Here is an 82856-nt window from a genome sequence, read left to right as displayed (position 1 = left end):
TCCGAGGCCGGGGATGTCAACATATCTGGCGTTGACTTTTGGCACGCTGTTGAGTTCTCAAGGAACGGACGCTTCCTTCGAGCCGCCTTCCAGCGGGCCCTCCGGGCGCTTCGTTCTTTCGTGTTTCCAGCTTATCAGATGTTTTCCGCTCCGTTTTCCGGAGTTTCATTCATCCGATTTCCCGAACTGGTCCGGGGCCACTTTTCGCGACGCCCTCCACATTAGCGCATTCCGAGTGTCACTCGAAATTCATGCTTGGAGCGTGGTGCGCTGAGTGGGGTGGCCGCTTCAGCGACTCGTTCAACACTAGGCCACCTGGAGGACATCGTCAAACCTCAAGGGGCGGGATCCGGCTGGATCCCGCCCCTCAGGGTCGAAGCCGCAGGTCAGCGGCATCGTGTTCCGGCCATCGCGGCCGGTTCGATCACTTGCTCAGCTCGGCTGCGGCCAGGTTGCGCTTGCCCCGGCGCAGGACCAGCCAGCGACCGTGCAGCAGGTCGGCCTCGGCCGGCACCGCCTCCTCGTCCGTCACCTTGACGTTGTTGAGGTAGGCACCGCCCTCCTTGATCGTCCGGCGGGCGGCCGAACGGCTCGGGGAGAGGCCGACGGCGACCAGCAGGTCCACGATCGGCTGGAGCTCGGTGACCGCGGCCTTCGGGACCTCGGCGAGCGCGGCGGCCAGGGTGGGGGCCTCCAGGTCGGCGAGGTCGCCCTGGCCGAACAGCGCCTTGGAGGCGGCGACCGCGCGCTCGTACTGGTCGGCGCCGTGCACCAGGGTGGTCAGCTCCTCGGCGAGGGCGCGCTGAGCGAGGCGGGCGGCCGGGCGCTCGGTGGTCTCGCGCTCCAGTTCCTCGATCTCCTCCTTCGAGCGGAAGCTGAAGATCCGCAGGAAGTTGGGGACGTCCCGGTCGTCCGCGTTCAGCCAGAACTGGTAGAAGGCGTACGGGGTGGTCAGCTCGGGGTCGAGCCAGACCGTGCCGGACTCCGTCTTGCCGAACTTGGTGCCGTCGGCCTTGACGATCAGCGGCGTGGCCAGCGCGTGCACCGACTTGCCGTCGGCCTTGCGGATGAGGTCCGTGCCGGCGGTGAGGTTGCCCCACTGGTCGCTGCCGCCGGTCTGCAGGGTGCAGCCGTAGCGGCGGTTCAGCTCCAGGTAGTCCATGCCCTGGAGGATCTGGTAGCTGAACTCCGTGTAGCTGATGCCCGCGTCGGAGTTGAGCCGTCGGGCGACGGCCTCCTTGGCGATCATGTTGTTGACCCGGAAGTACTTGCCCACGTCACGCAGCAGGCTGATCGCGGACATCCCGGAGGTCCAGTCCAGGTTGTTGACCATGCGCGCCGCGTACGGGCCCTCGAAGTCCAGGAACCGGGAGATCTGCCCGCGCAGGCGCTCCACCCAGCCGGCCACCGTCTCGGGGTCGTTGAGCACCCGCTCGGCGGTGGGCTTCGGGTCGCCGATCAGACCGGTGGCACCGCCGACCAGGCCGAGCGGGAGGTTCCCCGCCTGCTGGATGCGGCGCATGGTGAGGATCTGGACCAGGTTGCCGAGGTGCAGGCTCGGGGCCGTCGGGTCGAAGCCGCAATAGAACGTGACCGGGCCGTCCGCGAACGCCTTGCGCAGTGCGTCCTCGTCGGTGGAAAGGGCGATCAGGCCACGCCACCGCAGCTCGTCGACGATGTCCGTCACGGTCACGATTCTCCTTCGGTCGGGCGTCCCGTCCGGTGCGGGCCCGGTTCGATCGGGTCCCGGTGCAGGACGACTCCAGCGCTGTAGAGCCTACGCGGTCGCCGCCGGCGAGTTTTCGCCGCACTGGCGCGGCCGCGCCGCGAAGGCCCGGTTCCGACGTGGTCATGCCCCTCCGTGACACCGGAAATTCCGTTGTTCGACGGCGGGGAGCCCCTTCACAGTGGTCCCACCGCCGCGCGGCGGCAGTGACGTGGGTGAGGACGGTCGTGCCGCCGTGGCACGCCCGCGGAAGGGTGGCCGAGGTGCGCAGCACGCTGGTTCTGAACGCAAGCTACGAGCCGCTGACGACGGTGTCGCTCCAGCGCGCCGTGGTCCTGGTGCTCCAGGACAAGGCCGTGGTCGAGCAGGCGCACCCACTGCGCACCATGCGCGGGACCGGGGTGACGGTACCGGTGCCGCGGGTGATCAGACTCCAGCGGTACGTCCGGGTGCCGTTCCGACAACAGGCTCCGTGGTCCCGCCGCGGGGTTCTGGTCCGCGACCAGCACCTGTGTGCCTACTGCGGGCGGCGGGCCACCACGGTGGACCACCTGCAGCCGAGGTCGCGCGGTGGCGGGGACACCTGGCTGAACACGGTGGCCGCCTGCGCGGAGGACAACCAGTTCAAGGCCGACCGGACGCCGGAGCAGGCGGGGATGAGGCTGCTCCGCAAACCGTTCGTCCCGACGCCGCAGGCGACGCTGATGATGGCGCTGGGGCTGCGCGGCTCGGACGTCCGGGAGCTGGCCGACTGGCTGCCGGCCCAGGCCGTCGCCGCGCCCGCGCCGTCCGCCGCCTGAGCGGGCGCGCGGGCCGAGTGGCCCGAGGCGGACCACGAACTGGGGGGAAACAAGGGGGAAAGCCGGGCCGGGGACCGACGGGGGAGGTCGGTTCCCGGCCCGGCGCGCGCTCATTCCTTGGCCCGGAAGCCCGTCGCGGTACCGAAGTTGGTCGAGTGCTCGGGGACGGCGACGATCCGGCCGCCGCCGATCAGGACGCGCCCGGAGACCAGCAGCGAGCCGGTGCCGGACGGGAAGTCGCCGCCGACCGTCTCGTGTCCGCCGTCCAGGGAGAAGCGGCTGAGGTGCGCCGGTTGCTCCCTGCGTTCGTCGACGGCGAGCACCAGCGCTCCGCCGTCCACCCCGACGGCCCGGGCGGCGCCCTTCTCCCGGGCGGGGGTCCGCCAGCGCTGCTTGCCGGTGTCCAGGTCGTGGCCGACCACCGCGACCGGCCCGCCGGCGCCGTTCGCCGAGGCGGCGGTGGTGACCGTGGTGACCATCGTGCGGTCGTGGAAGAAGACGCCGGGGGTGGCCGAGAACGTGCCGTGGGCGACGTCGAGCCGGCCGTCGGCGTCGGCGACCGGGATCTCGGCGGTGGGGTCGCCGGCCGGGCCCCAGGCGAACACCCGGTCGTCCTCGGGCTTCTCGCCGGTGGTGAGGACGACGGGCGGCTCGGCGGAGAGCACGGTCGCCGTCTTCGGCCGGTTGTTCAGGCCGCGCCACCAGGAGACCTTGCCGTCGGCGGTGTTCAGCGCGACGGCCTGGTCGATGGGGGTGGAGTCGGCGCAGCTGCTGGCGACCAGGACGGTCCCGCCGGAGACGCCGCCGGAGAGGGTGCAGAACTTCCCCTGCCCGGTGTACTGCCAGACGTCCGCGCCGTCGGCGGACTGCCAGGCGACGGCGTGGCTGTCGCCGACCGCGATCACCTTGTCGTCGGTGACGCCGACGCGCGCGCCGTAGGGGCCCTTGGTATCGGTGAGCGGCTTGGTCCAGGCCGCCCGGCCGTCCTTGGTGTCGACGGCGGTGACCAGGGCGCACGGGCTCTTCGGGTCGGCCTGCGGCCGGAACAGCACGGCTCCCAGACCGGCCCGGTTGACGGTCGGCGACAGCCCGCACGGGACGGCGCCGGCGGCGGGCGGCTCCACCGCCCAGACCGGTCGGCCGTCCGTCAGGCCGTAGGCGCGCACGCCGGTGGCGTCGGCGCGCACCACCGCGCCGTCGAGCAGCCAGCTGCCGACGAGGGTGTCGTCGCCGCCGGGCCCGCCGGCGTCGGCCCGGGCGGCCCAGGTCCGGCTGTGGGCGGAGGTGAAGCCGGGCTCGCCGGAACCGTCGGCGGAGGCGCTGCCGCCGCCTTCGGCGCTCACCATCAGGCCGGCCGCGACCAGGACGCCGAGCGCGGCCACCCCGGCGCCGGTGCGCACCAGCAGGGCGCGCCGGCCGGGGGCGGCGGACTCGGCGGGGCCGGGTCGTACGCCACGGCGGGCGCGCCGGGAGGACGCCGGGGCGGCGGTGGGCGCGGGTTCCGCGGCCGCCTCCACGTCCGCGGCGGGCGAGGGCTCGGGCTCGGGCGCCGGCTGGATGTAGCCGTCGGCGGTGTACTCGGCACCGGCGGGCACGTACAGTTCCTCCCCCGCCGGCTGCTGCGGCACGACGACGTAGGGCGCGTACTGCTGCTGAGGGTGCTGGGACTGCCCGTCGTGGGGGTGCGCGTCCGGGACGTAGGCGTCGGGCTGCTGCTGCCCCTGGCCGTAGGGGTGGTACGGGTCGTACGGGAGGTACGGCGCCTCCGGTCCCTGGGGGTCCGCCTGCTGGTGGCCCGCCTGCTGGGGGTACCACGGCTGCGGGTGGCCGTCGCCGAGGGGGTCCTGCGCCATCCGTTCCGTCCCTCCCGACCGCCTGCGCTGCGGCAGCCAGCATCTCACGGCCCCGGCGCGGCCCGGAGGGAACGGTTCCGGCTCTGTCAGGTGTGCCCTATCGGGCGGACTCGGCGGCCAGGGCGTCGTCGATCCGGGCGGCGAGGTCGAGGTCGAGGGCGGTGAGGCCGCCGGCGCTGTGGGTGGAGAGGACGAAGCGCAGGGTGCGCCAGCGGATGTCCACGTCGGGGTGGTGGTCCATCGCCTCGGCGGTGCCGGCGACGGAAACGACGACCCGGATCCCGGCGGGGAAGTCCGGGGCGTCGGCGGTCCGGACGATGGTGTCGCCCTCGCGCCTCCAGTGCGGCAGGGCGGCCAGCCCGGCGGTGATCTCGTCCTCGGTCAGCCGTTCGCGGCTCATCGGTCCACTCCTGTCGCCGGTCGCTGTCAGTTCGTTCGGGACGTGCCCGCACAGGACGATATAGAGGCCGGGCCGTCGGGCGTCGGCGACACCTCGAAGCGCGGCCTCAGTCGGTGAGCAGCTTGACGACGGCGGCCAGGCCGACGACCACGATGACCGCGCGCAGCGCCTGCGGCGGCAGCCGGCGGCCGACCCTGGCGCCGACCAGTCCGCCGACCAGCGAGCCGACCGCGATGAGGCCGGCGGCGGCCCAGTTCACCGTCGAGGTGAAGAGGAAGAACAGCGCCGCGACGCCGTTGACGATCATCGCGAGAGCGTTCTTCACGCCGTTGATGCGCTGGAGGTCCTCCTGGAGCAGCATGCCCATCAGGGCCAGCAGCAGCACGCCCTGGGCGGCGCCGAAGTAGCCGCCGTAGACGCCGGTGAGGAAGATCCCGATGAGCAGCGGCACCCCGCCGTGCGGGTCGCCGTCGGGGCGGCGGCGGGCGGCGACGGCCCGGGCGACCCGGGGTTGCAGCACCACCAGGACGAGGGCGAGCAGGATCAGCACCGGGACGATCGCGTCGAAGGCGGCGCTGGGCAGTTCGATCAGCAGGTAGGCGCCGAGCACGCCGCCGAGCAGCGAGGCGGTGCCGAAGCGGGCGAGCCGGGCGCCCTGGCCTTCCAGCTCGCGGCGGTAGCCGATCACGCCGCTGAGCGAGCCGGGCACCAGGCCGAAGGAGTTGGAGACGTTGGCGGTGACCGGGGGAAGGCCGACGGCGAGCAGCACCGGGAAGGTGATGAGTGTGCCGGAGCCGACGATCACATTGATCATTCCGGCGCCGACGCCTGCCGCCAGGACGGCGATCGCCTCCCAGAGCGTCATGAGCCACCTCCCGTGGGGTCCTGTCGCGGTGATCATGCCGGACGGACCGGTGGGGGTTCCAGAGGCACCCGCGATTCGGGACGTACGACACACGGCCGCGGGCCCGTCGCGCCCGAGGGCCCGCCCCCGTGCGGAACGGGGACGGGCCCGAGGACGTCCGGGACCTACCGGCCGGTCACTGGGGGTCGTTCTTGCGGTACTCGCGGAGCGGGTCGATCCGGGGCCGCGCGGAACCCTTGGTGTCGGTGTCCAGCGGGCGCGGGCCGGCGGCCGGGTCGATCGGGACCTGGGTGGCGGCCGGCGGCGCGGCCGGGGCGGCGCCGTGGGCGGCCGGCGCGCTGCCGTTGGCACCGCCGCCGTTGCCGGTCAGGCCGGTGAAGGCGCCGCCGAGGCCCTTGAGCGCGTCGCCGACCTCGCTGGGGATGATCCAGAGCTTGTTGGCGTCGCCCTTGGCCAGCTCGGGCAGGGTCTGGAGGTACTGGTAGGCGAGCAGCTTCTGGTCGGCGTCGCCCTCGTGGATCGCCTCGAAGACGGTCCGGATGGCGGCGGCCTCACCGTCGGCGCGCAGCACCGCGGCCTGGGCCTCACCCTCGGCCTTGAGGACCTCGGCCTGCTTCTCGCCCTCGGCGCGCAGGATCTGCGACTGCCGGTTGCCCTCGGCGGTGAGGATCGCGGCGCGCTTGTCCCGCTCGGCGCGCATCTGCTTCTCCATCGAGTCCTGGATGGAGGTCGGCGGCTCGATGGCCTTCAGCTCGACGCGGTTGACCCGGATGCCCCACTTGCCGGTGGCCTCGTCGAGCACCCCGCGCAGACCGGCGTTGATGACCTCGCGCGAGGTCAGGGTGGATTCGAGGTCCATCGAGCCGATGATGTTGCGCAGCGTGGTGACGGTGAGCTGCTCGATCGCCTGGATGTAGCTGGCGACCTCGTAGGTGGCGGCCCGGGCGTCGGTGACCTGGTAGTAGATCACCGTGTCGATGTTGACGACCAGGTTGTCCTGGGTGATCACCGGCTGCGGCGGGAACGGCACGACCTGCTCGCGCAGGTCGATCCGGTTGCGGACGCGGTCGATGAACGGGACGACGATGTTCAGGCCTGCGTTGAGCGTCCGGGTGTAGCGGCCGAAGCGCTCCACGATCGCGGCGCTGGCCTGCGGGATGACCTGAATCGTCTTGATCAGCGCGATGAAGGCCACCACGACCAGGACGACCAGGACGATAAGGACGGGTTCCACGGACTCTCCCCTAGACGACCAGGGCGGTCGCGCCCTGGATTTCGACGACGTCGACCTGCTCCCCCGGCTGGTAGACCTGCTCGGGGTGGAGCGCTCGGGCCGACCAGATCTCGCCGTTGAGCTTGATCCGGCCGCCCTCCGCGTCGACCCTTTCCGCGACGACCGCGGTGGCGCCCTTGAGCGCCTCGATGCCCATCTTGATCTGCGGGCCCTTCCGCAGTGCCCGGTAGGCGACGGGACGGACGACGACCAGTTGCGCGACCGAGGCCGCGACGAAGGTCAGGACCTGCCAGACCGGGTCGGCGCCCAAGCCCGCGACGCCGGCCGCGACGAGCGCGCCGATCGCGAACATGGCGAGTTCCGGCATCGCGGTGATCACCAACGGTATACCGAGGCCGACGGCGACCAGAAGCCACCAGATCCAGCTGTCCACGTGTCCATCCTAGGGAGGGAAGGGCCTTCGAGGCGGTCAGTTCCCGCAGGTGGAGGGGCGGAAACCGGTCGCGCGTGCGACCGGTTCCGGTTCGACCGAGTTCGACGGGGGTCCGGTGGACCCGGCGGAGCCCCCCGGGGTCCGCGCGGAGAGCCTGTACGGAGCCCGTACCGGACCCGTGCGCGGAGCCCGTGCGGAGTCGGCGCGGAGCCGATCCGGTGTCAGCCGAGCGGCAGGCCCTGGGCGGACCAGCGGTCGCCGTGGCGCTCCAGGGTCAGCGGCAGGCCGAAGCACCTGGAGAGGTTGCGTGCCGTCAGCTCGGTGTCGATCGGGCCGGCGGCGAGCACCTTGCCCTGGCGGATCATCAGGACGTGGGTGAAGCCGGGGGCGATCTCCTCGACGTGGTGGGTGACCATCGCCATGGCCGGCGCGAACTCGTCCTGGGCCAGGGCGCCGAGGCGGCGGACGAGGTCCTCGCGGCCGCCGAGGTCGAGGCCGGCGGCGGGCTCGTCGAGCAGCAGCAGCTCGGGGTCGGTCATCAGGGCGCGGGCGATCAGGGTGCGCTTGCGCTCGCCCTCGGAGAGGGTGCCGAAGCGGCGGTCGGTCAGGCTCGCCATGCCGAGGCGGTCGAGCAGGGCGAGCGCGCGGGACTCGTCGGACTGCTCGTAGGTCTCCTGCCAGGTGACGGTCATGCCGTACGCGGCGGTCAGCACCGTCTGCAGCACGGTCTGCTCGGCCGGCAGCTTGTCGAACATCGCGGCGCCGGCCAGGCCGATCCGCGAGCGCAGCTCGAAGACGTCCACCTCGCCGAGCTTCTCGCCGAGGACGGTGACCTTGCCGGCGGTCGGGAAGAGGTACGAGGAGGCGATCTGCAGCAGGGTGGTCTTGCCGGCGCCGTTCGGGCCGAGGATGACCCAGCGCTCGCCCTCGGAGATGGACCACGAGACCTGGTCGACCAGCGCGCGCCCCTCCCGGACCACGGAAACGTCCACCAGCTCCAGCACGTCGCTCATGCCTACGCCTTCCCCAAAAACAGATATCTCGGCCGTCGGTGCGGGCGGGCAGCCTACCCCTGGTGGCCGGTGGCACGGAGTGGGTGCGCCGCACACGCATGGGCAAACCTACGCCACGCGGATGGCCGCCGATTCCGTAGGCTGGCCGGATGCTCGTCTCTCCTGCCGACAATCCGTACGAAGAGCCCCGTTCGGGGCGGCTGGCCGCCTGGGGCAACGCCCTGCTGGCCGGTCTGGTGCCGCCCGACAACGCCGCCGCGGCCGTTCTGGGGGCCGACGAGGGCCACCGGGTGGCCGGTCTGCCCGGGGACGGGCCGGACGAGCGGCACGGGCTCACCTGGGCGCTGGGACGACTGCGGGTGCTGGGCGTGCAGGGCCTGCGGCTGGCGCTGCCGTCGGCCGGGCACCCGCTGGGTCTGACCGGGCCGGCGCCGTTCAACGAGCGGGCGATGGCGGCCGGCGAGGCGGTGCTGGCGGTCGGGGCGCCGCTGGGGCTGGTCCCCGAGATCGAGGTGTTCGGCCCGGCCGGGGACCGGTCGGCGACCGTGCTGTGGCACTGCTCCGAGGTGAACGACGCGCCGCCGGCGGACGTGCCGTCGCTGCACGAGGCCGAGTTCGAGCTCGCGGACGGGCTGCGCCGGGCGACCCTGCTGCTGACCCAGCTGGACGTCGCCGGGGCCGGGCCCGAGGCGCTGCGGGCGCTGGAGGCCTTTCGGCGGCGCGGCCACGACGAGCTGCTCGCGCCGGGGTACCCGCCGCGGGCGGTGCGGGTGCTGGAGTCGGCGCGCCAGGTGGCGGCGCTGCTGTCGATCGCCTCGGGCAGCCACGGCGCGGCGGTGAGCGCCTCGGAGATCGCGGCCCGGCAGGCGGTGCTGGCGCCGCTGTGGCGCACGGCCCGCCGGGCCCAGGTGGCGGCGTACAACGCGCTGGTGGACGAGGAGCGGGCCTAGCTAGCGGGTCTCGCCGTGGCGGACGGCCCAGAGGGCGGCCTGGGTGCGGTCGGCGAGGTCCAGCTTCATGAGGATGTTGGAGACGTGCGTCTTCACCGTCTTCTCGGACAGGTGGAGGCTGCGGGCGATCTCCCGGTTGGAGCGGCCGTCGGAGATGTGGCCGAGCACCTCGCGCTCGCGCTCGGTGAGGGTGCCGCCGCGGCCCTGCGGGGGGCGCGGGCCGTCGTCGGCGAGCAGCGCCTCGGCGAGTTCCGGCTGGAGCAGCACGTGGCCGGCGTGGACCGAGCGGATAGCGCCGGCCAGGGCCTCCGGATCGACGTCCTTGTAGACGTACCCGGCGGCGCCGGCCCGCAGGGCGGGGACCATGGTGCGGTGCTCGGTGAAGCTGGTGACGATCAGGATCCGGGCCCGGCTGCCCTCCTCCTTGAGCGTGCGCAGCGCCTCGATGCCGTCGACGCCGGGCATCTTGAGGTCCATCAGCACGACGTCGGGGTCCAGGGCGCGGGCCCGGTCGACGCCCTCGGCGCCGTCGGCGGCCTCGCCGACCACCTCGATGTCGTCCTGCACCTCCAGGAAGGTGCGCAGGCCGCGGCGGACCACCTGGTGGTCGTCGACCAGCAGGACGCGGATCGCGGGCACGGTGTCAGGCACCGGGGACCTCCATCTCGACGACCGTGCCCTTTCCGGGGGCGGAGTCCAGGGTGAGCCGGCCGCCGACCGCGGCGGCGCGGTCGCGCATCGAGGCCAGGCCGAGGTGGCGGCCGGCCCGGCGGACCGAGTCGGGGTCGAAGCCCCGGCCGTTGTCGCTGATCCGCAGCACGGCGCCGCGGGCGGGCGTGCCGGCCAGGGTGACGGTGACCCGGCGGGCCCCGGAGTGGCGCAGCGCGTTGTGCAGGGCCTCCTGGGCGACCCGCAGCAGGGCGCCCTCCTGGGCCTGCGGCAGGGCGCGGACCCGGTCCGCGGCGAAGGCGATGTCGGCGGCGTGGGCGCGGTCCAGGACCTGCACCTGGGAGGCCAGGGTGGCGCTGAGGCCGTCCTCCTCCAGGGCGGCGGGGCGCAGCTCGACGACCACGGCGCGCAGTTCGTCGGCGGCCTCGGCGGCGAGCCGGGCGACCTCGGCGAGTTCCTCGCGGGCGCGGGCCGGGTCGCGGTCGACGAGCTTGGCGGCGGCCTTGGCGGTGAGGCGCAGCGAGAAGAGCTTCTGCGCGACGGCGTCGTGCAGGTCGTGGGCGATCCGGGCGCGCTCGCCGGCCAGGGTGAGTTCGCGGCTGCGCTCGTAGAGGCTGGCGTTGGAGAGCGCGAGCGCCGCGTGGGCGGCGAGTATCCGCAGGAGTTCCTCGTCGTGGTCGGTGAAGCCGCCGCCGCTCTGCTTGTTGGCGAGGTAGATCACGCCGAGGACGCCGGGCTCGTCCTCGGCGTGGTCGGGGTCGAGGATCGGCATGCCGAGGAAGGCGCCGAGTTCGGGGTGGGCGTCCGGCCAGCCGCCGAAGGCGGGGGCGCTGCGGACGTCGTCGAGCCGGACGGCGCCGGTCTCGTGGAACATCGCGGCGAGCACGCCGTGCTGGCGGGGCAGCGGGCCGATGGCCTTCCACTGCTCGTCGGTGACGCCGTCGACGACGAACTGGGCGAAGCCGCCGTGGTCGTCGGGGACGCCGAGGGCGGCGTACTCGGCGCCGAGCAGGCGGCGGGCGGAGGCGGTGATCCGGCGCAGGACCTCGCGGACCTCCAGGTGGCGGCTCATCGCGAGCAGGGCCTGGCTGACGGCCTCGATGCCGGCGAGGCAGGGTTCGCAGGCGGGCAGGGTGCCGTCGGGCGGCGGGCCGACCGGGATCCGGTCGGTGGGCAGCGGTCCGGCGTGCCGGTGGTCGCGTGGCACGGTGGGCATGACGCCAACCTACCGCCGGGTGCGGGGCCCGCGCGTCCGTCCCGGGGCCGGGCCGGGCCCGGGTCTGCGGACCTAGGCCCCGCAGGGCGCAGGATGGCCCCGGGAACGCCGCGGGGGCGGCCCTCCCCCGGTGGGGCGGGCCGCCCCCGCGGGCGGTCGGCAGGCGGTCGGCGGGCGGTCAGCCCTTCTGCATGACCTCGGGCTCGTGACGGCGCTGCAGGCGGGTCACGACGATGCCGATGACGACCGACATCAGGATCAGGATCCCGGCGTCGAACCAGAACTGCCCGGCGTTGTGGCCCCAGATCGCGTCGTACTCGGGGTTCTGGAAGTCCTTGTTCCAGGGGCCGAGCAGATGCGAGAGGTCCAGCGTGGTGGCGACCATGCCGGTGCCCCAGCGGGCCGGCATCAGCCAGGCGAACTGCTCCAGGCCGGGCTTGGAGAAGACCTGGAAGAGACAGCCGGTGAAGACGACCTGGATGATCGCGAACATGACCAGCAGCGGCATGGTCTTCTCGGCGGTCTTCACCAGCGCGGAGATCGCCAGGCCGAACATCATCGAGGCGAAGCTGAGCAGGATCAGGCCGAGGCTCATCTCCAGGATCGGCAGGTTCTTGACCACCAGGCCCTCGGAGGGCAGCTTGCGCGGCAGGAAGCCGACGGCGGAGATGATCGCGCCCTGGATCACGCTGAAGAAGCCCAGCACGATGATCTTGGACATCATGTACGCCGAGCGGGAGAGCCCGGTGGCCCGTTCCCGTTCGTAGATCGCCCGTTCCTTGATCAGCTCGCGGACCGAGTTGGCCGCCCCGGAGAAGCAGGCGCCGATCGCCAGGATCAGCATGATCGTCGCGGCGCCGCTGTTCAGGCCGAGCTGCGTCTTGGGGTTGCGGGCCAGGCCGGGCTCGTTGGGGATCAGCACGCTGACGGCGCCGAGCACCGCCGGCAGCAGGATCGACAGCGCCAGGAAGCCGCGGTCGGAGGCGAGCACCGAGACGTAGCGGCGGATCAGCGTCCACAGCTGCGAGCCCCAGCTCTGCGGCTTCGGCGGGCGGACGGCCTCCTGCACGATCTGCGCGGACTGCACCGGCTGCGCGGCGCCGGATTCGACGTCGGCCGAGTACTGCTGGTGGTGCACCGAGCCCCGGTAGCGGCCGGCCCAGTCGTGGTCCGGGTAGTTCTCGAAGGCCTGGAAGACATCGGCCCAGGTCTCGTACCCGAAGAAGTGCAGGGCCTCGTCCGGCGGGCCGAAGTACGCCACCGAGCCGCCCGGTGCCATCACCAGCAGCCGGTCGCACAGCGCGAGTTCGGCCACCGAGTGGGTGACGACCAGGATGGTGCGGCCGTCGTCGGCGAGGCCGCGCAGCATCTGCATGACCTCGCGGTCCATGCCCGGGTCGAGGCCCGAGGTGGGCTCGTCCAGGAAGATCAGCGAGGGCTTGGTGAGCAGTTCCAGGGCGACCGAGACGCGCTTCTGCTGGCCGCCGGAGAGCGCGGTGATCCGGTTGTCGGCGCGCTTGTCCAGGCGCAGCTCGTAGAGCACCTCGTCGATCCGGGCCTCGCGCTCGCGCGGCTCGGTGTCGCCGGGGAAGCGCAGGCGGGCCGCGTACTTGAGGCCGGTGCGGACGGTCAGTTCCTTGTGCAGGATCTCCGACTGCGGCACCAGGCCGATCCGCGAGCGCAGCTCGGCGAACTGCTTGTAGAGGTTGCGGCCGTCGTAGAGGACGTCGCCGCGGTCGGCCGGGCGGTAGCCGGTGAGGGCGCGCAGCAGGGTCGACTTGCCGGAGCCGGACGGGCCGATGACCGCGACCAGGGACTTCTCCGGGACGCCGAAGCTGACGTCGTTGAGCAGGATCTTCTTGGCGCCCTTGTGCTCGACCTCGACGGTCAGGTGGCGGGCGGAGAAGGAGACCGCGCCGGTGTCGACGAACTCCTGCAGCTGGTCGCCGACCAGCACGAAGCTGGAGTGACCGACGGTCAGCCGGTCCTGCGCGTCGATGAGCTGACGCTCGACGCGCTGGCCGTTGAGGAAGATGCCGTTGTGGCTGCCGAGGTCGACGATCTCGTAGCGGCCGTCCGGCAGCTGGCGCAGCTCGGCGTGGTGGCGGGAGACCTGGAGGTCGGAGACGACGATGTCGTTGTCGAGCGCGCGGCCGATCCGGATGGTCTTCATGCCGGCGGTCAGGTTGCGGATGACCGTCGGCTGCGGGCCGCCGTCGTGGACGGCGGGCGACGGCTGCGGGAAGCCCTGCTGCTGCGGGACCGGTTGCTGCTGGCCCTGCTGCTGCGGGAACGGCTGCTGCTGGCCCTGCTGCTGCGGGAACGGCTGCTGCTGGCCGTGCTGGACGGGCGGCTGCGCGTACGGCTGCGCCTGCTGCGGGTAGGGCTGCACGGGCTGCTGCGCCGGCGGGGCCTGCCACTGCTGCTGCGGCGCGGCGGCGTGCGGCTGCGGGGCGGGGCTGCGGCTGGTGGTCGCCTCGTGCCAGGCCTGGGCCTGGGCGGCGGGCTGGGCAGCCGGCGCGGAGAAGGCGAGCCGGGGGCCGTTCTCGGCGTTGCCGAGGTTGACCACGGCGCCCGGGAACAGCTGCGCCTGCAGGGTGCGGGCGCCGCCGGTGTAGGTGCCGTTGGTGCTCCCGTGGTCGTCCAGCTGCCAACCCGCCCCGTTGAACGAGATGGTGGCGTGCTGCCAGGAGACCCGCGCGTCGTCGAACTGGAAGTCCGACTGCGGATTGCGACCGATGGTGTAGGACCGCCCGGGTTCCAGGACCCGCTGCTGTCCGTTGATCTCGATGACGAGTTGCGGCACTGCTCGTCTGCCCCGCTCTCTCGGTTCCCCCGATGGTGCGCCCCGGTCAGGTGGGGGCGAAAATGATCGTGAATCTGACGGGGGAATCATTCCAGCCCGCCGGGCACGGGTGATAGCCGCCCCCGCGGACTGTGACCAGGCGGCAACGATTCGCGGACCACCGGCGGACCACCCTCCGGCGGCCGGCTCCGCCGCCGGTCCGCGGGCCCCTCCCCGGGCGCCTCCTCCGGCCCCTCCGCGGGCCGGTCCGCGGGCGGGTCCGCAGGCCCGTCCACGACCCGGACGGGTGCCGTCGCCGCGGCGGGCTGCGGGTAGCGTGGGAGGCACCATGAACGCATCGCCCTTGGCCGCCGAGCCGCTCCCCGCACCGCAGCCCCGGACCGAGGACGGGCGCACCCTGCTCGTCAAGGTGTTCGGCAAGGACCGCCCCGGGATCACCACCGGGCTCTTCGCCACCCTGGCCGGGTACGGCGTCGAGGTCATCGACATCGAGCAGGTGGTGACCCGTGGCCGGATAACGCTGTGCGCCCTGGTCACCGCCCCCGCCGCGGCCGGCGCCGAGGGCGGGCTGCGGGCCCTGGTGCACCGCTGGGCCGAGGACCAGAGGCTCCAGGCCGAGATCATCTCCGGCATCGGCGACAACCGGCCGCGCCGGGAGGGCCGCTCGCACGTCACCGTCCTCGGCCACCCGCTCACCGCCTCCGCCGTCGCCGCGCTCACCTCCCGGATCACCGAGGGCGGCGGCAACATCGACCGCGTCTTCCGGCTCGCCAAGTACCCGGTGACCGCCGTCGAGCTGGCCGTCTCGGGCGTGGCCACCGACCGGCTGCGGGCCGAGCTGGCGCAGGAGGCGGCCACCCAGCGGGTGGACGTCGCGGTGGTGGCGGCCGGGCTGGAGCGGCGGGCCAAGCGGCTGGTGGTCATGGACGTCGACTCGACGCTGATCCAGGACGAGGTGATCGAGCTGTTCGCCGCCCACGCGGGCTGCGAGGCGGAGGTCGCCGAGGTGACGGCGGCGGCGATGCGCGGCGAGCTGGACTTCGCCGAGTCGCTGCACGCCCGGGTGGCGCTGCTGGCCGGGCTGGACGCCGCGGTGACCGAGAAGGTGCGCGCGGAGGTGCGGTTCACCCCGGGCGCGCGCACCCTGATCCGCACGCTGCAGCGGCTGGGCTTCCAGGTGGCGGTGGTGTCCGGCGGGTTCACGCAGGTCACCGACCACCTGGTGGAGCAGCTGGGGCTGGACTTCGCGGCGGCGAACACCCTGGAGGTGGTGGACGGGAAGTTCACCGGCCGGGTGGTCGGCGAGATCGTCGACCGGGCGGGCAAGGCGCGCTGGCTGGCCCGGTTCGCCGAGCAGGCCAAGGTGCCGCTGGAGCAGACGGTGGCGATCGGCGACGGCGCCAACGACCTGGACATGCTGAACGCGGCCGGGCTGGGCGTGGCGTTCAACGCGAAGCCGGTGGTGCGGCAGGCGGCGGACACCGCGGTGAACGTGCCCTTCCTGGACACCGTGCTCTACCTGCTCGGGATCACCCGCGAGGAGGTCGAGGCGGCCGACGTGCTGGACGATCCGGCCGAGGACGGCGCCGCGGCGACCGTCTGACGGGGCCCTGCGTGGCGGACGCCGAGGGGCGCGCGGACACCTGGTCCGCGCGCCCCTCGGCGTTCCGCGGGCGCTAGGGCGTGTCTGACAATTCGCGTCGGATCAGCGGGCGGCGTCAGGGTGCGTGCATCGCAAGGCGGAGGAGGGAGTCCATGCGGAGCATCGGCGACCGACGACAACGCGGCGAGGTGCGTGCCCTGACGCCGCCCGCCCGGCGGGAATTGTCAGACACGCGCTAGTCCTGCGGCGTGAAGTACGAGACCAGCGCGGCGACGCCCGGCTCGACGTCCTTCCAGGAGCCGGAGAAGCTGAGCACCGCGATGGCGGCGGTCGGGAAGCCGCCGAGCCGCAGCCGCTCCAGCGCGTCCCGGTCGCCCTCGTCGCCGGCCAGCACCTGGGTCAGGCCGAGCACCCCCGGGTTGTGGCCGACCAGCACCAGGTCGGCGTGGTCGTCCGGGGTCTCCTGGAGGACGGCGATGATCTCCCCCGGGGTCGCCTCGTAGACCCGGTTCTCGTACACCGTGCGGCGCGAGCGCTTCGGCAGCTCGTGCGCGGCGAGCTTCCAGGTCTCCCGGGTGCGCAGGGCGTCGGAGCAGAGCACGTAGTCGGGGTTGATCCCGGAGTCGGCGAGCCAGCGTCCGGCCTCCGGGGCCTGGTGGCGGCCCCGGTCGGCCAGCGGCCGCTCGTGGTCGTCGACGCCGTTCGGCCAGTCGGCCTTGGCATGGCGGAGAACGATGATCCTGCGGGGCGTGTCGGCGCTCATACCCAGCAAGCTTGGCAGAAAAGCCGGCCGGGAGCGCGATGCTGCCCGATGCCGCCACCGGACGGGGCGGGCGGTGCCATCATGCGGGGTTCACCCGGAGGTCGTCGTCCGGCCGACCCGGGTTTCCGGTCGGCCGGGATCACGGCCGGTCCGGGTTCCGCTCAGCCCAGGTTCTGGGCGACGGTCGCGACGATGATCAGCAGCACGACGATGCCGCCGATGATCGCGGCGATCTGGCCGAGCTTCTTGTGGCCGTCGGTGGGGTTCGGTTCGAGAACGGGCATGCCCGGATTCTCCCATCCCGGACACGCCCGTCCACCACCGACCCCGCCGCGCCGGGCCGGGCCCGTCAGGCCGCGGCCGCGACCTGGGCCGGGACCGCCTCGTCCTCGATGTGCCGGGCCCGGGCCGCCCGCAGGCCGAACAGCATCTGGGGCACCAGCAGCACCGCCAGGAAGCCGAGCGGCAGGTACCACTCGCCGGTCGCCTGGTAGAGCCGGCCGATCAGGATCGGACCGGGGATCGAGATCAGGTAGCCGACGCCCTGGGCGAAGGCGGACAGCTGGGCCACGCCGCCGGCCGACCGGGCGCGCAGGCCGATCAGGGTCAGCACCAGCGGGAAGGCGCAGTTGGACAGGCCCACCAGGACCGCCCACAGCCACGGCGCGGCGGCGGGGGCGAACGCCAGGCCCAGGTAGCCGGCGATGCCGAAGGCCGCCAGCACCACCACGAACAGCCGCTGGTCACCGCGGCGGGCGGCCAGGTTGGGCAGCACGAAGGAGACCGGCACGCCGATCACCATGGTCAGCGCCAGCAGCACGCCGGAGGTGCCCTCAGAGATGCCGGAGTCCTGGAAGATCTTCGGCAGCCAGCCCATCACCACGTAGGCGCCGGTCGCCTGGCAGCCGAAGAAGCAGGCCAGCGCCCAGGCGGTGCGGCTGCGGGTGATCGGCAGCTTCGTCCCGGCGCCCCGGCCGTCCGACGGCCCGCCGCCCTGCTTGCGGCGGGTGAGCAGCACCGGGACCCAGAGCAGCAGGGCGAGGGCGCCGAGCGCGGCCCACACCCCGAGGCCGACCCGCCAGTCGCCGCCGAGCGCGCTGGTCAGCGGGACGGCGACGGCCGCGGCCAGCGCGGTGCCGCCGGACAGCGCCATCGAGTACAGGCCGATCATCGGCCCGACCTTGTCCGGGAAGTACCGCTTGATCACCACCGGGAGCAGCACGTTGGCGACCGCGACTCCGGCCAGCGCGAGCGCGGTCAGCAGCAGGAAGACGGCGGTGTTGCCGGCGAAGGAGCGGGCCAGCACGCCGGCGGTGATCGCGCCCATGCCCGCGGTGACCACGGCGACCGGGCCGAGCCGGCGGGCCAGGCCGGGCGCGGCGAAGCCGAACAGGGCGAAGCAGAGCGAGGGGACGGCGGTGAGCAGGCCGGCCACCGTCGGGCTCATCCCGAGGTCGGTGCGGACCTGGTCGAGCATCGGCCCGAGGCTGGTGACCACGGGGCGGAGGTTGAACGCGGCGGCGGCGATCGCGAGGGCGAAGAGCCAGCCGACGGAGCTGCGGCCGGTCGGGGCGGGCCGCTCGGTCTGCGGCCGGCCACCGGCGCGGGGGGAGGCGGTGGCGGGGTCTGCGGTGTCTGCTGCGGACGACATGCGAGTCATCATAGAATGATGGGATGAATTAGTGCATCCGTGAATTGGCATGATGGCCCGACCCATCCGACCCAAGGAGTCCTTGTGGCGCTGTCCTCGCCGAGGCGCACCCCGCTGTCCGACCAGGTGATCTCCCAGCTGCGTGCCCAGATCACCTCCGGCGAGTGGCCGGTCGGCTCGCGCATCCCGACCGAGGCCGCCCTCGTCGAACAGCTCGGTGTGGCGAGGAACACGGTCCGCGAGGCCGTCCGCGCGCTCGCCCACAACGGGCTGCTGGACATCCGCCAGGGCTCCGGCACCTACGTCCTGGCCACCAGCGAGCTCGCCGGCGTGATGCACCGCCGCTTCGCCGACGCCGAACGCGCCCAGGTCGCCGAGCTGCGGGCCACCCTGGAGACCTCCGCCGCCGGCCTCGCCGCCACCCGCCGCACCGAGCGCGACCTCGTGCTCATCGACGCCGCGCTCGCCCGCCGCGAGGACGCCTGGCGCGCGGGCGACGCCGAGGACTTCGTCCAGGCCGATGCCGCCTTCCACCAGGCCGTCGTCTCCGCCGCCCACAACGACGTGCTCGCCGCCCTCTACGCGGACCTCGGCGAGGTCACCCGGGCCCATCTGCGCCACGACGTCGGACCCGAACTCATCGCCGAGCGCTACCTCGGCCACGACAAGATCGTCGACGCCATCCGCGCCCGCGACGCCCAGCGCGCCTCGCACGAGGCCGGCCGCGCCATCGGCCGCTGCAACGACCCCGAGGCCTGACCCCGCCCGCCCCCGGGGGGACGGCCTCACGCCTTGCCGGAGGCCCGATTTGGCGTGCTAACGTCCCGTGAAAATTCGCGGACGGCCGTACTCCGGTCGGGTGTGCACACAACGGGGAGAACTGATGGCGGATCCGGACCTGAAACTGGGCCAGGGACCGGGCGGGGGGCCGACCAAGGTGTCGACGCCGGCCCTCGACAAGGCGGCCACCGCGCTGGACGGCATCGCCAACGACAGCACCGCGGCCGGCAAGGGGGCCGACGAGTCGACCGAGGCGGCGGCCGGGAAGCTGAGCGGCTGGGACACCGCGGCGGCGCTGCGCGGCGCGGTCAAGGAGTGGCACGAGCAGGTGTCGCAGCTCAACGGCCGGCTCAACCAGGAGGCCGGGATGATGCGCCAGACCCACACCAACTACCTGAACGTCGAGCAGGGCATCGCCACGTCGTTCACCGGGAAGGCGTGACCCGATGAGCCTGCTCGGTTACGAGGACGTCATGAAGGCCGACCCGTCCGCGATGGCCAAGGCCGCCGCCGACTGGACCGAGATGGCCGGGAAGTACCTGCAGATCCAGCACCGGCTGGAGACCGAGGTGCTCTCGGTCACCGGCAACCAGGGCCTGTGGATGGGCTCCACCGCGTTCGCCGCCAACATGCACGTGAGCGCGACCCGCCAGCAGAGCATCGACGCGCAGACCGAGGCCAAAGCCGTCGCCTCGATCATCACCGACGCCAAGAACGACTTCGAGGCGGCGCAGAAGAAGCTGAAGCAGGCCGTCGCCGGCGCCCAGGCCGACGGCATGAAGGTGACCGGCACCGGCGCCGTGATGTTCGACGTCGGCGCGCTCGACCCGGCCACCAAGCAGGAGTACCGCCACGACCGGGACTACCAGCAGGAGCGCAGCGAGGCCGCCGGGAAGTGGGCGCAGCAGATCAAGATCGCCCTGGAGGAGGCGACCGCCGCCGACCAGCGGGCCGCCCTCCAGCTGCGCCGCGCCGCCAAGGTCGGCGACCCGACCAACCAGTTCAACGGCCAGGCCGCCGGCGGCGGCGACGAGGCGGACGGCAAGCGGGCCGCCGAGCTCGCCGCCCGGATCAAGGACGGCAAGACCCTCACCCCGGAGGAGCTCGCCGAGCTCAACAACCTGATGAAGGCCAACTCCGGCAGCCCGGTCTACGGCCAGACCCTGCTCAACGCGCTCGGCCCGGAGGGCACCCTGCTGCTCGCCGACGAGCTGGAGCTGCGGCTCAACGACCGGGACGGCAAGAACAAGGGCGAGTACGGCGAGCTGCAGACCAACCTCGCCAACACCATCGCCGGCGCCACCCGGGACAGCAACAGCAAGTTCTACCAGGACTTCCGCAAGGGCCTGCAGGAAGCCGGCGTCAAGAACATCAACGAGCGCCACTTCGGCGGCGGCGCCGAGCCGATCTACGGCTACCAGACGCTGGCCACGCTGCTCCAGCACGGCAACGCCGGGTACGGCAAGGAGTTCCTGAACGACCTCGGCACCGACATCCTGAGCGCCGAGCGCGGCGACAAGAACCGCTGGGGCATGCACCAGTTCAACGGCCCGCGCCCGGACCTGGTGTACGACCCCGTGGACGGCGTGCTCAAGCTGATGGGCCAGAACCCGGACGCCGCCACGATGTTCCTGGACCCCAAGTCGCCCGGCGCCGACGACCGCCTCAAGTACCTGCTGCGCGACCGCAAGTGGCCCACCACGTTCACCAACACCCTGTACGGCCCGCCGATCCAGGACAAGGCCACCCACCAGGAGGGCCTGGCCGCCGCCCTGGAGGCCGCCGCCACCGGCGACGTCCCTGGCGAGGGCACCCACAAGGGAGGCCCGCACACCCCTGCCCAGGCCCGCGTCATGGAGGGCGTGATCTCGGCCCTGGACGGGGACGGCAAGGGCAGCGAGATCCACGACGATCTGAAGATGCCGCTCGCCAACGCCCTGTCGGACTACGTCGACGACACCCACAAGATCCTCAGCGACCACGTCAGCAGCGGCGGCGGCGGGGTCAAGGAGGTGAACGGCGAGGGCCACATCGACGGCGGCGCCGACAGCCTGGTCCGCGTCCTGCGCGGCGTCTCGGACGAGCCCGAGGCCTACGCGCTGCTCTACAGCGCCGAGCGGGCCAAGGCCGCCGAGGTCATCGGCGGCCTGCCGGCCGACCCGCGCGCGGACCGCGACGCGGTCGACGTCCCGGCCCAGCGCGTCGGCACCGCGCTCGGCGCCTACGACGCCATCCGCTCGGACGTCATCCTGGACAACAAGGACGACCGGATGGAGTGGGCCGACAAGACCAGCTCGTTCGCCTCCTCGATGAACGGCACCGTGACCGGGTTCATCCCGGAGGTCGGCGACATCGCGGGCACGCTCGTCGACATGGGCATCGAGAAGTGGGCGGACGACGTCAAGAAGGACGCCCAGGACGCCGGCAACAAGGCGTCCTCCGACCACCACTTCGCGGCCCTGAACCAGAGCAAGGAGATGTCCCTCGGCTGGGGCCGCGCCAACGGCTACACCACGGACGCCCGGGCCGACCTCGTCTACTCCAACATCGAGAACGGCCACACCAACGGGCACGCCAACGCGATGAGCGCGCTCGGACGGAACGGTCAGCAGTGAGGCTCTCCCGACGCACCTGGGCGGTCCTCGCCGGCGTGCTCGTCCTCGCCCTCGGCGCGGGCGGCTTCGCCGCGTGGCGGTACACCGGCCTGTTCCTCCCGGACCGGCTCTGCGACGGCGCCGTCGCGACCGGGGACGTCCGGGCGGTGCTGGGCGGCGGCCGGCTGGAGGTCGTCCGCAGCGAGCGGTCGAAGGACCGTGAGCGGCCGGAGGGCAGCTGCGTGATCGAGGCCCGCGACGGCGCCGACCTCACCCTGCGCACCCACGGCGTCAAGGTCGCCGACCGGCGCAGCCAGGTCGATCCGGGGATGTCGCAGCCGGACCGGGGCCCGATCGGCGCCTTCGCCAACGACACCGGCTGGCTGGTGCTGCCGGCGGGCTGCCGCAAGCCCGCCGACGGTGCGTCGGAGGACTTCCCCGACCGGGACGCCGACGTCCTCAGCGCGGACGTGCGCCACCGCGGCGAGGGCGGGGTCCGCCGGCAGGACGACCCGGCCCGGGAGACCCCGGACCAGCCGACCCGGGAGGCCCTCGCCCGGCTCGCCGGCGACTTCGGCTCGGCGGTCGCCGGCTCCTCCGGCTGCGGCGCCGCCGACGCGCCGGACATGCACCTCACCGCCGCCGGCCCGGCCGCCGTGCCCGCCGCCGACGGGCGGCTCTGCGGCCTGCCGGGCGTCGGGACCGGGAAGGACCTGCCGGAGCCGGCCCAGCGGGTCAGCGACCCGGCGGCGCCGCTGCAGTCCTGCTGGGTCTACAGCGGGACCATGGCGGAGCCGGCGATCCGCTTCACCGCCACCGCCGACACCCGCTACCCGGCCTTCGCCGCCGGGCGCAAGGAGCTGACGGCGCCGCTGCCGGCCGGCTGGCGGGGCACCGGCTCGTACAGCGCCGTCCACGCGCCGTGCGGCGAGGACGATCTGTTCCTCCAGCTGTCCGGGCGCGGCGACCTCGTTGACCCCGTGGACCCCGCCGGTTACGGCACGCCGCTGTTCACCTCTTGGGCGAACGCGGTGGCGGGGCAGCGCGGCTGCGAGCCGATCGCCCCGAAGTGACCCGGCACCGGAACGCCGCTGCCCGGCACCGCTCCTCGTCGGGAGGGGTGCCGGGCAGCGGCGTGTGCGAGGGGCGTCAGGCGCCGATGGCGTGCAGGCCGCCGTCGACGTGGACGATCTCGCCGGTGGTCTTCGGGAACCAGTCCGACAGCAGGGCGACGACGCCGCGGCCGGCCGGCTCCGGGTCGCTCAGGTCCCACTTCAGCGGGGAGCGGGTGTCCCAGGTGGCGGCCAGGTCGGGGAAGCCCGGGATGGACTTGGCGGCCATCGAGGCCAGCGGGCCGGCCGAGACCAGGTTGCAGCGGATGTCCCGCTCGCCCAGGTAGCGGGCCAGGTAGCGGTTGGTCGACTCCAGGGCGGCCTTCGCCGGGCCCATCCAGTCGTACTGCGGCCAGGCGTACTGCGCGTCGAAGGTGAGGCCGACGACCGCGCCGCCGTCCTGCATCAGCGGCAGCAGCGCCATGGTCAGCGACTTCAGCGAGAACGCCGAGACGTGCACGGCGGTGGCCACGGACTCCCACGGCGTGTTCAGGAAGTTGCCGCCCAGGGCGTCCTGCGGGGCGAAGCCGATCGAGTGGACGATGCCGTCCAGGCTCGGCAGGTGCTCGCGCACCTGGTCGGCGATGCCGGCCAGCTGCTCCTCGCTGGAGACGTCCAGCTCCAGGACCTTGACCGGGTTCGGCAGCTTCTTGGCGATGCGCTCGGTCAGGCTCGGCCGCGGGAAGGCGGTCAGGATGACCTCGGCGCCCTGCTCCTGGGCCAGCTTGGCGGTGTGGAAGGCGATGGAGGACTCCATCAGCACACCGGTGATCAGGATGCGCTTGCCCTCGAGGATTCCGCTCATGTCAGTGACCCATGCCCAATCCGCCGTCGACGGGAATGACGGCTCCGGTGATGTACGCGGCCTCGTCCGAACCGAGGAACCGCACGGTGGAAGCGACCTCGGCGGGCGCCGCGTAACGGCCCAGCGGCACGTCGGCGACGATCTCCGCGCGGCGCTCGTCGCTGAGCACCGCGGTCATGTCGGTGTCCACGAAGCCGGGAGCGACCACGTTGACGGTGATGTTGCGCGGGCCCAGCTCGCGGGCCAGCGAACGGGCGAAGCCGACCAGGCCGGCCTTGGACGCGGCGTAGTTGGACTGGCCCGGGGAGCCGGAGAGGCCGACGACCGAGGAGATCAGCACGATCCTGCCCTTACGGGCACGCATCATCAGCTTGGACGCGCGCTTCACGACCCGGAAGGTGCCCGTGAGGTTGGTGTCCAGGACGGAGGTGAAGGCCTCCTCCGACATCCGCAGCAGCAGGGTGTCGTTGGTGATCCCGGCGTTGGCGACCAGCACCTCGACGGCGCCGTGCGCGGCCTCGACCTCGGTCAGGGCCGCGTCCACCTGGGCGCTGTCGGTGATGTCGCAGCGCACCGCGAGCACGTCGAACTTGGCCAGCTGCTCGGGGACCTCACCCGACCGGCTGGTGATGGCGACCTTGTCGCCCGCCTCGGCGAAGGCCTGGGCGATCGCGAGGCCGATGCCCCGGTTGCCTCCGGTGACGAGAACCGAGCGGCTCAACGATCCACCTCTCTCCCTTGTGTGCGCACGCCGTGATGCCCGCGCACCACTTCGTGATGTCCACGTACATCGCAACGAGTACGCAGTGTGACGCTATCGGTCGGCCCGGCGCGGCGGCGAATCGGTCTCCGACAGCGCCGCAGCGACGGAACTGTCAGTACCCGACAATTCACGTCCAACCGGTTTTCACGCGATTCGCCCACCGGTCCGCACCGGATTGTCGTGTCCACTGAGCGGCCCGTCCGGGAACCCCGCGACGGTGCACGCCCGTTGTGCCCCCTGGTGCGGCACGACGCCGGGGCCGCCGCACCGGGGCCGACGGCGGCCCGCAGCCGGACAGCCGGCCCCGGTGACGAGCGGAGGCGGAACGCGGAATGAGCGAGGCACGGGTCGGGACCACCCACCGACGCGGACGACTGGCGGCCCTGGCCGCGCTGGCGGTCGGCGCCGGAGCGGTCGCCTGGGCGCTGCGCGACCTCCCGGCGGCATTCGGCCGCCGGCCGGACGGCGAGCGGGAGGAGCGGCTGCGCAACTCCCCGCAGTACCGCGACGGCGTCTTCCACAACGCGCCCTCCGAGCTGGCCCGGACGGCCGCGGCGTCCGGCATCGACCCGGAGACGGTGCGCCGGGTGCTGTTCCAGCGCGCCGGCCGCACCCCGAACGGCGCGGTGCCCGTCGTCCGCCCGGCCGACGCCGCCGGTGCGGCCGCCGAGGGCGTGGCGGTCACCTGGTACGGGCACGCCTCCGCGCTGGTCGAGATCGAGGGCTCCCGGGTGCTGCTCGACCCGATCTGGAGCGAGCGCTGCTCCCCCGCCGCGCAGGTCGGCCCGCGCCGGCTGCACCCGGTGCCGGTGGAACTGGAGGAGCTGCCGCAGGTCGACGCGGTGCTCATCTCGCACGACCACTACGACCACCTGGACATGGCGACGGTCCGGCGGCTGGTGCGCAGTCAGTCCGCGCCGTTCGCGGTGCCGCTCGGCATCGGCGCCCACCTGCGCCGCTGGGGCGTGCCCGAGCACCGGATCATCGAGCTGGACTGGGACGAGACCTGCACCCTCGGCGACCTGGCGCTCACCCTGACCGCCGCCCACCACTTCTCCGGCCGCGGCCTGACCCGCAACACCACCCTGTGGGGGTCCTGGGTCGTCGCCGGGCCGAGCCGCAAGGTCTACTACACCGGCGACTCCGGCTACTTCGAGGGCTACGCGCGGATCGGCGCCGAGCACGGCCCGTTCGACGCCGCGCTGGTCCAGGTCGGCGCCTACGACCCGGCCTGGGCGGACATCCACATGACGCCCGAGGACGCCGTCCGCGCCCACCGCGAGCTCAACGCCGAGCTGCTGCTCCCGGTGCACTGGTGCACCTTCAACCTGGGCCTGCACCCGTGGGCCGAGCCCGTCGAGCGGCTGCTGGTGGCGGCCAAGGAGCACGGCGTGCGGCTGGCCGTCCCGCGCCCCGGCGAGCGGGTCGACGTCGACAACCCGCCGGAGCTGGAGGGCTGGTGGGAGGGCATCGGGTAGCCGGCCGGCCGCCGCACCGGAAATACGCTGGCCGAAAGCCCCTTTGCGGGAAATGATGCGGTTCGGGCGCCCCTGTCGGTACCGGGGCGCCGCACCGCCGTCCGCCCGACCAGGGAGCCCGATTGCCTCCGCTGCCCCCGACCGCCACGCCCCCGTCCCACGGCGGCGTCCCGCGCGCCGTCGACCCGCTGTTCCTCGGCTACCCGCTGACCGCCCTCGCCGACGCCGCCCTCGCCCGGGCCCGTGAACTCGGCGCCGGGCACGCGGACTTCCGTCTGGAGCGGGTCCGCAGCGCCTCCTGGCGGCTGCGCGACGCCCGCCCGGCCGGCACCTCCGACAGCGTCCAGCTCGGCTTCGCCGTGCGGGTGCTGCTCGACGGCGCCTGGGGCTTCGCCGCCGGGGTCGACCTCACCCCGGACGCGGCGGCCCGGGTGGCCGAGCAGGCCGTCGCGGTGGCCCGGCTGTCCGGCGGGATCAGCCGGGCGGCGGGCTCGGCGGAGCGCGTCGAGCTGGCCGACGAGCCGGTGCACCGGGACGTCACCTGGGTCTCCGCGTACGAGGTGAACCCCTTCGAGGTGCCGGACGCCGAGAAGACCGCGCTGCTCTCCGAGTGGAGCGCCCGGCTGCTGGCCGCCGAGGGCGTCTCGCACGTCTCGGCGACCCTGCTGACCGTCCAGGAGAACAAGTTCTACGCGGACACCGCCGGCACCGTCACCACCCAGCAGCGGATCCGGCTGCACCCGGTGCTGGAGGCCAGCTCGGTGGACGGGCGGACCGGCGCGTTCGACTCGATGCGCACCCTGGCCCCGCCGGCCGGGCGCGGCTGGGAATATCTGACGGGGGCGCGGGGGTCGTCCCCCGATGGACAGAGCCTGACCGGCACCGGCTGGGACTGGGACGCCGAGCTCGCCGCGCTGCCCGTCCACCTGGCCGAGAAGATGAAGGCGCCGAGCGTCCGGCCGGGCCGCTACGACCTGGTGATCGACCCGTCCAACCTCTGGCTGACCATCCACGAGTCGATCGGCCACGCCACCGAACTGGACCGCGCCCTCGGCTACGAGGCCGCCTACGCGGGCACCTCCTTCGCCACCTTCGACCGGCTCGGCTCGCTGAAGTACGGCTCCGAGCTGATGCACGTCACCGGCGACCGCACCGCCGAGCACGGCCTGTCCACCGTCGGCTACGACGACGAGGGAGTGGCCGCGCAGTCCTGGGACCTCGTCAAGGACGGCGTCCTGGTCGGCTACCAGCTCGACCGCGCGATGGCCGGGCTCAAGGGCTTCGGGCGCTCCAACGGCTGCGCCTTCGCCGACTCCCCCGCGCACGTCCCGGTGCAGCGGATGGCCAACGTCTCGCTCCAGCCGGTCGCCGGCGGCCCGTCCACCGAGGGCCTGTTCGCGGGCGTCGAGAACGGCCTCTACATCGTCGGCGACCGTTCGTGGTCGATCGACATGCAGAGGTACAACTTCCAGTTCACCGGGCAGCGGGCCTACGCCATCAAGAACGGCGAACTCGCCGGCCAGGTGAAGGACTTCGCCTACCAGGCCACCACCACCGACTTCTGGGGCTCGATGGCGGCCGTCGGCGGCCCGCAGACCTATGTGCTCGGCGGGGCCTTCAACTGCGGCAAGGCGCAGCCCGGCCAGGTCGCCGCCGTCAGCCACGGCTGCCCCTCGGCGCTCTTCCGCAACGTCAACGTGCTCAACACCCAGCAGGAGGCGGGTCACTGATGACCGCGACGACGCAGCCCCACGAACTCGTCGAGCTGGCGCTCGGCCTCTCCCGCGCCGACGGCTGCGTGGTGATCGCCGATGAGGAGTCGAGCGCCAACCTGCGCTGGGCCGGCAACGCGCTCACCACCAACGGCGTCACCCGGGGCCGGCGGCTGACCGTGATCGCCACGGTGGCCGGCGCCGAGGGCACCGCCTCCGGCGTGGTCTCCCGCGAGGCCGTCGAACCCCAGGAGGTGGCCGAGCTGGTCCGGGCCGCCGAGGAGGCCGCCCGCGCGGCCGGCCCGGCCGAGGACGCGCAGCCGCTGGTCACCGTCGCCGAGCAGCCGAACTCGCCGCACTTCACCGAGCCGCCCGGGGAGACCTCGATCGAGGTGTTCGCGGAGTTCGGACCGGCCCTCGGCCGGGCCTTCGCCCGCGCCGCCGAGCAGGGCGAGCTGCTGTACGGCTTCGCCCGGCACGAGCTGGTCACCAGCTACCTGGGCAGCTCCACCGGCCTGCGGCTGCGCCACGACCAGCCGACCGGCACGGTCGAGCTGAACGCCAAGACCGCCGACCTGTCCGGCTCGGCCTGGACCGGCGCCGCCACCCGGGACTTCTCGGACGTGGACGTCACCGCCCTGCACGCCGAGGCGACCCGGCGGCTCGGCTGGGGCGAGCGCCGGATCGACCTGCCGGCCGGCCGCTACGAGACCCTGCTGCCGCCGTCCGCCGTCGCCGACCTCATGGTGTACCTGACCTGGTCGGCCGGCGGGCGGGACGCCTTCGAGGGCCGCACCGTCTTCTCCCGGCCCGGTGGGGGCACCCGGATCGGCGACAAGCTGGCCGGGCTGCCGCTGACGCTGCGCTCCGACCCGCACGAGCCGGGCCTGGAGTCCGCGCCGTTCGCGCTGGTGCACGCCAGCGAGGACGAGTCCTCGGTGTTCGACAACGGCCTGCCGCTGACCGCGACCGACTGGATCCGCGACGGCGAGCTGACCGCCCTGGTCAGCAGCCGCCACGCGGCGGCGCTGGGCGGGCTGCCGGTGCGCCCGGCGATCGACAACCTCGTCCTGGAGACGGCCGACCAGGAGGCCGCGCCGACCCTGGAGGAGATGATCGCGCGCACCGAGCGCGGGCTGCTGCTCACCTGCCTCTGGTACATCCGCGAGGTGGACCCGGCGACCCTGCTGCTGACCGGTCTCACCCGGGACGGCGTCTACCTGGTGGAGAACGGCGAGGTGGTCGGCGCGGTCAACAACTTCCGCTTCAACGAGTCGCCGGTGGACCTGCTCGGCCGGATCACCGAGGTCGGCCGCACGGAGCGCTGCCTGCCGCGCGAGTGGAGCGACTGGTTCACCCGGACGGCGATGCCGCCGGTGCGGGTGCCGGGGTTCAACATGAGTTCGGTCAGCCAGGCCTCGTAGGGCCCGGCCTGGAGGAGGATCGAGAGGCGTGGACGAGAAGCGCACGGTCAGGACCAGCAAGATGCTGTCGCGCATCCTGCGGCACGACCCCGGCCGGGTCGGGGTCACCCTGGACCCGGCCGGCTGGGTCCGGGTGGACGTGCTGCTCGGCGCGCTGGCGGCCCGGGGTACCCGGCTGACCAGGGCCGAGCTGGACCACGTGGTGGCGACCAACAACAAGCGCCGCTTCGCCTACTCGCCGGACGGCCTCTCGATCCGCGCCAGCCAGGGGCACACGGTGGCGGTCGACCTCGGTCTGGCCGCCACCGAGCCCCCGCCGGTGCTGTTCCACGGCACCGCGACCCGGAGCCTGGCGGCGATCCTCCGGGAAGGCCTGCGCCCGATGGCCCGGCAGGACGTCCACCTGTCGGCGGACGTCGAGACCGCCACCCGGGTCGGCGCCCGGCACGGCCGGCCGGTGGTGCTCCTGGTCGACGCGGCCGCGATGGCCGAGGCGGGACACGAGTTCCGGGTGAGCGCCAACGGGGTCTGGCTGACGGACGCGGTGCCTCCGCAGTACCTCGCCCAGGGCCGATAGGCGTACGCACGCGGCCCCGGTCTCGTCGTCGCCCCGCTCCCGGCGTACCGTGAGGAGGCCGCGCGACGAGGCGCGCGGGTGCGCGGACGAAGGCGGTTTGGGACATGGGCAAGAGCCCCGACGGCGGGCAGGTCTACCGGATCACGGGAGCCCGCAGCAGCCTCAGCGAGGACGTCCGCGGCCGCCAGCGCCGCTACGTGGCCTCGATGCTGCTGCGGACCGTGTGCGTGCTGCTCGCGGTGGTGCTGTGGGACGTCCAGCGGTGGCTGGCGTTCGTGGCGCTGGCGGGCGGAGTGCTGCTGCCGTACTTCGCGGTGCTGCTCGCCAACGCGGGCCGGGAGAAGGCGCCGGGCCTGCCGTCCACCTTCGACGTGCCGGCGACCACCCCGCTGATGCTGGGCCCCGGCGGCAGTGGGCCTCAGGGGGCGGATGTGACGCAGGGTGCTGATGGGGCCGGACGTGTGCCCACCGATTCTTCACAGGGCCGGAACTGAGCGTCCGTTTTGAGCTATTTTCCACCGATTGCCCAGGCGGAAAGCTCAAAAGAAGCTCAGATTAATCATGCAAGACCTCCCCATACCCACCCCGCCCCGTGACATACTGCGTACGCGCTCCGCATCCCCCGTCGGAGCGACGGACCGACGCCGGGCGGCTCCCCCCGTGGCTGCCCGGCGTCGCCATGTGCGCATGCCGGGGTGCGTGACAGACTGGCGGTGACGACCACCCCGCCGACCGCCCGAGGACGACCGCCGATGCTGCTCCCCGACGCCCCCCAGCCGCAGACCCCGATCTGCTCCGCGAAGGGCTGCCGCGCGGACGCCGTCTGGGAGTTGGTCTGGAACAACCCCAAGCTGCACACCCCGGACCGCCGCAAGACCTGGCTGGCCTGCGAGGAGCACCGCGAGCACCTCTCGCAGTTCCTCGGGGTGCGCGGCTTCCTCAAGGAGGTCCTGCCGTTCACCGGTCAGGGCGACGGGACCCCCGGGGCCTGAGCCCCGGCCGACCCCGGCCCGCGCCCCCGGACCGCGCCTCGGCCGGCCTCAGCCGCCGATGGCCGACATCGGACGCACCGGCTGGTGGAAGTCCGGCTGGTCGATGCCGGCGCCGGCCTTCTTGCCCCACATCGCCGCACGCCACAGCGCGGCCAGCTCGGCGTCGTCCGCGCCGGAGCGCAGGGCGGTGCGCAGATCGGTCTCACCGGTGGCGAAGAGGCAGTTGCGGACCTGACCGTCGGCGGTGAGCCGGGTGCGGTCGCAGGCGCGGCAGAACGGGCGGGTCACCGAGGCGATCACACCGACCCGGCCGGGGCCGCCGTCCACCACCCAGCGCTCGGCGGGCGCCGCACCGCGACGGCCCGAGGGCTCGGGGGTGAGGGTGAAGCGGGCGGACAGCCGCTCCAGGATCTCCTCGGCAGTGATCATCGCGGAGCGGTCCCAGCCGTGCTGGGCGTCCAGCGGCATCTGCTCGATGAACCGCAGCTCGTAGCCGCGCTCCAGGCACCAGGCGAGCAGGTCCGGCGCCTCGTGCTCGTTGACGCCGCGCATCAGCACCGCGTTGAGCTTCACCGGGACGAGCCCGGCGGCCTCGGCGGCGGCCAGGCCGGCCAGCACGTCGTGGTGGCGGCGGCGCCGGGTGAGGGTCTGGAAGGTGGACCCGTCGAGGGTGTCCAGCGAGACGTTGACCCGGTCCAGGCCGGCCGAGCGCAGCGCCACCGCGGTGCGGGCGAGGCCGATGCCGTTGGTGGTGAGCGACAGCTCGGGGCGCGGGTCGAGGGCCGCGCAGGCCTCGACGATGCCGACCAGCCCGGGGCGCAGCAGCGGCTCCCCGCCGGTGAAGCGGACCTCCTGGACGCCGAGGTCGCGCACGGCGAGGGTCACCAGCCGGACGATCTCCTCGTCGGTGAGCAGCTCGGGCTTGGCCAGCCACTGCAGGCCCTCCTCGGGCATGCAGTAGGTGCAGCGCAGGTTGCACCGGTCGGTGAGGGAGACCCGCAGGTCGACGGCGCGGCGGCCGAAGGTGTCGAGCAGCACGGCGGTCCCTTCCCGAGTGAGGTGCCGCCAGGGCGGCCGGCCCGGCCTCCGTCACGGCGGGGCCGGGCCAGCTTAGTCACCGCCCGTCCGTCAGTGGGCGCCCAACCCGGTGAGCGAGCGCACCTCGAGTTCAGCGTACTTCGCCGGGTCGGCCCCGCGGCGGGAGAGCACGGTGCCGATCCAGCCGGCCAGGAAGCCGGCCGGGATGGAGACCAGTCCGGGGTTCTCCAGCGGGAACCAGTGGAAGTCGGAGTGCGGGAAGAGCGAGTTCTTCGCGCCCGAGACCACCGGGGAGAAGACCACCAGCACCACCGCGGTGACCAGGCCGGTGTAGACCGAGCTGACCGCGCCGGCGGTGTTGAAGCGCTTCCAGAACAGCGAGTACAGCAGGGTGGGCAGGTTCGCCGAGGCGGCCACCGCGAAGGCCAGGGCGACCAGGGCGGCGGTGTTGAGCTTGTCGGCGAACAGGCTGAGCACGATCGCCACCGCGCCGATCCCGGCGGCCGCCCACTTGGCGACCCGCACCTCCTCGCGCTCGGAGACCTTGCCGCGCCGGAAGACGTTGACGTAGAGGTCGTGGGCGAAGGAGGCCGAGGAGGCGAGGGTCAGTCCGGCGACGACGGCGAGGATGGTGGCGAAGGCGACCGCGGAGATCACCGCGAGCAGCACCGCCCCGCCGGTGGTGCCCGCGCCGCCGCCGAGCTGTTCGGCGAGCTGCGGGGCGGCGGTGTTGCCGGCCGCGTTGGCGGCCTTGATCGCCTTGGGGCCGACCAGCGCGGCGGCGCCGAAGCCGAGCGCGAGGGTCATCAGGTAGAAGCCGCCGATGATGCCGATCGCCCAGAGCACCGACTTCCGGGCGGCCTTGGCGGTGGGCACGGTGTAGAAGCGGACCAGGATGTGCGGCAGGCCCGCGGTGCCGAGCACCAGGGCCAGGCCGAGGCTGAGGAAGTCGAGCTTGCTGGTGCCGGTGGCGCCGTACTTCAGCCCCGGTTCGAGGAAGGCGTCGGCCTTGCCGCTGGCGTCGGCGGCGGCGCCGAGCAGGGCGGAGAGGTTGAAGTGGTACTTGGCCAGCACCAGGACGGTCATCAGCGCGGTGCCGGCGATCAGCAGCACCGCCTTGACGATCTGCACCCAGGTGGTGCCCTTCATGCCGCCCATGGCGACGTAGAGGACCATCAGCGCGCCGACCGCGACGATCGTCCAGCGCTTGGCGCCGTCGCCGCTGACCCCGAGGAGCAGGGCGACCAGGCTGCCGGCGCCGACCATCTGGGCGAGCAGGTAGAAGATCGACACCACGATGGTGGAGATGCCGGCGGCGGTGCGCACCGGGCGCTGGCGCATCCGGAACGCCAGCACGTCGGCCATGGTGTAGCGGCCGGAGTTGCGCAGCGGCTCGGCGACCAGCAGCAGTGCGACCAGCCAGGCGACCAGGAAGCCGATGGAGTAGAGGAAGCCGTCGTAGCCGAACAGCGCGATGGCGCCGGCGATGCCGAGGAAGGAGGCGGCGGACATGTAGTCGCCGGAGATGGCGAGGCCGTTCTGGAAGCCGGAGAAGGCCCGGCCGCCGGCGTAGAAGTCGGCGGCGTCCTTGGTCTGCCGGCCGGCCCAGACGGTGATGCCGAGGGTGGTGAGCACGAAGATCCCGAACAGGGTCATCGTGAGGCCGCGGTGGTCGGTGGCGGAGCTGGCGAGCAGGTTCATTCGGCGGCCTCCCGGGGCGCGTGGACGACCGCACCGCGCGCCTCGCGGATCGCGGCCGCGCCGGGGTCGATCCTCCGGTCGGCGTAGCGCGCGTACCAGGCGGCGATGGCGAAGGTCGTGGCGAACTGCATCAGCCCGAGCACCAGGGCGACGTTGACGTGCCCGACGACCTTGGTGCCCATCAGGGCGGGGGCGTAGCCGGAGAGCAGCACGTAGAGCAGGTACCAGAGCACGAAACCGATGGTGACCGGGAACGCGAAGTTCCGGAACGAGCGCCGGAGGGTTCGGAACTCCGCGCTCTCCTCGATGAGTTGGGTTTCGCTGGGGATGGTGTCGATCGGCGGCGATTCCACTCTGACTCCTCACTCCTTCGGCGTAGTGGTCGCATCAGTGGAAACGATCGAACGTGAGCGAAGTCACAGGTCCGATGCGCGCCGCGCAATGCTAGGAGGACGGGGCGTCACCCGGAAGGGTTTGACAGTGTTCAGCCATTCGTTCGCTCTTTCGCAGCAGCCGATTGACCGAAAACCACCCGTCCGGGGTGCATCCGGGACATACCGAAGGGGTGGCCCCGGTCAACCGGAGCCACCCCTGGCGGTGCGTCAACAGCGGTGCGTCAGAAAGCCACCCGCACCTTCAGCGCCGATCGGTCGTCCATCGCCCGGTAGCCGTCCGGGACGCCGTCGAGGTCCACCGTCCGGTCGAAGACCAGGCCCGGCTCGATGGCGCCGGACAGGACGTCCGGCAGCAGCTCGGGGATGTACGCGCGGGCCGGCGCGACCCCGCCGTTGAGCGACACGTTCCGGCCGAACATCTGACCGATGTCGACGCCGGCGCTGCCGCCGTGCGGCACGCCCACGTAGCCGACGGCGCCGCCGTCCCGGGCGATCGACACGGCGGTGCGCATCGACTCCTCGGTGCCGACCGCCTCCAGCACGGCGTGCGCGCCCTGCCCGCCGGTCAGCTCGCGGACCGCCTCGATCGCCGCCTCGCCGCGCTCGGCGACCACGTCGGTCGCGCCGAACCGGCGGGCCAGGTCGGTGCGCGCGGTGTGCCGGCCCAGCGCGATGATCCGCCCGGCGCCCAGCCGGTGGGCGGCCAGCACCCCGCACAGGCCCACCGCGCCGTCGCCGACCACCGCCACCGTGGCGCCCGGGCGCACCCGCGCCGAGACCGCCGCGTGGTGCCCGGTCGCCATCACGTCGGAGAGCGCCAGCAGCCCCGGCAGCAGCTTCTCGTCGCCCTGCGCCTCCTTGGGCAGCTTCACCAGGGTGCCGTCCGCGAACGGGACGCGCACCGCCTCGCCCTGCCCGCCGTCCGAGCCGACCTGGCCCCAGAAGCCGCCGTGCGGGCAGGAGGTCTGCAGCCCCTCGCGACAGAAGTCACAGGTGCCGTCCGACCAGACGAACGGCGCCACCACCAGGTCGCCCGGCCGCACACCCCGCACCTCGGCGCCGGCCTCCTCCACCACCCCGAGGAACTCGTGCCCGATCCGCTGCCCGGCCACCCGTGCGGCGACCCCGCGGTACGCCCACAGGTCGCTGCCGCAGATGCAGGCGTTCACCACCCGCACCACCACGTCGGTCGGCTGCTGGACCACCGGGTCCGGCACCTCCTCGATCCGGATGTCGTTGGGACCGTGGATGACCGTGGCGCGCATGGGGGTTCGTCCTTACCAGAGGTGCCCGCACCGGTACCGCGGGCGACCGGAAAACAATCGACCGGATGTACGACGACTGCACCGTCCACTCTATTCCGACCGGTCCCGGCCGACCCTCCGGGCGACCCCCGCCACCGGCGAACCGCCGTCCGCGGTCACCGGCGGGCCTTATCCTGTTGGACCATGTACGCGATCCAGCCCGAGACCCCCGGCGCAGCACCCCGGACCGCCGCGGTCCCGGCCCAGCGCTCCGCCGCCCCCGCCGGCGGCTACGCGGTGGTGGACGTCGAGACCACCGGCCTCGGCCGCACGGACCGCGTCATCTCCGCCGGCGTCTACCGGCTGGACGCGGACGGCGACGTCGTCGACCACTGGTACACCCTGGTCAACCCGGAGCGCGACCCCGGCCCGGTCTGGATCCACGGCCTCACCGGCGACCAGCTGGCCGGCGCGCCCACCTTTCCGCAGATCGCCGACGAGTTCGCCGAGCGGCTGCGCGGCCGGGTGATGGTCGCCCACAACGCGCTCTTCGACTGGAACATGATCTCCCGCGAGTTCTCCCGGGCCGGCCTGCACGCCCCGGTCGAGCAGCGGCTGTGCACCATGGTGCTGGCCCGCGACCTGCGGCTGCCGCTGCCCAACGGCAAGCTGTCCTCGCTGGCCGCCTACTTCGGCGTCCACCAGCGGCAGGCGCACAACGCGCTGGACGACGCCCGGGTGCTCGCCGAGGCGTTCCGCCCCAGCCTCCACCTGGCCCGCTCGGGGGGCGTCCCGCTGCCGCTGCAGTCCTGCGTGGCCGTCACCGACCTCGGCGAGGACGCGCCCGCCTCCCCGGGCCGCGCCTCCTGGACCGGCGCCGCGTACCGGCAGGCCAAGAAGCGCCCACCGTGCCCGTACCCGAACCCCGGGCGCTGGGAGGACGGCAAGCCGCTGGTGCAGGGCATGCGGGTGGCGTTCACCGGCGACACCGCCACCGACCGCGAGCTGCTGGAGGACCGCGCCGTCGAGGCCGGACTGCACATCGCCACCTCGGTGAGCCGGCTCACCAGCCTGCTGGTCACCAACGAGCCGGACAGCTGGAGCGGCAAGGCCCGCAAGGCCCGCGAGGTCGGCACACCGGTGGTCGGCGAGGACGCCTTCCTCCAACTGCTGCGCGAGGTCGCCCCGCACCCCGGTGGGTGAGCCGGTGGTGAGCAGGGCGTACGGTGCCCGTGTGTACCGTTTTCTGCTCTCCCGGCGCTGGCTGATCACCCTGCTGATCGCCCTGCTGCTGATCCCCACGACCATCCGGCTGGGGTTCTGGCAGTTGCACCGCCACGAGGCGCGGGTGGACCGCAACCAGCTGATCGCCCGGTCCCTCACCGCCGAGCCCGTGCCGTTCGACACCCTGTCGGCCGCGCCCGGCTTCACCGTGCCCAAGGACCTCACCTGGCGCCCCGTGACGGCCACCGGACAGTACGACCCGGCGCACGAGTTCGTGGTCCGCAAGCGGACCGACTCCAGCGGGGACAAGATCGGCTACTTCGTGGTCACCCCGCTGGTGCTCGCCGACGGCAGGGGGAGCGTGCTGGTCAACCGCGGCTGGGTGCCCTCCGGCACCTCCGCCGCCGAGTACCCGGCCGTCCCGGCGGCACCGGCCGGCCAGGTCACCCTGACCGGCCGGCTGCGCGCCGACGAGGCCGCCTCCGGCAGCATCAAGGACCGGGCCGGCCTGCCGGACCGGCAGTTCACCCTGATCAGCAGCACCCAGCAGACCAAGGAGAACGGCGCCGCCCTGCTCGGCGGCTACCTGGAGCTCACCGCCACCGAGCCGGCCCCGGCCGAGCAGCCCGAGCTGCTCCCCGAGCCCAACCACTCCGACATCGGCCCGCACATGGCGTACGCGATCCAGTGGTGGCTGTTCACCGCGCTGATCCCGGTCGGGTTCGCGGTGATGGCGCGCCGGGAGGCCAAGGACCGCCGCAAGGAGGCCGCCGAGGCCGAGGGCGTGGCGGTCGCCGTCCCCGCCTGATCCCCTCCCCGGGAGCCCTCCCCGGGGGACCGTCAGAGCACGTCGTCCAGGTCGCGCAGCAGCCGGGCCTTGGCCCGGGCCCCGACCACCGACTTCACCGGCTCGCCACCGCGGAACACCATCAGCGTCGGCATGGACAGCACCCCGTACGCCGCCTGGGTCTGCGGATTGTGGTCGACGTCCAGGCTGACCACCGTCAGCCGGTGCGCCTCCTCCCGGGCCAGCTCCGCCAGCACCGGCGCCATCTGCCGGCACGGCGGGCACCAGTCCGCCGTGAAGTCCACCAGTACCGGCCCTTCGGCCGCCAGCACCTCGGCGGCGAAGCTCTCGTCCGTCACCGCCGCCACCCCTGCGATCTGCACCATGGCCTACCTCTCCCACTCGTCCCGGTCGTGGACCGCGGCTGCGGCCCACTCGCACTGCGGCGGCTCCGAGGCGGCCCCCGCGGCGAGCGCGTCGCGCTCCCGCTCGGCCCGGGCGTACTGCTCGGAGACCCGGGTCCTGACCTCCTGGAGCCGGGCGATGCACTCGTCCAGCTCGGACAGCTTCTTCCGGTAGACCTCCAGCGAGGCCGGGCAGGAGTCGCCGTGCGGATGACCCGCCTGCAGGCACTCGACGAACGGCCTGGTCTCCTCCAGGCCGAAGCCGAAGTCCTGCAGGGTGCGGATCTGCCGCAGCAGCCGCAGGTCCGCCTCCCCGTAGGCGCGGTACCCGTTGCCGGCCCGCCGGGCGGGCAGCAGCCCGAGCTGCTCGTAGTACCGCAGTGCCCGGGTGGTCGTCCCCGCCCGCTTCGCCAGTTCACCGATCCGCATGTCCGGACCCTGCCCTTCCGGCAGCCGTTCGAACGCCGCCGGGAACGACGGTAGACCTTGACGCGCACGTCAACGCCAGCGCCGACGCACCGGGCCGGCCGAGCCGGGCGCGCCGCGCGGGGGCCGCTGCGCACCGCCGGGGCCGACGCGGCAGGATGACTCCATGGATCTTGGACTGCAGGACAAGGTGTACGTGGTCACCGGCGCGACCCGGGGCCTGGGCCTGGCCACCGCCCGCGAGCTCGCCGCCGACGGCGCCCGGGTGCTGGTCACCGGCCGCAAGCCGGAGGCCGTGGAGGCGGCCGTCGCCGAGCTCGCCGCGCTCGGCGGCGGAGCGGAGGCGGTGCACGGGCTGGTGGCCGACAACGGCGACCCGGCGACCGCCGAGCGGCTGGTCGCGACGGCCGTCGAGCGGTTCGGCCGGCTGGACGGCGTGCTGATCAGCGTCGGCGGGCCGCAGGCCGGCCCGGTCGCCACCGCCCCCGAGGAGGCCTGGCGGGACGCCTTCGAGTCGGTCTTCCTGGGCGCCCTGCGGATCGCCCGCGCCGCCGCCGCGGTGCTCGGCGAGGGCGGCGTGATCGGTTTCGTGCTCTCCGGCTCGGTCCGCCAGCCCATCGCGGGCCTCGGCATCTCCAACGGTCTGCGCCCGGGCCTGGCGATGGCCGCCAAGTCGCTCGCCGACGAACTCGGCCCGCGCGGCATCCGGGTGGTCGGCCTGCTGCCGGCCCGGATCGACACCGACCGGGTGCGCGAGCTCGACGCCCTCGGCGGCGACGTCGAGGCCGCCCGCGCCCGGCACAGCGCCGACATCCCGCTCGGCCGCTACGGCACCCCCGAGGAGTTCGGCAAGGTCGCCGCCTTCCTGCTCTCCCCCGCCGCCTCCTACCTCACCGGGGTGATGGTCCCGGTGGACGGCGGCGCGCTGCGCGGCCTCTGAGCGGCGCCGGGCGGCGTCAGACCACCCGCGGCTGCCGGCCGCGGCGACGGCGGCGCCGCCCGGTGACCTCCGGGCGGGCCGCGATCACCCGGATCCGCAGGTCGGCGGGCAGGTCCGGCAGCCCCAGACTGGTCAGCGCCCCGGCGCGCGGGCCGGTCTCGAAGTGCTCGGCGAGCGCGGCCGGATCACCGCCCGGGGTCATCCGGACGGCCGCCCGCAGCCGCGGGTGCCGCGCTCCGCGCACCAGCCGGACGCCCACCCGCTCGACCTCCGGCAGCTCGACGGCGCCGCTCTCCACCGCCTCCTCCAGCGCCCTGGTGCGCAGCCGCAGCCGCAGGCCCGGCGCCCCCGGCGTCGGCAGCGCCACGGTCGTCGGACCGCTGCGACGCAGCTGGGCCACCAGCCACCAGGCGGTGCCCGCGGCCACCACCGCCAGCCCGGTGATCACCACCGGCCACCACCACGCGGAGCCGGCCCACCGGGTGCGCGAGCTCGCGCTCAGCACCGGCTGGTCGGGCGAGGTGAGCGGCCACCAGGACGGCGGGTCGACGCCGAGGTGCCCGTAGAGGTCGAGCCCGCCGGCCAGCACCAGCGCCCCGGCCGCCAGCAGCACCAGCCCGACCACGCCCAGCAGCAGCCGGTTGACCGTTCCCCGGTTCACCCGGTGCCCCCGTCCGCCGCGGTGTCCGCCGTCGGCTTCGCCCGTCCGCGGCGGCCGGCCGTCCGCACCTCCAGCCGCAGCGGCCGGGCCAGGGTGACCGCCGCCAGCTCCTCGCGCAGCCGGCGCTGCACCGAGGCCGGGTCGGCGGGGCCGACGAGCCTGATCCGCACCCGGCGCCGGCTGACCCGCACCCGCAGGTGCTCGACGCCCGGCAGCCCGGCGGCCCGGTCGGCCAGCAGGGCCGCCACCCCGGAGCGGTCGATCGCCGCCGCGGTGTCCCCGTGCGGGCGCAGCGGCAGCCAGCGGCCGAGGCCGGGCGCGAGGGCGAGCCACAGCAGCCAACCGCCGAGCAGCACGCCCGCGCCGGCGCCGAGCAGCACGGCCAGGTCGTCCAGGTGCCGGGTGGCGAGCTCCTCGGCCAGCTCCGCCCGCCACTGCCGGGCCCGGTGCCCGGTCCGGACGGCGATCACGTCGTAGAGCAGCGCCCCGGCCGCCACCAGCAGCACGGTGGCCACCACCGCGGCCGCCGTGGTCCGCAGTGCCCGTGGCCGCCGCACCTTCCCCACCCCCGGCTCGGAGCCGCCCTCCCCCGCGCTCACCGCACCCCCTCCGCCACCGCCCCGGCCCGCGCCCTCACCGGGCGGCCTCCGCCACCAGGCGCTCGACCACCACCACGACCTCGCCCACCCGGGCGCCGGTCAGGGTGCGGATGTCGGCGGCGACGCGGTCGCGGACGGCGCGGGCGAGGGCGGCGAGGTCGGCCGGGAAGGGGAGGTCGGCGGAGACCCGGACGGTGACGGGGGTGCCCGGGGTGGCGGGGCCGGTGACCGAGACCTTCGGCGGGCCGCCGCGCACGGTCCGGCCGTGCCAGGCGTCGGCGAGCGCCTCGCGGGCGGCGCGGGCGGCGATCCGGGCGTAGACGCGGTCGGCGATCCGCAGCCGGCCACGGGCACCGGGTTCCCGGTGGGCGGGCGCCGGGGCGAGGGCCGCCATCAGCGGCGCCGGTCGCGGCCGCGCAGCAGGTCGCCGAGCTCGCCGGGTTCGATGTCGCCCTCCAGCAGCCGGCCGACCACGAATCCGACCACCCCGAGCGCCGCCACCAGCAGAAACGCCGCGAAGCCGCCGAAGTACCCCGCGAACCCGAGGGCCATGCCCACCACCAGGCCGACGATGGCCAGGCTCATCCGTTCCACCTCGTCTTCCACCGCCGCCGACTGTTCTTCCCGGCTACTTCAGCTTGGGCCGCTGCCCGGAGGAGGGCTCCTCCTCTTCCTCCTCCTCGACGTCGGGCTCGTCGGGCAGGTGGACGTCGTTGACGGCGATGTTGACCTCGACGACTTCCAGTCCGGTCATCCGCTCGACCGCGTCGATGATGTTCTCCCGCACCTGACGGGCGAGTTCGGGGATGACGACGCCGTACTCGACGACCAGCGCGATGTCGATGGCGGTCTGCTTCTCCCCCACCTCGGCCTTGATGCCGCGCCCGACGCTGCCGCGCCCGCCGGGGACCCGGTCCCGCATCGCGCCGAAGGTGCGGGCGAGGCCGGAGCCGAGGGCGTGGATGCCGCTGACCTCGCGCGCGGCCATCCCGGCGATCTTCTCGACCACGCCGACCGCCAGGGCGGTGCGGCCGCGCTCGCCGACCGCGTGCCCGGCCTCCGAACTCGCCGGGGAGGCGGGAGCGGCGGCGTGGGCGTGCGGGGCGTTCTTGTGCAGGGTGGCGGGCGTCGGAGTGTCAGGCATGGCTCATCTCCCGTCGTGCGGCTCCAGCTATATCGCAAATCGCTCCAACTCTGGCATTTCGCCACGAATCCCGCCCCCGGAGCAGCCGGAAGGCCCGAACGCCGGGAGGCCCGGCCCGGTGGGTGCTCCCCACGGGGCCGGGCCTCCCGGCGCGGCGGCGGGCGGTCAGTCGCCGAGGCCGGCGAGGTCGCGCAGCCGGCGGGCCTGCGCCGCCCGTTCGGCCGAACGCTGCTCGTCGTAGGAGCGGCCGGCGGCGCCCTGCAGCAGCGCCTTGGTCTCGATGACCGCGTTGCGCGGGGCGGCGAGCAGGGCGGCGGCGAGGTCGCGGGCGGCGGCGTCCAGCTCGGCGGCCGGGACGGCGAGGTTGGCCAGGCCGATCGCGGTGGCCTCCTCGGCGCCGACCCAGCGGCCGGTGGCGCAGATCTCCAGTGCCCTGGCGTAGCCGACGAGTTCGGTCAGCGGCTTGGTGCCGGCGAGGTCGGGGACGAGGCCGAGCGAGGTCTCCTTCATGGAGAACTGGACGTCCTCGGCGACCACCCGCAGGTCGCAGCCGAGGGCGAGCTGGAAACCGGCGCCGACGGCGTGGCCCTGGACGGCGGCCACGGTGAGCACGTCGGGGCGGCGCCACCAGGTGAAGGCCTCCTGGTAGCCGGCGATGGTCTCGTCGAGCTCCTTGTCGCCGGCGGCGGCCAGCCGGAGGAAGCTGGGCTCGCCGGGGATGCCCTCGGGGGTGAACATCGCGCGGTCGAGGCCGGCGGAGAAGGAGACGCCCTCGGCGCGGAGCAGCACCACCCGGACGGTTCCGGGCAGCTCGCGGCCGATGGCGGTGAGGGCGCGCCACAGGGCGGGCGACTGGGCGTTGCGCCGCTTGGGCTGACAGAGGGTGACGACGGCGAGTTCGCCGTCGATCTCCAGGCGGACGCCGTCCTGCTCCCGGTGCGGGGTCTGCGGATCGGCGGCGGGAGCGGTCATGCGGGAACCTCCGGTGGCGAGGGTGCTTGGCTACCGGAGAGTAACAAAACTGGCGGCACGACGGCAGGGGGTGGCCGCCGGACACCTCGCGGCGACGGGCGGCCGGGTCTGCGCGCGGTCGCGACATGACGATCGGCGGCCGGTTCGCCCGGGCCGGGGGCGGACGATCAACGGTCGTCCCCCCGGTCGGCGCCCTGCCGCCGAGTCATCCGTCCAGTGGATTGACGGAGCGTCAGGAACCAGCTCCAGCAGGAGCTTTGTTCTTGCCCCGCGTGGCACCGCCGCGGCCCCGGAGAATCACCCCGGACTCGCTCAGCATGCGGTGCACGAAGCCGTAGGAACGACCGGTCTCCTCCGCGAGGGCACGAATGCTCGCCCCGGAGTCGTACTTCCTCTTGAGATCGGCCGCGAGCTTCTCACGCGCGGCACCGGTCACCCGGCTGCCCTTTTTCAGAGTCTCGGCCACCCGTGCCTCCTCGTAGCGTTGCTCGGTCAGATTCCCATGATCACCCATCCACCGCGTCCTGGCCACCCATTCGACAAGGTCCATGTCCGCAACGGGCGGTCCTGCGGTGGTGATCCGAGCGCACAAGGGCGCTCACGCTGAGTGCACGCCCCCGGGGACGCACCGCCGTTCGACGCGAAAGGGCTGATCAGCAGCGTGGGTCCGGCCACGATCGGGTGGTGGGCCGACGGAAGCTCCTCAAACGGAATGCGGGACCTCTTCATTCCCGGACACGCCGAAAGGACTAGTTTTTCTGGCCCAAAAATCGGAGGGCACGTCTACGGCCGGCCGGGCGGGAAGCCGGAGGCCCGGTCGTCCGTACGGACGACCGGGCCTCCGGGAGAGCACGATCAGGCCGGCCGGGATCAGGCCAGCGTGACCAGGTCGGCGTAGGCCGGGCTCCAGAGGTCCTCGACACCGTCCGGGAGCAGGATGATCCGCTCCGGCTGGAGCGCGTCGACCGCGCCCTCGTCGTGGGTGACCAGCACGACCGCCCCGGAGAACTCGTGCAACGCGCCGAGGATCTCCTCGCGGCTGGCCGGGTCCAGGTTGTTGGTCGGCTCGTCCAGCAGCAGCACATTGGCGCTGGAGACCACCAGGGTGGCCAGCGCGAGCCGGGTCTTCTCGCCGCCGGAGAGCACCCCGGCCGGCTTGTCGACGTCGTCCCCGGAGAACAGGAAGGAGCCGAGGATCTTGCGGACCTGGACGAGGTCCATGTCCGGCGCCGCCGAGCGCATGTTCTCCAGGACCGTGCGCTCCGCGTCCAGGGTCTCGTGCTCCTGGGCGTAGTAGCCGATCTTCAGGCCGTGGCCCGGGATCACCTCGCCGGTGTCCGGCTTCTCCACCCCGGCCAGCATCCGCAGCAGGGTGGTCTTGCCCGCGCCGTTGAGGCCCAGCACGACGACCCGCGAACCGCGGTCGATCGCCAGGTCGACGCCGGCGAAGATCTCCAGCGAGCCGTAGGACTTGGACAGGTCGCTGGCGGTCAGCGGGGTCTTGCCGCACGGCGCCGGGTCCGGGAAGCGCAGCTTGGCGACCTTGTCGTTGGCCCGCACCGTCTCCAGACCGGACAGCAGCTTCTCCGCCCGGCGGGCCATGTTCTGCGCGGCCACCGTCTTGGTCGCCTTGGCGCGCATCTTGTCCGCCTGCGCGTTCAGCGTGGCGGCCTTCTTCTCCGCGTTGGCCCGCTCGCGCTTGCGGCGCTTCTCGTCGTCCTCGCGCTGCTGCTGGTACTGCTTCCAGCCCATGTTGTAGACGTCGATGGCGGAGCGGTTGGCGTCCAGGTAGAAGACCTTGTTGACGACCGTCTCGACCAGGTCGACGTCGTGCGAGATGACGATGAAGCCGCCCTTGTAGGTCTTCAGGAAGTCCCGCAGCCAGGCGATCGAGTCGGCGTCGAGGTGGTTGGTCGGCTCGTCGAGCAGCAGCACGTCGGAGTCCGAGAACAGGATCCGGGCCAGCTCGACGCGGCGGCGCTGACCACCGGAGAGGGTGTGCAGCTGCTGGTTGAGGATGCGGTCCGGCAGGCCCAGCGCGGCGGCGATGGTGGCGGCCTCGGCCTCCGCGGCGTACCCGCCCTTGGTGAGGAACTCGGTCTCCAGGCGCGCGTACTTCTTCATCGCGTTGTCACGGGTGGCGCCCTTGCCGTTCGCCATCCGCTCCTCGTTCTCGCGCATCTTGCGCAGCACGCTGTCCAGGCCGCGGGCGGAGAGGATGCGGTCCTTGGCGAGCACGTCGAGGTCGCCGGTGCGCGGGTCCTGCGGCAGGTAGCCGACCTCGCCCGAGCGGGTCACCGTGCCCGCCGCCGGGATGCCCTCGCCGGCCAGCACCTTGGTGAGCGTGGTCTTCCCGGCGCCGTTGCGCCCGACCAGGCCGATCCGGTCACCGGGGGCGACCTTGAAGCTCGCGGACTCGATCAGGATCCGGGCGCCGGCACGCAGTTCGAGGCCGTTGGCGGAAATCATGGCTGGGTACTACTCCTGGGACGTGGGCGGGCGACCGGACAGGTCCGGACCCGGGACGGGAAGGGGGTCGTCGACGGGGCTCTGCGGGAACCGCGCGGGGGGCGGCGCCGCTCGCCCGTCACACCCCGGAGAAATCAGCCATGCCGGCAAGTCTAGCGGGCCGCACGAGCGACCCCGGAGAATTACCCGACCGGCGTACCCCGCGACCCCGCGACTACTGCTCCCGCGCCTCCCGCGCCGTCTCACCGGCGCAGCCGGTGACCGGACGGACGGCCGCGAACGGCTCGGCCGCGCTGCCGCAGGCCGCCTCGGGCGCCGCCGCCCAGGTGTCGAAGACCCTGGGCGTGACGATCGGCCCGTCCGAGATCAGCACCCGGCGCCCGTCCAGCGCCTTCATCGACACCCCCGGACCGGCGTTGAGCTGCCAGCCGGTGCTGTCCAGCCGGTAGCCGGAGATCCCGCCGGAGACCGGCTGCCCGCTGCCGTTGGTGCAGTTGCGCGGTACCAGCACCGCGTAGTCGGTGGCCACCGTGCCCACCGGGTCGTAGACGCAGCTGCCGGGCGGCTTGGAGTTGTAGCGCAGGTCACCGTCGGCGTCCCGGAAACCCATCGTCAGCTCCGGTGTGACCACCGCCACCCAGGGCGTGGACTCCCGGACGGTGTGCAGCGAGGCCGCGGCCCGCTCGGTGGCCAGCTGCTTGCGCTGCTCCTCGGTGCGCTTGTCGGCGCCGGGCTCGCCCGCGCCGCGCAGCCAGTCGGCCAGCCCGGGCACCGCGCGGTGCCAGCGCACCTGCTGGTCGCCCGGCCGCACCGAGGTGACCAGGCCGTCGTCCCAGACCACCACGGCGTTCTCCCCGGCCATCGAGAGGTAGAGCGCGGTGGCGCCCTCCCGGTGGTACGACCAGGCGTGCTCGCCGGTGTCCCGGTGGTACGCCTCCAGGCCCGGGCCCACCCGCAGGTCCAGGGCGGCCGCGTCCAGGGAGGCGGTGGGGTCCGCGCTCGCGTCCGCGGCGCCCTTGGCGGCCACCCGGTCGCCGAACGGGACCGGCTTGTTGGCGTGCGCGGCGGCGCCCGCCACAAGGACCACCAGCACCGCCAGGGCAGGGAGGATCGATCGGGGGCTGAGGGCGCGCGACTTCCAGGACACGGGCGGAGCGTACCTTTCGCCGCCCGCGCGAGTCAGCCGGACTTTCCCGTAGGGCCGAACGGCCGAACCCCGCCCGCCGGTTCCCCGCGCCCCGCGCGCGACCGCCCGGCGACCTGCGCCGTCGGGCCCCCTCCGGCCGCCGCGGGCCCGGCAGGACGGCGCCGCGGTAGGGCTCCCAGGGGCGCCAGGACCGTTACGGAGGTGATACACGGCACACGGCGACGACGTTCGAATATCGCCCACTTTAGGGTGACATCCGGCATTTCCTCGCCCGGGCGTCCTACTGTCGGCGACGGGGCCGGCACCGTGCGTGCCCCTCCCCGCCCCGTCCTGCTCCGCCCAGCCCGTGGCACCTGTCCGGGGCGCCGCCCGAGGAGACACCATGCGATTCGGCCGCCTGGCGCTCGCCGCCGCCACCCTGCTGCTGCTCACCACCGCCAGCGTCCCGGCCGGGACACCGCTGGGCCAGACCGAGCGGCACGCCCTCTCCTCCGACGCCGTCGCACCGCGCGGCGCCGCCCCCCGCCCGCCGGTCCAGCGCCCGGCGCACGAGCCGCCGTTCGGGGCCTTCGTCGGCTCCTGGGACAGCTACATCCCGCAGATCGGCCGGTACGCGCAGTGGCTGGGCGACGCCAACCTCCAGGTCGGCCACACCTATCTGGCGGGCAACGGCTGGGCGGACATCGAGGGCGAGCCGGCGGTGCTCGCCATGTGGTCGCAGTGGAGGCAGACCGACCCGTCCCGGATGCTCGTGCTCGGCGTGCCGATGCTGGTGCCGAACGAGGCGGAGGTGCCGGACGGCGAGGTGGCCCGGCTGCTCGGCCAGGGCGCCCGCGGCGACTACGACCGGCACTTCCTCACCCTCGCCCGCCGACTGGTCGCCCTCGGCGGCGCGGACACCGTGATCACCCTCGGCTGGGAGATGAACGGCGTCACCTACACCCACCGCTGCAAGCCCGACCCGACCGCCTGGAAGACCTACTGGCGGCGGATCGTCACGGTGATGCGCTCGGTGCCCGGGCAGCGCTTCCGCTTCGACTTCGCGCCCAACCGCGGGCTGGACGCGATCCCGTGGACCAAGTGCTACCCGGGCGACGACATGGTCGACATCATCGGCATGGACAACTACGACCAGCCGGCCGGCGGCACCTTCGACGACTACGTGCGCGAGCCGTACGGACTGCAGGACCAGGTCGAGTTCGCGGCCAAGCGCGGCAAGCCGGTCTCGTACCCGGAGTGGGGGCTGTTCCGCAACGGGGACAACCCGGAGTTCGTGCAGCGGATGGTGGAGTGGATCCGCACCCACGACACCGCGTACCAGACCGTCACCGACTACTGTCCGCACGGCTTCTGGCAGTGCGACCGCAACCCGCGCTCCAGCGCCCGCTACCGGCAGCTGATGACGGGCTCGCAGGGCGCCCCGGAGCCGGCCCTGCCGACGGCTCCGACGGCCCCCACCGCGCCGGTCGCCCCCACCGCCCCCGCCGCGCCGGTGATGCCCGGGCAGCGGTAGCGGGGGCGGACGGGGTCAGTCGCGGCGACGGGCGGCGAGCGCCTCCTTGAGCCGCGGCGCCCGGGAGGCGAGCAGGCGCACCGCCGCCCGCCGGGCACGCACCGCCCCGCTCCGGGCCGCGGCCGCCGGGGCCGCGCCGCGCGGGCCGAACAGCAGCCGCTGGTTGGGCAGCTGGTCCGGACGCCAGCGCTGCTTGTACGGCTCCTGGCCGCGCAGCAGGCTTATCACCGGGATCCCGGCGCCGAGCGTCTCGTCCAGCGCGGCGCCGAACAGCAGGCCCGCGATGTCCAGCCGCTCCCGGAGCCCCGGGTGCGCGCCGTAGAGGTAGAGGCCGCTGAAGGACGGGCAGAGCAGCACCAGGTCGACGGCGACCAGTTCGCCGTCCAGCCAGAACCGGTGGACGGCCGCGCGGCCGGTGGCGACCAGCCCGGCGGTGGACTCGGCGAGGTGGCGGCGGAACCGCTCGGTGCGGTGCTCCGGGGTCACGCCGCGCTCCTGCCACTGCAGGAAGTGCAGCCGCAGCAGCGCGTCCAGCGCCTCCGGCACCTCCTCCGGGCCCGTCGCCCGCACCTCGACGCCCGACTCGGCGATCTTGCGCAGCTTGACCCGGCTGCGCTGGGCGGTCCTGCCCGGGACCCGCTTGAGCAGCTGGTCCATCGGGGCGGCCGGCAGGTACTGGCAGAGCGAGTCGGTGAACCGGCTGCGCCGGCCGCGCCACTGCTCGAAGACCCGCTGGACGGCGGCCTCGGGACGCACCTCGCGCAACTCCAGGCTGTGCCACGGGCGGTCGAGCGGGAGGGCGGCGGCGAACTCGGCGGCGGCGCGCTCGGCGCAGTCGTCGTCGAGCAGGACGTCGGTGAAGTCGATCAGCCCGGCGCCCAGGCCGGTCAGACCGCCGAACGGGCCGCCGCGCCGGCGGAAGGCGCCCGCACCGACCAGCCGGCCGTCCCGGCGCACCAGGACCAGCAGCAGGGCGCCGGGGCTGCCGTACTGGCGCCACCAGGAGCACTGCCAGGCGGCGGACTGGAAGAAGGTGGCCGTCGCGCAGCGGGCGACCAGACCGTCCCACTCCTCGGCCAGGGAATCGAGGGCGTCGTCCTCGCGGCGCAGTTCGGTGGTCCAGCGCGCGGCGGCGCGGGGCTGGGCGGGGAGGCCGGTGGCGGAGGTGACGGCCCCGGTGCTCATCGCCCGCTCCGGACGGGCGCCTTGGCCTTGACGGGCTCCGGCTCCGCGGGCTCCGGCTCCGCGGGCTCGGAGGTCACCGGCGCGGACTTCGCCGGCTCGGCGGCACGCGGGCGCGGGGCGGTCGCGGTGGGCACCTCCCGGCCGGCGGGCCCGGCCGGCACCTCGGACTCGGCAGGCGCAGGCGACTCGACGGGCCCGGCCGTCTCGACCGGCGCGACGGACTCGGCGGGCGCCTCCCCGTCGGCGGACGCGGTGTTCCGGCGGCGGGTCATCATCACCAGTGCCCCGATCAGCACCCCGGCCGCGCCGCCGACCGCGACGTCCAGCCTGCCCGAGGGCGTGGTCGGCTTGGCGGGCTCCGCGGCGGCGGCCAGCGGGACCAGCCGCACGCCGCTCTCCCTGCTGCTGCTGTTGGCGAAGGCGACCAGCGAGCGGGCCACCGCGTCCGCCGCCCGGACGGCCTCCTCCGGCCGGGGTCCGGTCCCGGTGATCTCGATCATCGGGGCGTCCGGCGAGGTGGTGCCGTGCACCAGGGACTGCAGCTTGCCCAGCCCGTGCCCGGTCTCGGCGGCGGCCGCCGCGAGCACCTGCGGCTGGCCGGCCAGCCGGCCGTACGCCTGGGCGAAGCTCACCGCGGTGGCGCCCTCGCCCTGGGTCTCGGGCACCACGATCACATAGGAGTTGGCGGCGTACGAGGGGTGGGCGACGAGGGCGTACCCGGCGCCGGCGACGGCGCCCAGCGGCACCGCGAGGACCACCGGCCACCAGCGGCCGACCAGCCGGCGGGCACTTCTGATCGCTTCGGTCATGGGGGACTCCTTGACTATGAGGGCCGCCCGGCCGGCGGCCCGGCGTCTGCGGGGTTGCGCCCGGCCCGGCCCCGGGCCAGCCGGTCGTAGAGGGCGCCGAGCTCGGCGGCCACCCGGACGATGTCGTAGTGGCCGACCGCGGCGGGCCGGGGCAGCGGGTCGGGGCCGGGCGCGCCGAGGCCGCACAGCTCGCGCAGCGCGGCCGTGTACGCGGCGGCCTCGGAGGGGATCCGGCGGGCCTGCGGGGCGGCGCCGGGCGGAAGTTCGTCCAGCGCCGGACAGGCGCTGTGCCGCACCGGAAGGCCGGCCGCGAGCCCCTCCAGCACCCCGAGGCCGAAGGTCTCCTCGGTGGAGGGGGCGGCGAGCACGTCCAGGGCGGTGAGCAGGTCGGGCACGTCGTCGCGCTCGCCGGTGAACACCAGGCGGTCGCGGACGCCGAGGCCGGCGGCCCGCCGCTCCAGGGCGGACCGCTCGGGGCCCTCGCCGACCAGCACCAGGCGGGCCGCGCCGTCCAGCCCGGCCAGCGCCTCCAGCAGAACGTGGAAGCGCTTGCCCGGGACCAGCCGGCCGATCCCGCCGATCACCCGGCTCCCCTGCGGCAGGCCGAGTTCGGCGCGCACCCGGGCCCGGGTGGCGGCCCGGTCGGCGGGCGGACGCCGGTAGCGGGCGGCGTCGATGCCGTTCGGGATCAGCTCGACCCTGGCCGGGGGGACGCCCCAGGCGTGCAGGGTCTGGGCCACCTGCCGGGAGACCGCGACGGTGGTGGTGCCGAGGCGTTCGCCGGCCAGGTAGAGACCCTTGACGCCGCGGGTGACCGGCCGGCCCTCGATCACCCCGGGGTGCAGCGAGTGCTCGGTGGCGACCACCGCCCGCACCCCGGCCAGCCGGGCGGCGAGCCGGCCGTACAGCCCGGCCCGGTAGAGATGGGTGTGCACCAGGTCGTAGCGCCCGGCCCGGACCCGGCGGGCCAGCCGGGGCAGCGCGCCGACGTCCCGGTTGCCGCGCATACCGAGGTGGTGAACGGTGACGCCCTCGGCGCGCAGCGCGGCGGCCACCGCACCGGGGTTGGTCAGCGCCAGCACCTCGCAGTGCTGGTGGGGCGGCAGATGGCGGAGCAGCAGCTGGAGCTGGCGCTCCGCCCCACCGGACGCCAACCCGGTGACGATGTGCAGGATCCTCACCGCTACCTGGCCCCGGGCCGGTTCTCGGGTTCGGCGAGGCGCTGGCGGAGGTCGGCGACGGTGTCCCGCAGACGGTGGCGGCCACGCTTGGCGCGCAGGCGCCAGGCACCGTCGCGGTCGCCGACGTAGCAGCGCGGCAGGGCGTACCGGCCGGTGAGCGGGGAGTGCGCGATCGCGCAGGCGTAGTCGTAGCCCGCGTCCCGGACGGCCTGGGTGGCGGCCTGGTCGACGGCGCCGTACGGGTAGCAGAAGCCGGTGACCGGGCCGCCGACCGCGTCCTCCAGGACGCGCCGGCTCTCCCGGGTCTGGGCGGCGAGCACATCGGCGGGCAGTCCGGCCAGCGCCCGGTGGCCGAGGCCGTGCGAGCCGATCTCCCAGCCCGCGGCGGCGAGGTCGGTGACCTCCTGGACGGTGAGCAGGGTCTTCCGGGGGCCCTCGGTGTCCCAGTCGTTGGCGCGGCCGAGCAGGTCGGCGACCACGTACGCGGTGGCGGCGAAGCCGTACGCCTGGAGGATCGGCACGGCGTAGCGGGCGAAGTCGGCGTAGCCGTCGTCGAAGGTGAGGCCGACCAGTTTGTCGGCCCGCCCGGCCGCCCTGGCCCGCATCAGCTCCCGGACCGAGACCCCGCGCCATCCGCGCCGGTGCAGCCAGGCGATCTGCTCGGCGAACCGTTCGGGGCTGACGGTCAGCTGGTACGGGTCCTCCTTCTCGACGGCCACCGAGTGGTACATCAGGATCCACGGCGAGGTGGTGTCGGTGACCGGCGTCCCGGGCAGCGGGCGCCGGCTTCTGGGCAGGTGGGTCGGCGGTCTGCGGCTGCCGGAGCGCGGCGTGCCGGTCCGTGGCGGGTCGGCACGTGGTGGTTCGGTGCGCGGTGGCTCGGTGCGCCGACCGCCGGCCGCCGGCGCGGCGGGGCGGCGTGCGCCCGACGGGAACGACCGGACTGATCCCCGTTCAGCATCCATGGGGAGGCTTCCCTTCATCGGCGACAGGTGACGGGCCGGGGACCGGCCCCAGGACCCGGAGGGCGGCACGGACCGGACCGCGCACCTCGCGGGCACCGAGGCCGGTGCCCAGGGCGGCGAAGGCCAGCGCGACGGTGAGGCCGCCGAGCGCGGTGGACAGTAGGGGGTCGGCGGCGAGGCGGGCGGCGGGCGTGCCGAGCGCGGCGGCGCCGGCGGCGGTGGCCAGCAGCCGGGCGTGGCCGCCGAGGACCCGCCGCAGCCGCAGCGGGATGCCGCGCAGGACCAGGCCGTGCAGCAGCAGTGCCGCGGTGCCGGTGATGCCGGCCGCGTTGCCGGCGGCCAGGCCGAGGGCGCCGAACCGGGGGGTGGCGAGCACTCCGACGACGACGGTGACGACCAGGCCGAGCGCCATGGCGGCGGCCGGGTACCAGTCGAGCAGCCGGCGGCCGCCGTCCTCGGGACGGGGGTCGCCGGCCCGGCGGACCACCGGGCGCAGCGAGAAGTAGGGGCGGATCATCACGCCGATCAGCGTCTGGGCGAGCAGCCCGAAGCTGTAGACCCGGATGACGGCGGCGGTGGCGGCGGTGTCGCGGGGGCCGAAGGCGCCGCGTTCGAAGAGCAGCGCGACCACCGAGGGGGCGCAGGCCATCAGGAAGGCGGTGCCGAGCAGGACGACGGCCGCCGCCTGGCCGAGGTCCTTCTCCACCCGGTCGCGGGCGGCGGTGAGGTCCCCGGCGGCGAGCGCCCGGGCGACCAGCGGGAAGGTCACGGTGCAGATCAGGATCCCGGCGGTCATGGCCAGTTGGGAGACCTTGGCGGCGTAGTTGAGGTGCGAGATGGTGCCGGGCGGCAGCGCCGAGCCGAGGAACCGCTCGATGAAGACCTGGGCCTGGCGGGTCAGGGTGAACACGCCGACCGGCAGCAGGGCGAGCGGGATCAGCACCAGGGCGTTGCGGGAGCGGCGGGCGGCGCGGCCGGGTCGTCCGGTGCCCGCCCGCAGCCGGCGCAGGAACGGTCCGACCAGCAGGCCGGCCATCAGCAGGCTGCCGAAGGCCACGCCGATCGCGGCGGCGCGCACGCCCCACAGCGCGTGGCAGGTGAGCAGCACGCCGAGGATGCCGAGGTTGTAGGCGACGTAGATGCCGGCCGGCGCGGTGAACCGGTGGTGGGCGCGCAGCGCGGCGGCGAGGTAGCCGGCCACGCCGAACGGCAGCACGGTGATCGCGGTGATCCGGGTGCAGGTGACGGCGAGCCCGGGGTCGGCCAGGCCGGGGGCGAGCAGGTCGACGAGCCGGGGGGCGCCGAGCGCGGCGCCCAGCGAGAGGGTGGACAGGGCGAGCAGCAGCCAGGGCAGGGTGGCGCGGACCAGTTGGCGGACCGGGTCGGGGCCGTCGGGGCGCTCCTCGCGGAGCACCAGGGCGAGCGCGAAGGCGGGCACCATGAGGAAGGACATGGCGTCCTCGATGAGCAGCGGCGCCGCGGTCTCGGGGACGGTCCAGGCGACGAGGAAGGCGTCGGTGCCCTGGTTGGCGCCGAAGTAGCGGGCGAGCAGGAGGTCGCGGAGCAGGCCGAGGGCGGAGCCGGCGGCGCTGAGGACGGCGGTGACGCCGAAGGCCTTGGCGAGGAAGCCGCGGCGCGGGCCGGCGGCGGGCCCGGCGGCGGCCGGCGCCGGCCGGGGGGCGGGCAGCGGGGCGGAACTGAGCGCGGTGGACCGGTCCGTGGTCATGCCGCGGCCCCGCGGGGGCGGGCCGCGTGGGCGGCGAGGCCGAGGACGACGGAGGTCAGCACGGTGGTGGTGCCGCCGATGTCGGAGTAGAGGAAGTCGACCAGGACCCAGGTGAGCAGGGCGAGGGCGGCGAGGCCGGGGCCGAAGGCGGTGCGCAGGCAGCCGAGGAGCAGGCCGAGGAAGAGCAGGCCGTAGGCGGCGATGCCGATGAGTCCCTGTTCGCTGAGCACCAGGAAGTACATGTTGTGCGGGGAGAGCAGCGGTTCGCGCTGGAAGCCGATGGTGGCGTCGGCGGCGTCGCTGCCGGAGGAGAGCCGCAGCGGGGCGTGGCTGTCGCGCAGTCGCTGGAAGGCCTTGGGGCCGGCGCCGGAGACGGGGTGGTCCTGCCAGATCCGTCCGGCGGTGGCCCACAGGTCGTAGCGGTCGGAGACCGACTGGTCGGGGGCCTCGGAGACGGAGCCGATCGAGGTGAGCCGGGCGGTGACGCCGGAGCCGCCGAGGCCGAACCCGCCGACCAGGACGACGGCGGCAGCCGTGCCGAGGACGGCGGAGCGGACGGCGAGCCGGGCGTCGGCGCGCAGCAGCAGGACGGCGGCGGCCGCGGCGGTGGCGATCCAGCTGCCGCGGCTGAAGGAGACGGCGAGCGGGAAGGTGAGGAAGGCGGCTGCGGCGAACAGCGCCCGCCGCAGCCGGGCGTCGCCCTCGGCCCCGCGTTCGGCGAGGGCGAGGGCCAGGGCGGCGAGCAGTCCGTAGCTGACGACGGTGGACATCGCCATGATGTCGAGGGCGCCGAAGGTGCCGACGGCGCGGATCGGGCGGCCGGTGTAGGAGGCGCCGGTGCCGGTGAGGAACTGGTGGGCGCCGACCAGTCCCTGGATCAGCGCGGCGATCACGAAGGAGCCGAGCACGAGCCGCTGGTCGGTGCGGTCGCGCAGGGCGCACAGCACGGCGGCCGGGACGAGCACGAAGACCTGGGTGAGCCGGACGAAGCCGGTGAGGCTGGTCGCCGGGTCGATCGACCCGACGGTCGCGACGGCGGCGGCCAGCACGATCGCGCCGAAGCGGACGGCGTCGGCCCGCCCGATCGCGGGGGTGCGCCCGCGCAGCAGGTTCACGGCGGTGAGCGCGACCAGGGCGAGCGAGGCGAGGTCGGCGGCGGTGACGTGGACGGCGGCGGCGACGTCCTTCTCCCCGGTGGGCACGCAGACCAGCAGCACGGTGGCGGCGGCCAGCAGGCTGGGGCGTCGGTGGACGACGCCCCCCGCGCGCCGTAACAGCCTGGCGGGGCGCGGGGGTGCGGCGAGGGTCAGGGCCACGGAGTTGATCAGCTCCCGTCCGGGTGGAGCATGAGGACCGCGGTGCGGCACAGGATCTTGACGTCCTGCCAGAGGCTCCAGCTCTCGATGTAGCGGTTGTCGAAGCGGGCCCGGTCCTCGATCGAGGTGTCCCCGCGCAGGCCGTTGACCTGGGCGAGGCCGGTGAGGCCGACCGGGACGCGGTGGCGGTCCGCGTACTCGGGGTAGGCCTGGCTGAACCGCATGACGAAGTAGGGGCGTTCGGGGCGGGGGCCGACCAGGCTCATGTCGCCGCGCAGCACGTTCCACAGTTGCGGGAGCTCGTCGAGGGAGCTGCGGCGCATGAGCCGGCCGACGGCGCCCATCCGGTGGTCCTGGGAGATGTTCCAGCGGGTGGCGGACTCGTGCTCGTTGCTCGGCCGCAGGGTGCGGAACTTGAGGAGGGTGAAGACCCGGCCGTCGAGCCCGGTGCGCTGCTGGCGGAAGAGGACGCCGGGGCCGGTGTCGAAGCGGACGGCGAGCGCGCACAGGGCGAGCACCGGCGCGAGCAGCAGCAGGCCGATCGCGGCGGCGGTCACGTCCAGGGTCCGCTTGGCGGCCCAGCCGGGGCGGCGCATCGCGGCGCGGCCGACCCGCAGGCAGGGGAAGCCCCAGAGCTGGTCGGCGCCGGCCAGCCGCCCGGCGGCGAGCGAGCCGTACTCGCGCAGCGCCGGGACCAGCCAGACCTGGCAGCCGAGCCGGGCGGCGTCGCGCAGGGTGGCGGCGGTCTCGGCCTCGTCGGCGGCGCCGGCGGTGGCGACCACGTGCTGGACGCGGTGGCGGCGGACCTCGCGCTCCAGGACCTCCCGGCCGCCGAGCACGGGCAGGTCGGTGTCGCCGGCGAGCAGCGGCGGGTCGGCGTCGAGGAAGCCGACCGGGCGCATCCCGTACTCGCCGCGCTCGCTGAGGGCGGCGGCGACCCGGCGGCCGAGCCGGCCGGCGCCGAGCACCAGGACGGCGCTGGGGCGGCTGCGGCGGATCCGGCGCACCAGGTGGTAGAGGACGGCGCGACCGCAGACGGAGAGCACCAGTTGGGTGCCGAGCAGGAGGGTGAGCCGGGCCGGGGTGGCCGGGCCGTAGTCGGGCCAGTGGCCCTCCAGGCAGCCGGCCAGGCTGATCGCGAAGGCGGCGGCGACCAGTGCCCGCGCGGTGAGGGCGGGCAGTTCGTCGAGCACGGAGAGGGTCAGGCGGGTGCGGTAGAGGCCGCCGGCCAGGTTGAGCAGGATCAGCAGGGGCAGCAGCGCGGCGACACCGAGCAGCGGCGCGACCCGGACGGCCGGGTCGAGCACGCGGTTGGCGGTGCCGGTGGCGGTGCACAGGGCGAGGGCGTCGACGGCGACCAGGGCGGCGGGCAGCGCGAGCCGGGCGCGGACCGGGCGGCGGTGCCGGTGGACCGGCGGGGCGCTGCGGATCCGGTCGGCGTGCGTCGGACGGTCGAGCAGCCCGGTGGCGGGGCGGCGCGGGCCGGCCAGGGTCCGGCCGGGCCGTGGCACGCTGTCGTGATCAATGGTCATCGGCGGACGAACTCCCCTGCTGTGTGCCCGGGGTGACGGCGGTCCGGTACCCGATGGCCCGGGGTGGCCGTCCAGGCCCGGTGAGCGCGGTCCTGACAGCACCTGCTACCGCTGGCGACTTTCGGTTTTCTCGCGAATTCCCGGCGTGAAATCGAAACGAAGCAGGCATAATCAGACGTTACCGAAAACCGGCTTGAATGCTGGAAGTTGACTTGCCGTTTCATTCCAGCCGCCCATTAATAGGTATTTCCGATTTGGCCCCCACACTCACAACCGGTGGAGGGTGCGAATACGGCAGCGCCGGAGCGGCGGGGCATTCACGGCATGTGAAACGATCAGATCCGCTGCGGGACACGGGCGCGGCGCCGCCCGGGCACCCGCCCGGCGCCCAGCAGGTCACGGTAGAGCGCGTCGACCTGTTCGACGACCGATCGAACGTCATGACGGGCCGCGGCGTGCTCGCGCAGCCGGGTGCCGCGCCGCTCGCATTCGATCGGATCGGACAGCGCTTCGGCCATTCGGGTGATGAGTGCGGACACGTCCTCGGACGGCACCAGGGCGGACGCGCGTTCGGACGGCGGCAGGCACTCACGGGCCCCCGGCACATCGGTCAGCAGCACCGGCCGGGCGCAGGCCATCGCCTCCAGCGGGGCCAGCGCCATGCCCTCCCAGCGCGAGGGCAGCACCACCAGGTCGGCCGCGGCCAGCCAGGGCCTCGGGTCGGCGACGTCGCCGACCAGCCGGACCCGGGACGGCCCGGCGCCCTCCCGGGCCATGGCGGCCAGCCGGGCCTCCTCCGGGCCGCCGCCGACCAGCGCCAGCCGGGCGCCCGGCACCCGGCGTCGCACCTCGGGCCAGGCGGTGAGCAGGACGTCCTGCCCCTTCTGGCGGCAGAGCCGGCCCACGCAGACCGCGAGCGGTCCGGCCGGCTCCAGGCCGAGCGCGATCCGGGCGGCCCGGCGGTCGGCGGGCGCGTAGTGGCGCACGTCCACGCCGTTGGGCACCACCGCCCAGTCGGCGTGCAGGCCGGCCGCGACACCGTCGGCCCGCTCCTGGACGGAGACGCAGAGCAGCCGGTGCGCCCAGCGGGTCGCGTACCGCTCCCAGCGCAGGGTGGCCGCGGCGAGCGGGCCGTCGACGGCGGCGAAGGACCAGGCGTGCGGCTGGAAGACGGTCGGCACCGCGCCGCGCACGGCCAGCCGGCCGGCCAGTCCGGCCTTGGCGCTGTGCAGGTGGACCAGGTCCGGCCCGGCGGCCCGGACGATCCGGCGCACCCGCCAGGCCTCGGCGGCGGTGGTGGCGGGGCCGGGCGAGCGCCGGGCCGGCCAGTCGCGGACCAGCGCGCCGGCCGCGGCGGCCTCCTCGGCGAGCCGGCCGCCGGCGGGGCAGGCGACCAGCACCCGGTGGCCGGCCGCGCGCTGGCCGCGGACCAGGTCGACCACGACGCGGGCCACTCCGCCGTCGACGGGCTGGGAAATGTGAAGGATCGTCATATGCACGGCGGCGAGCCTAGGGTGGCCGCACCGCGGCCGGCCGCCGTCGTCACCCGCAGGTGGCGGGGCGTCCACCCGTACGGCACGCCGCTCGTACGGGTGGACGAACTCGTCGAATCCCTGGACGAGTTGAGGGTGGGATCCGGAAGGCCGGAACCCGCCGAGGCCAGACCCTGTCTCTTGGACTTTGTCGGCCCCGGCAAGGATCCAAGAGACAGGGCCTAACGCACCACGGCGGCCAGGTTGGTGAGCACCTCGTCGTGGATCCGGTTCAGGCCCTTGGGCGCGAAGGTGCGCTCGAAGAAGCCGCCGATGCCGGTGGCGCCCTGCCAGGTGGCCGTGACGGTGACCTTCGAGCGGCCCTCGCCGGCCGCCGCGACGGTCCAGGTGATCACCATGCTGGAGTTGGCGTCCTTCTCCACCAGCTGGTCCGGGCGCGGCGCCGAGACGGTGAACAGGCAGTCGCGGATGCGCTTCTCGGTGGCCTGCAGCTTCCAGTGCACCTGGGTACCGGCGCCGGTGCCGCCGACCCGGACCTCGTACTCGCTGTACTGCGCGGGCAGCAGCTTGGGGCGGGTCACCTGGTAGTCGGCCAGGGCCTCGTACACCCGCTCGGGGGCCGCGTCGTAGACCCGCTCGGTGGTGGCCTGCACCTGTCCCATGGTCGTGCTCTCCTGTCACGGTCGTCCGGCGCCCGGTGGCCCGGCTCGCGGTCGCCCGGCGCCGGGTGGTCGTCGGGGTGGTACCGGCAAGCCAATCACAGCGGGCCGTCGGCGGCGGGCGGCGCCCTCCCCGGCGGAGCGGGCGTTAGGGTGGCGGGTGTGCTCGAACAGGTGACAGCAGTGCGATACGTCGACCCGCTGCGGGCCGGCGGCTCCGTTCCCGGCGTGGTGGAGACCGACGACCTGGGCACCTACGTGGTGAAGTTCACCGGGGCCGCCCAGGGGCGCAAGGCGCTGGTGGCGGAGGTGATCGTCGGCGAACTGGCGCGGCGGCTCGGCCTGCGGGTTCCCGAGCTGCGGCTGGTCGACTTCGACCCGGCGGTCGCCGACGGCGAGCCGGACCCCGAGGTCCAGGACATCCTGCGGGCCAGCCGCGGGATCAACCTCGGCATGGACCTGCTGCCCGGCTCCCGCGACTTCCGGCCCGGCATGATCGACGTCGACCCGGTCGAGGCCGGCCGGGTGATCTGGCTGGACGCGCTCACCGGGAACGTCGACCGGACGGTGCACAACCCCAACCTCATGGTCTGGCACGGCAGGCTCTGGCTGATCGACAACGGCGCCGCGCTGGTCTTCCACCACCGCTGGTCCGGCGCCGAGGCGTCCGTCGGCAAGCGCTACGACCTCAGCGCGCACGCCCTCGGCGGGTACCGGCCGGACGTCCGGCTGGCCGACGAGGAGCTCGGGCCGCTGGTCACGGTCGGGCTGCTGGAGGAGGTGGTCGCGCTGGTGCCGGACGCCTGGCTGGCCGACGAGCCGGGGTTCGACTCGGTCGGGGAGCTGCGCCGGGCCTATGTGAACCAGCTGGCGGCGCGGGCGGTGCTCTCCGGCGAATGGCTGCCGGAGGGGTTCTCCACCCCCGAGCAGCTGCGCGAGGCGGACCGGCGGCGGGCCGCGCGGAGCAGGGCCGGGCGGCCGGCCTGGCTGCAGGAGGTGCCGGACCTGCACGGCAAGCCGTCGGTGGAGACGGTCTGGGAGCACCACTTCGAGTGATCCGGGCCCGTGGGCCGGCCCGTAGGACGGCACGGGGGACGACAAACGGAACGGGGGCGGGACTCGAAGTCCCGCCCCCGTCGCCGTGACTCAGGGTGTCAACCGGTCAGCGCCGGTTCACCGCCACCACTGGGCCGCCTTCTCGGCGTTGATGATGCCGGCGCCGTAGAAGCCGTTGTCGTCCGCGCCGCCCTCGCAGGTGGCGGTCCACTCGCCGGCGCCGCCCGGGTTGTACGGGGCCGACGGGCAGGCGTGCGACTCGGCCTGGTTGGTGAGCAGCTCGGTCAGCTCGTCCGCGCTGGCCCACGGGTGGGTGCTGGCGAGCAGGGCGAGCACGCCGGCGGCGTGCGGCGAGGCCATCGAGGTGCCCTGCATGTAGCCGTACTTGCCGCCCGGGATGGTGGACAGCACGCGGCCGTTCTTGTCCGGGGTGTTCGGGATCTGGTAGCGGCGGTCGCCACCGGGGGCGGCCACGGTGACCTTGCCCTTGCCGTAGCTGGAGTAGTACGACTTCTCGCCGTTGACGCCCACCGAGGAGACCGCGACGACGCCGTCCAGCTCGGTCGGCAGGTTCAGGCAGTCCTGGGTGATCGGGCGCTCGACCGGGGTGGTGTCGTCCGGGCTGGCGACGTCCTTGGTCTTGTGGGCGAGGTCGATGTTCTCGTTGCCCGCCGCGGCGACGTTGAGGACGCCCTTGCGCTGCGAGAACTCGACGGCGCGGCGGACGGCGGTGGAGATCGCCGCCTGGTCGGCGTCGTTCTGGCAGTTGAACATCCACGGGTCGACGAAGTAGCTGTTGTTCGTGACCTTGAACTTGTGCTCACCGGCCCAGACGAAGCCGCAGATGGCGTACTCCGGGTAGATGAAGCCGCCGTCGTCGACGACCTTCACCGCGGCGAGCTTGACGTTCGGGGCGATGCCCTCGATGCCCTTGCCGTTCTTGGCGGCGGCGATGGTGCCGGCCACGTGGGTGCCGTGGTCGCCGTCGACGCCCGGCTGCCAGGCCTCCCAGGCGGTGTTCGGCTTGCCGCCGTCGATGCAGGAGACCGACTGCGAGGCGTCGACGTTGGCGGCGAGGTCCTCGTGGGTGCCGTCGATGCCGGAGTCCAGCACGCCGACGGTGACCTTGTTGCTGCCCAGGGACAGCTTGTGGGCCTTGTCCACGCCGATCTGGCGCATGTCCCACTGGTTGGCCCAGAGGGGCTCCTCGCCCGCGACGGCGGAGGGGGCCGGGGCGTCGACGACCTCGGCGACCCGGTCCTCGGAGGCGGTGATGCCCTTGGTGCGGCTGGCACCGACCGACTCGACGCCCTTGGCCTGCCGCAGCTTGGCGGCGAACTGGGTGTCGTTCGAGCGGGCGATCACCACGCCGATCTGCTCGTAGGAGTACACGACGGTGCCGCCGAGGGACGTGACCGCCTTCTCGACCTTCTGCACCTGGCCGTGGTTGGCCTTGGTGTTGACGACGTAGCTGAGCAGCGGACCGGTCGTCGACTGCGACCCGGAGGCGGCGACGGCGGTGCCGGTCGGCAGCGCGAGGGCGCCGGCGGTGGCGAGGACGAGACCCACCGCCGCATACCGGGTCCGGCTGATCCGAGGAACACTCATAGGGGTTGGCCCTCCCGAGTCGTCATGCAGCAGCTGCGGTTGGCAGGTGCACTTGGAATGATCGGGACGTTAGTGAACAAGTGTCGCAATCCGCAAGAGGTAGTCATCCAATCGTCACAACCCCGCCACCGACGGAAGGTATGACTCCGCCTCTGCTGGGCAGGCCGGGGCGGTCCGACGACCACGAGAGCACAGCGGCATCGGGAGCCACACCCTAGTCAGCCGGGCCGACGGCGGAACAGGAGTGCGGGGCGGCCGGAAACGGCCAGTGGCGGATCACCGCCAAGCCGGAGCGGCGGACGGTCAGAGCGCGTACAGTCGCCGGGCGTTGTCGGCCGCCACCTGACGGGCCAGCCGGTCGGCGTCGGCCGCGGTGCACGCGCCGTCGGCGCGCCAGCCGTCCAGCAGGGCGCCCAGGCCGTGCCGGAACTGGGCCGCGCCGACCAGGTACAGCTCGGGCAGGCCGTAGGCGTCGGTGGAGAACAGCAGCTTGCCGAACGGCGCCAGCTCCAGCATCTCCCCGAGCACCGCCGCCGCCCGGGGGCCGACGTAGGAGGTGGTCAGGCCGAGGTCGGTGTACACCAGCGGGAAGGCCTGGGCCAGCCAGGCGGCCTGCCGGTGGTACGGGTAGCCGTGCAGCAGCACCAGCGGGACGCCGCTCGGCTCGGCGGCGCGCACGAAGCCGGCCAGCAGGGAGGGGTCGGCGAGGTGCAGGGTGAGGTCGGGATCGCCGAAGCCGGTGTGCAGTTGGAGCGGCAGCCGCAGCGCGGCGCAGACCTCCAGGGCGGCCCACAGCAGTTCACGCAGCAGCACCGGGTCGGTGACCCGGCCGCCCCCGGCGCGCTGCCGCCCGGCGGCGGCCCCCGCGACCTCGGCCGGGGAGGGGCGTTCGGCGGGCACCGCCAGGCCGCTGCGGTAGGCCACCACCGACTTCACCGCGACGGCGCCGACGGCCGCCTCGGCCAGCGCCTCGCGGACGGCCCCGGCCCAGGCACCGGGCGGGGCGGCGACGGTCTCGGCGACCGTCTCCAGCCGGACCACCTCGCGCACCCGGACGGCGGCCGCCTCGGCGAACTCGCCGAGCGGCAGCAGCGGATGGCCGGCGGCGGCGGTCAGCCCGGTGTCGACCAGACAGGTGTCCAGGCCGGCGGCGGCCAGCAGCCGGCCGGTGGCCCGCACGGCGCCGAGCTCGCGCCGCCGGGCGAGGTACTCCTCGGCCGAAGCGTGCGCGGGCAGCCCGAGCGCGGGCGGACACCAGCGGCGCACGGCGAGGCCGATCGCGCTGTCGAAGGGCGAGGTGCCGGGGGCCGGCGGGCGGTCGGACTCGGTGAGCAGCCCCGCCAGCGCGTCGTCGGCGAGTTCGGCCGTCACCACGCTGTGGCAGTGGTGGTCGACCAGCGCGGGGACGTCCAGCACGCCGCTAGTACCGCCAGCGGGTGGCGGCGGCCAGCTCCTCGGGGGGCGCGTCGGCGTACTGGTCGGCCTCGGCCTCCCGGACGGCGAGCACGGCCCCGTACAGGGCCTCGCCGAGCGCCTCGCGCAGCAGCGCGGACCGGCGGTAGGCGGCGAGCGCCTCGCCCGGGCCGGAGGGCAGCCGGGGGACGGCGCCGGGCTCGGCCTGCGCCGGGTCGCCGGTGAACTCCGGTGGCAGCGCCAGCCGTTGGTCAAGGCCGGCGAGGCCGGCGGTGATCACCCCGCCGACCGCCAGATAGGGGTTGGCGGTGGCGTCGAAGCACTTGACCTCCGCGTTGGCGGCCGAGGCGCGCTCACCGGTGGAGCCGGCGACCAGCCGCAGCGCGGCCTCCCGGTTCTCCAGGCCCCAGCACTGGTAGGCGCCGGCCCAGTGCGAGGGGACCAGCCGCAGGTAGCCGGCCGGGCTGGAGCAGCCGAGCACCAGCAGTTCGGGCAGCGCGCCGAGCACCCCGGCGAGGAAGCCCTCGGCCTCGGCGGTGAGGCCGTGCGGGCCGGGGCCGCCGTGGGCGAGGTTGCGGCCGTCCCGCCACAGGCTGAGGTGGAGGTGGCCGCCGTTGCCGACGCCACCGGCCTCGACCGCCGGGGCGAAGGAGACCCGCAGACCGTGCCGGGCGGAGACGGCGCGGATCGTCTGCCGCACCAGCACCGAGGTGTCGGCGGCCTCGACCGGACCCTCGGGGGCGAGCGAGACCTCGAACTGGCCCGCCGCGTACTCGGGGTGGATCTGGAGCACGGTCAGGCCCTGCTCGCCGAGGGCGCGCAGCACGTCGCGCAGGTAGTCGGAGAGCTCGGTCAGCCGCTGCATGCCGTAGGCCGGGCCGGCCGTCGGATAGCGGGGCTCCTCCCCGGGCGGGCCGGCCAGCGCGACCACCCACTCGATCTCGATTCCGGCCTTCAGCGTCAGCCCCTGCTCGGCGGCGGCCGTGACCGCCCGGCGGGCGAAGAGCCGCTGGCAGCCCGGGTGCGGGGCGCCGCCCTGGGTGTAGCGGTCCCCCGGCGCCCAGGCCCAGCCCGGCTGGGCGGCGAGCGGCACGATCCGTTCGACGTCGGGGTAGAGCCGCAGGTCCCCGATGGGGCCGCCGATCAGCGGGCTGGTGACGATGGTGTCGTCGGCGAGGAAGACGTCGAAGCAGGGGGCCGTGCCGACGCCCCACTGGGCCGCGTGCACCAGGCCGCCGAGCGGCACCGCCTTGACCCGGGTGATCCCGGCGTTGTCCACCCAGGTGACGGCGACCGCCTCGACCCCGGCGGTCCGCAGCCGGTCGACCGCCAACTGGGCGCGCTCCCCGCGCTCGGCCCGGTCGACCCGGGGCGGCACGGCGCCGCCCTCGGGCCCGGCGGCGGACGCCCGGTCGGACTCCCTGCTGGACCCGGCCCCCCTGCTGGACCCGGCCCCCTTGCTGGACTCTGCGGACGGATCGGGACGGCCCGCGGAGACGGTTCCGGTGCTCATGACCTCATGCTCCCCCGGCCCGCGGGGGCGCGTAACTCCCCTATCGGGTGGTCCGAACGGACGTCCGTCCACCCCCGTCCCCCGTGCGGGTGATCGCCCGCCCGTGAGCAGCGGAGAATCAGCGCCCGACCCCCTTCCTACCGGCCGGTAGCTTCGCTACAGTGTCGGCACGCACCACCGTCGGGCTTCGGGAGCCGCACCGACGGGGGCGCCGTCCGCCGCGCGGGACTCGCGCGGAGCGGGCGGCGCGCGACGGTGCTCTCGTGCACCGGCGGGCGCCGCGGACCGCGGCCGCAGCCGGGACTTCTCTCCTCCGTGTTCAGAGCCGCTGCCCCACGTCGAGCGCCTGAGCACCACGGCACACCCGCAGCACCGCCGGAGCGGACCGGCGGCGGCGCGGTGGCCGCAACCGTCATCCCCCGCCCCCGCGCGCGGACCCTCCTCCGAAGGGCGCGCCCTCCGGAGCGCGCGCGGGTCTTCCATGACAAGGAGTCAGGACAGATGGAGCGTCCCTTCCCCACGGTCGCCGTGGTCGGCCTCGGCACGATGGGCTCCGGCGTCGCGGTCGCGGTCGCCAGGAGCGGCCGCCGGGTGATCGGCATCGAGGCCGACGAGGCCTCGGCCGCCCGGGCGCTGGCCCGGATCGAGGAGGCCACCGCGCACGCGGTGGCCCGCGAGCGGCTCACCGCCGAGGAGCGGGCCGGGCTGCTGGCCCGGATCACCGTCGGCCACGCGCTGGAGGCCGCCGCCGAGGCCGCCCTGGTGATCGAGGAGGTCCCCGAGCGGCTGGAGCTCAAGCGGGAGCTCTTCGCCGAGCTGGACCGGATCTGCCCGGCCGGCACCGTGCTGGCCACCGGCACCACCGCGCTGTCGGTGACCCGGATCGCCGCCGCCACCGCCCGCCCGGACCGGGTGCTCGGCCTGCACTTCTTCAACCCCGTGCACACCATGAAGCTGGTCGAGGTGGTGCGCACCGTGCTCACCTCCCCGCAGGTGGCCGAGCAGGCCGCGGCCCTCGCCCGGGACCTCGGCAAGGAGCCGGTGGCGGCCGGCGACCGGCCCGGCTTCGTGGTCAACGGCCTGCTCTTCGCCTACCTCAACCAGGCCGCCGCGATGTACGAGTCCCGGTACGCCACCCGGGAGGACATCGACGCCGCGATGCGGCTCGGCTGCGGCCTGCCGATGGGCCCGCTGGCGCTGCTCGACCTGATCGGCGTGGACACCGCCCGGACCGTCCTGGAGGCGATGTACGAGCAGTCGAAGGACCGGCTGCACGCGCCCGCGCCGATCCTCGGCCAGCTGGTCGCCGCCGGGCTGCTGGGCCGCAAGTCCGGCCGCGGCTTCTACGCCTACGAGGCGCCCGGCTCCTCGAAGGCCGTCGACGCCGCCACCGGCCCGGCGCGGCCGAAGGCCCCCGGGCGGGAGGTGCGCGGCATCGGCGTCTGCGGCTCGGGCACCATGGCCACCGGCATCGTCGAGGTGTTCGCCAAGGCCGGGCTCCCGGTGCTGCTGGCCGCCCGCGGCCAGGAGAAGGCGGAGCGGGCCAAGGCGCAGCTGGCGAAGTCGCTGGAGCGCTCGGTCAGCAAGGGCCGGCTGACCGCGGAGCAGCGGGACGCCGCGCTGGCACTGGTCACTCCGGTCGGACGGTACGACGAGCTGGCCGGGGTGGACCTGGTGGTGGAGGCGGTCGCCGAGGACCTGGCGGTCAAGCGCGAGCTGTTCGCCACCCTGGACGCGATCGTCAAGCCGGGCGCGGTGCTGGCCACCACCACCTCCTCGCTGCCGGTGATCGGCTGCGCCTCGGCCACCTCGCGGCCGCAGGACGTGATCGGCATGCACTTCTTCAACCCGGCGCCGGCGATGCGGCTGGTGGAGGTGGTCTCCACGGTGCTGACCGCCCCGGACGTCACCGCGACCGTGCTGGAGCTGTGCGCGAAGGTCCGCAAGCACCCGGTGGAGTGCGGGGACCGGGCCGGGTTCATCGTCAACGCGCTGCTCTTCCCCTACCTGAACGACGCGGTGCGGATGCTCCAGGAGCACTACGCGACGGTGGACGACATCGACACCGCGATGAAGCTCGGCTGCGGGTACCCGATGGGCCCGTTCGAGCTGCTGGACGTGGTCGGCCTGGACGTCTCGCTGACCATCGAGCAGGTGCTGCACCGGGAGTTCCGGGAGCCGGGCCTGGCCGCGGCGCCGCTGCTGGAGCACCTGGTGGCGGCCGGCTGCCTGGGCCGCAAGACCGGCCGCGGCTTCCGCGACCACGCGCGCCGATGACCACCCCGCCGCCCTCCGGGGGACGGCCCGGCCGGCCGCCGCTGCGCCCGGAGCGGCCCGGCTGGGGGCCGGGCGCGGTCCCGGCGCGCCGGCCCGGACCCGCGGCGGGTGGGCCGGTCCCCCCGGTCCGCCGGGGAAGACCCCCGGGCGCGGCGCCGGGGACGTGTAGCGTTCCGGGCATGGATCGGGTTCAGTCAGTCTCCCCGCAGCAATCCGCCCCGGCGCGCGACGGCCGGCCGGCCGGGACCGGCCAGGACGGGGGCCCGGGCAGCCGCCGGGCGGCGGCGCAGCGCCAGCAGATGCGTCAGGATCTGGCCACCGCCGCCATGGAGTTGTTCGCCTCGCAGGGCTACGAGGAGACCACGGTCGACCAGATCGCGGCGGCGGCCGGGGTGGCCCGGCGGACCTTCTTCCGGTACTTCCGGTCCAAGGAGGAGGCGATCTTCCCGGACCACGACGACACCCTGGTCCGGGTGGCCGACCTGCTGGCCAGTGCCGAGCCGGAGGAGCACCCGCTGGACGTGGTCTGCCGGGGCATCAAGGAGGTGCTGCGGATGTACGCCTCCACGCCCGGGGTGTCGGTCGCGCGGTACCAGTTGATCCGTCAGGTGCCGGCGCTGCGCGAGCGGGAGATCGCCGTGGTGGCCCGCTACGAGCGGCTGTTCACCCGGTACCTGCTGGGCCGCTTCGACACCGCCGGGGAGATCCCCTCGGGCTGGCAGCGCGGCGGCGAGGACGACTCGATGCTGGCCGAGGTGTCGGCGGCGGCCGTGGTCGCGGCCCACAACCACGTGCTGCGGCGCTGGCTGCGGGCGGGCGGCCGGGGCGACGTCGAGGCGCAGCTGGACCACTCCTTCGAGGTGATCCGGCGGACCTTCTGGGCGTCCAGCTCGCCGGGCGCGCGGCGGCGCGGCGCCGTGGTGGCACCCGGTGCCAGTGCGACCGAGGCGGAGGCCGCGACGGCGAGCGCACTGAGTGCCGGCCCCGGAGGTGAGGTGCTCATCACAGTCGCCCGGACGGACGCCCCGCTGGAGGTCGTGGTGGACGCCGTGCGGGCCGCCCTGGAGGGCGCCAAGCAGGCCTGATCACTGGAGTTTTCGCAGCTCACAGCAGTTTCCAGGGCCCGCGCCGAACCATCGGCGCGGGCCCTTCCCATGCCCTTCGCAGGCCCCGCCGAGGGGGTCGCGGCCCACCGGAATTGCTGGCACGCCGTGTCTTTACGAGTGGCACAGGGTGCCACTACCTTGTTACCCACCAGTCGCGGCGCCGCGGCTCCCCACCTCGGCGCGCCGTCGTACCGGCGCTCCCCCAACCCCGGGAGCGACCCACCGCAGTGCCGGGCCCACCAGCCACCCACCCACCACCCCGTTCAGCGAAGCCGGTGTCCGCTCCCGGCTCCCCCAGACGCCCTGTGCCCTCACACAGGTACGCCTTCGGAGGCAGCCATGAAGGAAATCCTCGACGCGATCCTCAGCCCCGACAGCACCTCGGCGGACTTCGCCAACGCGAAGCTGCCGGAGTCCTACCGGGCGGTGACGCTCCACAAGGACGAGGAGCAGATGTTCGCCGGCCTCGACAGCCGCGACAAGGACCCCCGCAAGTCCCTCCACCTCGACGAGGTCGCACTGCCCGAACTGGGCCCGGGTGAGGCCCTGGTCGCCGTGATGGCGAGCGCCGTGAACTACAACACCGTGTGGAGCTCGATCTTCGAGCCGGTCTCCACCTTCGGCTTCCTGGAGCGCTACGGCCGGCTCTCCCCGCTCACCGCGCGCCACGACCTGCCGTACCACGTCGTCGGCTCGGACCTCGCCGGCGTGGTGCTGCGCACCGGTGCCGGGGTCAACGCCTGGAAGCCGGGCGACGAGGTGGTCGCGCACTGCCTCTCCGTCGAGCTGGAGTCCTCCGACGGCCACAACGACACGATGATGGACCCGGAGCAGCGGATCTGGGGCTTCGAGACCAACTTCGGCGGCCTCGCCCAGCTGGCCCTGGTGAAGACCAACCAGCTGATGCCCAAGCCCGCCCACCTGACCTGGGAGGAGGCCGCCTCCCCCGGCCTGGTCAACTCCACCGCCTACCGCCAGCTGGTCTCGCAGAACGGCGCCGGCATGAAGCAGGGCGACAACGTGCTGATCTGGGGCGCCAGCGGCGGCCTCGGCTCCTACGCCACCCAGTACGCGCTGGCCGGCGGCGCCACCCCGATCTGCGTCGTCTCCAGCCCGCAGAAGGCCGACATCTGCCGGGCGATGGGCGCCGAGGCGATCATCGACCGCTCCGCCGAGGGCTACCGGTTCTGGAAGGACGAGCAGACCCAGGACCCGCGCGAGTGGAAGCGGCTCGGCGGGCGGATCCGCGAGCTGACCGGCGGCGAGGACGTCGACATCGTCTTCGAGCACCCCGGCCGGGAGACCTTCGGCGCGAGCGTCTACGTCACCCGCAAGGGCGGCACCATCGTCACCTGCGCCTCCACCTCCGGCTTCATGCACCAGTACGACAACCGGTACCTGTGGATGTCGCTCAAGCGGATCGTCGGCTCGCACTTCGCCAACTACCGCGAGGCCTGGGAGGCCAACCGGCTGGTCGCCAAGGGGAAGATCCACCCGACCGTCTCCAAGGTCTACCCGCTGGAGCAGACCGGCCAGGCCGCGCTGGACGTGCACCACAACAAGCACCAGGGCAAGGTCGGCGTGCTCTGCCTGGCCCCCGAGGAGGGCCTGGGTGTGCGCGACGCCGAGCTGCGCGCCCGGCACGTCGACGCGATCAACCGCTTCCGGAACATCTGAGGGTGACCTGATGAGTGATCAGAAGCGCGACCGCCCCTGGCTGATGCGCACCTACGCCGGGCACTCCACGGCCGCGGACTCCAACGCGCTGTACCGGCGGAACCTGGCCAAGGGCCAGACCGGCCTCTCGGTGGCGTTCGACCTGCCGACCCAGACCGGCTACGACTCCGACCACGTCCTCGCCCGCGGCGAGGTCGGCCGGGTCGGCGTCCCGGTCGGCCACGTCGGCGACATGCGGGCCCTGTTCGACGGCATCCCGCTCGAACGCACCAACACCTCGATGACCATCAACGCCACCGCGATGTGGCTGCTGGCGCTCTACCAGGTGGTCGCCGAGGAGCAGGGCGCCGACATCGCCGCGCTCACCGGCACCACCCAGAACGACATCGTCAAGGAGTACCTGTCGCGCGGGACGCACGTCTTCCCGCCCGGCCCCTCGGTGCGGCTGATCACCGACATGATCGCCTACACGGTCGGGAGCATCCCCAAGTGGAACCCGATCAACATCTGCAGCTACCACCTCCAGGAGGCCGGGGCCACCCCGGTCCAGGAGATCGCCTACGCGATGTGCACGGCGATCGAGGTGCTGGACGCCGTCCGCGACTCCGGCCAGGTGCCGGCCGAGCGGATGGGCGAGGTGGTCGCCCGGATCTCCTTCTTCGTCAACGCCGGCGTGCGGTTCGTCGAGGAGATGTGCAAGATGCGGGCCTTCGGCCGGCTCTGGGAGAAGGTCACCCGCGAGCGGTACGGCATCGAGGACCCCAAGCAGCGCCGGTTCCGCTACGGCGTCCAGGTGAACTCGCTCGGCCTGACCGAGGCGCAGCCGGAGAACAACGTCCAGCGGATCGTGCTGGAGATGCTCGCCGTCACCCTCTCCAAGGACGCCCGCGCCCGCGCCGTCCAGCTGCCCGCCTGGAACGAGGCGCTCGGGCTGCCCCGCCCGTGGGACCAGCAGTGGTCGCTGCGGATCCAGCAGGTGCTCGCCTACGAGTCCGACCTGCTGGAGTACGGGGACCTCTTCAACGGCTCCGACGTCGTCGAGGCCAAGACCGCCGAGCTGCTGGCCGGCGCCGAGGCCGAGATCGCCAAGGTGCTGGGGATGGGCGGGGTGATCCCGGCCGTCGAGTCCGGCTACCTGAAGTCCAACCTGGTCGCCTCGCACGCGGCCCGCCGGGCCCGGATCGAGTCCGGCGAGGACCGGATCATCGGGGTGAACTGCTTCGACACCACCGAGGAGAGCCCGCTCACGGCCGACCTCGACACCGCGATCACGGTCGTCGACCCGGCCGCCGAGCAGTCCGTGCTGGCCGCCCTGGAGGCCTGGCGCGGGCAGCGCGACGAGGCCGCCGCGCTGCGCGCCCTGGAGGAGCTCAAGGCCGTCGCCGCCACCGACGCCAACCTGGTGCCGGCCACCCTGGCCTGCGCCCGGGCCGGGGTCACCACCGGCGAGTGGGCCTTCGCGCTGCGCGAGGTGTTCGGCGAGTACCGCGCGCCCACCGGCGTCGGCGGCGCCCCGGTCGCGGTCGCCGCCGAGCCCGGCGGCGAGCTGGCCGCGGTCCGCGAGGCGGTCGCCGCGACCGCCGCCGAGCTGGGCGCCGGCAAGCTGCGCCTGCTGGTCGGCAAGCCCGGCCTGGACGGTCACTCCAACGGGGCCGAGCAGATCGCCGTCCGGGCCCGCGACGCCGGCTTCGAGGTGGTCTACCAGGGCATCCGGCTCACCCCCGAGCAGATCGTCTCGGCCGCCGTCGCCGAGGACGTCCACTGCGTGGGCCTGTCGATCCTCTCCGGCGCCCACTCCGAGCTGGTCCCGGACGTGCTGCACCGGCTGCGCCGCGCCGGGGTGGAGGATGTCCCGGTGATCGTGGGTGGCATCATCCCGGCAGCGGACGGCGAGGCCCTCAGGGCCGCCGGCGTCGCCGCCGTCTTCACCCCGAAGGACTTCGGCATCACCACCATCATCGGCCGGATCGTGGACGAGATCCGGCTGGCCAACAGGCTCCAGCCCTGGACGCCGGCCCCGGCCACGACGACCAGCTGACCCGGAAGGACCCTCTCCCACCATGACTGTCAACCGCCTGCGCCCGCGCCGCTCCTGCCTCGCCGTACCCGGCAGCAACCCGCGCTTCCTGGAGAAGGCCCAGGGCCTGCCCGCCGACCAGGTCTTCCTCGACCTGGAGGACGCCTGCGCCCCGCTGGTCAAGGAGAGCGCCCGGCACTCGATCGTCGACGCGCTGAACAACGGCGACTGGGGCGGCAAGACCCGCGTCGTGCGGGTCAACGACTGGACCACCCACTGGACCTACCGCGACGTGATCACCGTCGTCGAGGGCGCGGGCCCCAACCTCGACTGCATCATGCTGCCCAAGGTCCAGGACGCCGAGCAGGTCAAGGCGCTCGACCTGCTGCTCACCCAGATCGAGAAGACCATGGGCTTCGAGGTCGGCCGGATCGGCATCGAGGCGCAGATCGAGAACGCCAAGGGCCTCATCAACGTCGACGCCATCGCCCAGGCCTCGCCCCGGCTGGAGACCATCATCTTCGGCCCGGCCGACTTCATGGCCTCGATCAACATGAAGTCCCTGGTGGTCGGCGAGCAGCCGCCCGGCTACTCGGCCGACGCCTACCACTACATCCTGATGCGCATCCTGATGGCCGCCCGCGCCCACGACCTCCAGGCGATCGACGGCCCCTACCTGCAGATCCGCAACCAGGAGGGCTACCGCGAGGTGGCCGGCCGCGCCGCCGCGCTGGGCTTCGACGGCAAGTGGGTGCTGCACCCGGACCAGGTCGCCGCCGCCAACGAGATCTTCTCGCCCTCCCAGGCGGACTACGACCACGCCGAGCTGATCCTCGACGCCTACGACTGGTGCACCTCCGAGGCCGGCGGCTTCAAGGGCTCGGCGATGCTCGGCGACGAGATGATCGACGAGGCCAGCCGCAAGATGGCGCTGGTCGTCTCCGGCAAGGGCCGGGCCGCCGGTCTGCAGCGCACCTCCACGTTCGAGCCCCCGCAGGCCTGAGAGCCCCGACCCCAAGGACCACTGAGACATGCAGTTCGGACGCACCTACGAGGAGTTCGAGGTCGGCGCGGTGTACAAGCACTGGCCCGGCAAGACGGTCACCGAGTACGACGACCACCTCTTCTGCCTCCTCACCATGAACCACCACCCGCTCCACCTGAACGCCGACTACGCGGAGCGGACGACCGACTTCGGCCGCAACGTGGTGGTGGGCAACTACGTCTACTCGCTGCTGCTGGGGATGTCCGTCCCGGACGTCTCCGGCAAGGCGATCGCCAACCTGGAGATCGAGTCGCTGCGGCACGTCGCGCCGACCTTCCACGGCGACACGATCTACGGCGAGACCACCGTGCTCGACAAGTGGCCGTCCAAGTCCAAGGACGACCGGGGCATCGTGTACGTCGAGACCAAGGGCTACAAGCAGGACGGCACGGTCGTCTGCGTCTTCCGCCGCAAGGTGATGGTGCCGACCGCGACGTACATCGAGGCGCGCGGCGGCGAGCAGCCCGGCCGCCCCGTCCCGCTCGACTGAGCCCCCCCCCGAAGGAAAAAGCCCCGGACGGGCCGGCCGCCGTCATCGGCCGTGCCCCGACCCGGTTCACGGGGGCTCCGCGGAAGCCACGCCCGCGGAGCCCCCGCCCCCTCACTCCTCTTCTCTTTTCCCTCAGTCATGACAGGAGCCGCACGATGGGACGCCTCGCGCAGACCGACGGCCTCACCGAGATCCAGCGGGACATCCTCGCCACCGTGCGCGGGTTCGTCGACAAGGAGATCATCCCGGTCGCGACCGAGCTGGAGCACAAGGACGAGTACCCCGCCGCGATCGTCGAGGGCATGAAGCAGCTCGGCCTCTTCGGCCTGACCATCCCCGAGGAGTACGGCGGCCTCGGCGAGTCGCTGCTCACCTACGCCCTGGTGGTGGAGGAGATCGCCCGCGGCTGGATGTCCGTCTCCGGCATCGTCAACACCCACTTCATCGTGGCGCACATGATCAACGCGCACGGCACCCAGGAGCAGAAGGACCACTTCCTGCCGAGGATGGCGACCGGCGAGGTCCGCGGCGCCTTCTCGATGTCCGAGCCGGGCCTGGGCTCCGACGTCGCCGCGATCACCACCAAGGGTGTCAAGGACGGCGAGGACGGGGAGTTCTACGTCCTCAACGGCCAGAAGATGTGGCTGACCAACGGCGGCACCTCCACCCTGGTCGCGGTGCTGTGCCGGACCGACGAGGGCGGCTCCACCCCCTACAGGAACATGACCACCTTCCTGATCGAGAAGACGCCGGGCTTCGGACCGAACCCGACCGTCCCCGGCCTCACCGTGCCCGGCAAGATCGAGAAGATGGGCTACAAGGGCGTCGACACCACCGAGCTGGTCCTCCAGGACGTCCGCGTCCCGGCCGACCGGATCCTCGGCGGCGTCCCCGGCCGCGGTTTCTACCAGATGATGGACGGCGTCGAGGTCGGCCGGGTCAACGTGGCCGCGCGCGGCTGCGGCGTCGCCCGGCGCGCCTTCGAGCTGGGCATCGCCTACGCCCAGCAGCGCACCACCTTCGGCAAGAAGATCGCCGAGCACCAGGCGATCCAGTTCAAGCTCGCCGAGATGGCCACCAAGGTCGAGGCCGCCCACCAGATGATGGTCATGGCCGCCCGCAAGAAGGACGGCGGCGAGCGCAACGACCTGGAGGCCGGCATGGCCAAGTACCTCGCCTCCGAGTACTGCAAGGAGGTCGTCGAGGACGCCTTCCGGATCCACGGCGGCTACGGCTTCTCCAAGGAGTACGAGATCGAGCGGCTCTACCGGGAGGCCCCGATGCTGCTGATCGGTGAAGGTACTGCGGAGATCCAGAAGATGATCGTCGGGCGCCGGCTGCTGGAGGAGTACCGCATCGCGCAGTGACCGACAGGTCACCCGAGCCGCCGGTCGACGGGCGTGCGGGCCCGTCCCGGCAGGACGCCGTGCCCCGACCCGGTCGCCTGGTCCGCCCCGGGTCCGGCACGGCCCACCGGAGCGGCCACAGGGCGTACAGCTGCTGTCACGCGCCCTGCGGCCGCTCCGGCATCCCCTCGCCGTGCTCCGGACGTGCCCCCGGCTGCCCCCGGCGGACGGCTCCGAACGGCCGTACGGGCACGGTTGAGACATGAGTCACCAGCTTCGCCCGGTCCCTTGGGAACCGGAGCGGGGCGAGCTACGGTCGTACAGAAGGGACGCTGCCGCGTCTCCGCCAGGTCACATGACGAGCAGGCGGGTTGCCCACCCACCGTCTGCTCCCGATAGCATCCACCGGGACAGCAGACGTCCCTCTCTTACCCGATCCCGCGGTGGCCCCCGTCCAGCGGCCATGATCCCCCGCGACAAAGGTCTTCGATGCCCATCAGCCCGTCCCCTCACACCTCCGTCACGGACCGCGATGCCCTCGCAGCCACGACGGCCGGTCGGCGACCCCGCGTGACCATCGCGCGCGGAGCCACCCCCTGGTTCGTCCCCACCCTCGCCACGGCCGCCGTGACCACCGCCCTCACCCGGCGCAGTGGCAAGTGGGCCCTGGCGGCGGTACCCGCCTGTGCGCTCGGCGCCGGCATGCTGTGGTTCTTCCGCGACCCCGAGCGTGAGATCGGCACGGGCAGAGTGATCTCCCCCGCCGACGGCGTGGTCCAGAGCATCGACGCGTGGCCGGACGGCCGGACCCGCGTGGCGATCTTCATGAGCCCGCTGAACGTCCACGTCAACCGGGCCCCGCTGCCCGGCACCGTGGCCTCCGTCGAGCACGTGCCCGGTGGCTTCGTGCCCGCGTTCAACAAGGACAGCGACCAGAACGAGCGGGTCGTCTGGCACTTCGACACCGAGCTCGGCGACATCGAGATGGTGCAGATCGCGGGCGCCGTGGCGCGCCGCATCGTGCCGTACGTGGACGCCGGTACCAAGGTCGAGCAGGGCGAGCGGATCGGTCTGATCCGGTTCGGGTCCCGGGTCGACACCTACCTGCCGGCCGGCGTCGAGGTCGGCGTCGAGGTCGGCCAGAAGACCACCGCCGGGGTGACGCGCCTTGACCGTGACTGATCCTGAGACGATCGTCGGCCTGGACGACGAGGAGACGGCCCTGCGCCGCCGCCGCTGGGCCCGCGACCGCGAGCTGCGCCAGCCGCGCTCGCCGCAGCACCTGTCGACCGCCGACTTCCTGACCCTGGGGAACGCCGTCTGCGGCTTCCTGGCGATCTACTCGATCACCACCGGGGTGCTCGTCCCGCACATCACCAACCCGGACGCCGCGCCGGACAAGCACAGCGCCGCCACCGCGGTGACGCTGCTGCTGATCGGCTCGATGTGCGACCTGTTCGACGGGCTGGTGGCGCGCAAGCTGCGCTCCTCCGCGCTCGGGGCCGAGCTCGACAACCTGGCCGACCTGATCAGCTTCGGCATCGCGCCGGCCTACTTCGTCGCGGTCTGGGGCATGGTCTCGCCCGGCTCCAACAGCCGGCTGTCGGCGCTGATCGCGCTGACCGTGCTGCTCGCGGTGGTGCTGCGGCTCGCCCGCTTCTCCGCCGTCAAGATGCGACCCGGGGTGTTCCAGGGCATGCCCTGCCCGATGGGCGCCATGACGGTGATCGCCATCGTGCTGCTCGACCCGCCGTTCCTGCCCGGTCTGCTCGCCATCTTCGGCGCGGCGTACCTGATGGTCAGCCGGATCGAGTACCCGAAGCCGCAGGGCCTGCTGGCCACCGCGACGCTCTGCTGGATCGTGGTCTCGATCGGCTGCCTGGCGGCCTGGGCGACCGGCCTGCCGGGCGGCGACAACCTGATGCACATCGGCGCGTTCGCGCAGATCGCACTCGCCGCGATGGCGCCGCTGCTGGTGATCCGCCGCAAGGTGGGCCAGAAGGTCGGCGACGTCCGGGCCCGCCGCGCGGAGTCGCGGATCGGCTGACGGTCCCCCTCGGGCATGCGCAAGGGCCCGGCTCCCCTCGGGGAGCCGGGCCCTTGCGCGTGTCCGGGACTCGGGGGCGCTACGCGCCGCCGCGGTGGACGCTGAAGGCCGAGCGGCGGGCCGCGCGGGCCACCCCCGGGTCCGGGTGGACGCCGGAGACCGCGGTCAGCACCGAGGCCGCCCGCGGGTGCCCGGACTGCCGGGCCCGGGCGAACAGCCGCACCGGGTCGCCGGCCGAGGCGCCCTCGACGTGGCCGACGAGCAGTTCCGTCTCCCCGTGGTCGAGCACGGCCGCGGCGGTGTCCACCCAGAGCCAGGCGGCGTCCTCCGCGCCCAGCACATCGGCCGGGGAGACCCCCTCGTCCGAGCGCTCGGCCAGCCAGAGCAGCGCGTAGGGGCGCAGCACCGGCTCGTCGACGGCGGCCCGGACGGCCTGCTCGGCGGTCACGCCGGCCACCCGCAGCGCCTCGAAGGCCAGGCCGCGCACCAGGGCGTCCTCACCCTGCGCGGCCTCCAGCAGCTCGGCCACCGCCCGGTCGGCCGGGCGGGCGGCCAGCCAGGCCCGGTACTCGGCGCGGGCCGGGCCCGGCGAGTAGTCGGCGCAGGCGCTCAGCAGCGCCAGCGCGCTCTGCTCGATGTGGCCGGCGGCGGTCTGCGCGACGGTGCAGATCTCCTCCAGCTTGGCCCGCACCGCCCAGTGCCCGAGCGGGGAGAGCTCGGCCGCGTTGTCCCGGCGGACCAGCGCGCCGACGGCGGCCAGGCCGTCCAGCATCCAGTCCAGGACGGCGGCGACGTCGGCCGGCGAGGCCGGGGTGTCGATCTGCGGCTCGCGGCAGGTGCCGCGCACGGCGGAGACGGCGGAGGCCGCGTGCGGGACGGGCGAGAGGCCGAAGGTGCCCTCGCCGCCGCCGACCCGGCGCTCGTCCAGGCCGCGCCGCAGCAGTTCCAGCAGTTCGGCGTCGGCCACCGGGCCGTCCACCAGATGGAGGAAGGAGAGCAGCTGCGGCGCCTGGTCGACGGCCTGCCCGGCGAGCACCGCGAAGACGCCGCGCAGGGCGGCGGGCGGGACCGGGGCGAGCAGCGTCCAGGCGTCGAACAGCGCCGACCAGCCGCGGACCACCGCCTCGTCGTCGTGCTCCCAGGCGTGCAGGCGCCAGCCGGGGCCGGCGCCGCCGTCCCGGGCCTCGACCAGGCCGACCAGCAGGGCCTGGCCCCACGCCTTGGCGGCGGCGCCCACCGTCATGGCGAGCGCGCGGCCGGCGGCGCGGGCGTCGTCGGGGAGCAGTTCGCCGCGCTTGTCGACCTCGTCGAGATCGCCGGCCCAGCGGGCGATCCGGACGGCGTCGACCAGCATGCGGCGGGCCAGCGGAGCGAGTTCGGCGGGGGCGGGGAAGCCCTCCGGAACGGGGACCCGGCCACGGCCGGGTGCGGGGGCGGGGCCTCGTCGGCGGGGTACGCCCGGGGCCCCCGGCCTGGCGCCGGCGGTGCGGTGGGCCGTTCCGGGGAGACGGGTCACCGTCGCACCGGTACCGATCGTCGGCGGGAGCGGGGCATCACGGTCGCGCGGATTCCGAGACGTCACGTCGAGCAGTCTTCCCCTTGTACCGGCCATCTGTCACATCCGGTTGTCCACGGGGGGCGGACGGGGGGCGCGGGGGCTCGACAAGATCGGGCAACAGAGGCCAAACCGGCTGGCTTGATCTATGTGGCGGGTTCATGCCACACGGAACGGGTGCGCCTCGGAATCCACCCGCCAGGGGGGGCGGAAGCGCGTCAGCAGAACGGCGTGAGCCAGCGGCGGAGGGTCTCGGCGTAACGGTCCGGGTCGGTGTTCCACAGCGCGGCGTGGTCGCCGCCGGGGAAGGCCTGGAGGTTGACCACGTCCGGGCGGCGGTGGGCGAGGCGCTCGGCCGCGGCGAACGGGGCCACCGGGTCGTCGGGGCCGTGCAGCACCAGAGTGGGCACCCGCAGGTCGGCACCCTCCGCCAGACGGGCGAAGTCGGCCAGATCCACGCCGGTGCGGCCCTCGGCCGCGAGCGCGCCGAGTTCGGCCGCCGCACCCCGGAAGCCGGCCCGGGCGGCGTCCCGGCGGGCGGTGGCCGGCCAGTCCAGCACCGGCGAGTCCAGGACGAGGCTGCTGATCGAGGGGGCGAGGTCCGAGCGGGCCGCGGTGTGCAGGACCATCGTGGCGCCGAGCGACCAGCCGTAGAGGACGACCCGGCCCGCGCCGGCGTCCAGGGCGGTGCGCACCGCCGCCTCGACGTCCCGCCACTCGGTCTCGCCGAAGTGGCCGAGGCCGTCCGGGGAGGCGGGCGCGCCGGCGTCGCCGCGGTAGGTGACGGCGAGCACGGGCAGGCCCAGGCGTCGCAGCTCGGGCAGGACGGGCAGGGTCTGCGCGCGGTCGGCGCCGGGGCCGTGCACCAGGACCACCCAGGTGCCGCGCTTGCCGTCCAGCCGCCAGGCGGGCATCGCGCCGAGCTCGCCCTCGACGGCGGTCTCGGCGAACGGCAGGCCGAGCGCCTGCCCCGGGTCGCCGAGGTGGACCCGGGGGGTGAAGCGGACCTCGGTGCCGGGGGTGAGGGTGCCGCGGTCGGCGCGCACCAGGCGGCGGGTGACGCCCTGCCCGTCGCGGTGCAGGACCTCCTCGACGACCGCGTGGCCGTCCTCGCCCCACTCGACCGCCCAGCGGCCGGGACGCTCGCTCACGGGGGTGCGGGTGAAGGTGGCCTCGCCGGCGCCGAGACCGCGGACGAGCACCGGGCCGCTGCGGGCGCGGGCCTCCTCGGCCGGGCGGACCATCCGCTCGGACGCCCGGCGGCCGATCACCAGCACGGCGGCCCCGGTGCCGACGGCGGCGGCCGCCACGGTGGCCGCGATTCCCCAACGCATACTCGCTCCCCGGTGCTCGGTGTCTGGCTCGGTGGTCGTGTCTGGCTCGGTGGTCCGGCTCGGCGTCCGGTCCGCTGTCCGGACCGCTGCCCGGACCCACCCCTCAGTCCACCCGCGCGGGCGCAGGGAAGCCAGTAGGACACGGCCGTACGGGTTGTTCCGGGAGGAAAATCACACCGGCATGACGGGGGCGCCCGAGGTGTGACCAACACCCGCCGCGACCTCGGTTGACTCCCGGTTCGGGCCCGTGATGGGATCCTTCAGCCAATACGGAGGCATGCAGAGGAAGCCGGTGCGAGTCCGGCGCGGTCCCGCCACTGTCACCGGGGAGCACGACCGGAACACGCCACGGCGGGCCGTCAGAAGCCGCTGGAAGGCCCGGGGTGTGCGTTCGACCCGGAAGCCAGGAGACTCTCGCCCCCGGTTCGTCGATCCAGGGCGCGGACCCTGAGTGAGGACACGCACGCGATGCTGCGCCCTGCCGTGCGCCCGCTGTGCCGGGCCGCCGTGTTCGGCGCCGGCGCCGTCGCCGGCTTCCTGGCCGACGCCCGCTTCGGCGACCCGCGCCGCGGCCACCCGGTGGCCGGCTTCGGTTCCGCCGCCGGCCGGCTGGAACGCCGGCTCTGGCGCGACCACCGCGCCGCCGGAGCCGCCTTCACCGCCGTCGCCGTGGGCACCGTCGCGGCCGGCGCGCTCGCCGCCGACCGGCTGCTGGCCCACCGTCCGCTCGGCCGGGCCGCCCTCGCCGCCGCCGCGACCTGGACGGTGCTCGGCGGCACCTCGCTGACCCGGGAGGCCCGCACCATCGGCCGTTCGCTGGCGGCCGGCGACCTGACGGCGGCCCGGGAGCGGCTGCCGCACCTGTGCGGGCGCGACCCGAGCGCACTGGACGAGCCGCAGCTGGCCCGCGCGGTCGTCGAGTCGGTGGCCGAGAACACCGCCGACGCCGTGGTCAACGCCCTGGTCTGGGGCGGTCTCGCGGGCACCCCGGGCCTGCTGGCGTTCCGCGCGGTGAACACCCTGGACGCGATGGTCGGTCACCGCTCGCCCCGCTACGCCCGGTTCGGCTGGGCCTCGGCGCGGCTGGACGACGTGGCCGGCTGGCCCGGCGCGCGGCTGACCGCTCTGCTGGCGGTGGCCGCCGCCCCCGAACCGCGCACCGCCTGGCGGGTCTGGCGGCGCGACGGCTCGGCGCACCCCAGCCCGAACGCCGGCCAGGCCGAGTCGGCCTTCGCCGGCGCGGTGGGCGTACGCCTCGGCGGCACGCTCCGGTACGGCGAGAGGGTCGAGCACCGTCCCGTGCTGGGCCGGGAGCTGCGCCCCGTCGGGGTGGACGACATCGAGCGGGCCTGCGTGCTCTCCCGACGGGTGGGCGCACTGGCCCTGGGTACGACGGTCGCCGGGCACCTGCTGCTCCGGGCGGCCCTGGACGGGATGCGGAGGGGCAGGGCATGAGCAAGGCACTGCTGGTCGCCGGGACGACCTCGGACGCCGGCAAGAGCGTGGTCACCGCGGGCATCTGCCGCTGGCTGGCCCGGCAGGGAGTCGCGGTCGCGCCGTTCAAGGCGCAGAACATGTCGCTGAACTCCTTCGTCACCGCGGACGGCGCCGAGATCGGCCGCGCGCAGGCGATGCAGGCCCAGGCGGCCCGGGTCGAGCCGGAGGCGGCGATGAACCCGGTGCTGCTCAAGCCCGGCGCCGACGGCCGCAGCCAGGTGGTCCTGCTGGGCCGCCCGGTCGCCGAGGTCGGCGCGCTGGACTACCGCGAGCGCAAGCCGGTGCTGCTGGAGCGCGCCCTGGAGTGCCTGGCGGACCTGCGCGCCCGCTTCGACGTGGTGGTCTGCGAGGGCGCGGGCTCGCCCGCCGAGATCAACCTGCGCGACCGCGACATCGCCAACATGGGCCTGGCCACCGCCGCCGGGCTGCCGGTCGTCGTGGTCGGCGACATCGACCGCGGCGGCGTGTTCGCCGCGATGTACGGGACGCTGGCGCTGCTGTCGGCGGAGGACCAGCGGCACGTGGCGGGCTGGTTCGTCAACAAGTTCCGCGGCGACGCGCGGCTGCTCGCCCCCGGGCTGGAGATGCTGCGCGAGCTGACCGGCCGTCCGGTGCTCGGCACCCTGCCGATGCTGCCGGACCTGTGGCTGGACGCCGAGGACTCGCTCGACCTGTCCACCGTCGTCGACCGGACCGCCGCGCGCGGCCCGCTCGGCGCGGACGTGCTGCGGGTGGCCGTGCTGCGCTTCCCCCGGCTGTCCAACTTCACCGACCTGGACGCGCTCGCCCAGGAGCCCGGCGTACTGGTCCGCTGGGCCACCCGGCCGGAGGAGCTGGCCGACGCCGACCTCGTCGTGCTGCCCGGCACCCGGTCCACCGTCGCCGACCTCGGCTGGCTGCGCGAGCGCGGCCTCGAACCGGTGCTCAAGGCGCGGGCGGCGGCCGGGCGGCCGCTGATCGGCGTCTGCGGCGGCTACCAGATGCTGGCGCGCTCGATCGTGGACGAGGTCGAGTCGAAGGCGGGCGCGGTGGACGGCCTCGGGCTGCTGCCGACGCGGGTGCGGTTCGGCGCGGAGAAGGTGCTCGGCCGGCCGGTCGGCGAGGCGTACGGGGAGCGGGTCGAGGGCTACGAGATCCACCACGGCGTCGTCGCGGTGGACGGCGGCGAGCCGTTCATCTCCGATGGCCACGGACACAGCCTGGACGGCTGCCGGGTGGGCCAGGTGTGGGGAACCACCTGGCACGGCGCGCTGGAGAACGACGGCTTCCGGCGGGCGCTGCTGCGCGACGTCGCGCAGGCCGCCGGCCGGGCCTTCGTCCCCGCGCCGGACACCTCGTTCGCCGACGCGCGGGAGGCCCGGCTGGACCGGCTGGGCGAGCTGATCGAGGAGCACGCGGACACCGACGCGTTGTGGAAGCTGATCGAGGGCGGGGTGCCGGCGGCCGGATCGCTGCCGTTCCTTCCGCCCGGGGCCCCTGGGGAGACTGCATGAGTGACGTCCGTTACCCGTTCACCGCGATCGTCGGCATGGCCGACCTGCGGCTCGGCCTGCTGCTGAACGCCGTCTCCCCGGCGGTCGGCGGGGTGCTGGTGCGCGGTGAGAAGGGCACCGCCAAGTCGACCATGGTGCGCGCGCTGGCCGGGCTGCTGCCGTCCATCGCGACCGTCGACGGCTGCCGCTTCGCCTGCGACCCGGCGGCGCCGGACCCGCAGTGCCCGGACGGCGCGCACGCCGGCGCCCCGGTCTCCGAGCGCCCCGCCCGGCTGGTCGAGCTGCCGGTCGGCGTCTCCGAGGACCGCATCGTCGGCTCGCTGGACCTGGAGCGGGCGCTCGCCGAGGGCGTCAAGGCCTACGAGCCGGGCCTGCTCGCCCAGGCGCACCGCGGCGTGCTCTACATCGACGAGGTGAACCTGCTCCAGGACCACGTGGTGGACCTGCTGCTGGACGCCGCCGCGATGGGCCGCTCCTACGTCGAGCGCGAGGGCGTCTCGGTGCGGCACGCGGCGCGCTTCCTGCTGGTCGGCACGATGAACCCGGAGGAGGGCGAGCTGCGGCCGCAGCTGCTCGACCGGTTCGGCCTGACGGTGGAGATCGCCGCGACCCGCGATCCGGCGGAGCGCGCCGAGGTGGTGCGCCGCCGGCTCGGCTACGACGCCGACCCGGCCGCCTTCGCCGCCCGCTTCGCCGGGGACGAGCGCGCGCTGGCGGACCGGATCACCGCCGCGCGCGAGCTGCTGGCGCAGGTGGAGCTGACCGACACGGCGCTGCGCCAGATCACCGCCGTCTGCGCGGCGTTCGAGGTGGACGGGCTGCGCGCGGACATCGTGATGGCGCGCACCGCCGTCGCGCTGGCCGCCTGGTCCGGGCGCACCGAGGTGCTGGCCGAGGACGTCCGCAAGGCCGCCCAGCTGGCACTGCCGCACCGCCGCCGGCGCAATCCCTTCGACGCGCCCGGGCTGGACGAGGAGCAGCTGGACCGGGTGCTGGAGGAGCACGCCGAGCCGGAGCCCGAGCCGCAGCCCGAACCCGGGCCCGCGACCGCCGAGGGGTCGCAGGAGGACCCGGACCCGGAGGGCGGCCCGGACGGTCCGGACGGCGACGGCCCGCAGGACGGCGGCCCCGACGGTGGCCCCGACGGCGGTGGCGGCGGCGCGCCGGAGCCCGCCGGCCCGGACGGCCCGCCCGTCGAGGCGGCGGACCCGGCGGCCGGGGAGGACCCCGCCCCGCAGCCCGTCCCGGCCCAGCACCCCGCCCCCGCCCGGGAGTCGGCGCCGGTCGCGGCCGGCGACCCGTACCGCACCCGGCTGTTCGCGGTGGACGGCACCGGGCGCGGCGCCCAGGGCCGCCGCTCCCCCGCCGAGACCGACGGCGGCCACACCGTCCGGGCCCGCCGCCCGCGCGGCCGGCTCGCCCGGCTGCACCTGAGCGCCACGCTGCGCGCCGCCGCCCCGCACCAGGTGGCGCGCGGGCGTTCCTCGCGCGCGCTGGTGCTGCACAAGGACGACTTCCGCGAGCAGGTGCGCCAGGGCCGGGAGTCCAATCTGGTGCTGTTCGTGGTGGACGCCTCCGGCTCGATGGCGGCCCGGCAGCGGATGACCGCCGTCAAGGGCGCGGTGCTGTCGCT

Annotated in this window: 74 protein-coding genes and 1 riboswitch (1 of these 75 cut by a window edge); of the genes, 30 read left to right on the top strand and 44 right to left on the bottom strand. The window is 74.1% G+C overall.

Annotated elements, in window-relative coordinates:
* Positions 1–424: 424 nt before the first annotated feature.
* A complete protein-coding gene (tyrS, locus tag ACFVUH_RS27995; RefSeq protein WP_355374682.1) occupies positions 425–1687 on the bottom strand; it encodes a tyrosine--tRNA ligase in 1263 nt (420 codons plus the stop codon).
* Between the two features lie 302 nt (positions 1688–1989).
* Here tyrS and ACFVUH_RS27990 point away from each other — a divergent pair, with 302 nt between their 5' ends.
* The gene (locus ACFVUH_RS27990) at positions 1990–2526 is read left to right on the top strand and encodes an HNH endonuclease (protein WP_387916035.1); all 537 of its coding nucleotides are present in this window, start codon (positions 1990–1992) and stop codon (positions 2524–2526) included.
* A gap of 110 nt (positions 2527–2636) precedes the next feature.
* Here ACFVUH_RS27990 and ACFVUH_RS27985 read toward each other — a convergent pair whose 3' ends face one another.
* From ACFVUH_RS27985 to ACFVUH_RS27960, 6 genes are all read right to left on the bottom strand, one after another.
* Positions 2637–4379: a PQQ-binding-like beta-propeller repeat protein gene (locus ACFVUH_RS27985; RefSeq protein WP_387916034.1), complete on the bottom strand. Its 1743-nt coding sequence runs from the start codon at positions 4377–4379 to the stop codon at positions 2637–2639.
* A gap of 97 nt (positions 4380–4476) precedes the next feature.
* Positions 4477–4779 (bottom strand): 4a-hydroxytetrahydrobiopterin dehydratase, encoded by a 303-nt coding sequence (locus ACFVUH_RS27980; protein WP_387916032.1) that lies wholly within the window; start codon positions 4777–4779, stop codon positions 4477–4479.
* 106 nt (positions 4780–4885) lie between these two features.
* Entirely contained in the window at positions 4886–5644 is a 759-nt protein-coding gene (locus ACFVUH_RS27975) for a sulfite exporter TauE/SafE family protein (RefSeq protein ID WP_387916030.1), read from the bottom strand.
* A gap of 175 nt (positions 5645–5819) precedes the next feature.
* The gene (locus ACFVUH_RS27970) at positions 5820–6878 is read right to left on the bottom strand and encodes an SPFH domain-containing protein (RefSeq protein WP_355374583.1); all 1059 of its coding nucleotides are present in this window, start codon (positions 6876–6878) and stop codon (positions 5820–5822) included.
* Positions 6879–6888: 10 nt separating this feature from the next.
* A complete protein-coding gene (locus ACFVUH_RS27965) occupies positions 6889–7311 on the bottom strand; it encodes an NfeD family protein (RefSeq protein WP_355374586.1) in 423 nt (140 codons plus the stop codon).
* 221 nt (positions 7312–7532) lie between these two features.
* Complete coding sequence (locus ACFVUH_RS27960) at positions 7533–8324, bottom strand: ABC transporter ATP-binding protein (RefSeq protein ID WP_387916028.1); 792 nt, start codon at positions 8322–8324, stop codon at positions 7533–7535.
* A 149-nt stretch (positions 8325–8473) separates the two neighbouring features.
* On the opposite strand from ACFVUH_RS27960, the gene ACFVUH_RS27955 reads away from it, so the two are divergent.
* Positions 8474–9274, top strand: a complete 801-nt coding sequence (locus tag ACFVUH_RS27955; protein WP_387916026.1) for a hypothetical protein — start codon at positions 8474–8476, stop codon at positions 9272–9274.
* Here ACFVUH_RS27955 and ACFVUH_RS27950 read toward each other — a convergent pair whose 3' ends face one another.
* The 3 genes from ACFVUH_RS27950 to ACFVUH_RS27940 all read right to left on the bottom strand — a co-directional run bounded on the left by ACFVUH_RS27950 (position 9275) and on the right by ACFVUH_RS27940 (position 13965).
* Complete coding sequence (locus ACFVUH_RS27950; RefSeq protein ID WP_355374594.1) at positions 9275–9925, bottom strand: response regulator transcription factor; 651 nt, start codon at positions 9923–9925, stop codon at positions 9275–9277.
* On the bottom strand, positions 9918–11015 hold the full coding sequence (locus ACFVUH_RS27945; protein WP_387916047.1) for a GAF domain-containing sensor histidine kinase: 1098 nt from the start codon (positions 11013–11015) through the stop codon (positions 9918–9920). Before ACFVUH_RS27945 ends, ACFVUH_RS27950 begins: the two co-directional genes overlap by 8 nt.
* A gap of 322 nt (positions 11016–11337) precedes the next feature.
* Entirely contained in the window at positions 11338–13965 is a 2628-nt protein-coding gene (locus ACFVUH_RS27940) for an FHA domain-containing protein (RefSeq protein WP_387916025.1), read from the bottom strand.
* A gap of 328 nt (positions 13966–14293) precedes the next feature.
* Here ACFVUH_RS27940 and serB point away from each other — a divergent pair, with 328 nt between their 5' ends.
* Positions 14294–15568 carry a phosphoserine phosphatase SerB gene (gene serB, locus ACFVUH_RS27935; protein WP_355374600.1) on the top strand — a complete coding sequence of 425 codons (1275 nt, stop codon included), beginning with the start codon at positions 14294–14296 and terminating at the stop codon, positions 15566–15568.
* Positions 15569–15803: 235 nt separating this feature from the next.
* Here serB and ACFVUH_RS27930 read toward each other — a convergent pair whose 3' ends face one another.
* The 3 genes from ACFVUH_RS27930 to ACFVUH_RS27920 all read right to left on the bottom strand — a co-directional run bounded on the left by ACFVUH_RS27930 (position 15804) and on the right by ACFVUH_RS27920 (position 17991).
* The gene (locus ACFVUH_RS27930) at positions 15804–16331 is read right to left on the bottom strand and encodes a histidine phosphatase family protein (protein ID WP_355374602.1); all 528 of its coding nucleotides are present in this window, start codon (positions 16329–16331) and stop codon (positions 15804–15806) included.
* Between the two features lie 161 nt (positions 16332–16492).
* Positions 16493–16615 carry an SGM_5486 family transporter-associated protein gene (locus ACFVUH_RS27925; RefSeq protein WP_355374605.1) on the bottom strand — a complete coding sequence of 41 codons (123 nt, stop codon included), beginning with the start codon at positions 16613–16615 and terminating at the stop codon, positions 16493–16495.
* 65 nt (positions 16616–16680) lie between these two features.
* Positions 16681–17991: a CynX/NimT family MFS transporter gene (locus ACFVUH_RS27920; protein ID WP_387916045.1), complete on the bottom strand. Its 1311-nt coding sequence runs from the start codon at positions 17989–17991 to the stop codon at positions 16681–16683.
* 75 nt (positions 17992–18066) lie between these two features.
* Here ACFVUH_RS27920 and ACFVUH_RS27915 point away from each other — a divergent pair, with 75 nt between their 5' ends.
* The 4 genes from ACFVUH_RS27915 to ACFVUH_RS27900 all read left to right on the top strand — a co-directional run bounded on the left by ACFVUH_RS27915 (position 18067) and on the right by ACFVUH_RS27900 (position 22429).
* Positions 18067–18741 (top strand): FadR/GntR family transcriptional regulator, encoded by a 675-nt coding sequence (locus ACFVUH_RS27915; protein ID WP_387916022.1) that lies wholly within the window; start codon positions 18067–18069, stop codon positions 18739–18741.
* Between the two features lie 124 nt (positions 18742–18865).
* A complete protein-coding gene (locus ACFVUH_RS27910) occupies positions 18866–19204 on the top strand; it encodes a hypothetical protein (RefSeq protein WP_355374614.1) in 339 nt (112 codons plus the stop codon).
* Between the two features lie 4 nt (positions 19205–19208).
* The gene (locus tag ACFVUH_RS27905; protein WP_387916020.1) at positions 19209–21377 is read left to right on the top strand and encodes a DUF6571 family protein; all 2169 of its coding nucleotides are present in this window, start codon (positions 19209–19211) and stop codon (positions 21375–21377) included.
* Positions 21374–22429 carry a hypothetical protein gene (locus ACFVUH_RS27900; protein ID WP_355374619.1) on the top strand — a complete coding sequence of 352 codons (1056 nt, stop codon included), beginning with the start codon at positions 21374–21376 and terminating at the stop codon, positions 22427–22429. Before ACFVUH_RS27905 ends, ACFVUH_RS27900 begins: the two co-directional genes overlap by 4 nt.
* A 76-nt stretch (positions 22430–22505) precedes the next feature.
* On the opposite strand, the gene fabI is transcribed toward ACFVUH_RS27900, so the two are convergent.
* A complete protein-coding gene (gene fabI, locus ACFVUH_RS27895) occupies positions 22506–23273 on the bottom strand; it encodes an enoyl-ACP reductase FabI (RefSeq protein ID WP_387916018.1) in 768 nt (255 codons plus the stop codon).
* Position 23274: 1 nt separating this feature from the next.
* Positions 23275–23994: a 3-oxoacyl-[acyl-carrier-protein] reductase gene (gene fabG, locus ACFVUH_RS27890; RefSeq protein ID WP_355374625.1), complete on the bottom strand. Its 720-nt coding sequence runs from the start codon at positions 23992–23994 to the stop codon at positions 23275–23277.
* Positions 23995–24368: 374 nt separating this feature from the next.
* On the opposite strand from fabG, the gene ACFVUH_RS27885 reads away from it, so the two are divergent.
* The 6 genes from ACFVUH_RS27885 (at position 24369) to ACFVUH_RS27860 (ending at position 30219) form a co-directional block, all read left to right on the top strand.
* Entirely contained in the window at positions 24369–25514 is a 1146-nt protein-coding gene (locus ACFVUH_RS27885) for an MBL fold metallo-hydrolase (RefSeq protein WP_387916016.1), read from the top strand.
* Between the two features lie 131 nt (positions 25515–25645).
* Positions 25646–27244, top strand: a complete 1599-nt coding sequence (locus ACFVUH_RS27880) for a TldD/PmbA family protein (RefSeq protein ID WP_387916043.1) — start codon at positions 25646–25648, stop codon at positions 27242–27244.
* Positions 27244–28650, top strand: coding sequence for a metallopeptidase TldD-related protein (locus ACFVUH_RS27875; RefSeq protein ID WP_387916014.1), 1407 nt, complete (start codon positions 27244–27246; stop codon positions 28648–28650). Before ACFVUH_RS27880 ends, ACFVUH_RS27875 begins: the two co-directional genes overlap by 1 nt.
* Before the next feature lie 28 nt (positions 28651–28678).
* Entirely contained in the window at positions 28679–29227 is a 549-nt protein-coding gene (locus ACFVUH_RS27870) for an RNA 2'-phosphotransferase (protein WP_355374631.1), read from the top strand.
* 104 nt (positions 29228–29331) lie between these two features.
* Positions 29332–29721 carry a DUF3099 domain-containing protein gene (locus tag ACFVUH_RS27865; protein WP_387916012.1) on the top strand — a complete coding sequence of 130 codons (390 nt, stop codon included), beginning with the start codon at positions 29332–29334 and terminating at the stop codon, positions 29719–29721.
* 258 nt (positions 29722–29979) lie between these two features.
* The gene (locus tag ACFVUH_RS27860; RefSeq protein ID WP_355374636.1) at positions 29980–30219 is read left to right on the top strand and encodes a hypothetical protein; all 240 of its coding nucleotides are present in this window, start codon (positions 29980–29982) and stop codon (positions 30217–30219) included.
* A gap of 48 nt (positions 30220–30267) precedes the next feature.
* Here the strand turns inward: ACFVUH_RS27860 and moaA are convergent, their stop codons facing one another.
* The 4 genes from moaA to ACFVUH_RS27840 form a co-directional block, all read right to left on the bottom strand.
* Positions 30268–31257 carry a GTP 3',8-cyclase MoaA gene (moaA, locus tag ACFVUH_RS27855; protein ID WP_387916010.1) on the bottom strand — a complete coding sequence of 330 codons (990 nt, stop codon included), beginning with the start codon at positions 31255–31257 and terminating at the stop codon, positions 30268–30270.
* A gap of 90 nt (positions 31258–31347) precedes the next feature.
* On the bottom strand, positions 31348–32958 hold the full coding sequence (locus tag ACFVUH_RS27850) for a cation acetate symporter (RefSeq protein WP_355374641.1): 1611 nt from the start codon (positions 32956–32958) through the stop codon (positions 31348–31350).
* Positions 32955–33311, bottom strand: a complete 357-nt coding sequence (locus tag ACFVUH_RS27845) for a DUF485 domain-containing protein (RefSeq protein WP_355374644.1) — start codon at positions 33309–33311, stop codon at positions 32955–32957. Before ACFVUH_RS27845 ends, ACFVUH_RS27850 begins: the two co-directional genes overlap by 4 nt.
* A gap of 263 nt (positions 33312–33574) precedes the next feature.
* The gene (locus ACFVUH_RS27840) at positions 33575–34618 is read right to left on the bottom strand and encodes a zinc-dependent alcohol dehydrogenase family protein (RefSeq protein ID WP_355374647.1); all 1044 of its coding nucleotides are present in this window, start codon (positions 34616–34618) and stop codon (positions 33575–33577) included.
* A 183-nt stretch (positions 34619–34801) separates the two neighbouring features.
* Between ACFVUH_RS27840 and ACFVUH_RS27835 the strand changes: the two genes are divergently transcribed.
* Entirely contained in the window at positions 34802–35800 is a 999-nt protein-coding gene (locus ACFVUH_RS27835; RefSeq protein ID WP_355374650.1) for a DEDDh family exonuclease, read from the top strand.
* Between the two features lie 31 nt (positions 35801–35831).
* The gene (locus ACFVUH_RS27830; protein WP_355374653.1) at positions 35832–36629 is read left to right on the top strand and encodes an SURF1 family protein; all 798 of its coding nucleotides are present in this window, start codon (positions 35832–35834) and stop codon (positions 36627–36629) included.
* 32 nt (positions 36630–36661) lie between these two features.
* Here the strand turns inward: ACFVUH_RS27830 and trxA are convergent, their stop codons facing one another.
* Positions 36662–36994: a thioredoxin gene (gene trxA / locus ACFVUH_RS27825; protein ID WP_387916008.1), complete on the bottom strand. Its 333-nt coding sequence runs from the start codon at positions 36992–36994 to the stop codon at positions 36662–36664.
* 3 nt (positions 36995–36997) lie between these two features.
* Complete coding sequence (locus tag ACFVUH_RS27820) at positions 36998–37441, bottom strand: MerR family transcriptional regulator (protein ID WP_387916006.1); 444 nt, start codon at positions 37439–37441, stop codon at positions 36998–37000.
* Positions 37442–37604: 163 nt separating this feature from the next.
* Here ACFVUH_RS27820 and ACFVUH_RS27815 point away from each other — a divergent pair, with 163 nt between their 5' ends.
* On the top strand, positions 37605–38378 hold the full coding sequence (locus ACFVUH_RS27815) for an SDR family oxidoreductase (protein WP_387916004.1): 774 nt from the start codon (positions 37605–37607) through the stop codon (positions 38376–38378).
* 16 nt (positions 38379–38394) lie between these two features.
* Here the strand turns inward: ACFVUH_RS27815 and ACFVUH_RS27810 are convergent, their stop codons facing one another.
* The 9 genes from ACFVUH_RS27810 to ACFVUH_RS27770 all read right to left on the bottom strand — a co-directional run bounded on the left by ACFVUH_RS27810 (position 38395) and on the right by ACFVUH_RS27770 (position 45370).
* Positions 38395–39039, bottom strand: a complete 645-nt coding sequence (locus tag ACFVUH_RS27810) for an alkaline shock response membrane anchor protein AmaP (protein WP_355374664.1) — start codon at positions 39037–39039, stop codon at positions 38395–38397.
* Positions 39036–39638 (bottom strand): DUF6286 domain-containing protein, encoded by a 603-nt coding sequence (locus ACFVUH_RS27805; protein ID WP_387916002.1) that lies wholly within the window; start codon positions 39636–39638, stop codon positions 39036–39038. Before ACFVUH_RS27805 ends, ACFVUH_RS27810 begins: the two co-directional genes overlap by 4 nt.
* A gap of 34 nt (positions 39639–39672) precedes the next feature.
* Complete coding sequence (locus ACFVUH_RS27800; protein WP_355374670.1) at positions 39673–40032, bottom strand: hypothetical protein; 360 nt, start codon at positions 40030–40032, stop codon at positions 39673–39675.
* Positions 40032–40223: a hypothetical protein gene (locus tag ACFVUH_RS27795; RefSeq protein WP_355374673.1), complete on the bottom strand. Its 192-nt coding sequence runs from the start codon at positions 40221–40223 to the stop codon at positions 40032–40034. The genes ACFVUH_RS27800 and ACFVUH_RS27795 overlap by 1 nt, the downstream gene beginning before the upstream one ends.
* A gap of 43 nt (positions 40224–40266) precedes the next feature.
* Positions 40267–40782 (bottom strand): Asp23/Gls24 family envelope stress response protein, encoded by a 516-nt coding sequence (locus tag ACFVUH_RS27790; protein WP_355374676.1) that lies wholly within the window; start codon positions 40780–40782, stop codon positions 40267–40269.
* A 165-nt stretch (positions 40783–40947) separates the two neighbouring features.
* Positions 40948–41754, bottom strand: a complete 807-nt coding sequence (locus tag ACFVUH_RS27785) for an enoyl-CoA hydratase/isomerase family protein (RefSeq protein WP_387916000.1) — start codon at positions 41752–41754, stop codon at positions 40948–40950.
* Between the two features lie 232 nt (positions 41755–41986).
* Positions 41987–42220 carry a helix-turn-helix domain-containing protein gene (locus ACFVUH_RS27780; protein ID WP_350548483.1) on the bottom strand — a complete coding sequence of 78 codons (234 nt, stop codon included), beginning with the start codon at positions 42218–42220 and terminating at the stop codon, positions 41987–41989.
* 404 nt (positions 42221–42624) lie between these two features.
* Positions 42625–44223, bottom strand: coding sequence for an ABC-F family ATP-binding cassette domain-containing protein (locus tag ACFVUH_RS27775; RefSeq protein ID WP_355373543.1), 1599 nt, complete (start codon positions 44221–44223; stop codon positions 42625–42627).
* 214 nt (positions 44224–44437) lie between these two features.
* Positions 44438–45370, bottom strand: a complete 933-nt coding sequence (locus tag ACFVUH_RS27770) for a hypothetical protein (RefSeq protein ID WP_355373546.1) — start codon at positions 45368–45370, stop codon at positions 44438–44440.
* A gap of 382 nt (positions 45371–45752) precedes the next feature.
* Here ACFVUH_RS27770 and ACFVUH_RS27765 point away from each other — a divergent pair, with 382 nt between their 5' ends.
* Positions 45753–46883, top strand: coding sequence for a glycosyl hydrolase (locus tag ACFVUH_RS27765; RefSeq protein ID WP_355373549.1), 1131 nt, complete (start codon positions 45753–45755; stop codon positions 46881–46883).
* 15 nt (positions 46884–46898) lie between these two features.
* Here ACFVUH_RS27765 and ACFVUH_RS27760 read toward each other — a convergent pair whose 3' ends face one another.
* From ACFVUH_RS27760 to ACFVUH_RS27720, 9 genes are all read right to left on the bottom strand, one after another.
* The gene (locus ACFVUH_RS27760; RefSeq protein WP_387915998.1) at positions 46899–48068 is read right to left on the bottom strand and encodes a GNAT family N-acetyltransferase; all 1170 of its coding nucleotides are present in this window, start codon (positions 48066–48068) and stop codon (positions 46899–46901) included.
* Positions 48065–48877, bottom strand: coding sequence for a hypothetical protein (locus ACFVUH_RS27755; protein ID WP_387915996.1), 813 nt, complete (start codon positions 48875–48877; stop codon positions 48065–48067). The genes ACFVUH_RS27760 and ACFVUH_RS27755 overlap by 4 nt, the downstream gene beginning before the upstream one ends.
* 14 nt (positions 48878–48891) lie before the next feature.
* Positions 48892–50058, bottom strand: a complete 1167-nt coding sequence (locus ACFVUH_RS27750; RefSeq protein WP_387915995.1) for a glycosyltransferase — start codon at positions 50056–50058, stop codon at positions 48892–48894.
* Between the two features lie 2 nt (positions 50059–50060).
* Positions 50061–51023: a polysaccharide deacetylase family protein gene (locus ACFVUH_RS27745; protein WP_387915993.1), complete on the bottom strand. Its 963-nt coding sequence runs from the start codon at positions 51021–51023 to the stop codon at positions 50061–50063.
* Positions 51013–52749, bottom strand: coding sequence for a lipid II flippase MurJ (locus tag ACFVUH_RS27740; RefSeq protein ID WP_387915992.1), 1737 nt, complete (start codon positions 52747–52749; stop codon positions 51013–51015). The genes ACFVUH_RS27745 and ACFVUH_RS27740 overlap by 11 nt, the downstream gene beginning before the upstream one ends.
* Positions 52746–54065: an O-antigen ligase family protein gene (locus ACFVUH_RS27735; protein ID WP_387915990.1), complete on the bottom strand. Its 1320-nt coding sequence runs from the start codon at positions 54063–54065 to the stop codon at positions 52746–52748. Before ACFVUH_RS27735 ends, ACFVUH_RS27740 begins: the two co-directional genes overlap by 4 nt.
* An 8-nt stretch (positions 54066–54073) precedes the next feature.
* Positions 54074–55597, bottom strand: a complete 1524-nt coding sequence (locus ACFVUH_RS27730) for an exopolysaccharide biosynthesis polyprenyl glycosylphosphotransferase (RefSeq protein WP_387915988.1) — start codon at positions 55595–55597, stop codon at positions 54074–54076.
* Between the two features lie 335 nt (positions 55598–55932).
* A complete protein-coding gene (locus ACFVUH_RS27725; protein WP_387915986.1) occupies positions 55933–57090 on the bottom strand; it encodes a glycosyltransferase in 1158 nt (385 codons plus the stop codon).
* Positions 57091–57311: 221 nt separating this feature from the next.
* A complete protein-coding gene (locus tag ACFVUH_RS27720) occupies positions 57312–57752 on the bottom strand; it encodes an SRPBCC family protein (protein WP_355373574.1) in 441 nt (146 codons plus the stop codon).
* Between the two features lie 159 nt (positions 57753–57911).
* Between ACFVUH_RS27720 and ACFVUH_RS27715 the strand changes: the two genes are divergently transcribed.
* Positions 57912–58805, top strand: coding sequence for a HipA family kinase (locus tag ACFVUH_RS27715; RefSeq protein WP_387915984.1), 894 nt, complete (start codon positions 57912–57914; stop codon positions 58803–58805).
* Positions 58806–58922: 117 nt separating this feature from the next.
* On the opposite strand, the gene ACFVUH_RS27710 is transcribed toward ACFVUH_RS27715, so the two are convergent.
* The 3 genes from ACFVUH_RS27710 to ACFVUH_RS27700 all read right to left on the bottom strand — a co-directional run bounded on the left by ACFVUH_RS27710 (position 58923) and on the right by ACFVUH_RS27700 (position 63339).
* Positions 58923–60413, bottom strand: a complete 1491-nt coding sequence (locus ACFVUH_RS27710; RefSeq protein ID WP_387915982.1) for a S8 family serine peptidase — start codon at positions 60411–60413, stop codon at positions 58923–58925.
* A 303-nt stretch (positions 60414–60716) separates the two neighbouring features.
* On the bottom strand, positions 60717–61829 hold the full coding sequence (locus tag ACFVUH_RS27705) for an amidohydrolase family protein (RefSeq protein ID WP_387915980.1): 1113 nt from the start codon (positions 61827–61829) through the stop codon (positions 60717–60719).
* Between the two features lie 4 nt (positions 61830–61833).
* The gene (locus tag ACFVUH_RS27700) at positions 61834–63339 is read right to left on the bottom strand and encodes a glutamine synthetase (RefSeq protein WP_387915978.1); all 1506 of its coding nucleotides are present in this window, start codon (positions 63337–63339) and stop codon (positions 61834–61836) included.
* A gap of 501 nt (positions 63340–63840) precedes the next feature.
* On the opposite strand from ACFVUH_RS27700, the gene ACFVUH_RS27695 reads away from it, so the two are divergent.
* From ACFVUH_RS27695 to ACFVUH_RS27655, 9 genes are all read left to right on the top strand, one after another.
* A complete protein-coding gene (locus ACFVUH_RS27695; RefSeq protein WP_387915976.1) occupies positions 63841–65616 on the top strand; it encodes a 3-hydroxyacyl-CoA dehydrogenase family protein in 1776 nt (591 codons plus the stop codon).
* A 179-nt stretch (positions 65617–65795) separates the two neighbouring features.
* Positions 65796–66701, top strand: a complete 906-nt coding sequence (locus tag ACFVUH_RS27690; RefSeq protein ID WP_355373590.1) for a TetR family transcriptional regulator — start codon at positions 65796–65798, stop codon at positions 66699–66701.
* A 360-nt stretch (positions 66702–67061) separates the two neighbouring features.
* The gene (gene ccrA, locus ACFVUH_RS27685; protein WP_387915975.1) at positions 67062–68399 is read left to right on the top strand and encodes a crotonyl-CoA carboxylase/reductase; all 1338 of its coding nucleotides are present in this window, start codon (positions 67062–67064) and stop codon (positions 68397–68399) included.
* A 10-nt stretch (positions 68400–68409) separates the two neighbouring features.
* Positions 68410–70437 (top strand): protein meaA, encoded by a 2028-nt coding sequence (locus ACFVUH_RS27680; protein ID WP_387915973.1) that lies wholly within the window; start codon positions 68410–68412, stop codon positions 70435–70437.
* 22 nt (positions 70438–70459) lie between these two features.
* Entirely contained in the window at positions 70460–71419 is a 960-nt protein-coding gene (locus ACFVUH_RS27675) for a CoA ester lyase (protein ID WP_355373598.1), read from the top strand.
* Between the two features lie 28 nt (positions 71420–71447).
* Complete coding sequence (locus ACFVUH_RS27670) at positions 71448–71951, top strand: MaoC family dehydratase (protein WP_387915971.1); 504 nt, start codon at positions 71448–71450, stop codon at positions 71949–71951.
* A gap of 155 nt (positions 71952–72106) precedes the next feature.
* Positions 72107–73318 carry an acyl-CoA dehydrogenase family protein gene (locus ACFVUH_RS27665; RefSeq protein WP_355373604.1) on the top strand — a complete coding sequence of 404 codons (1212 nt, stop codon included), beginning with the start codon at positions 72107–72109 and terminating at the stop codon, positions 73316–73318.
* 468 nt (positions 73319–73786) lie between these two features.
* Positions 73787–74479 carry a phosphatidylserine decarboxylase gene (locus tag ACFVUH_RS27660; RefSeq protein WP_355373607.1) on the top strand — a complete coding sequence of 231 codons (693 nt, stop codon included), beginning with the start codon at positions 73787–73789 and terminating at the stop codon, positions 74477–74479.
* Entirely contained in the window at positions 74466–75344 is an 879-nt protein-coding gene (locus tag ACFVUH_RS27655; RefSeq protein WP_387915969.1) for a CDP-alcohol phosphatidyltransferase family protein, read from the top strand. The genes ACFVUH_RS27660 and ACFVUH_RS27655 overlap by 14 nt, the downstream gene beginning before the upstream one ends.
* A 79-nt stretch (positions 75345–75423) precedes the next feature.
* Here the strand turns inward: ACFVUH_RS27655 and ACFVUH_RS27650 are convergent, their stop codons facing one another.
* Complete coding sequence (locus ACFVUH_RS27650) at positions 75424–76956, bottom strand: hypothetical protein (RefSeq protein ID WP_387915967.1); 1533 nt, start codon at positions 76954–76956, stop codon at positions 75424–75426.
* A gap of 161 nt (positions 76957–77117) precedes the next feature.
* A complete protein-coding gene (locus ACFVUH_RS27645) occupies positions 77118–78233 on the bottom strand; it encodes an alpha/beta hydrolase family protein (protein WP_387915966.1) in 1116 nt (371 codons plus the stop codon).
* 222 nt (positions 78234–78455) lie between these two features.
* Positions 78456–78668: riboswitch (cobalamin riboswitch) on the top strand.
* 33 nt (positions 78669–78701) lie between these two features.
* On the opposite strand from ACFVUH_RS27645, the gene ACFVUH_RS27640 reads away from it, so the two are divergent.
* The 3 genes in view from ACFVUH_RS27640 to ACFVUH_RS27630 are tightly spaced (each overlapping or abutting the next) and all read left to right on the top strand, a layout consistent with a single transcriptional unit that may run on beyond the window.
* The gene (locus tag ACFVUH_RS27640) at positions 78702–79688 is read left to right on the top strand and encodes a cobalamin biosynthesis protein (RefSeq protein WP_387915964.1); all 987 of its coding nucleotides are present in this window, start codon (positions 78702–78704) and stop codon (positions 79686–79688) included.
* Positions 79685–81223 carry a cobyric acid synthase gene (locus ACFVUH_RS27635; protein WP_387915962.1) on the top strand — a complete coding sequence of 513 codons (1539 nt, stop codon included), beginning with the start codon at positions 79685–79687 and terminating at the stop codon, positions 81221–81223. Before ACFVUH_RS27640 ends, ACFVUH_RS27635 begins: the two co-directional genes overlap by 4 nt.
* Positions 81220–82856: the 5' portion of a putative cobaltochelatase gene (locus tag ACFVUH_RS27630; protein ID WP_387915960.1), read on the top strand. Its footprint extends 490 nt past the window's final position; the window shows 1637 of its 2127 coding nt (coding positions 1–1637); it begins with the start codon at positions 81220–81222; its stop codon lies beyond the right edge, outside the window. The genes ACFVUH_RS27635 and ACFVUH_RS27630 overlap by 4 nt, the downstream gene beginning before the upstream one ends.

It is taken from the genome of Kitasatospora sp. NPDC058032, from assembly GCF_042885845.1.
Taxonomy (GTDB): Bacteria; Actinomycetota; Actinomycetes; order Streptomycetales; family Streptomycetaceae; genus Kitasatospora.
This window is presented reverse-complemented; position numbering and strand designations above follow the sequence as displayed.

Coding starts and splice junctions, on each gene's coding strand:
- ACFVUH_RS27985 (WP_387916034.1), bottom strand. CDS start 4,379: ATGGCGCAGGACCCCCTCGGCGACGGCCACCCGCAGCCGTGGTACCCC.
- ACFVUH_RS27980 (WP_387916032.1), bottom strand. CDS start 4,779: ATGAGCCGCGAACGGCTGACCGAGGACGAGATCACCGCCGGGCTGGCC.
- ACFVUH_RS27975 (WP_387916030.1), bottom strand. CDS start 5,644: ATGACGCTCTGGGAGGCGATCGCCGTCCTGGCGGCAGGCGTCGGCGCC.
- ACFVUH_RS27960 (WP_387916028.1), bottom strand. CDS start 8,324: ATGAGCGACGTGCTGGAGCTGGTGGACGTTTCCGTGGTCCGGGAGGGG.
- ACFVUH_RS27955 (WP_387916026.1), top strand. CDS start 8,474: ATGCTCGTCTCTCCTGCCGACAATCCGTACGAAGAGCCCCGTTCGGGG.
- ACFVUH_RS27945 (WP_387916047.1), bottom strand. CDS start 11,015: ATGAGCCGCCACCTGGAGGTCCGCGAGGTCCTGCGCCGGATCACCGCC.
- serB (WP_355374600.1), top strand. CDS start 14,294: ATGAACGCATCGCCCTTGGCCGCCGAGCCGCTCCCCGCACCGCAGCCC.
- ACFVUH_RS27930 (WP_355374602.1), bottom strand. CDS start 16,331: ATGAGCGCCGACACGCCCCGCAGGATCATCGTTCTCCGCCATGCCAAG.
- ACFVUH_RS27925 (WP_355374605.1), bottom strand. CDS start 16,615: ATGCCCGTTCTCGAACCGAACCCCACCGACGGCCACAAGAAGCTCGGC.
- ACFVUH_RS27920 (WP_387916045.1), bottom strand. CDS start 17,991: ATGACTCGCATGTCGTCCGCAGCAGACACCGCAGACCCCGCCACCGCC.
- ACFVUH_RS27910 (WP_355374614.1), top strand. CDS start 18,866: ATGGCGGATCCGGACCTGAAACTGGGCCAGGGACCGGGCGGGGGGCCG.
- ACFVUH_RS27905 (WP_387916020.1), top strand. CDS start 19,209: ATGAGCCTGCTCGGTTACGAGGACGTCATGAAGGCCGACCCGTCCGCG.
- fabI (WP_387916018.1), bottom strand. CDS start 23,273: ATGAGCGGAATCCTCGAGGGCAAGCGCATCCTGATCACCGGTGTGCTG.
- ACFVUH_RS27885 (WP_387916016.1), top strand. CDS start 24,369: ATGAGCGAGGCACGGGTCGGGACCACCCACCGACGCGGACGACTGGCG.
- ACFVUH_RS27875 (WP_387916014.1), top strand. CDS start 27,244: ATGACCGCGACGACGCAGCCCCACGAACTCGTCGAGCTGGCGCTCGGC.
- ACFVUH_RS27865 (WP_387916012.1), top strand. CDS start 29,332: ATGGGCAAGAGCCCCGACGGCGGGCAGGTCTACCGGATCACGGGAGCC.
- ACFVUH_RS27860 (WP_355374636.1), top strand. CDS start 29,980: ATGCTGCTCCCCGACGCCCCCCAGCCGCAGACCCCGATCTGCTCCGCG.
- ACFVUH_RS27850 (WP_355374641.1), bottom strand. CDS start 32,958: ATGAACCTGCTCGCCAGCTCCGCCACCGACCACCGCGGCCTCACGATG.
- ACFVUH_RS27840 (WP_355374647.1), bottom strand. CDS start 34,618: ATGCGCGCCACGGTCATCCACGGTCCCAACGACATCCGGATCGAGGAG.
- ACFVUH_RS27835 (WP_355374650.1), top strand. CDS start 34,802: ATGTACGCGATCCAGCCCGAGACCCCCGGCGCAGCACCCCGGACCGCC.
- trxA (WP_387916008.1), bottom strand. CDS start 36,994: ATGGTGCAGATCGCAGGGGTGGCGGCGGTGACGGACGAGAGCTTCGCC.
- ACFVUH_RS27820 (WP_387916006.1), bottom strand. CDS start 37,441: ATGCGGATCGGTGAACTGGCGAAGCGGGCGGGGACGACCACCCGGGCA.
- ACFVUH_RS27815 (WP_387916004.1), top strand. CDS start 37,605: ATGGATCTTGGACTGCAGGACAAGGTGTACGTGGTCACCGGCGCGACC.
- ACFVUH_RS27800 (WP_355374670.1), bottom strand. CDS start 40,032: ATGGCGGCCCTCGCCCCGGCGCCCGCCCACCGGGAACCCGGTGCCCGT.
- ACFVUH_RS27795 (WP_355374673.1), bottom strand. CDS start 40,223: ATGAGCCTGGCCATCGTCGGCCTGGTGGTGGGCATGGCCCTCGGGTTC.
- ACFVUH_RS27790 (WP_355374676.1), bottom strand. CDS start 40,782: ATGCCTGACACTCCGACGCCCGCCACCCTGCACAAGAACGCCCCGCAC.
- ACFVUH_RS27785 (WP_387916000.1), bottom strand. CDS start 41,754: ATGACCGCTCCCGCCGCCGATCCGCAGACCCCGCACCGGGAGCAGGAC.
- ACFVUH_RS27775 (WP_355373543.1), bottom strand. CDS start 44,223: ATGATTTCCGCCAACGGCCTCGAACTGCGTGCCGGCGCCCGGATCCTG.
- ACFVUH_RS27765 (WP_355373549.1), top strand. CDS start 45,753: ATGCGATTCGGCCGCCTGGCGCTCGCCGCCGCCACCCTGCTGCTGCTC.
- ACFVUH_RS27760 (WP_387915998.1), bottom strand. CDS start 48,068: ATGAGCACCGGGGCCGTCACCTCCGCCACCGGCCTCCCCGCCCAGCCC.
- ACFVUH_RS27755 (WP_387915996.1), bottom strand. CDS start 48,877: ATGACCGAAGCGATCAGAAGTGCCCGCCGGCTGGTCGGCCGCTGGTGG.
- ACFVUH_RS27745 (WP_387915993.1), bottom strand. CDS start 51,023: ATGGATGCTGAACGGGGATCAGTCCGGTCGTTCCCGTCGGGCGCACGC.
- ACFVUH_RS27740 (WP_387915992.1), bottom strand. CDS start 52,749: ATGACCACGGACCGGTCCACCGCGCTCAGTTCCGCCCCGCTGCCCGCC.
- ACFVUH_RS27730 (WP_387915988.1), bottom strand. CDS start 55,597: ATGACCATTGATCACGACAGCGTGCCACGGCCCGGCCGGACCCTGGCC.
- ACFVUH_RS27725 (WP_387915986.1), bottom strand. CDS start 57,090: ATGACGATCCTTCACATTTCCCAGCCCGTCGACGGCGGAGTGGCCCGC.
- ACFVUH_RS27720 (WP_355373574.1), bottom strand. CDS start 57,752: ATGGGACAGGTGCAGGCCACCACCGAGCGGGTCTACGACGCGGCCCCC.
- ACFVUH_RS27710 (WP_387915982.1), bottom strand. CDS start 60,413: ATGAGTGTTCCTCGGATCAGCCGGACCCGGTATGCGGCGGTGGGTCTC.
- ACFVUH_RS27700 (WP_387915978.1), bottom strand. CDS start 63,339: ATGAGCACCGGAACCGTCTCCGCGGGCCGTCCCGATCCGTCCGCAGAG.
- ACFVUH_RS27695 (WP_387915976.1), top strand. CDS start 63,841: ATGGAGCGTCCCTTCCCCACGGTCGCCGTGGTCGGCCTCGGCACGATG.
- ACFVUH_RS27690 (WP_355373590.1), top strand. CDS start 65,796: ATGGATCGGGTTCAGTCAGTCTCCCCGCAGCAATCCGCCCCGGCGCGC.
- ccrA (WP_387915975.1), top strand. CDS start 67,062: ATGAAGGAAATCCTCGACGCGATCCTCAGCCCCGACAGCACCTCGGCG.
- ACFVUH_RS27680 (WP_387915973.1), top strand. CDS start 68,410: ATGAGTGATCAGAAGCGCGACCGCCCCTGGCTGATGCGCACCTACGCC.
- ACFVUH_RS27675 (WP_355373598.1), top strand. CDS start 70,460: ATGACTGTCAACCGCCTGCGCCCGCGCCGCTCCTGCCTCGCCGTACCC.
- ACFVUH_RS27670 (WP_387915971.1), top strand. CDS start 71,448: ATGCAGTTCGGACGCACCTACGAGGAGTTCGAGGTCGGCGCGGTGTAC.
- ACFVUH_RS27665 (WP_355373604.1), top strand. CDS start 72,107: ATGGGACGCCTCGCGCAGACCGACGGCCTCACCGAGATCCAGCGGGAC.
- ACFVUH_RS27660 (WP_355373607.1), top strand. CDS start 73,787: ATGCCCATCAGCCCGTCCCCTCACACCTCCGTCACGGACCGCGATGCC.
- ACFVUH_RS27650 (WP_387915967.1), bottom strand. CDS start 76,956: ATGGCCGGTACAAGGGGAAGACTGCTCGACGTGACGTCTCGGAATCCG.
- ACFVUH_RS27645 (WP_387915966.1), bottom strand. CDS start 78,233: ATGCGTTGGGGAATCGCGGCCACCGTGGCGGCCGCCGCCGTCGGCACC.
- ACFVUH_RS27640 (WP_387915964.1), top strand. CDS start 78,702: ATGCTGCGCCCTGCCGTGCGCCCGCTGTGCCGGGCCGCCGTGTTCGGC.
- ACFVUH_RS27635 (WP_387915962.1), top strand. CDS start 79,685: ATGAGCAAGGCACTGCTGGTCGCCGGGACGACCTCGGACGCCGGCAAG.